Source organism: Acinetobacter sp. neg1 (assembly GCF_000788125.1).
In the GTDB taxonomy this organism is placed as follows: domain Bacteria; phylum Pseudomonadota; class Gammaproteobacteria; order Pseudomonadales; family Moraxellaceae; genus Acinetobacter; species Acinetobacter vivianii.
Map to the genome: position 1 here is coordinate 115,344 of NZ_JSZD01000015.1, position 115,343 is coordinate 230,686.

106 protein-coding genes, 3 tRNA genes, 1 other RNA gene and 1 riboswitch (1 of these 111 only partly in view) are annotated in these 115,343 nt (G+C 41.3%); of the genes, 63 read left to right on the forward strand and 47 right to left on the reverse strand.

Going from position 1 to position 115,343, the window contains the following annotated elements; genetic code table 11:
* The first annotated feature begins 54 nt into the window (after positions 1–54).
* Together PJ15_RS11530 and PJ15_RS11535 are read left to right on the forward strand one after the other, a co-directional pair.
* Complete coding sequence (locus PJ15_RS11530; protein ID WP_047430924.1) at positions 55–816, forward strand: class I SAM-dependent methyltransferase; 762 nt, start codon at positions 55–57, stop codon at positions 814–816.
* 137 nt (positions 817–953) lie between these two features.
* Positions 954–1,580 (forward strand): LysE family translocator, encoded by a 627-nt coding sequence (locus PJ15_RS11535; protein WP_413772466.1) that lies wholly within the window; start codon positions 954–956, stop codon positions 1,578–1,580.
* Between the two features lie 61 nt (positions 1,581–1,641).
* Here the strand turns inward: PJ15_RS11535 and PJ15_RS11540 are convergent, their stop codons facing one another.
* Positions 1,642–2,610, reverse strand: a complete 969-nt coding sequence (locus PJ15_RS11540; RefSeq protein WP_047430929.1) for an MBL fold metallo-hydrolase — start codon at positions 2,608–2,610, stop codon at positions 1,642–1,644.
* 66 nt (positions 2,611–2,676) lie between these two features.
* On the opposite strand from PJ15_RS11540, the gene drt5 reads away from it, so the two are divergent.
* On the forward strand, positions 2,677–4,164 hold the full coding sequence (drt5, locus tag PJ15_RS11545; RefSeq protein ID WP_047430931.1) for an antiviral reverse transcriptase Drt5: 1,488 nt from the start codon (positions 2,677–2,679) through the stop codon (positions 4,162–4,164).
* A 71-nt stretch (positions 4,165–4,235) separates the two neighbouring features.
* Here drt5 and metG read toward each other — a convergent pair whose 3' ends face one another.
* Together metG and PJ15_RS11555 are read right to left on the reverse strand one after the other, a co-directional pair.
* A complete protein-coding gene (gene metG / locus PJ15_RS11550; protein WP_047430934.1) occupies positions 4,236–6,293 on the reverse strand; it encodes a methionine--tRNA ligase in 2,058 nt (685 codons plus the stop codon).
* Positions 6,294–6,567: 274 nt separating this feature from the next.
* The gene (locus tag PJ15_RS11555) at positions 6,568–7,065 is read right to left on the reverse strand and encodes a hypothetical protein (protein ID WP_004770805.1); all 498 of its coding nucleotides are present in this window, start codon (positions 7,063–7,065) and stop codon (positions 6,568–6,570) included.
* Positions 7,066–7,174: 109 nt separating this feature from the next.
* On the opposite strand from PJ15_RS11555, the gene PJ15_RS11560 reads away from it, so the two are divergent.
* The 4 genes from PJ15_RS11560 to PJ15_RS11575 all read left to right on the forward strand — a co-directional run bounded on the left by PJ15_RS11560 (position 7,175) and on the right by PJ15_RS11575 (position 10,908).
* Positions 7,175–7,711 carry a GNAT family N-acetyltransferase gene (locus PJ15_RS11560; protein WP_047430938.1) on the forward strand — a complete coding sequence of 179 codons (537 nt, stop codon included), beginning with the start codon at positions 7,175–7,177 and terminating at the stop codon, positions 7,709–7,711.
* 189 nt (positions 7,712–7,900) lie between these two features.
* Positions 7,901–8,350 (forward strand): hypothetical protein, encoded by a 450-nt coding sequence (locus PJ15_RS11565; RefSeq protein WP_004770808.1) that lies wholly within the window; start codon positions 7,901–7,903, stop codon positions 8,348–8,350.
* 307 nt (positions 8,351–8,657) lie between these two features.
* Positions 8,658–9,887: an iron-sulfur cluster carrier protein ApbC gene (apbC, locus tag PJ15_RS11570; protein ID WP_047430940.1), complete on the forward strand. Its 1,230-nt coding sequence runs from the start codon at positions 8,658–8,660 to the stop codon at positions 9,885–9,887.
* A gap of 145 nt (positions 9,888–10,032) precedes the next feature.
* Positions 10,033–10,908, forward strand: a complete 876-nt coding sequence (locus tag PJ15_RS11575; protein WP_171248593.1) for a 5'-methylthioadenosine/S-adenosylhomocysteine nucleosidase — start codon at positions 10,033–10,035, stop codon at positions 10,906–10,908.
* Between the two features lie 24 nt (positions 10,909–10,932).
* Here PJ15_RS11575 and PJ15_RS11580 read toward each other — a convergent pair whose 3' ends face one another.
* A complete protein-coding gene (locus tag PJ15_RS11580; RefSeq protein ID WP_047430943.1) occupies positions 10,933–11,490 on the reverse strand; it encodes a DUF2062 domain-containing protein in 558 nt (185 codons plus the stop codon).
* A gap of 311 nt (positions 11,491–11,801) precedes the next feature.
* Between PJ15_RS11580 and PJ15_RS11585 the strand changes: the two genes are divergently transcribed.
* From PJ15_RS11585 to PJ15_RS11620, 8 genes are all read left to right on the forward strand, one after another.
* A complete protein-coding gene (locus tag PJ15_RS11585) occupies positions 11,802–12,395 on the forward strand; it encodes a LysE family translocator (RefSeq protein WP_005256212.1) in 594 nt (197 codons plus the stop codon).
* A gap of 105 nt (positions 12,396–12,500) precedes the next feature.
* Entirely contained in the window at positions 12,501–13,070 is a 570-nt protein-coding gene (dcd, locus tag PJ15_RS11590) for a dCTP deaminase (RefSeq protein WP_002120290.1), read from the forward strand.
* 252 nt (positions 13,071–13,322) lie between these two features.
* Positions 13,323–14,714 (forward strand): hypothetical protein, encoded by a 1,392-nt coding sequence (locus PJ15_RS11595; protein WP_047430948.1) that lies wholly within the window; start codon positions 13,323–13,325, stop codon positions 14,712–14,714.
* A gap of 286 nt (positions 14,715–15,000) precedes the next feature.
* A complete protein-coding gene (locus tag PJ15_RS11600) occupies positions 15,001–16,410 on the forward strand; it encodes a hypothetical protein (protein WP_047430951.1) in 1,410 nt (469 codons plus the stop codon).
* Between the two features lie 244 nt (positions 16,411–16,654).
* A complete protein-coding gene (locus PJ15_RS11605) occupies positions 16,655–18,778 on the forward strand; it encodes a hypothetical protein (protein WP_047430954.1) in 2,124 nt (707 codons plus the stop codon).
* A 13-nt stretch (positions 18,779–18,791) separates the two neighbouring features.
* A complete protein-coding gene (locus tag PJ15_RS11610) occupies positions 18,792–19,520 on the forward strand; it encodes a DUF6160 family protein (RefSeq protein WP_047430956.1) in 729 nt (242 codons plus the stop codon).
* Positions 19,521–19,549: 29 nt separating this feature from the next.
* Positions 19,550–21,973: a DUF6160 family protein gene (locus PJ15_RS11615; RefSeq protein WP_047430959.1), complete on the forward strand. Its 2,424-nt coding sequence runs from the start codon at positions 19,550–19,552 to the stop codon at positions 21,971–21,973.
* Positions 21,974–22,096: 123 nt separating this feature from the next.
* Positions 22,097–23,098: a DUF6160 family protein gene (locus PJ15_RS11620; RefSeq protein WP_047430961.1), complete on the forward strand. Its 1,002-nt coding sequence runs from the start codon at positions 22,097–22,099 to the stop codon at positions 23,096–23,098.
* 70 nt (positions 23,099–23,168) lie between these two features.
* Here the strand turns inward: PJ15_RS11620 and PJ15_RS11625 are convergent, their stop codons facing one another.
* Both PJ15_RS11625 and PJ15_RS11630 read right to left on the reverse strand, forming a co-directional pair.
* Positions 23,169–24,098, reverse strand: a complete 930-nt coding sequence (locus tag PJ15_RS11625; protein WP_047430964.1) for a tRNA dihydrouridine synthase — start codon at positions 24,096–24,098, stop codon at positions 23,169–23,171.
* A 79-nt stretch (positions 24,099–24,177) separates the two neighbouring features.
* Positions 24,178–24,987 (reverse strand): inner membrane protein YpjD, encoded by an 810-nt coding sequence (locus tag PJ15_RS11630; protein ID WP_005256228.1) that lies wholly within the window; start codon positions 24,985–24,987, stop codon positions 24,178–24,180.
* Between the two features lie 147 nt (positions 24,988–25,134).
* Here PJ15_RS11630 and ffh point away from each other — a divergent pair, with 147 nt between their 5' ends.
* Together ffh and PJ15_RS11640 are read left to right on the forward strand one after the other, a co-directional pair.
* Complete coding sequence (gene ffh, locus PJ15_RS11635; RefSeq protein WP_004770827.1) at positions 25,135–26,544, forward strand: signal recognition particle protein; 1,410 nt, start codon at positions 25,135–25,137, stop codon at positions 26,542–26,544.
* Positions 26,545–26,706: 162 nt separating this feature from the next.
* Positions 26,707–27,294: an RBBP9/YdeN family alpha/beta hydrolase gene (locus tag PJ15_RS11640; RefSeq protein ID WP_047430967.1), complete on the forward strand. Its 588-nt coding sequence runs from the start codon at positions 26,707–26,709 to the stop codon at positions 27,292–27,294.
* On the opposite strand, the gene PJ15_RS11645 is transcribed toward PJ15_RS11640, so the two are convergent.
* The gene (locus PJ15_RS11645; RefSeq protein ID WP_047430970.1) at positions 27,264–28,007 is read right to left on the reverse strand and encodes a pantothenate kinase; all 744 of its coding nucleotides are present in this window, start codon (positions 28,005–28,007) and stop codon (positions 27,264–27,266) included. The two genes, PJ15_RS11640 and PJ15_RS11645, sit on opposite strands and share 31 nt — an antisense overlap.
* A 15-nt stretch (positions 28,008–28,022) precedes the next feature.
* Positions 28,023–28,799 (reverse strand): biotin--[acetyl-CoA-carboxylase] ligase, encoded by a 777-nt coding sequence (locus tag PJ15_RS11650; protein ID WP_047430973.1) that lies wholly within the window; start codon positions 28,797–28,799, stop codon positions 28,023–28,025.
* Between the two features lie 6 nt (positions 28,800–28,805).
* On the opposite strand from PJ15_RS11650, the gene PJ15_RS11655 reads away from it, so the two are divergent.
* The 5 genes from PJ15_RS11655 (at position 28,806) to ligA (ending at position 37,241) form a co-directional block, all read left to right on the forward strand.
* Positions 28,806–29,606, forward strand: a complete 801-nt coding sequence (locus PJ15_RS11655; RefSeq protein ID WP_047430975.1) for a sulfite exporter TauE/SafE family protein — start codon at positions 28,806–28,808, stop codon at positions 29,604–29,606.
* A 367-nt stretch (positions 29,607–29,973) separates the two neighbouring features.
* Positions 29,974–30,669, forward strand: a complete 696-nt coding sequence (locus PJ15_RS11660) for a GntR family transcriptional regulator (RefSeq protein WP_004770835.1) — start codon at positions 29,974–29,976, stop codon at positions 30,667–30,669.
* A gap of 10 nt (positions 30,670–30,679) precedes the next feature.
* Entirely contained in the window at positions 30,680–34,129 is a 3,450-nt protein-coding gene (smc, locus tag PJ15_RS11665) for a chromosome segregation protein SMC (RefSeq protein ID WP_047430978.1), read from the forward strand.
* A gap of 1 nt (position 34,130) precedes the next feature.
* Entirely contained in the window at positions 34,131–35,141 is a 1,011-nt protein-coding gene (locus tag PJ15_RS11670) for a cell division protein ZipA C-terminal FtsZ-binding domain-containing protein (protein WP_047430981.1), read from the forward strand.
* Positions 35,142–35,213: 72 nt separating this feature from the next.
* Positions 35,214–37,241 (forward strand): NAD-dependent DNA ligase LigA, encoded by a 2,028-nt coding sequence (ligA, locus tag PJ15_RS11675; protein WP_047430984.1) that lies wholly within the window; start codon positions 35,214–35,216, stop codon positions 37,239–37,241.
* A gap of 356 nt (positions 37,242–37,597) precedes the next feature.
* On the opposite strand, the gene PJ15_RS11680 is transcribed toward ligA, so the two are convergent.
* Positions 37,598–38,653 (reverse strand): SDR family oxidoreductase, encoded by a 1,056-nt coding sequence (locus tag PJ15_RS11680; RefSeq protein ID WP_047430987.1) that lies wholly within the window; start codon positions 38,651–38,653, stop codon positions 37,598–37,600.
* Between the two features lie 353 nt (positions 38,654–39,006).
* Between PJ15_RS11680 and ftn the strand changes: the two genes are divergently transcribed.
* Complete coding sequence (ftn, locus tag PJ15_RS11685; protein ID WP_047430990.1) at positions 39,007–39,471, forward strand: heteropolymeric bacterioferritin subunit Ftn; 465 nt, start codon at positions 39,007–39,009, stop codon at positions 39,469–39,471.
* Positions 39,472–39,559: 88 nt separating this feature from the next.
* Here the strand turns inward: ftn and PJ15_RS11690 are convergent, their stop codons facing one another.
* The 7 genes from PJ15_RS11690 to benA all read right to left on the reverse strand — a co-directional run bounded on the left by PJ15_RS11690 (position 39,560) and on the right by benA (position 47,692).
* Positions 39,560–40,828, reverse strand: a complete 1,269-nt coding sequence (locus tag PJ15_RS11690; RefSeq protein WP_047430993.1) for an OprD family outer membrane porin — start codon at positions 40,826–40,828, stop codon at positions 39,560–39,562.
* A gap of 45 nt (positions 40,829–40,873) precedes the next feature.
* On the reverse strand, positions 40,874–42,232 hold the full coding sequence (locus tag PJ15_RS11695; protein ID WP_047430996.1) for an aromatic acid/H+ symport family MFS transporter: 1,359 nt from the start codon (positions 42,230–42,232) through the stop codon (positions 40,874–40,876).
* Between the two features lie 445 nt (positions 42,233–42,677).
* Positions 42,678–43,871, reverse strand: a complete 1,194-nt coding sequence (benE, locus tag PJ15_RS11700; protein WP_047430999.1) for a benzoate/H(+) symporter BenE — start codon at positions 43,869–43,871, stop codon at positions 42,678–42,680.
* 44 nt (positions 43,872–43,915) lie between these two features.
* On the reverse strand, positions 43,916–44,701 hold the full coding sequence (gene benD, locus PJ15_RS11705; RefSeq protein WP_047431001.1) for a benzoate diol dehydrogenase BenD: 786 nt from the start codon (positions 44,699–44,701) through the stop codon (positions 43,916–43,918).
* A gap of 21 nt (positions 44,702–44,722) precedes the next feature.
* Positions 44,723–45,739, reverse strand: coding sequence for a benzoate 1,2-dioxygenase electron transfer component BenC (gene benC / locus PJ15_RS11710; protein WP_047431003.1), 1,017 nt, complete (start codon positions 45,737–45,739; stop codon positions 44,723–44,725).
* A gap of 73 nt (positions 45,740–45,812) precedes the next feature.
* Positions 45,813–46,313 carry a benzoate 1,2-dioxygenase small subunit gene (gene benB / locus PJ15_RS11715; protein WP_047431004.1) on the reverse strand — a complete coding sequence of 167 codons (501 nt, stop codon included), beginning with the start codon at positions 46,311–46,313 and terminating at the stop codon, positions 45,813–45,815.
* Positions 46,310–47,692 carry a benzoate 1,2-dioxygenase large subunit gene (gene benA / locus PJ15_RS11720; protein WP_047431006.1) on the reverse strand — a complete coding sequence of 461 codons (1,383 nt, stop codon included), beginning with the start codon at positions 47,690–47,692 and terminating at the stop codon, positions 46,310–46,312. The genes benB and benA overlap by 4 nt, the downstream gene beginning before the upstream one ends.
* A 249-nt stretch (positions 47,693–47,941) precedes the next feature.
* Between benA and PJ15_RS11725 the strand changes: the two genes are divergently transcribed.
* From PJ15_RS11725 to PJ15_RS11750, 6 genes are all read left to right on the forward strand, one after another.
* Positions 47,942–48,901, forward strand: a complete 960-nt coding sequence (locus tag PJ15_RS11725; protein ID WP_004770853.1) for a LysR family transcriptional regulator — start codon at positions 47,942–47,944, stop codon at positions 48,899–48,901.
* Between the two features lie 147 nt (positions 48,902–49,048).
* Positions 49,049–50,299, forward strand: coding sequence for a dienelactone hydrolase family protein (locus PJ15_RS11730; RefSeq protein ID WP_047431010.1), 1,251 nt, complete (start codon positions 49,049–49,051; stop codon positions 50,297–50,299).
* A gap of 10 nt (positions 50,300–50,309) precedes the next feature.
* Positions 50,310–51,095: an SDR family oxidoreductase gene (locus tag PJ15_RS11735; RefSeq protein ID WP_047431013.1), complete on the forward strand. Its 786-nt coding sequence runs from the start codon at positions 50,310–50,312 to the stop codon at positions 51,093–51,095.
* A gap of 73 nt (positions 51,096–51,168) precedes the next feature.
* A complete protein-coding gene (locus PJ15_RS11740) occupies positions 51,169–52,407 on the forward strand; it encodes a styrene monooxygenase/indole monooxygenase family protein (RefSeq protein WP_047431015.1) in 1,239 nt (412 codons plus the stop codon).
* Positions 52,408–52,421: 14 nt separating this feature from the next.
* A complete protein-coding gene (locus tag PJ15_RS11745; RefSeq protein ID WP_005256266.1) occupies positions 52,422–52,952 on the forward strand; it encodes a flavin reductase family protein in 531 nt (176 codons plus the stop codon).
* Between the two features lie 117 nt (positions 52,953–53,069).
* Positions 53,070–54,518, forward strand: coding sequence for an aldehyde dehydrogenase family protein (locus tag PJ15_RS11750; RefSeq protein ID WP_047431018.1), 1,449 nt, complete (start codon positions 53,070–53,072; stop codon positions 54,516–54,518).
* Positions 54,519–54,661: 143 nt separating this feature from the next.
* Here the strand turns inward: PJ15_RS11750 and PJ15_RS11755 are convergent, their stop codons facing one another.
* The 5 genes from PJ15_RS11755 to PJ15_RS11775 all read right to left on the reverse strand — a co-directional run bounded on the left by PJ15_RS11755 (position 54,662) and on the right by PJ15_RS11775 (position 60,321).
* Positions 54,662–55,681 (reverse strand): AraC family transcriptional regulator, encoded by a 1,020-nt coding sequence (locus PJ15_RS11755; protein ID WP_047431020.1) that lies wholly within the window; start codon positions 55,679–55,681, stop codon positions 54,662–54,664.
* Positions 55,682–55,864: 183 nt separating this feature from the next.
* Positions 55,865–56,938 carry a nitrilase-related carbon-nitrogen hydrolase gene (locus PJ15_RS11760; protein ID WP_047431022.1) on the reverse strand — a complete coding sequence of 358 codons (1,074 nt, stop codon included), beginning with the start codon at positions 56,936–56,938 and terminating at the stop codon, positions 55,865–55,867.
* A gap of 439 nt (positions 56,939–57,377) precedes the next feature.
* Positions 57,378–57,824 (reverse strand): MarR family winged helix-turn-helix transcriptional regulator, encoded by a 447-nt coding sequence (locus PJ15_RS11765; protein ID WP_005256271.1) that lies wholly within the window; start codon positions 57,822–57,824, stop codon positions 57,378–57,380.
* Positions 57,825–58,170: 346 nt separating this feature from the next.
* Entirely contained in the window at positions 58,171–58,746 is a 576-nt protein-coding gene (locus PJ15_RS11770) for a peroxiredoxin (RefSeq protein WP_047431025.1), read from the reverse strand.
* Positions 58,747–58,983: 237 nt separating this feature from the next.
* The gene (locus PJ15_RS11775; protein ID WP_047431028.1) at positions 58,984–60,321 is read right to left on the reverse strand and encodes an MFS transporter; all 1,338 of its coding nucleotides are present in this window, start codon (positions 60,319–60,321) and stop codon (positions 58,984–58,986) included.
* 448 nt (positions 60,322–60,769) lie between these two features.
* On the opposite strand from PJ15_RS11775, the gene PJ15_RS11780 reads away from it, so the two are divergent.
* The 7 genes from PJ15_RS11780 (at position 60,770) to PJ15_RS11810 (ending at position 66,997) form a co-directional block, all read left to right on the forward strand.
* Entirely contained in the window at positions 60,770–61,126 is a 357-nt protein-coding gene (locus tag PJ15_RS11780) for a DUF6176 family protein (protein WP_047431031.1), read from the forward strand.
* Between the two features lie 16 nt (positions 61,127–61,142).
* Positions 61,143–61,865: a hydrolase gene (locus PJ15_RS11785; RefSeq protein WP_047431034.1), complete on the forward strand. Its 723-nt coding sequence runs from the start codon at positions 61,143–61,145 to the stop codon at positions 61,863–61,865.
* Positions 61,866–62,228: 363 nt separating this feature from the next.
* Positions 62,229–63,524 (forward strand): adenosylmethionine--8-amino-7-oxononanoate transaminase, encoded by a 1,296-nt coding sequence (gene bioA, locus PJ15_RS11790; RefSeq protein ID WP_047431037.1) that lies wholly within the window; start codon positions 62,229–62,231, stop codon positions 63,522–63,524.
* Complete coding sequence (locus PJ15_RS11795) at positions 63,511–64,665, forward strand: 8-amino-7-oxononanoate synthase (protein WP_047431040.1); 1,155 nt, start codon at positions 63,511–63,513, stop codon at positions 64,663–64,665. Before bioA ends, PJ15_RS11795 begins: the two co-directional genes overlap by 14 nt.
* Complete coding sequence (gene bioC, locus PJ15_RS11800) at positions 64,662–65,414, forward strand: malonyl-ACP O-methyltransferase BioC (RefSeq protein WP_047431043.1); 753 nt, start codon at positions 64,662–64,664, stop codon at positions 65,412–65,414. The genes PJ15_RS11795 and bioC overlap by 4 nt, the downstream gene beginning before the upstream one ends.
* Entirely contained in the window at positions 65,411–66,055 is a 645-nt protein-coding gene (gene bioD, locus PJ15_RS11805) for a dethiobiotin synthase (RefSeq protein ID WP_047431046.1), read from the forward strand. Before bioC ends, bioD begins: the two co-directional genes overlap by 4 nt.
* Positions 66,056–66,325: 270 nt before the next feature.
* Positions 66,326–66,997: a hypothetical protein gene (locus PJ15_RS11810; protein ID WP_047431049.1), complete on the forward strand. Its 672-nt coding sequence runs from the start codon at positions 66,326–66,328 to the stop codon at positions 66,995–66,997.
* 74 nt (positions 66,998–67,071) lie between these two features.
* Here PJ15_RS11810 and PJ15_RS11815 read toward each other — a convergent pair whose 3' ends face one another.
* The 5 genes from PJ15_RS11815 to PJ15_RS11835 form a co-directional block, all read right to left on the reverse strand.
* Positions 67,072–67,491 (reverse strand): ExbD/TolR family protein, encoded by a 420-nt coding sequence (locus PJ15_RS11815; RefSeq protein ID WP_047431052.1) that lies wholly within the window; start codon positions 67,489–67,491, stop codon positions 67,072–67,074.
* A gap of 15 nt (positions 67,492–67,506) precedes the next feature.
* Entirely contained in the window at positions 67,507–67,935 is a 429-nt protein-coding gene (locus PJ15_RS11820; RefSeq protein ID WP_004770866.1) for an ExbD/TolR family protein, read from the reverse strand.
* Positions 67,936–67,946: 11 nt separating this feature from the next.
* A complete protein-coding gene (locus tag PJ15_RS11825) occupies positions 67,947–68,822 on the reverse strand; it encodes a MotA/TolQ/ExbB proton channel family protein (RefSeq protein WP_047431055.1) in 876 nt (291 codons plus the stop codon).
* A gap of 40 nt (positions 68,823–68,862) precedes the next feature.
* Entirely contained in the window at positions 68,863–69,573 is a 711-nt protein-coding gene (locus PJ15_RS11830) for an energy transducer TonB (protein ID WP_047431058.1), read from the reverse strand.
* 153 nt (positions 69,574–69,726) lie between these two features.
* Positions 69,727–72,405: a TonB-dependent receptor gene (locus tag PJ15_RS11835; RefSeq protein ID WP_047431061.1), complete on the reverse strand. Its 2,679-nt coding sequence runs from the start codon at positions 72,403–72,405 to the stop codon at positions 69,727–69,729.
* A 657-nt stretch (positions 72,406–73,062) separates the two neighbouring features.
* Between PJ15_RS11835 and PJ15_RS11840 the strand changes: the two genes are divergently transcribed.
* From PJ15_RS11840 to PJ15_RS11865, 6 genes are read left to right on the forward strand one after another with little or no spacing between them, the layout of a single operon-like run.
* On the forward strand, positions 73,063–74,847 hold the full coding sequence (locus PJ15_RS11840) for an ABC transporter substrate-binding protein (protein ID WP_047431159.1): 1,785 nt from the start codon (positions 73,063–73,065) through the stop codon (positions 74,845–74,847).
* Between the two features lie 14 nt (positions 74,848–74,861).
* The gene (locus PJ15_RS11845) at positions 74,862–76,679 is read left to right on the forward strand and encodes an ABC transporter substrate-binding protein (RefSeq protein ID WP_047431066.1); all 1,818 of its coding nucleotides are present in this window, start codon (positions 74,862–74,864) and stop codon (positions 76,677–76,679) included.
* 26 nt (positions 76,680–76,705) lie between these two features.
* Positions 76,706–78,718: a M3 family metallopeptidase gene (locus PJ15_RS11850; protein WP_047431070.1), complete on the forward strand. Its 2,013-nt coding sequence runs from the start codon at positions 76,706–76,708 to the stop codon at positions 78,716–78,718.
* Positions 78,719–78,730: 12 nt separating this feature from the next.
* The gene (locus PJ15_RS11855) at positions 78,731–79,669 is read left to right on the forward strand and encodes an ABC transporter permease (protein ID WP_004770877.1); all 939 of its coding nucleotides are present in this window, start codon (positions 78,731–78,733) and stop codon (positions 79,667–79,669) included.
* A gap of 11 nt (positions 79,670–79,680) precedes the next feature.
* Positions 79,681–80,820, forward strand: a complete 1,140-nt coding sequence (locus tag PJ15_RS11860; protein ID WP_047431074.1) for an ABC transporter permease — start codon at positions 79,681–79,683, stop codon at positions 80,818–80,820.
* 14 nt (positions 80,821–80,834) lie between these two features.
* Positions 80,835–82,562: an ABC transporter ATP-binding protein gene (locus tag PJ15_RS11865; RefSeq protein ID WP_047431077.1), complete on the forward strand. Its 1,728-nt coding sequence runs from the start codon at positions 80,835–80,837 to the stop codon at positions 82,560–82,562.
* 57 nt (positions 82,563–82,619) lie between these two features.
* On the opposite strand, the gene rluB is transcribed toward PJ15_RS11865, so the two are convergent.
* From rluB to PJ15_RS11880, 3 genes are read right to left on the reverse strand one after another with little or no spacing between them, the layout of a single operon-like run.
* Positions 82,620–83,564: a 23S rRNA pseudouridine(2605) synthase RluB gene (gene rluB, locus PJ15_RS11870; RefSeq protein ID WP_004770880.1), complete on the reverse strand. Its 945-nt coding sequence runs from the start codon at positions 83,562–83,564 to the stop codon at positions 82,620–82,622.
* A gap of 41 nt (positions 83,565–83,605) precedes the next feature.
* The gene (scpB, locus tag PJ15_RS11875) at positions 83,606–84,205 is read right to left on the reverse strand and encodes an SMC-Scp complex subunit ScpB (protein ID WP_004770881.1); all 600 of its coding nucleotides are present in this window, start codon (positions 84,203–84,205) and stop codon (positions 83,606–83,608) included.
* Positions 84,202–84,996: a segregation and condensation protein A gene (locus PJ15_RS11880; RefSeq protein ID WP_004770882.1), complete on the reverse strand. Its 795-nt coding sequence runs from the start codon at positions 84,994–84,996 to the stop codon at positions 84,202–84,204. Before PJ15_RS11880 ends, scpB begins: the two co-directional genes overlap by 4 nt.
* 247 nt (positions 84,997–85,243) lie before the next feature.
* Here PJ15_RS11880 and PJ15_RS11885 point away from each other — a divergent pair, with 247 nt between their 5' ends.
* Together PJ15_RS11885 and PJ15_RS18845 are read left to right on the forward strand one after the other, a co-directional pair.
* Entirely contained in the window at positions 85,244–85,960 is a 717-nt protein-coding gene (locus PJ15_RS11885) for a GNAT family N-acetyltransferase (protein ID WP_004770883.1), read from the forward strand.
* A 46-nt stretch (positions 85,961–86,006) separates the two neighbouring features.
* The gene (locus PJ15_RS18845; RefSeq protein ID WP_004770884.1) at positions 86,007–86,462 is read left to right on the forward strand and encodes a hypothetical protein; all 456 of its coding nucleotides are present in this window, start codon (positions 86,007–86,009) and stop codon (positions 86,460–86,462) included.
* Between the two features lie 29 nt (positions 86,463–86,491).
* Here PJ15_RS18845 and PJ15_RS11895 read toward each other — a convergent pair whose 3' ends face one another.
* Both PJ15_RS11895 and PJ15_RS11900 read right to left on the reverse strand, forming a co-directional pair.
* Entirely contained in the window at positions 86,492–87,109 is a 618-nt protein-coding gene (locus tag PJ15_RS11895; protein WP_004770885.1) for an L-threonylcarbamoyladenylate synthase, read from the reverse strand.
* Between the two features lie 87 nt (positions 87,110–87,196).
* The gene (locus PJ15_RS11900) at positions 87,197–87,859 is read right to left on the reverse strand and encodes an elongation factor P hydroxylase (protein ID WP_047431080.1); all 663 of its coding nucleotides are present in this window, start codon (positions 87,857–87,859) and stop codon (positions 87,197–87,199) included.
* A gap of 96 nt (positions 87,860–87,955) precedes the next feature.
* On the opposite strand from PJ15_RS11900, the gene PJ15_RS11905 reads away from it, so the two are divergent.
* The 6 genes from PJ15_RS11905 to lysM all read left to right on the forward strand — a co-directional run bounded on the left by PJ15_RS11905 (position 87,956) and on the right by lysM (position 91,696).
* Positions 87,956–88,516: a YceD family protein gene (locus PJ15_RS11905; protein WP_004770887.1), complete on the forward strand. Its 561-nt coding sequence runs from the start codon at positions 87,956–87,958 to the stop codon at positions 88,514–88,516.
* 75 nt (positions 88,517–88,591) lie between these two features.
* Positions 88,592–88,777 (forward strand): 50S ribosomal protein L32, encoded by a 186-nt coding sequence (gene rpmF / locus PJ15_RS11910; protein ID WP_004638135.1) that lies wholly within the window; start codon positions 88,592–88,594, stop codon positions 88,775–88,777.
* 197 nt (positions 88,778–88,974) lie between these two features.
* Complete coding sequence (gene fabD, locus PJ15_RS11915; protein ID WP_004770889.1) at positions 88,975–89,961, forward strand: ACP S-malonyltransferase; 987 nt, start codon at positions 88,975–88,977, stop codon at positions 89,959–89,961.
* Positions 89,958–90,692, forward strand: coding sequence for a 3-oxoacyl-ACP reductase FabG (gene fabG, locus PJ15_RS11920; protein ID WP_004770890.1), 735 nt, complete (start codon positions 89,958–89,960; stop codon positions 90,690–90,692). The genes fabD and fabG overlap by 4 nt, the downstream gene beginning before the upstream one ends.
* Before the next feature lie 86 nt (positions 90,693–90,778).
* A complete protein-coding gene (gene acpP / locus PJ15_RS11925) occupies positions 90,779–91,015 on the forward strand; it encodes an acyl carrier protein (RefSeq protein WP_004655272.1) in 237 nt (78 codons plus the stop codon).
* Positions 91,016–91,222: 207 nt separating this feature from the next.
* Positions 91,223–91,696, forward strand: a complete 474-nt coding sequence (gene lysM, locus PJ15_RS11930) for a peptidoglycan-binding protein LysM (protein ID WP_047431098.1) — start codon at positions 91,223–91,225, stop codon at positions 91,694–91,696.
* Positions 91,697–91,774: 78 nt separating this feature from the next.
* On the opposite strand, the gene PJ15_RS11935 is transcribed toward lysM, so the two are convergent.
* Entirely contained in the window at positions 91,775–92,542 is a 768-nt protein-coding gene (locus PJ15_RS11935; RefSeq protein WP_047431100.1) for a hydroxymethylpyrimidine/phosphomethylpyrimidine kinase, read from the reverse strand.
* Between the two features lie 93 nt (positions 92,543–92,635).
* Between PJ15_RS11935 and PJ15_RS11940 the strand changes: the two genes are divergently transcribed.
* Entirely contained in the window at positions 92,636–93,310 is a 675-nt protein-coding gene (locus tag PJ15_RS11940) for an HAD-IA family hydrolase (protein ID WP_005256326.1), read from the forward strand.
* A 52-nt stretch (positions 93,311–93,362) separates the two neighbouring features.
* Here the strand turns inward: PJ15_RS11940 and ribB are convergent, their stop codons facing one another.
* Positions 93,363–94,022: a 3,4-dihydroxy-2-butanone-4-phosphate synthase gene (ribB, locus tag PJ15_RS11945; protein WP_005256328.1), complete on the reverse strand. Its 660-nt coding sequence runs from the start codon at positions 94,020–94,022 to the stop codon at positions 93,363–93,365.
* 96 nt (positions 94,023–94,118) lie between these two features.
* Positions 94,119–94,276, reverse strand: a riboswitch (FMN riboswitch).
* 186 nt (positions 94,277–94,462) lie between these two features.
* Here ribB and PJ15_RS11950 point away from each other — a divergent pair.
* Complete coding sequence (locus tag PJ15_RS11950; protein WP_004770896.1) at positions 94,463–94,678, forward strand: hypothetical protein; 216 nt, start codon at positions 94,463–94,465, stop codon at positions 94,676–94,678.
* Positions 94,679–94,690: 12 nt separating this feature from the next.
* The gene (locus PJ15_RS11955; RefSeq protein WP_047431103.1) at positions 94,691–95,875 is read left to right on the forward strand and encodes a hypothetical protein; all 1,185 of its coding nucleotides are present in this window, start codon (positions 94,691–94,693) and stop codon (positions 95,873–95,875) included.
* A gap of 8 nt (positions 95,876–95,883) precedes the next feature.
* Here PJ15_RS11955 and PJ15_RS11960 read toward each other — a convergent pair whose 3' ends face one another.
* The 9 genes from PJ15_RS11960 to PJ15_RS12000 all read right to left on the reverse strand — a co-directional run bounded on the left by PJ15_RS11960 (position 95,884) and on the right by PJ15_RS12000 (position 103,652).
* Positions 95,884–97,674 (reverse strand): patatin-like phospholipase family protein, encoded by a 1,791-nt coding sequence (locus tag PJ15_RS11960; protein ID WP_047431106.1) that lies wholly within the window; start codon positions 97,672–97,674, stop codon positions 95,884–95,886.
* A 179-nt stretch (positions 97,675–97,853) separates the two neighbouring features.
* Positions 97,854–98,234: an aspartate 1-decarboxylase gene (panD, locus tag PJ15_RS11965; RefSeq protein ID WP_004655255.1), complete on the reverse strand. Its 381-nt coding sequence runs from the start codon at positions 98,232–98,234 to the stop codon at positions 97,854–97,856.
* Positions 98,235–98,373: 139 nt separating this feature from the next.
* Positions 98,374–98,955: an aminoacyl-tRNA hydrolase gene (pth, locus tag PJ15_RS11970; RefSeq protein ID WP_004770902.1), complete on the reverse strand. Its 582-nt coding sequence runs from the start codon at positions 98,953–98,955 to the stop codon at positions 98,374–98,376.
* A gap of 19 nt (positions 98,956–98,974) precedes the next feature.
* Positions 98,975–99,271, reverse strand: coding sequence for a 50S ribosomal protein L25 (rplY, locus tag PJ15_RS11975; RefSeq protein WP_004770904.1), 297 nt, complete (start codon positions 99,269–99,271; stop codon positions 98,975–98,977).
* 97 nt (positions 99,272–99,368) lie between these two features.
* A complete protein-coding gene (locus tag PJ15_RS11980; protein WP_004770906.1) occupies positions 99,369–100,322 on the reverse strand; it encodes a ribose-phosphate pyrophosphokinase in 954 nt (317 codons plus the stop codon).
* A gap of 100 nt (positions 100,323–100,422) precedes the next feature.
* Positions 100,423–100,497: transfer RNA gene (locus PJ15_RS11985), tRNA-Gln, on the reverse strand.
* Complete coding sequence (gene ispE / locus PJ15_RS11990; RefSeq protein ID WP_047431109.1) at positions 100,496–101,329, reverse strand: 4-(cytidine 5'-diphospho)-2-C-methyl-D-erythritol kinase; 834 nt, start codon at positions 101,327–101,329, stop codon at positions 100,496–100,498. Before ispE ends, PJ15_RS11985 begins: the two co-directional genes overlap by 2 nt.
* An 18-nt stretch (positions 101,330–101,347) precedes the next feature.
* Complete coding sequence (gene lolB / locus PJ15_RS11995) at positions 101,348–101,929, reverse strand: lipoprotein insertase outer membrane protein LolB (RefSeq protein ID WP_004770909.1); 582 nt, start codon at positions 101,927–101,929, stop codon at positions 101,348–101,350.
* 4 nt (positions 101,930–101,933) lie between these two features.
* Positions 101,934–103,652 carry a tetratricopeptide repeat protein gene (locus PJ15_RS12000; protein ID WP_004770910.1) on the reverse strand — a complete coding sequence of 573 codons (1,719 nt, stop codon included), beginning with the start codon at positions 103,650–103,652 and terminating at the stop codon, positions 101,934–101,936.
* 79 nt (positions 103,653–103,731) lie between these two features.
* Here PJ15_RS12000 and hemA point away from each other — a divergent pair, with 79 nt between their 5' ends.
* Positions 103,732–105,015 (forward strand): glutamyl-tRNA reductase, encoded by a 1,284-nt coding sequence (gene hemA / locus PJ15_RS12005; RefSeq protein WP_005256345.1) that lies wholly within the window; start codon positions 103,732–103,734, stop codon positions 105,013–105,015.
* 10 nt (positions 105,016–105,025) lie between these two features.
* Here the strand turns inward: hemA and PJ15_RS12010 are convergent, their stop codons facing one another.
* Both PJ15_RS12010 and PJ15_RS12015 read right to left on the reverse strand, forming a co-directional pair.
* Positions 105,026–106,915 (reverse strand): DNA primase, encoded by a 1,890-nt coding sequence (locus tag PJ15_RS12010; protein WP_047431112.1) that lies wholly within the window; start codon positions 106,913–106,915, stop codon positions 105,026–105,028.
* Between the two features lie 137 nt (positions 106,916–107,052).
* Positions 107,053–108,138 carry an outer membrane protein assembly factor BamD gene (locus PJ15_RS12015; RefSeq protein ID WP_047431115.1) on the reverse strand — a complete coding sequence of 362 codons (1,086 nt, stop codon included), beginning with the start codon at positions 108,136–108,138 and terminating at the stop codon, positions 107,053–107,055.
* A 71-nt stretch (positions 108,139–108,209) separates the two neighbouring features.
* Here PJ15_RS12015 and rluD point away from each other — a divergent pair, with 71 nt between their 5' ends.
* From rluD to PJ15_RS12030, 3 genes are all read left to right on the forward strand, one after another.
* A complete protein-coding gene (rluD, locus tag PJ15_RS12020; RefSeq protein WP_032810643.1) occupies positions 108,210–109,259 on the forward strand; it encodes a 23S rRNA pseudouridine(1911/1915/1917) synthase RluD in 1,050 nt (349 codons plus the stop codon).
* Between the two features lie 165 nt (positions 109,260–109,424).
* The gene (gene pgeF, locus PJ15_RS12025; protein WP_047431118.1) at positions 109,425–110,165 is read left to right on the forward strand and encodes a peptidoglycan editing factor PgeF; all 741 of its coding nucleotides are present in this window, start codon (positions 109,425–109,427) and stop codon (positions 110,163–110,165) included.
* A gap of 84 nt (positions 110,166–110,249) precedes the next feature.
* Positions 110,250–110,816, forward strand: a complete 567-nt coding sequence (locus tag PJ15_RS12030) for a flavodoxin family protein (RefSeq protein WP_047431121.1) — start codon at positions 110,250–110,252, stop codon at positions 110,814–110,816.
* Between the two features lie 44 nt (positions 110,817–110,860).
* Here the strand turns inward: PJ15_RS12030 and smpB are convergent, their stop codons facing one another.
* The gene (smpB, locus tag PJ15_RS12035) at positions 110,861–111,337 is read right to left on the reverse strand and encodes an SsrA-binding protein SmpB (protein WP_004770917.1); all 477 of its coding nucleotides are present in this window, start codon (positions 111,335–111,337) and stop codon (positions 110,861–110,863) included.
* A 129-nt stretch (positions 111,338–111,466) separates the two neighbouring features.
* Here smpB and coaD point away from each other — a divergent pair, with 129 nt between their 5' ends.
* The 4 genes from coaD to PJ15_RS12050 all read left to right on the forward strand — a co-directional run bounded on the left by coaD (position 111,467) and on the right by PJ15_RS12050 (position 112,744).
* The gene (coaD, locus tag PJ15_RS12040) at positions 111,467–111,958 is read left to right on the forward strand and encodes a pantetheine-phosphate adenylyltransferase (RefSeq protein WP_004770918.1); all 492 of its coding nucleotides are present in this window, start codon (positions 111,467–111,469) and stop codon (positions 111,956–111,958) included.
* 1 nt (position 111,959) lies between these two features.
* Positions 111,960–112,223: a YfhL family 4Fe-4S dicluster ferredoxin gene (locus tag PJ15_RS12045; RefSeq protein ID WP_004770919.1), complete on the forward strand. Its 264-nt coding sequence runs from the start codon at positions 111,960–111,962 to the stop codon at positions 112,221–112,223.
* Between the two features lie 26 nt (positions 112,224–112,249).
* An RNA gene (rnpB, locus tag PJ15_RS18225) (RNase P RNA component class A) lies at positions 112,250–112,605 on the forward strand.
* A 62-nt stretch (positions 112,606–112,667) separates the two neighbouring features.
* Positions 112,668–112,744 (forward strand) — tRNA-Met (locus PJ15_RS12050).
* 45 nt (positions 112,745–112,789) lie between these two features.
* Here the strand turns inward: PJ15_RS12050 and PJ15_RS12055 are convergent.
* Positions 112,790–113,257, reverse strand: a complete 468-nt coding sequence (locus tag PJ15_RS12055; protein WP_047431123.1) for an Lrp/AsnC family transcriptional regulator — start codon at positions 113,255–113,257, stop codon at positions 112,790–112,792.
* A 120-nt stretch (positions 113,258–113,377) separates the two neighbouring features.
* Here PJ15_RS12055 and PJ15_RS12060 point away from each other — a divergent pair, with 120 nt between their 5' ends.
* Entirely contained in the window at positions 113,378–114,232 is an 855-nt protein-coding gene (locus PJ15_RS12060) for an EamA family transporter (protein WP_047431162.1), read from the forward strand.
* Positions 114,233–114,421: 189 nt separating this feature from the next.
* Positions 114,422–114,498: transfer RNA gene (locus tag PJ15_RS12065), tRNA-Met, on the forward strand.
* 109 nt (positions 114,499–114,607) lie between these two features.
* On the opposite strand, the gene PJ15_RS12070 is transcribed toward PJ15_RS12065, so the two are convergent.
* Positions 114,608–115,343, reverse strand: partial view of a hypothetical protein gene (locus tag PJ15_RS12070; RefSeq protein ID WP_047431126.1) — the 3' portion only. It continues 296 nt past the right edge of the window; only the last 736 of its 1,032 coding nucleotides appear in the window; its start codon lies beyond the right edge, outside the window — the gene reads right to left on this strand; the stop codon is at positions 114,608–114,610.

Consider the following 115,343-nt stretch of genomic DNA (forward strand, 5'->3'; position numbering starts at 1 on the left):
TTTTTATTGTGCTTGGTTATTTTAAATAGAGACAGGCACAGCAAGGATAAAAACATGACCAGCCAGCATCAAGTCAATCAACAGCAATATCAAGATAAATCTCAGGCCTATTTAAGCAGTACTGTGCATGCGCAGGGGATTGAATTTCAGAAAATGCAGCAGTTGATCCAGTTACATCAGTTTAAAACAGTGTTGGATTTGGGCTGTGGCGGTGGGCATGTCAGCTATCAAGTTGTGCCGTTTGTAGATCAGGTGACTGCCTACGACTTAACGCCGTCGATGGTGGAATTGGTTGCTGAACAGGCCCAACAACAAGGTTTCGATAATATTATGACTCAGCAGGGTGCAGCCGAGACATTGCCTTTTGCAGACCAAAGTTTTGATTGCGTTATTACCCGCTATTCAGCACATCATTGGCAGAATGTTGCACAAGCGATGAGTGAGATGTATCGTGTCGTAGCGCAACAAGGCAAAGTGATTATTGTTGATATTTTAGGAAATTCGAATCCTGTGTTGGATACCTTTTTTCAGACGATTGAAACGATTCGCGATCCAAGTCATGTGCGTAATTATAGTTTAGGAGAATGGGCACGTTTTGCTGAATATGCAGGATTTACGCTAGAAATTATTGAAAAACAACATTTAGATTTAGAGTTTCAGAGCTGGACTGAACGGATGAAAACACCAGAATATGCGGTTCAGACCATACGGGATTTGCAGCACAAAGCTTCTGATCAGACACGTCAATATTATCAGATTCAGGCAGATGGTTCGTTTCGTAGTGAAGTGATGTATCTGGTTTTGAGTCGGGCATAAGTTTTAAATGATAAGGAATCGACTCAAAAATATTGAGTTAAAGCGATAAAATGAGACAGCAAATCAAAATTTATCTATCACCTGCATCCTGTTTTTAAGTAAAATCATTGCTTGAAAATTATTCTAATCTAGAGGTTATCTTGGAATCGTTATTGATTTTAGGCTCAATTGCGTTGGCCTTAATGTTGGGTGCGATTAGCCCAGGCCCTACATTTATTTATGTAGCGAAGAACTCAATTGCGATTTCACGTAAACATGGTTTATTTACCGCTTTAGGAACAGGCACGGGCGCAGCGTTGTTTGGTTTGCTTGCGGTTATGGGTTTACAGGCAATTTTATTGGCCGTGCCTTCGGCTTATATCGCTTTAAAAATATTTGGTGGACTGTACTTACTTTGGCTGGCGTATAAGATTATCAAGCATGCCAAAGAGCCGATGGAAGCGGTGAATGGTACTGTGAAGCGCATGAGTTATGCACAGGCTTTCCGTTTAGGGCTCATTACCCAGCTCAGTAACCCGAAAATTGCCATTATTCTTGCCAGTATTTTTACTGCATTATTACCGAAAGAAATTCCAAGTTATTACTATGTGGTGTTACCAATGTTGTGCTTCTTTATTGACGCGGGTTGGTATTCGCTGGTGGCTGTTGCGCTGTCAGCAGAAGGGCCACGTAAAGTTTATTTAAAATCTAAATCGTTGTTTGATCGTATCGCTGGTGGTGTGATGACACTGTTGGGATTAAAGCTGATCTTTGGAATGAAATAATGGCATAGAGAAAGCGACCAAGAAGGTCGCTTTTTTATTGCCTAAAATTCGCTGATTCAGCTTAATCTTTAAAATGCACAGGAATCCATTGATAGCTCTTACCATCTGCTGAATAAATATGTCCAATCCCCGGGAATGGTAAATGTGGTGCAGCAATGGTTTGTCCATTCTTCGCGAAATCAGCAAACTGTTTTAAACGGGTTGCCACTGCTTTCTTAGGATCAATATCGTATTCAATCGCAGTTTTGGGTTGATCAAATTGCACGGTATGTGAATGTACAATATCTCCAATAAAGACCACGCTTTCTCCTTTGCTTTTTAATTCATAGCTAAAGTGACCGGGAGTATGTCCCGCCGTGTTAATGACTTTAAAGCCCTGAATTTCATCACCGAGCTTATAAGTTTTAAAACGTTGCTTGGCTTGGTAAGGCGCAATAGCTTGCTTAATGTGCTTTACGGTTCCTTCATAACCTGCTTGTTTGTCTTTTGGCAGCTTGGCTGCTTGTTTGGGATCTAGCCAATAATTGGCTTCGTCACTAGAGACATACACGGTTGCATTGGGGAAATTGGCAACGCCATCTTTGCTGATGCCACAGACATGATCGGGGTGTAAATGGGTGAGTAAAATGGTATCGACCTGTTCTGGCTTGTAGCCCGAAGCAACCAGATTTTTTAGGATTGAACCTAAATGTGGGCCAAAACAACTGGCTGCACCGCTATCGACGAGTACCAGTGATTTTCCTGTATTGACGAGGAATGCATTGATAGAGGTTTGTACGCCTTTGTCTTGATCTGCGTAATACTTTTTCAGGATTTGTTGGACTTGTTGCGGTGAAATATCTTTAAACAAGCTTGGCGACATAAAGTTAGTGCCATCGAGCAGGGCAGTGATTTGTACATCACCAGCCTGATATTGATAGAAGCCAGCGACTTGTTTTTGGGTTGGTGTGGTGCTGGGTTCAGCAGCTTGAGTAGTTATGGCTGCTGTGCTTAGGGTGAGATTGAATAGAAAGTTTTTGAATATATTCATTTTTTATCAATATATTATGTATAGTGTTGGCATTATATTATCTAGTTTAAATAATCGAAGTGTCAAATGAGCAATGTAATAGAATTCTATAAACAAGATTTTCCTTCAACCCTATTTCCATTAAATACAAACTTAATTCTAATTGAAAATCATTCAGAGGAAATTAATAAATATGTTTACGAAAAAATTTTAAATTCTGAAATGACTGAACATAGCTTTTTATCACAACAAAAAGTATATGCAACTAAGCCTAAGAATCATTTAAGAAGGACTATTAAGCTAGACCCTATTGCTGAATTTTTTATTTATGACGTGATTTATCGTAATCGTACAAAATTTAGAGGCGCTGTAAGTGAAGACCGAAAGTGTTTTGGCTATAAATTTGAAAATGGAGAAGCAATAAAAGTTCATGAGGCGTATGCTAGTTTTAAATCAGATTTGAATTCACTAAAGCAAGAGTTTTCATATTACTTAAAATTTGATATCGCTTCATATTTCAATAGTTTGTATCATCATGATGTTTGTCATTGGTTTGCATCTAAGAACATTAGTGAGACAGATAGTATATTCTTTGGACAATTCTGTAGAGAAATCAATTCGGGTAGAAGTGTTGATTTTATGCCTCATGGGATCTATCCTTCAAAAATGATAGGCAATGAATTTTTGAAATATATTGATTTAAATCATGAATTGAAATCATCAAAAATTATTCGTTTCATGGACGATTTTATTCTTTTTGATAATGATCAAAATGTATTAAAGAGAGATTTTATTAAAATCCAAAAGCTATTAGGCAGTAAAGGATTAAATATTAATCCTACAAAAACATCTTTAAATAATGAATATCAAGAAGTTAGGGCTACATTGTCTACTGTAAAGCAAGCATTGATGGCTGTTATATCGACTGATGGATTAGATGATTTAGTTTCAGGAGTTGAAGTGAGTGATCAACACCAGTCAGAACAAACGACCCTCGCTCTAAATGAGGCACAAATTGAACAATTACTAAATTTATTAAAAGACAATCAAATTGAGGAAGAAGATGCCGAATTAATTTTATCTTTCCTAAAAGACTATAGTGATAATCTTCTTATTGTATTACCAGAAATTTTAAAGAAGTTTCCAAATTTAATTAAACAAGTTTACTCAGTATCGCTAAGAATTATAGATAAAGAACTTCTAGCAAATGTATTATTGGAACACTTGGAAAGTGAACACTTATTTTTAGAATATGAACTCTTTTGGTTAGGAAAATTAGTTGAAGATTGCTTACTTGATGTAAGCTCGATTGGAAAATTATTAATAAAAATATATGAGCTTTCAAATAATTATAAGATAGCTCAAGCTAAAATATTAGAAATTCCTGTCAACAGTTTTGGCTTAAAAGAGATAAGATTAGATTTTTTAAAAACAGGACAATCAGATTGGTTGGCTTGGTCATCAGCTATTGGTTTGAGAAGTCTACAAGCAGCTGAAAGAAATTATAATTTAGATTATTTCTCTAAAGCATCACCTATTAATTTTTTAATAGCTTCATGTGTTAAAAAACTATAATTTTGAAGTTATAAGGGAATAAAAAAGCCCCTACATCAGTAGAGGCTTTTCTTGTCTAGCATTTTAAAACCTTAAGACACTTTATCACCCGGTTTTGCGCCAGATTCAGGTGAAATCACCCAAACACCTTCGCCATTACCTGCGGCAAGTACCATACCATTTGAGATACCAAAACGCATTTTACGTGGTGCAAGGTTGGCCACCATCACCACCAATTTGTCTTTTAGGTCTTCTGGCTGATAAAACTCACGAATACCACTAAACACATTACGCGGTTCAGCTTCACCCACATCTAAAGTCAGTTGCAGCAATTTATCAGAACCTTCAACAGTTGCTGCTTCTAATACTTTTGCTACACGAAGATCAATTTTCATGAAATCTTCAATACCAATGATTTCAGCTTCACCTACTTTTGGCTCAGGCTTTTTCTCAGCTTTCTTTTCTTTTTTCTTCTCTACTTTTGGCGCTTCTGCCGCCGCAGCTAAAGAATCTTTAGAGGCATCCACCATTGCAGCAACAGCTTTGGCATCAACACGTTGCATTAACGGCTGGAATTGCGCAATTTCATGACCAACTAAGATCTGCTGACGTGATGCAAAGTCAAAGCTTTCAAGTTGTAAGAAGGCTTGAACCTGTGCAGCAAGCGTTGGCAATACAGGAGCCAAGTAAATCGCAAGTTGACGGAATAAGTTAATACCCACCGAACACACATCATGAACTTGTTGTTCCTGACCTTCTTGCTTCGCAAGTGCCCACGGTTTTTTCTCATCGATGTACTGATTTGCACGGTCAGCCAACGCCATGATTTCACGAATTGCTGCCGAGAATTCACGTGCTTCATAGGCTTGCGCAATTGAATCGCCTGCATCAATAAAGCTTTGCACCAGTTCAGACTCTGCACATGTGTTCGACAAGGTATTATTGAAGTTGGTGTTAATGAATTTTGCACAGCGGCTGGCAATATTCACCACTTTACCGACAAGGTCAGAATTCACTTTCTGAACGAAGTCATCCAAGTTTAAATCTGAATCTTCAACTTTGTCAGAAAGTTTAGATGCAAAGTAGTAACGTAAATATTCAGGATTTAAATGTTCTAAATAGGTTTCAGCTTTGATGAATGTACCGCGAGACTTCGACATCTTCTGACCATTCACGGTCAAAAAACCATTTACGAATAAACCTGATGGGGTACGGTAGTTCGCACCTTCAAGCATTGCAGGCCAGAACAGCGCATGGAAGTAAACAATGTCTTTACCGATGAAGTGATAAACTTCTTTATCGCTGTCTTTTTTCCAGAAATCATCGAAGCTTAGATCTGGACGTTTGGTTTTGATGTAGTTTTCAAAACTCGACATATAACCAATTGGTGCATCAACCCAAACATAGAAATATTTGTTCGGCGCATCTGGAATTTCAAAACCAAAATAAGGCGCATCACGCGAAATATCCCAATCCGATAAACCTGCTTCAAACCATTCATCTAGCTTGTTGGCAATCGAAACAGGTAAACGGCCTTGATCACGCGTCCACTTCTGTAAGTATTCTGAGAAATTTGGAAGTTTAAAGAAGTAGTGATCCGATGATTTCTCAATCGGCGTTGCGCCGCTCAAGGTTGAGCGTGGGTTTTCCAGTTCAGTGGCGTTATACGTTGTACCGCAGACTTCACAGGCATCGCCGTATTGATCTTCTGACTTACATTTCGGGCATGTGCCTTTAATGAAGCGGTCAGACAGGAACATGCCTTTTTCAGGATCAAATAACTGGGTAACAGGGCGAATTGCAATATTGCCTGCTTCACGGTTTTTGATATAGATTTCTTCTGAACGTGCTTTGTTTTCATCACTGTTGGTTGAATCATAGTGATCGAAATGCACGCCAAAACCATCAAAGTCACGGATATGTTCTTTCTGAACATTGGCAATTTGCTGTTCTGGGCTGATGCCATTTGCTTCAGCACGTAGCATGATCGCTGTACCGTGAGCATCATCCGCACATACATAAGTCACATCATGGCCCATTGCACGCATTGCACGAACCCAAATATCTGCTTGGATATAACCGAGTAAGTGACCCATATGGATAGGACCATTGGCATAAGGTAGGGCATTGGTGACTAAAATTTTACGCACGGATATTGTTCTCTCATTCGTATTTGCAAGGCAGATGATTTTACATGACTTGACCCCGACTTGCACAAGGGATTCAGTGAAATCTTTTCAGCCGCTTAATGCTTGGGTTGGTCAAGCTTTCTCTATTTGTATTTAAATCATTTAAATGGATGAGTACGGAGGAGATAAAGAATAGTTATTTTTAAGAGATATCAGTATATTAAGGGGACTTTATTCTAATAAACGGCGTTTTTATAACAGTATTCTAGATAAAAAAAGTATGTATCCCGAAGGATTACATACTTTGCATTTGCTTGACTGTTACGCTGTGCTTAGAGTTCTTTCTTAACGAAATGACTTTTCCTTTGGAAAGGAAATGAATGTGATAACGCTTTAAACCATCTGTTTTTGGATCAAGCGTAATCTCAGCACACATCGGCGTTTGCCAAAGTTCATCACTACCCAAAATACCTAACCATGCCTGTGCTTTTAATGCCACAGTAAATTGATCTTTGATTTCAAGGTCAGTAATGCTGAGTTCGCTGCACCAATGTTCCGTTTTAGGAAACTCGGCTTTCGAAAATTTCCAGCAGATCGTCAGCGCTAAACTGCTTTCAACTGGCGCTTTATCATCACTGATTTGATCAATAACAGGAATTAACTGTTCAGCCAGATCCTTTTCAAAAGACAGAATCATATTCTGGATTCTTCTTTTACTTGAAAGAATATAGTTCAAGCGTTTTTCTTGGGCCTGAAGTTCCTGTTGAATTTCTAGAAGTTCATTTTCATTCATATAGGCAATTTTGACGACAAGGTCTATGATTGAGATATTTGCAGCAGTATATCCGATCTATCTCCTTATATTGTTAATACTTTTTAATACACATTTATTGGTTCTAAAAATGATCGAAACAGCCCGATTACGTCTCAGACAATGGCGAGCAGAGGACTATGCAACCTTTGCCGCAATGGGTAGCAATCCACAAGTGATGGAGTACTTTCCTAAACTCCTGACCCGAGCAGAAAGCGATGCCATGATTGATCGAATGAAATCAATAATCGACACGCAAGGCTGGGGTTTCTGGGCGGTTGAGTTAAAGCACAATCAGCAGTTTATTGGCTTTACGGGGTTGCATGATCAACCGACACAATTTTCTTTTTCGCCCTGTGTAGAAATCGGTTGGCGGCTAGATCAGGCTTATTGGGGGCAGGGCTATGCACCCGAAGCTGCTCAAGCCGCGCTTACATTTGCTTTTGATCAATTAAAACTGGACAAAGTGGTGGCCTTTACCACGGTGGACAATGCGAAATCACAAAAGGTCATGCAAAAATTAAACATGAAATACGTCACTCAATTTCAGCATCCTGCTTTGGCTAAAGATCATCCGCTCAGTTGGCATGTACTCTACGAGATTTTGCAAAAGGATTTTATTAGCTAGACAGGATGTTATTCATTTATATGATTTTTATATCTAGAAATAAAATAATTTATCGTTCGGCAATTATTTGAATCTTCCTGTATCCCATTTGTTTCAATTTGCAGCGATCAGCAAAAAACAGCTTTAAACGCGGTATAACTAAGATTGCTCCAAACGATATGTTTTTTTTACCTATAGTGAGGAAATACCATGACAAATGAAAAACTTGATGAATTAAAAAACCAAGCTGCTGAATTGGGCGATGACTTAAAATACAAAGCAAAAGAAACTCAGCTACAAGGTGAAAAAGCAGTTGATGACTTAAAGCATTCTGCAGAGGAATTGAAGTTAAAAGGCGAGAAAGCGCTGGATGATTTAAAGAAAGATGTTTCTGAACAAAATGCTGAAGGTAAAGAAGCTGTTTCAAATAAAGTGGATGATATCAAAGCCAAACTTGAAGATACCCAGCATGCGGTTCAAGACAAATTTGATCACTTTAAAGAAGAAGCAGGTCATAAACTGGATGATGCCAAAGCCAAAGCCGCTGAATTGAAAGATGAGGCTGCGGCAAAATTTGATGATTTAAAAGCTCAGGCTAGTCATAAGCTGGATGATTTAAAGAAAGCGGCAACGGATACCATCAATAAATTCAAAGGTTAATGATTTTAATCTGCGAATAGGATGAAAGACTTCCCCAAACATATCCACGCTATGTTTGGGGATTTTTTATTCGACGAAATTTAAAATTGTCTAATATGGCTCACCATGAGACGGATGATCCAGTTATACGCTTATCAATATCAACTTTTCCTTCCAAAAAACCTGCGTTGTCGGGCAGAGAAATCTAAAGCAGAAAAGTTACTATAAAAAATGAGCAATTATCTGCTTTGAGAGGAGCGTGGATTCTTCAATACTGCTAAACTAAGCGAACTCAATGCTATGTTGATCTGTTTTTGGAGTAAACAAAATGTCGTGGCTTTCTTCCTTAAAATCTGTTTTTTCACCAGCACAAGAAGTGAAGGAAGACGAGATTCAAACAGTTCTACAAAATTATGTGTTACCGCATTCAGAAAATGCGCTCAAAGATCGCATTAGTCAGGTCAATGTACAAGGTCGTATTTTACAGCTGACGATTAACACATTTCCTCAAGAAAAAGACCACTTACAACAGATTCATGATGAGCTTGCAGAAGCATTGGAAAAATGTGGCATTCAGGAATTAAACCTACACATTATTCAACAAAAACATACAGCGCATGGTGAGGCGGGACACAGCTGTTCATCAAAGCCAAAAGCAGAAAATAACAACTTACCACCTGTGATGGATGCTTCACCAAAAGCAGAAGCAGATCCAAATAATCCTCCGATTCAAAAAGCTGCACCGCAACAGCGCGATGTTGCTGCACATCCACGTATTCAGAATGTGATTCTGGTTTCATCAGGTAAAGGTGGTGTTGGTAAATCAACCACCACAGTAAACCTTGCATTGGCTCTACAGCAGCTTGGCTTAAAAGTTGGGGTGCTGGATGCCGATATTTATGGTCCAAGTATTCCAACGATGCTGGGCAATGCAGGCAAAACCCCACTGATTGAAAATGAACACTTTGTGCCTTTAGATGCCTATGGTATGGCGGTATTGTCAATTGGTCATTTAATTGGTGAGCATAATACGCCTGTGGCTTGGCGTGGGCCAAAGGCAACGGGTGCATTGATGCAGTTATTCAACCAGACTTTATGGCCTGATCTGGATGTGCTGGTGATCGATATGCCGCCTGGTACTGGCGATATTCAACTGACCTTGGCACAACGTATTCCAGTCACGGGTGCGGTGATTGTAACGACCCCACAAAATGTAGCGTTAATGGATGCGACCAAAGGGATTGAGCTATTCAATAAGGTGAATATTCCTGTTCTTGGTGTGATTGAAAATATGTCGACCCATATTTGCTCGAATTGCGGACATGAAGAACAGATTTTTGGTACAGGTGGCGGAGATCAATTATCTGAGCAATATCAGATTCCATTACTTGGACGTCTTCCTTTAGATGCGAAAATTCGTGAGCATGCAGATCAGGGAACGCCAAGCGTAGTTGCGAAAGATACGGCTGCGGAAAGCTATCTCAATATTGCACAAGCGGTGTTACAACAAATGGATAAGCTGCCAAAACGCCAGAAAGACGATAAACGTATCTTCTAATTACACAGAAAACCCAACATGCTGATGTTGGGTTTTTGCTTTCTAAAGCAAATCACTTTTTATTTAGACCATTTCAAAACTCGCCTTTACAGCAAAGTAGGTACGTTACTTGCTTTGTATAGGGTTTCTTTTTTAAGACAGGTTAATGATGCAAGTTAAATATTTTATCGGTATTGCCAGTGTATGTACGGCTCTATTTTTAGGTGCGTGTAATGGTGATGGCAATTCAAATTCGACTCAACCTCAAGAGCAAGCGAAATTACAGCCGATCGTGATTCAAGGTGCATTACCTGTCGAATCAAAAAAAATGGCATCAAAATTAGACAATGTGACAGAAGAAGTTATCGGTAAGTGGGTGTTCTGGAAGGGGACCTATAAAGGTTATCCTGTGGTGATTTCCAAGACACGTATGGGCATGAGTAATTCTGCTGCTGCCACTGCACTTGCGATTCAGCATTACAAACCGATTGCGATTATTAATCAGGGCACAGCTGGTGGTCATGATCCAGATTTACATGTGTTTGATATTGTGTTAGGCAAATACACCACCAATATCGGTGCATTTAAAACACCGAATAAGCCAGTTGGCGGTGGTTCAAATGCATTAGAGTGGAATGAAGCTTTTGATGTATTACCCGATGATGAATCTGATCCTGAGCCTATCGCGATCCGTAAATTTGAAGGGGACAAAGAACTCTTGCTTGCTGCTTATAAGGCAAAACCCAATTACACTAAAGGGCAAGTGGTGGAAGGCACGATTGGTTCGGCAGATACATGGAATAACGAGCTTGATCGCATCAAGCAGTTCCATACCGTTTATGGCACTTCGGTAGAAGAAATGGAAGCTGCTTCAGTGGCACAGATCGCACATCAATTCGAAGTACCATTCCTCGGTATTCGTATTTTATCCAATAACATTACGAATAATGGTGCCTATGACCCAGCGACAGGTGAAGCCTGTCAGGAATACGCACTTGATGTGGCTGAGCAATATATGAAAGCCAAAGCAGCAACGAAATAAATATTCTTGTTGAGAGGAAACCATTTAGATGGTTTCTTCTTTTCTCTCTTTCTCACGATTTTTCCAGCTTCGAATCACACTCCAACGCCAGAGTAAGTGTGTCGCTGCATAAAATAAAACTGCAAATAAAATGGCTTCAATCATCAGCCCTGAAACCAGAATCTTGGCTAGGCTAAAATCAATATGCCCATGCCCAAAATTTTTGATCCAGTTTAGAATTTGATGTAAAACCCCCAGCAACATATCTTTATTGATCATATTGACGTGATAAATCTTACTCCCAAACCAGAACCCTAAATAAAGAATCGGTACCACTGTAAAGGGATTGGTTAACCACGCCATACACAATCCAATTGGTAAATTGACCTCAAACCAGAGCACAGTCAGGATAATAAATACGCTATGAAACGGAACAGGTAAAATGCCCCAGAAAGTGCCAATAAACATGGCTTTTGCAATAGAGCGGCGATTTACATACCAAAGCAATGGATTTAAGGTGCGTTCACCAAAAATCTTCATAAATTTTAGACGAGCGACTTTTTCCGAAGAAGGCAGCCACTTATGAAAAAATTTCTTAGGCATAAATCATGGAGAGGTAACAAGAAAGAGAAGGGAATAGCGCATAAAATAACATTAATTGCTTAGCAAAAACTTAAAATTATGTCCTTGTGTATTTGAGGGTGGTTGAGACAATAATCAAGCCGTCTCTAAAATTTGAATCTTAAATATCCAGACTTATCCCCGTGACTGTTGAGTTAGTGCTACTTGTAATTTTAAAAATATAGATAAAATAAAAGCTTATGTGGGGTTTAGTCATAAGTCCTTACAGTTATTTTTTTGCTATAGCTGTGTAATTGGATTAATCTGAAAATCTCTCTTAGTGAGGTCATTCAATGATTTCATGGTTTTTTATTGGTTTAGTGATAACCATTCTGCTGACTCCTGGTCCAACCAATACCTTACTTGCATCTTCAGGGATTCAGGTCGGATTACGTAAATCTTTACTGCTTATTCCAGCGGAAGCTGTCGGTTATATTATTGCCATTACTGCATGGGGAATGCTGATTGGCAAAGTGTCAGCGACTTTACCTTTATTACCCATATTTCTGAAATTATTGAGTGCGGCTTATATCGTTTTTCTTGCAATAAAGTTGTGGCGTACAGCGAATCAGGACGTGGTTTTAAACCAACCGACCATTCGCCCGAAAGAATTGCTTTGTGCAACCTTACTCAATCCTAAGGCTTTATTATTTGCTTCAGCTATTTTCCCCGCTGCTGCATGGAAAAGTCAGGACATTTATATGGCGCACATGAGCACATTTGTCGGGCTTATTCTTCCGATAGCCTTATTCTGGATCTCTGTTGGTGCAATGCTGGCAACCAATAAAGTGAACTGGCTCTCTCAAGCGAAATTACAACGTACCGCATGTATCGTGCTGGTCAGTTTTGCGATCCCGATTAGCTATTCAGCGCTCAGCAATTTATAAAATTCACACCTCTATTGACGCTAAGGCTAGAGGTGTTGTTTTCATTAATACCATTTTAAGTTAAAGTACTCGCCAATTATTAACTTCGTCTTTGGATAAAAAGTCATGGCTATAAAATCTGATCGTTGGATTCGTGAAATGAGCGAAAAACACGGCATGATTGAACCTTATGCGGAAAATCAAGTTCGTTTTGATAAAAACGGTGAAAAGTTGATTTCTTACGGGGTATCGAGCTATGGCTATGATGTCCGTTGTGCACGTGAGTTCAAGGTATTTACCAATGTCCACTCGGCAATTGTAGATCCTAAGAACTTCGATGATAAAAGCTTTATCGATATTGAGTCTGATGTGTGTATCATTCCGCCGAACTCATTCGCGTTAGCGCGTACGATTGAATATTTCCGTATTCCACGTAATGTGTTAACCGTATGTCTGGGTAAATCAACTTATGCACGTTGCGGGATTATTGTAAACGTTACGCCGTTGGAACCAGAGTGGGAAGGTCACGTAACACTGGAATTCTCGAATACAACAAACTTGCCAGCGCGTATTTATGCGGGTGAGGGTGTTGCACAAATGTTGTTCTTTGAAAGTGATGAAGTATGTGAAACTTCATATAAAGATCGTGGTGGTAAATACCAAGGTCAAACTGGTGTGACATTGCCGAAGACCTAAATATTAAAAAACTCACCCAATTGCGGTGAGTTTTTTTTCAGCTAAATACTTTAAAAATATTCAATTTTTTTATCGGTTAAATTGTTCAGATAAATGAACCTAGCATTTTAAAAAAAATAAGATACAATCTAATAAATTTGATTTTTTTTTGTACAGAATCACAGAAAAAATATAGATTTGGAATCTATAGTGATCATATAAATACGCGATAAAAATAAACATGTATGGATGTTTTAAACACGGAGGTCGGTTATGCGACAGTTCAAGTCTCTTCATTTGGCAATGCTCTTGTTAGGCGGCTCTTGCTTAAGTACGGCATATGCAACTTCTACTACAATGAAAAGCATGACGGATAGTGAACTGTCTGCAACGACAGGGCAGGCATTGATGAGCTTGTCCTATATCGCACCTACTGATTTAGCCAATAAAGAAGCACAGCGCGTTGGGGGAGATAAAACCATCGGTTTCTATAAGTTAGGTCTAGAAGCTGAGATGGAACTGAACGTGAATATTAAAAAGCTTCAGTTAGGCTGTGGTGGGGTGAATGGGGCAGGCGGTTGTGATATTGATATTGATTACCTGAGTTTAAGTGGTTTAGGTAATTCTGAAACTTCCAATACCGATAGCGCGGCCGATCGTGCAGCACGTGCTGGCTCATCTGCAGTTCTCACTAACCCATTTATTGAATTTGCAATCAAAAACCCCGATAAAGCTTCAACTCGCCAAATTGTTGGACTGAATTTAAGTGCAGAGAAAGCTTTGGGTTTAATTACCTTTGGCCTAGAAAATGGAGCAGAGAAAACTGGTATTAACTCACTCAGTGGTTATATGGAAATTGCTGCGACAACCGGTCTTGCCAATGTAAACGGGTTTGGCTCCAGTTTAGTGTCTGGGGAAGCGGGAAGAGGGACCTTAAATCAGTCAGATGGCTATAATCCGATTACAGGTAAGGTATGTAGTCTTCCAGCTCTTTGCGTACCTACAATTAACTTTGAAACAACCTCTTATGCGCTCAACCTTAGAGATAAAGCAACGGGGAGTAATATTTTAAAAGGTGATTTAACCTTAGAGCAACAAGCGATTACTGGAAAGCGAATTAGCAGTGCCAATTTAACTGCTACTGCAAAGGTACGTGATATTGACCTAAGTGGGAATATTGTGGCAAAAGCGATCGGGTTAAATCTGGATAGACAGGTAACAGGTACCATCCAGAACTTGCTGGTTGATGTTGCGATTAGTGAAGATTTGGGTTTTTTCCACAAAGCGAATTTAAATGGGACAGCAGCGTCACTTTCGTTACAATCACAGAATATTCAATGGAGTAATAATAAATCTGTTTCACAAAATGGTTGGTGGTTAGAGTTTAGTAATCCAATCGATATTGGTTTTATCCAACCTACCTTGAATGTTGACATTCCTAAAGCCACGCTCAATGAAGCATTTTCACAAGTATCTCAATATTTGACAGATCATCCGATTAATTGTGGAACATTTGGAGTATTAAATTGTCTTTTGGGTGATACGATTCCAACAGGGACTGTGAATTTAATCAATGCAACCCGCCCACAAATGGCGTTGACGAATTTAGAGTTAGCCACTCAAAAATTTACGCCGAACTGTTATGGTACTTTGAAGTTCTGCTAGTTTTATCTTAAAAAATTTAAGCAGCTACGGCTGCTTTTTATTTGTCTATTCATTTATTACTCTAATATTTTACGTGCTGTTTTAAATAAAAACTTATAAAAATGAATGCCCCTTTAATAGACCAAAAATTAAATATTGGAGAGTTTCATCGGAAGTTTCTTATTATTTAACAATATTTTGATTATATTGCGTATGGGGGAGGCAGAATTTTTGATAATTTGCCTATAAGTAAAACTTAGGTTGATGTTTAATTGATCTAAGTTTTAGAAAATAAAGGGATTGTGTGATGAAAAATAGATATTCATCTATATTTTTTCTAGGGGTAATGAGTTGGTGTTGTAATGTGGCCTATGCAGTTCCACATACTTTGAAAAGTATGACCGATAGTGAATTGTCAGCAGCAACAGGCCAAGCATTGATGAGTTTGTCTTATGTCGCACCAACTGATTTGGCAAATCAGGAAGCAAAGCGCGCTGGTGGAGATAAAACCATTGGTTTCTATAAGCTAGGCCTAGAAGCTGAAATGGAACTCAATGTCAATATTAAAAAACTTCAGTTGGGTTGTGGCGGAGTCAATGGCGCTGGCGGTTGTGATATCGATATTGATTATTTGAGTTTGAGTGGTTTAGGCAATTCGGCTACATCCAATACCGATAGTGCGGCTGATCGTGCAGCACGTGCCGGCTCATCTGCCGTTTTAACTAATCCCTTTATTGAATTTGCAATCAAGAACCCTGATAAAGCTTCAACTCGTCAAATTGTTGGGCTGAACTTAAGTGCAGAAAAAGCATTTGGTCTAATTACATTTGGACTGGAAAATGGTGCGGCTAAAAGTGGGATTAACTCACTCAGTGGATATATGCAGATTGCCGCGACAACAGGTCTTGCCAATGTAAATGGATTTGGAACAAGTCTAGTTGCAGGAGAGGCGGCAAAAGGCACATTAAAACAGTCAGATGGATATAATGCTATTTCTGGCGAAGTATGTTGTACATTGTTTGGCATTGGAAATATTCCATTTACAACAACTGCTTATAACTTAAATCTTCGTGATAAATCGAGCGGTAGTAATGTTTTAAAAGGTGATTTAACTTTAAAACAGCAAGAAATTACAGGAAAACGTATAACTAGTGCGAATTTAACGGCAACTGCTGCAGTTAGAGATATTGCTTTAACTGGAACTATTGATGCAGTTGCTAGAGCATTAGGCTTTGTTGATGTTCCATTAAACAATAAGAATGTAACTGGGGTGATTCAAAATTTAATGGTTGATGTGGCGATTAGTGAGGACTTAGGTTATTTCCATAAAGCGAATCTAAACGGCACAGCAGCGTCACTTTCTTTACAGTCTCAAAATATTCAATGGACGAAGAATACATCTATTTCTCAAAATGGCTGGTGGCTTGAATTTACCAATCCAATCGATATCGGATTTATTCAACCTACTTTTAATGTTGATATTCCTAAAGAAACTCTCAATGAAGCATTTAGACAAGTGAGTAACTATTTAAAAACGGATAAAGGGCGAATTCAATGTGGTAATAATCTTGCAGGAGATTGCTTATTTGGAGGTGATATTCCTGTTGGTACAGTTGATTTAATCAATGCAACCCGCCCACAAATGGCTTTAACTAATTTAGAATTAGCCACCCAAAAATTTACGCCGAACTGCTATGGTACTTTGAAGTTCTGTTAGTTTAATTCGAAAAATAACTCAAGCAGCTTCGGCTGCTTTTCATCTATACACTCATCGGAAAAATGTAACATTTAGCCAGTTTGTTTTGCATTTGTGTAATTATTCGGCATAATAAATTGTGATGAGATAGACATGATTCGTCTATAGCTTGAGTGATGCTAGGAAGCAGTTTTTAAATCACTCAGAAGGATGAAAGAAAAAATATAACGTAGGTGCGGAGCATCGGGTATTTAGGAAGGTCAAGATGGCTATACTCCATATGGATTCATTTCAAAAGACTGTTTTAGCAAGTTTTATTGGACTATGTATCAGTCAATCTGCTTTTGCATTACAAGAACTCTCCGATGAAGGTTTAAGCCAAACGACGGGTGAAGGCATCGCGCTACTCCCACAAAATACATATATGATTTTTCAGGGTGAAAAAAATACCACAACAGGCACAGATTTACTTAATCGCCAATTAGATACGGGTTATATTAACTATGTTCCAGTCGGGCCTTTATCCCTTGCAGCAACAGATACAAATAAAAGTGGTGGTGTAGATGCGGGGGACCGCGCAGTAGGTAAAGCCGATTTATTTCTATACGGATTGGCGCTTTCTGCCTCAAATGCAGGTCGTTCAAACAATAATAATGAACGCGTAGGTTTAAATACTGCCGGAAATGCGATTAATGCAATTAGTAGCTGGGGATCGGCAAGTAATCCATGGATCTTAAAAGTTCAGTCGCAAGCCAATGTTCCTACTTTTACGCCAGATGGCAGTACACCGAATACCGATACAGGGCAAGTCACCTACATGGCTTTAGAAGCACCTTTGTATGAATATTATAATGATAATGCAACAGGTACGGGTGCTCCTACTGTGATTAAAACTGGGGCGGATCCTGTTGGTGCAAATGCTTATAACTTAAAACTTGGCTTATGGGCGGATGCCTTTGTTCGCAATCCCAATAAAGCTGATGGTGCCGCGGACCAGTTCCAGTATGGAAATAATGCTGGTTTAGTCGGCACGAGTATTGATCCTACTCGTGCGAATCGTCTGCGTTTGCAAGGGATATGGAATGGTTTTAGTTTAAATGGTAGTAATGTAAAAATATTCCAGACGCTTAATGGTGCAGGAAGCACGGGAGGCTTAAGCCCTTTTTATAACAACACATTAGGTTTATCTGGTATTTTTCGTTTCAATAGTGGGGATGGTGCTAATTTAAAAGCAGGCATGACGATTAATACGCCTACTTCTACAAAAACAGATACCTTGCCTACGCTGAATGCCGGCGAAACTTGTACCGCTTGCGGGTCAGGTACAGACATCTGGACACCTCGTTATAGCCCAGGACAAACCAGTAACCCTGGTGGAACAGGAGTGACGGAGTATCGTATCCGTAGTCAGACGACTAAAATAACATCAACGGGTAACTGGACTGCACCAACAGGCCTAAATGATCGTGTACTCCGTTTAAGTACTCGAGAAACAACAGATACCGCGAATTTATCGACACCTGCTATTCAAGGTGGCAATGCACCTAGTTTTGATGCAAATGAAGGGATTTTTATTTATAACCTAAATACCAATCTGGTGTTGGGTAATTTATATCAGCCTGTGATTTTGGGTTCAGATGGTAAGAACTTCAGTCTGGAAGTTGCACGTATTCCGAATAAAGAAAGTATTTATAAGCAAATCTATACCGATTACACAGGTGCAGATACAAGTTATAAAGGGTCTACCTGTAACGTTTATCAATGTGGTAGCAATATCAGCTTGGGTGGAAAAACTTATCAGGGTTCAAATGCTACACACAGTAGTATTGGCATTGGTACTGTCTATAGTAATGACGGTGGTAAAACACTTCAGGCATTTAAAGGAAATAGTACACAGGATGCAGTTGGTATTTCTTTTGGGTCTTTAAACTCAGGCACAGTATCAAAAGATCAGTATTTCTATCAGTTACAAAATCAACAACGGACGAGTGTTGGTTGTTCAGGATTATTCTGTAGTGGTTATCGTTGGCAATATCGCACCAGCGGTGGTACAGCTACAGGAAGTAATGGTGATTACGGCCTGCGATTTGATTCAACCAGCGGCGTAAACTGGGTCAACATTGATAGTACATCACTTTATGATCCATCGGTTTTAAATACTGGTTATACACGGCAAGATGCAGGGAATAATAATCAAAAATTTGTGGTGCCAACTACTGGAGCATTGCCAGATGCACGTATTGTAGATGGGCGTTGGTATTCAACCACACCAAATGCGGATATTAATACTTATAAATTAAATACTGCTTCGCCAATCAATAATATGGGCTCGGCTGTGATTGATGGTGTCTTGATTCAGCATCTTAAAATTACGACAACTGGACTATAAAAGGAGTAATACGATGAAAAAAATCACAACTTTACTTCTTGTATTAGCCACAACGTTAACGCATGCCGAATTACAAAGTCTGGATAATGAAGCTTTACAGGCTGTTGAAGGTCAGGCAGGGGCGGATTTATCTCTCAAATTATCATTGAACCAGATTTATAACAGTACCACTGGAAAATATGAGTTTGATAATGGTCTGGGTGGTGTGTGTGAAAACTTGGCCTTTTGTCATCTTGGGATTTCGGTCAATAAACGTTTTGTCCGAAATGGTAATCAGCCTGTTAGTGATCCGACACAAGCTAATCCAGCGAATAAAGTCTGGTTGGTCTTTAAAGGAATACAAGGAACCATTGATCTGCAAAAGTTAGGTCTGGATGGTGTCGACCTGATTTATAACGATGATGGCGGAGCTGCAAGAACTAAACCAGCAATGCAATTAAGCTTTGACCCAACCAAGCCGATTTTGATCCGTAATTTTGGTTTTAATGCCCTTGCCATCGAGCAAGATGATTTTACCAGTTACTATGATAGTAATGGAAAACTGGTCGAAGGGAATAATCCGACTACACCGCCAGCAAATGGCTATGGCTATTTAAAAGCACCGACATACGCTGCAGATCATCCTTCCGTGTATGACCGTAATAAAGAAACGGGATTTATGGGGTTAAAAATGAATGGTAATTTGGCGATTCAAGGAAATGTAATGATGTTTTCTTGCGATGCAAGCCATCCACGTTGCTAACCGGATATAAATTTCAAAGGATTGAAGCGATGAAAAAAAATAATGAAAATGCTAGGAATATAAGTTTTGCACTCAATACTTTAGCTGCAAGTATATTTTTTATTAGTCATTCTGCTTATGCCTTACAAGCGTTGGATGATAGTGCCTTACGTAGTGTAAATGGACAAGATGGTGTTCATATTGAAACCACCTATGACAAGATCCATGTAGATCAGTTTTTTTGGCAGGATGATGCAGGACGAGGAAGTTCTGATGCAGCGGGCACGACCTTAAAAGCAGTCGCTAATAATTTTAACATTCAGCAAAATGCGTTAGGTAATCCGCTTGGGACAACCTATAAGCTGAATACTGGTAGCAATGGCAATAAAACGGGCCTAGACATAGAGCTATCCTCAAATCCGTCTCTTATAACGATTGATTCATTTCAGATTTGTGACACCAATAGATGTAGTAGTGATATTGGTAATTTAGCCATTCAAACAACATCACCGCTGGACTTGAAGTTTAAAACGACGGACGGACTGTTTAGTAAAAGTAGTCAGGCTTCGTTAGAGTTAGGCCTTAAAAATGCCAATATTTATTTGGGGCAGACTTCAAATAATGAGTTGAATCAACTAGTTCTGAAAAATCTGAATTTTAACTTCTTGGGTAAAGGCGTGATGTTTGTCGATTCTGTTGAAGGAATCAAGCTACAAACCAATAATGCATTACTTACTGGCAATGCAGCGAATGCTTCATTGACCCAAACACCGACGAATGATTATGGTTATGTCGATTTTACGCGTGTTAAAGATACTGGCAATGTTACAGCTGGAACATACGCAGATAGTGGGGTAGCGACCAATGCTGGATTAAATTTAGAGTTTTTATTGAATAAAAAAGCAAATCCAGCTTCTCCTTATACGCTGGATGCAACCAATACGCCGTTAAATCAGCAAGCCAGTCCTGATAATAAGGCTAAAGGCTTAATTCGTGTCGGAGCCAATGGTCGTATGATTAATGGTTCTCTACAGTTACGTGGTATTAATGCAAGTAATGCAGCGAATCCTGCTTATGGAAGCAGCTATGGCAATCCTGAGGGAACCAATATTCTCGGCAGCACCACTGACGGAAATGCCATTATGGGGAAAACGGGTGTTGCATTCCGTATGAAGGCTGAATTTACTAAAGATAATGACTCCATGTTGGGGAGTGACGGAAAGGCGACAACGTTAGAAATTGGCGGTGCAGGATTAAATACCTATGGTTTTGAATTCGGTAATTTAACGGGTTTACAGTTAGGTAGCCGAGGCTCATTTGATACAGGGAATGTATATATCAATCTGGTTGATGCCCGTTCGGTATTTCTACCAGCAAACTATGTTTTCCAGACTTCTAAATTTGGTAATGGTAGTTTCTTAACCCGAGATGTGGACTATACGCAAAGTCTTCATACCCAAACAGGTACCACAAATCCTTATAGTCTGCTTGTGGCAATTCGGGGCGCAGAGTTTCAGGCAATTTCTCGACGTGGGCGTTTCACCAACAGTGCAACCAGTAACCCTGAAAGTGGATATGCACCAATTACCAATCACACGGATAATAACTGGGGCTTAGCATTACCTTTTTATAACTTGAATGCCAATATGGCAATGTATGGTACTAAGGTGAATGCCAATGAGGCTTTCTATTTTGATAAAAATGGTGTGAAACATAGTGTTGGAAGCACTGGTGAAACGCCAAGATTGGGTTTTTCATTGGGTATGAGTACCACAGGCGTAGATCGTGATAGCAACTACAAGGCTTTGGGAAATAAAACCACTTCTATTCTGGTAATTGATGGCGCTCGAAACTATTACATGGGATTACGTAATATTGATATGTTATTAAAAGGAACGGGAAGTCTCGGTCTCGAAAATGGCAGTTTTAACGCGACACTCAAAGATATGCTCATCGTGATGGCAGCAGAAGTCGCTGCGGGTTACTTACCAGGTGCGACTTATACTGGTGGCGTTTCACCCAATAATAACTTTGCATTGAGTAATGATGTTTTATTTGGTTTAAAACTTCGTATCGGCGGAGATATGAATCTGTCTCTTATTCCAAATAACGAATATAAAGCGGATGGCACAGGCAATGCCTTGAATATTGTCGGTGATCTTAAATTAAATGCAGCAAGCAATAACACGATTCAAATTAGTGATCCTGTGGATGGTTCAACTTTAGGCCTAGATAATATTCAGGGTGATGTTGCATTTAACAATGCCATTAAGATCAGTCGAGATAGTTCAGGAGAAGGGGTAGCCAGCTTTAATGCTGGGCTAACGTTTAACCCGAATCGTACCACTGACGGTGTCTTTAGAACTCGAGATATTAACCTTTATGGCCCGAGTGGAGGTGCTCAGCGTTTAGGTGAAATGGCAATTACTGGTGGACGCTTAACCAGCCAATTTTCAATTATGCCTCGAAACTAAGGCATTTGATGGTGTAACAGTAGATGCTTCCACTTATCTGTCTAACGATAAAGTGATTGTGCGGTGAGTGGGTTATGTTAAGCTGTAGTATATATTTTAAACATTTGTCTATGGATGAGGACAATGAATAAAAACAAGAAACTAGCGTGTTTGTCATTATTATTGTTAAGTCCATTAACAATGGCGATGCAGCCGATGGATGATCAGAGTCTTTCAGCAATGACTGGACAAGACGGTTTGACCATTGGTGTACAGTCCAATGTCCAGTTCAATCAAATGGCAATCATTGATAATGATGGTCTGCCAAGTGGTGGCTATACGGGTCGTGCAGGTCTGGTGATTGCTGGTGTAGCAGGACAAGCTGTTGCAGCGCCTGTAAAAGTATCGGGATTAAATGGCAGTACCGAGACCACTTTCGGCTTGAAAGCAACCATTGATACAGATAAGGGGAATGCTGCTGCAAAGGGCGCTTTTGCGAATATTGGTTTGACTTTCGATAATAGTATTACAGGACTTCGAATCTCACCTTTCTCTATTTATACCGCCGGATCAAATTCGCTTTCTAATTTAAATGGAAGTAGCTATACACGTAATTCCATTTTTACGGCAGGGACTTTACTTAAAAGTGATGTTAAAGAACTGTTGCGTGTAGGTGGCATCGATATCGTTTTTGCATCAAATAAACCAAGTATGAATATCCAGCTGGGCGCGGCACCACAAGGGCATATGATTATGTTTGATGGCGCAATTGAGTCCATCTGTGGTTCAGGGAATGGTTGTAATATTATGCTGGTTTCTGATTATACAACCTCTGGAAATGCAGCAACGACCGCTGTTGGTGCAAGTTTTAACTTTAAATTGACAGGACATAATGGTAGTCCTTTTGGGCTTAAAGGTTTCTATGCTGGCGTATATGGTACAGAGGGAGCTGATAAGGGCGGGATTATTTTTGGCAATGCAGGTACAACAGACAAGTTTGATTTACAGTTGAATAATGTCCTGTTGGGCTCAAATGCAGCCCAACAGTCAGGTGTCTTTAATAATTTACCAAATGCTTCGATTGGAAATATTGGTATGACAGGGGCTTCCGTAACGAATTTAAAAATGAAAGTGAGTGGAATGTAATCTTGAATTGATTTTGGGTTTTCCAAAGCGGCTTAGGCCGCTTTTTTTAATTTAAAATCGAATTTCAGCCTTAGCTTTGCTTTAAGTACTGAAGGATGTCTTCGAGCTGTTTGATCTTCTTCACCTGTCCCCAGAGTTGCTGGGCTTCAGGATACGCCTTGGTCATCATACCGAGCCATTGCTTGTAACGTCCAACCATGCCAATCTCGGTCTTGTATTGTCCGCTTAGGAAGCGTAGCTGCAGGTCAACCAATTCAGGCCAAGACAGCATCGCCTGATCCATATTTTGACGAATACATAAGGTTAAATCTGGTGTAGTCACCGCACCCCGACCAATCATTAAATCCTGACAATGAGATTGCTCTAGACAGGCTTTGGCATGGGCATTGTTCCAGATTTCACCATTGGCAATAACATTGATTTTTAATGCTTCGGTAATCGGTTGGATCTTTTCCCAATAGGCGGGTGGGGTATAACCATCTGCTTTGGTGCGTGCATGTACGGTGAGCCAGCTCGCACCTGCATCTTCAATGGCATGGGCATTATCCAAAGTGTGATTTTCATCAAGATAGCCCAAACGCATTTTTGCTGAAACTGGAATATGTGCAGGTACAGCATCACGAACGGCTTTGACTAAGAGATGTACGGTTTCTGGTTCATCCAGTAACACAGAACCCCCACGATGGCGGTTTACTGTTTTGGCAGGACAACCAAAATTCAGGTCAATCGCAGGCGCACCCAGTTCAACCACTTTGGCTGCATTGGCAGCGAGCATCTCAGGATTGTTGCCCAGAAATTGCACATGTACAGGCGTGCCAGCTGCGGTTTTACCGCCATTTTTCAGTTCTGGACAAAAGCTATAGTAGATATGATCTGGCTGAATGCTATCGGTAATACGGATAAACTCGGTCACGCACCAATCAAAACTGCCAACATGGGTGAGCACATCACGCATGATTGGATCAGTAAGACCTTCCATCGGAGCGAGTACAAGTTTCACGATTTTTACCTAGTTAAGCGAAAACAGCGTTATACGCATTTTCAGATAGGCTGTCTAGTTTTTATTAGCGTAGAAAAGCTTAACGTCCTAATATCATTTCTAAAACAAATTTACTGCCCATAAAGCCTATTGCTAGCAAGACAAAACCAGTAATGGTGAAACGAATTGCTTTGCGTCCACGCCAGCCAAACTTGTAATGTCCGATCAATAATGCGCCGTATAAGAACCATGAAATGATACTAAATGCAGTTTTATGTGCGAGATGTTGGGCAAAAAAGTTATCAATGGTAAAGAAGCCGAACAATAATGCGGCTGTAAGCAGGCCAAATCCAGTAATAATCAAGTCAAATAATAATGACTCCATGACCTGAAATGGTGGAAGCAAATTCACCCAGATACGACGTTTTTGTTTCTTTTTTAGTTCCCGATCCTGAAACCAGAGCAGAACAGCATGAATGGTTGCCATGAGCAGCACAGCATAAGCAGACAGGGACAAAATGATATGTAAGTCCAGACCAAAACTATGTTGTTCAATAATTTGATTTGGCTGACTAAAAGCGAAGCCGAGAATTAAACCAAAAGCGGCTACAGGTGTTCCAATCAGGTTCAATGGCAGGATTGGGCGAATCAAGCTTAGGATCAGACTGAGTGCCAACATGAGTCCAGAAGTGAAGGACATCAGGTTGAATACATCATAATTCACCCCAATAGATGTCAGCATGTCTTGGGAAAGGACAGTCGCGTGCAGCACCAGTCCTAAACCGACCATCAAGCCATAACACCAAAGATTTGGAGTACGTTTTGACATTAAACGAATAAACAAATACCAGAATGAACTGGTATAGGCGATAAGTGCCAAAATTGTGTAAACCAAGGGGAGACTGATCATGTCAAACCTTTTTTAGGAGGATGAATAATATTCACCATATAAGATATAAATTCGCTTCGAACTACAGTATCCTATAGCATCTTATGCATAAATTTTCTATTTTAAGAAAGATTTTTTTGCAACTAGCCATTTAAAGCGGATTTCGCAATGTTTGATACCTTAACAGAACGACTCACACAGAGTTTAAGAAATGTTACTGGCTCAGGGCAGCTGACCGAAGACAATATTAAAGATACCCTACGTGAAGTACGTATGGCACTTCTTGAAGCCGATGTGGCGTTACCTGTAACTCGTGAATTTATCGCGAAGGTTAAGGAAGAAGCGCTCGGTCAAGAAGTCATGACTCAGCTTTCTCCTGGTCAGGCATTTGTAAAGATTGTCTATGATGAACTCACCAAGATGATGGGTGAGGCAAATGAAACATTAGATTTAAGTGCAAAACCACCAGTTGTTGTGCTTCTTGCCGGTTTGCAAGGTGCAGGTAAAACCACGACTGCTGCAAAATTGGCACGTTTCTTAAAAGAACGCCAAAAGAAAAAAGTAATGACGGTGTCTGCCGACGTTTATCGTCCAGCAGCGATCAAGCAGTTAGAAACAGTATCGAATGAAGTCGGTGTTGGCTTTATTCCATCTGAAGCATCTGAAAAGCCGATTGATATTGTGAATCGTGCGATTGAGCAGGCGAAAATCCAGTTTGCTGATGTTCTGATTGTCGATACAGCAGGTCGTTTACATGTCGATGAAGACATGATGGACGAGATCAAAGAATTACATGCGGCGGTGAAACCAACCGAGACCTTATTCGTTGTTGATGCAATGACGGGTCAGGATGCTGCCAATACTGCAAAAGCATTTAATGATGCTTTAGCTTTAACCGGTGTGATTCTGACTAAAACGGATGGTGATGCACGTGGTGGTGCAGCACTTTCAGTTCGTGCCATTACTGGTAAGCCAATCAAGTTCTTGGGTATTGGTGAAAAACTGGATGCACTTGAGCCATTCCATCCGGATCGTGTTGCACAACGTATCTTAGGTATGGGTGACGTCCTTTCTTTAGTCGAAGAAGTTGAACGCAAAATCGACAAAGAAAAAGCCGAGAAAATGGCGAAAAAACTGCAAAAAGGCGGCAACTTCAACTTTGAAGATATGCTGATGCAGTTTGAGCAAATGAGTAAAATGGGTGGCATGATGGGCTTCCTAGACAAATTACCAGGCATGAGCAATGCGGGTATTCAGGACGCGATTGAAAAAGCCAATCCTGAAAAGCAAGTAAAGCGTATGGAAGCCATCATTCAGTCAATGACGATCAAAGAGCGTCGTAATCCTGATCTGATTAACCCTAGTCGTAAAAAGCGTATTGCTGCCGGTTGTGGTATGGACGTTGCTGAAGTGAATAAACTGATCAAGCAACAGGCACAAATGGCGAAAATGATGAAGAAATTTGCGAATCCATCAGGTATGAGCAAAATGTTAAAATCATTGGGCAATATGCAAAAACAATTTGGTGGCGGTGGTGGTATGGGCCCTTTATTTGGTAGTAATGACCAGAAAAAGTAAGTTCTATCGACTTCCTGAAAAGGCGCGTAATGCGCCTTTTTCTATGCCTATATTTTGAGTGGTATTGTATAAAATTGATACAAAATATTAATATTAAGAATAATTAAAAAAGCGCAATATAGATTTCTAAGTTTATGTTTTTATTGAAAAATAGTGTTAAATATGTCACATAATTCAAAAAATAGCGTATTTATTCTGCATTGTGAAAATTCCGATCCCGATCAGCATTGGTATGGCTGGTTAGAACAACAACTGAAAAGCGATGAGCTTAGGGTTGAGCGTGTATTTCTTGCAGATGCCAGTCATCCAGAAGCAGAGATTTGGCAAACTTGTCTGGAAGCGCAATTAAAAGGGCTGAATGAGCGAAGTATCGTGGTGGCACATGGGCTTTCTTGTGTGGCGCTCTCACGATTTTTGGCTCAGAAATTGAAGCAAATGACCATCAAAGCGGGAATTTTTATTGCTGGTTTTAATGACCCGATTGCTCAACATCCAGAATTTAATGCCTTTATTCAAAATGCCCAGTTTGAGAGCGGCATTCTGAGAGCCAATATTCAGCGACGTCTGGTATTCTTTTCCAGCAACGATCCGATAATTCCTGTGCCATTGATGTTTAAATTTTCAAACTTGCTCAATGCCCAGCTGATTGAGGTTGCTCAGGCTGGACATTTTCGTGCAGAAGATGGCTTTAAGGAATTTCCACAGTTATTGCAGGCACTTCAAACCTTACTCAAGGCTGAATTTAGCTGAACATAGTGTTTTAAACCTTGTAGCAATAAATCCGATTCAACTTGAGGTTGATAATGACTGAGGAATTTAGCAAATAAAGCGGCGTCACCACCTGTTAAGATCAACTTTTTCGGGGATTGCTGCATGATTTGATCAATGGTACTGATCAGACCGAGCAATATACCGTGATGGACTGCATCGACCGTGTTATGACCCGGTTTTAAATTATCAAAGGCAGAGTCTGGAATTTTGATCCCTTTGGTATTCTGAATCAGAGAATCCCGTTGCAGATAGAGATTTGGCAGAATATAACCGCCGAGATGCTGCAATCCTTCAACCAGATCGATGGTCAGGGCCGTCCCGCAACCAATCACACAAAAGTTTTCAGCTGGCTTTGCCATTGCCAAGACTTGCAACCAGCGGTCAATCCCGAGCTGGCTTGGTACATCATAACCACATTTCAGACCAGCATACTCTGCATGAACTTTGGCAAAGATAATCGGAATATCCAGTATATTGAGAATCATCTGGATACGCTGATTATTCTCTGAATCGAGTACGGAAGAAATACCGACCTGCGTCAGGTTCTGATGACGAAAATGCTGGATTAAACCCAGTAATAAATCTGCAGGAGATTGCAGGTGTAACTCGGCTGCGTGCTCAAGCACCTGATCATTCTGTGTAATCCAGTATTTTAAACGGGTATTTCCAATATCAAGCCATAAACTTTTCATGAGCTCTTCCTATTCTCAAACTGAAGCGAGACGTAAGCGACCTTGATAGAATTGCTGGATTTGATCGGTCTTGATCAATACCGCGCCTTCATTGGAGATACCTTGGAACAGTCCCTGAACTTTGCCTTTGGTATGCTCAAATTCCACGTGCTGATTGAGCCAAATCGCGTGGTGGTTAAAACGTTCTGCCAGATTATAACTGCCATGTTCAAACCATTGAGCAGCTTGTTGGATTGCCGTATAGAGTTCAGCAATTAACCCGATTCGGTCGATTGGATCTAAACCGAGCATTTGTAATGAGGTAATTTGCTGGTCAGCATTTTCCACAGGTGGCGTGGTTAAGTTGATGCCCACCCCAATAATGGCTTGATGAGTCGAAAGCGGTTCTACCAGGATGCCTCCCCATTTCCCTTGAGGGCTATATAAATCGTTGGGCCATTTCACTTGTAGTTGAAGACCGTGTAAGCTCGGCATCTGTAGAATATTTAACGCAATTTCCAATGCCAGACGACCGTCTAGTGCTGTCTTGGTCTGGATCAGTGTGCTTAAATAAATGTTTCCTTCAGGAGAGGACCATGGTCGTTGATGTTGACCTCGACCTTGTGTTTGCTGCGCACTGCAAACCAGTCCTGTCGTAATGCCTTTTTCTGCAATTTCACGCATATCATCATTGGTTGATGTCGTGGTGGTCTTGAGTAAAACCACTTCGGGAAACTGATTTTTTGCGTTCAATAATTGTTGAAGCTGGCGGGTTGCGAAATCATCCATCATTTTTACAAGTAGCGTGGTCATTTGTTTATGGAGTTAATCATATATTTGCTGATTGGTGCAATTGCCGGATTTGCTGCGGGGCTATTTGGCGTAGGCGGTGGCTTAATTATTGTGCCGATTTTATATATTGTCTTCACGCAAATGAATTATGACCCGAATGTCATTATGCATATTGCAGTGGGTACGTCGTTAGCAACCATTATCGTGACTTCAATCAGTTCGGTAACGGCGCATCATAAGAAAGGTGCAGTGCTCTGGCCTGTGTTCCGTAATCTTGCACCGGGATTGGTGCTAGGCTCATTTTTGGGCGCTGGTATTGCCGACTTGATGTCAGGACAACATTTGCAACTGGTGATCGGTGTATTTGCAGTCTGGATGGCCTATAAGATGTTTAAAGGGGCCAATGCCGTGGTTGATCCAAATCGACACTTGCCATCTGCACCGTTACAACTGGCTGCAGGTGGTGGCATTGGGGTGGCATCGGCGATTTTTGGTATCGGTGGTGGTAGCTTGACCGTTCCTTATCTGAATCGTCATGGTGTGGTGATGCAAAAAGCAGTGGCGACTTCGGCAGCGTGTGGATTGCCGATCGCTGTGGCAGGTGCATTGGGCTTTATGTGGTTTGGTGCGAAAGAACAGATTGAAGTACCGAATACCATTGGCTATGTCCATGTTTATGCTTTTTTGGGCATTAGTGTCATGAGCTTTATCACCGCGAAATTCGGTGCCAAGGTTGCTCATCTGTTATCGCCAGCCATGTTGAAAAAATGCTTTGCAGGCTTGCTGGTGGTGGTTGGGTGTTATTTCATCTACAAAGGGCTGATGTAGATATTAATTTGTTTCGTTAGTCATGAACTTCAAGAATGGATGAAGATGCTTATGTGCGTATTCATCCATGATTAAATTGCGATTGATTTAATATAAATAATATTTTTTGTGATTTATTCCATAAAGTTATTTTCCGATCAGATGGATGGTTGGCGACTCATGGAAAATATAAATATTTGATAATAAAAATAGAAAAAATGATTTTTTCATCTATTTTGAGAATGGATAGGTGCTTTTTCAGGACGATTGGCTTAAAAAGCAATAAAATTGTCAGACAATGATATAGAATTTATAGGGTGAGATCAGTTAAAACAAAAAAGCGTAAATAGCATTGGACAATGCGTATAACAAAGATAGCGAGGCGCTCATGAATCTCGAAGAGGCTGATAGTCTTTCTGAACAGATTGCAAAATATATTAGTGAACAAATTATTAGCGGTGAGCTGGTTGAAGGCGAACGTATTCAAGAGTTGCGCATTGCGAAAGAATTAGATGTCAGTCGCGGTTCTGTCCGTGAAGCATTGTTATTACTGGAACGTACCTATTTAATTGAGATTTTTCCACGACGTGGTGCGATTGTATCTGAAATGTCGGCGCAACAGGTTAAAGCGCTATTTGATACCAATGTGATGGTTCTGGGGCATATCGTGCAACGCATTAGTGAAACTTGGCGTGTCAATGAAGCTGAGCATTTACAAGCTTTACTGGATCAATTGGTGGAGTTCGTCAGGGCTGGGGACATTGAAAAATTTTACGATGCAATCTTTAAATATTTAGCTGAACAACATGAAATGGTGGCAAATCCATACCTCATGCAATTTTATAAAGAACTGTTGCCTTCATTGCGCCGTAGCTATTTTCTTACCTTGAATACCTCACGTCGGGAGTTACAAGAGTCATTTACGCTGTTTAAGCTGGTGATTGATGCTATTTTGATCCGAAAATCACAACAAGCTGCTTTATTTATGGAAGATTTTTGTCGACACTTGCGTAACCTTGTGTTGGAATCTCTGACACGTATGAAACAGATTGAATTGGCCTGGGCTAGACGCTCACGCCGCTAGTTAGGGCAGTATGCGTTTAAGTAGTTTAAAACTTTCAGGCTTTAAATCTTTCGCCGATAGTACAACATTAAATTTTAAGGCGAACCGAACTGCGGTTGTGGGGCCGAACGGTTGCGGTAAATCCAATGTCATTGATGCGATTCGCTGGGTTATGGGCGAGTCCAACGCACGTCAATTGCGTGGCGGCAGTATGCAGGATGTCATCTTTACAGGGACAGCCAAGCGTAAACCTGTCGGTGTTGCCAGTGTTGAGCTTCGTTTTGACAATACCTATGGCAAATTGGGTGGGGCGTATAACGCCTATAATGAGCTGGCCGTCCGTCGTCAGGTGACGCGCGAAGGGAAGTCGGAGTATTTCCTGAATGGTACGCGTTGTCGCCGTCGTGATATTACCGATATTTTCTTGGGCACAGGTTTAGGGCCGCGCTCTTATGCGGTGATTGAACAGGGCATGATTAACCGTCTGGTGGATGCCAAGCCTGAAGAAATGCGGGTCTTTATTGAAGAAGCCGCTGGAGTATCGCGTTATCAGGCACGTCGTCGCGAGACTTTACAGCACTTAGAACATACTGAACAAAATCTGGCACGTTTAGATGACATTGCCGCGGAACTAAAATCACAGCTGAGAAGCTTGAAGCGTCAATCTGAAGCTGCGATTCAATACAAAACCTTAGAAGGTCAGATCCGTACTTTAAAAATTGAGATTCTGTCTTTCCAAGCCAATCAAAGCCAAAAATTACAACAAGAATATACCGTTGAAATGACGGCATTGGGCGAACAATTTAAATTGGTTCGTTCTGAATCACAGACGATTGAACATGATCTGGAAGCGACCAGTGCTTTATTTCAGCGCTTAATTCAGCAGTCTTCGCCATTGCAACAGGAGTGGCAGCAGGCAGAGAAAAAACTGGCTGAGTTGAAAATGACATTGGAACAAAAGCAGAGCCTATTCCAGCAGAATAGCAGTAGTCTGGTACAGCTTGAACAGCAGAAAGTACAGACCAAAGAACGTTTACAGTTGTCTGAACTCCAGATCGAAACTTTATCTGCCCAGTTTGATGAGCAAAATGAAACATTGCTGGCATTAGAACAGCAAACACAAACGGCCGAACAAAACGTGAGTGATGTTCAGGCCCAGCAAAAACAAGCACAACAGCAGTTTGAACAGCTCAAAGCACAGGTCGATAAGCAACAACAGCAAAAGTTGCAGATGGCCGCGCAAATTGAGCAGCTTGCCAAAAATGTGTTGCGAATCGAACAGCAAAAGCAAACGCTACAATCGCAAAGTGGTCAGATCCGAGCGCAGGTTCAAGATGAAGAACAGGCACAACTGGAACAATTGCAGCAACAACTTCATCAAGAGATCGTTGAGCTGGAAGCCGCTATTGAAGAACTACAGCAAAATTTACAGGCGCAACAAGAACAACAACAGCTGGATAAGGCGGATGTGCAGACGCTTAAAACCGAAATACAAGTTTTACTGGCTGAACAAAAGAATTTGAATCAACTGGTAGCGAAACAAAGTCCAAAGCATCAGCAGAATACGCTTCGCTTGATGCAAAGCCTACGTTTAACCGCGCAAGGTAAAAGCCATGCCAGTATCATTGAAAAGTTCTTAGCCAAATGGTTACAAGCGCATTTACTGGATGATGAGCAGTCATTCCAAGAAGGCGTGGCTCGACAATTAAAGTCAGCGACGCAACAAGGTATTCAAATTCAACATTTAACCTGTCTAAGCGACTGGATTGAAGCCCCACGGTCTTCATTATGGGCAAATGTTGCTGTAGCTGAGAATCTGGCAATCGCTTTAGCGCATCAAGCAGAACTCCAGCAGACACAGTCGATTTTAACGCTGGATGGTTATCATGTTGGCGCAGATTGGGTGATTGGTCTGCATTACGATGAAGATAGCCAAAGTGCGCAAGGTATGTTGAGCCATCAAGTGCGTTTAGAGGAAATTGAGCTGCAACTTGCGGAGAAACAACCTAAGCTGCTTGAGTTGGAACAGCAATTTTCTCAACAGCAGCACACCTTGCAACAGCAACAACAACAGTTACAGCAACAGCAGCAAAGTCTGAAACAAAAACAGAAAGAGCTGCAACAGTTAGATGTGCAAATTGCCAAATTGCAAAGTACAGCGCAGGCTTTTGTATTGCAGCAACAGCAATTGGCAGATCAACTCAAACAGCTGGATCTACAGCTTGAAGAAGATGCGATGCAGCGTGATGATCTGGAAATTGATTTACATGCGCTTGCACTCAAATTAGAAGCGGTATTGCCGAATTATAAAACCTTGCAGTTTCAGGTAGAAAACCTGAATGAACAATTGGACGAGCAACAACAACAGTTGCTTCAGCAGCAACAGCAACGTGAAAGTCTACGTCGCCAAACATCTCAGGCCAATCAGCAAATTGAGCTGTTAGAGAAAGATATTTCATTCTTAAAAACGCAGTATCATCAAATTATTGAACAAATTGAACAGGCAAAGAAATTTGTTGATCCGATTCAACTGGAATTGCCAAATTTAGAGTCACAATTTCAGGAACAATTTCATCAAACTGAAAAATTGCAAAAAAACTGGAATGAATGGCAACTTGAACTGAATCAGATTCAAGAGAAACAGCAGCAGTTGACTGAACAGCGTCATCAAGCCCAGCAAAAAGATGAGCAGGTACGTGAACAGTTAGAGCAAAAGCGTTTGGCTTGGCAGGCAGCCAAATCGGATCGTGAACATTATCTGGAACAACTGAAAGAGTTAAATGCAGAAGCTTTATCTGATCTGTCGATTGAAATTAAAGATCATCAACAGAAACTGGAAAAAGCGCAGCAGCAATTCGAAAAAATTGGTGCGGTCAATCTGGCAGCTTCACAGGAATATGAGGAAGTATCACAGCGTTTTGATGAACTCAGTCATCAGATGCAGGATTTGCAGAATACGGTTGATCAACTGAAAGATGCCATGAAAAGTATTGATCAGGAAACCCGTAAGCTATTCATGACCACTTTTGATCAGGTCAATCAAGAGATGCAAGTCCTTTTCCCTAAAGTCTTTAATGGCGGGGAAGCGAGCTTAAGTCTTGAAGATGACTGGCAATCTGGTGTGAAATTGATGGCGCGTCCACCAGGTAAACGAAACAGTTCATTGGCTCTCTTATCGGGCGGTGAAAAAACCTTGACCGCATTGGCGCTGGTGTTTGCGATCTTTAGATTAAACCCTGCACCATTCTGTGTTTTGGATGAAGTTGATGCGCCTTTGGATGATGCCAACGTTCAGCGGTATTGTAATTTGGTAAAAGAGCTTTCTGAACAGGTGCAATTCATTTACATTACACATAATAAATTGGCGATGACAATGGCAACTGACTTACTGGGAGTGACCATGCCAGAGCCAGGCACATCAAAATTAGTGACTGTCGATTTAGAGCAGGCAAAAGAATACGGGTTAGTTGCGGAGTCATAGTATGGAAATGAATACAATAATAGGCATTGTTATCGCCGTTGTGATTATGCTCGTTGGTTTAATGATGCTTTTAAGAAAACCGAAACCAGTCGAGCCGTCATTAGAAGCGGATTTATATATTAATCCTGAAAGTCAGCAGCCTGTCATCCCTCGTCATGTACGAGATCAAGTTTTGCCAGATGAAGTGGTCACCACAACTGAACGTGTTGAACCAAGTCTGAATACAGACGCGGTTGTAGCAGAGACCCCAGTAGAAAAAACGGTTGAGACTGCAAATACCGCAGAAAAAACAGAAGCTGTGGTTTCAACAGAAGAAGTGGCTAAAGAAGAAACTGTTGAAGCGGTTGTAGAAACTGAAACTGTTCAAAAAGATGAGACCGTGACTGCTGAAGCAGAAACAACAATCGTCTCTGAAAATGCAGAAGCTACAGAGAAAGCTGAGGAAAATAAAACCGAAGCAGAACTCAGCTTGAACCCGAATATCGAAACGGTCGCAATTGAAGAGTTTGATGGCGAAAGTAATATTTTGGATGTGCATTTACACGAACAACAACGCTACGACGATGAAAGTGCTTTAGCCACCGCAGAGCAGATCATTGCTTTGAATGTTTATCCGAATCCACGCCGTGCCTTATCTGGCGATAAAGCGCTCAAAGTTTTATTAAAATATGGCTTACGTTTCGGTGAAATGTCGTGCTTCCATCGTTATGAAAATACCGATGAACCAAGTGCCTTGATGTTCTCGGTATTGCGTATGACGGATAATGGCCCAGCTGGTTTTGATCTGGAAACCTTATCTGGTGAGCAGGTGCAAGGTCTTGCATTCTTCTTGGCATTACCAAATAGCAAGGCCGTTACGGGTTATGACATGATGACCAGTATTGCGGGTTTAATTGCGCGTGAAGTCGATGGTAAGGTCTATGATGAAAATAATCTGGAATTTACGCCGCAGTTAAAAGAACATTGGCGTCATCACGTGATTGATTATCGTCCAAATCAAGCAACAGCTTAATGAATCTTTTATAATAAATTCAGTGAAAAGTTATAGGGCGGTTTTTCCGCCCTTTTATATGGTGAAATTTAAATGGAACACAACTCAGTTATTGAGCAAATGCGTCAGTTAATTCAACTGATTGCAAAACATAATCATGCTTACTATGTGATGGATCAACCTTCCATTTCAGACAGTGAATATGACCATTTATTTCATCAGCTGAAAGCTTTAGAACAACAATATCCAGACTGTATTCAGGCGGATACCCCGACCAATAAAGTGGGTGGTCAAGCCTTATCAAAATTTGAAAGTGTCACTCATGCAGTGCCAATGTTGTCATTGGGCAATGTGTTTAATCAGGAAGACCTGTTTGCTTTTGCCCGTCGTATTGATGAACGTTTACCGAACCAGAAAGTGCAGTATGAAGTAGAGCTGAAACTGGATGGTTTAGCGATTTCACTGTGGTATGAAAATGGTGTGTTAGTTCGTGGTGTCACTCGTGGCGATGGCGAGACAGGCGAAGATATTACCCAGAATGTCAAAACTATTCGGAATCTGCCGAAAGTATTATCCAGTCAGCATCAGGCGATTCCACAGTTTCTAGAAGTACGTGGCGAAGTGTTGATGCCGAAGCAAGGCTTTGAAAAGCTCAATGCGGATCAGGAAGCCAAAGGCGATAAAACCTTTGCGAATCCACGTAATGCTGCGGCAGGTAGCTTAAGACAACTTGATCCGAATATTGCAGCCTCGCGTCCATTGGCGTTCTATGCCTATGGAATTGCGCAGTGTATACCGAATCATGGACTGGAGACTATGCACGATAGTCTGCATTGGTTGACCAAGTTTGGTTTTGAAATTGCAGAACGTCAGTTCCTGTGTGCTTCGATTGAAGAAGTACAACAACGCTATGAACAGATTCAACAAGAACGTCCAGATCTCAAGGTTGAAATTGATGGCATGGTGATTAAGGTGGACAGCCTTAAACAGCAGCAACAGCTCGGCTTCCTGAGTCGTGAACCGCGTTGGGCAACGGCCTATAAGTTCCCAGCGCAGGCGGCACTCACCAAAGTGGAAAATATTGACTGGCAAGTGGGGCGTACAGGCACACTAACGCCTGTTGCACGTTTAGCGCCAGTCTTTGTTGGTGGCGTGACGGTATCGAATGTGACCTTACATAACATTGGTGAAATTCACCGTTTAGATGTACGTGTTGGCGATACCGTAAGTGTTTACCGTACTGGCGATGTGATTCCAAAGGTCGAGAAGGTCTGGGCGGAGTTTCGTCCTGTGGATGCCGAGATGGTGCATCTTCCAGAAAATTGTCCAGTCTGTGATTCGCCTGTGGTCATGCCAGAAGGTGAAGCATTGGCACGTTGTTCAGGTGGTTTGTATTGTGCAGCACAGCGTATTGAGGCAATTCGTCACTTTGTTTCGCGTAAAGCTTTGGATATTGAAGGTCTAGGTGATCGTTGGGTGGAGTCACTTCTGCATCTCGACCTACTCAAAGATGTGGCTGATATTTATCATTTGCATGAACATCGTGCGACCTTATTGACCATCGAGAAAATGGGTGAGAAGTCGGTTCAGAACTTGATTGATGCGATTGAAGCAAGCAAGAAAACTACTTTGGCACGCTTTATTTATGCTTTGGGGATTCGTGGGGTGGGTGAGACCACCGCGCGTATGCTGGCGAATACGTTCCAGACGCTTGAGGCTCTGAAATCAGCGGATATTGAAGCACTCAAGAAAACACCTGATGTCGGTGATATTACTGCTGAATGGATTGCTGATTTCTTCCAAGCACCACATAACATTGAGGTACTCGATCGTTTAATGGCAGCAGGTATTCATTGGGATGCACCAACAGCACCAACACGCCAACCCTTGAATGGTGAGAGTTGGGTGGTGACTGGAACGCTGGAAACCATGGGACGTGATGAGGCGACACAAAAGCTTCAAGCTTTAGGTGCACGTGTCAGTGGTAGTGTGTCCAGTAAAACCAAATGTGTGGTTGCAGGTGAGAAAGCGGGTAGTAAGCTGGATAAAGCGCAGAAGTTAGATATTCGCGTGATGAATGAACAAGAGTTCTTGGAATTTTTGGCGCAATACGAGGCTTAATCTACCAAGAAAAGCCCATTCAATGAATGTGAGTTGAATGGGACTATTTAATTAAATCCTGAGACTGGGAAATAATTATCTTGACAGAGTCTTGCCGAGTTTACACTCAATTTCAGGATAAGCTTTCAGCTGGACTTACTTTGGTTTTGCCCAAAGTAAGCAAAACCTGAGGTGCGAATAGCAAAGATTTATCATCTTTGCCGTACCGCAAGGCGAAAGCTATGCTTGAGTATAGACTACGCCGGTTGTTGCTTTTCGCTTCACCAAAGCTTTAGTCGCTTTGGCTTGCTCAGGTTGTGGATGACGTCTCCGAGTACCAAGTTTTAATTAGCTTTGAATGAATATATTGTTTTGAATCAAATATATTTTTTTACAATGCCGTCATCCAGCAATTGTTGGAAATGTTCACAGACACTTTCGCGCACATCGCGATATTCAATCCCTAAATCTTTCACGCTACGTTGTGAATTAAAATAGATGGGATAACCCATATTCAATTTTACAAATTCACGTGAATGGCCGAGGATCGGTGCAACAAAAGAAAAGGCTGTTTTTGGCACAGTAAAGTGCGGGAATGGAAATTTATAGCCAAACTTCTGAGTAAGTGCCTTGCCCATATCCAATAAGCTTAATGTTCCACCACAAATAATATAGCGGCCATGTGCATTTGGATTTAATGCCGCAGCGACGTGTGCATCGGCAACATCACGAACATCGACAATCCCATTCCACATTGGTGGTACGCCGAACAAGGTGGTGCCATTACCGAACTGTTGTAATACTTCGATACTACCTGACTGACTCGCATCGGTCAGGGATGGCCCCATCACTAAAGCCGGGTTAATGCATACAAGATCCCAACGGTTTTGTTGCTCGGCCATTTCCCAAGCTTTGCGTTCTGCCATGACTTTTGAATAAGGATAGGGCTGGTGGGTCTCGCTACTGGTTGTGTTCCAGTGATTTTCATCAAACTCATTATTGGCAGTGTCTTGAATCTCAACTGCATCGCCATAGGTTGAGGCAATGCTTGAAGTGAGTACGACACGTTTAACTGATTCAGTGCGATTAACACTGTTCAAAACATTTTCTGTGCCTTTCACCGCAGGCTCAATGATGTCTTTAACGGCATCTTTATAATTGGTGACAACGAAAGGCGATGCGGTATGAATCACGATCTCGCAATCTTTCATCGCTTCATCAAATGAACCTGATTCAAGCAAATCTGCTTTGAAAAACTGGATTTGTCCCGCTGATTGCTCTGCCAGATCATACAAATGCTGGATCTTATTTTTCTTTGATGGGTCACGTACAGTTGCATGAACTGTATGACCTTGATTCAACAGACGTTCGATAATCCAGCCTGCAATATAACCCGTCGCGCCAGTGACCAAAATTGGTTTGCTTTTATCCATTGTGGTTTCCACATTATGTTTTTGTGATTGCTGTTATTTACCGAATTTCGCTTAAACAAACAACAGCTGAGCAGTCATTTTTTATGATTTTTTGATTAAAACATCGGCGAAATAAGAAGCATTGCTAATGGTTACAAAAAATCAAACAAATGATTTTCAATAGAATTATCTCTTTTTAATGTGACAAATGATATGCAAAGGCTTATTTTATTTACATAAATTCAGTCAATTCGAACTGTAAATGCGTATGTTTCTCATTTTAATTTTATAAAAATCATAAACTTACACATATTTGTTTTTGCAATTCTGTTCTAACTTGACCATAATATTGTCATTCGATAGGAGTAAGTATTATGCGTGGCAATCCAGAAGTCATCGACTATTTAAATATGCTCATTGGCGGTGAATTGGCTGCTCGTGATCAATATTTAATTCATTCAAGAATGTACGAAGATTGGGGGCTGAATAAGATCTATGAGCGTATCGACCATGAAATGCAGGAAGAAGCATCTCATGCTGACGCAATCATTCGTCGTGTTTTGTTCCTTGGTGCTCAACCGAATATGAATCGTGAAGATATCAATGTTGGTACAGATGTTGTGAGCTGCTTAAAGGCAGATTTAGCACTTGAATATCATGTACGTGAAAAACTTGCGACAGGTATCAAACTGTGTGAAGAGAAAGGCGACTTTATCAGCCGTGATATGTTACGCCAGCAGCTTTCTGACACAGAAGAAGATCATACGTATTGGTTAGAAAAGCAATTACGTTTAATTGAATTGATTGGTCTACAAAATTATATTCAATCACAAATCTAATAAATTGCTGCACATGCAGTAATTAAAAAGGGAGCTTTCAATAAAGTTCCCTTTTTAATTTGATCTGAAAAAATGCTGAAATGAAGGTTTAAAACTTTTTACTGTAGTTCACAAATAGGCGATCTTCACCAAAGTCATTGCCATGTTTTACATCATAATCAATACGGATGTATTGTAGCGAAACACCTTTAAGATAAGGTTGTTGGAATGCATAGTTGAGAATGAGATTGGACTCAGATTCATGATTTTTTTCACCATTGGCAGCTTTAAAATCATGTCCATAGACATATTTCACCATTGCATTTAGACCTGGCACATAATCTTTAAAATCATAGCCATACATCAGGTGATAAGACTTTTCATTCTTTTTAAAAAAGCCTGTCGCGTTCCAGTTGATAAAATAAGTTTCAGGCAAGAAACCATCAGGTAACGGATAAGCTGACTCACCAATAATTTGTTGATAACCCATACCAAAAGACTGATTATTCACTTTCAGCATTTCAAGCAAACCAATATTTTGAGCATCGATATCGAAGTTGTGACCATCATTCTTGGCATTAAAATATTTAAACTTAGAACTGAGACTAAAATTAGGCTGTTTCCACTGATGTTCTAATCCAACATAATGCTTGTTGTATAAGTCTTCTAAATTGCCAAAATAGTATTCTGCCTTCAATGATGGTGTGAGTTGATAACGCAGATCCAGATAATTTAGGCCATCCGAGTAAACGGTTTTGCCATTCGCGGTAAAGGAGAACTTTTTAAAATCTTCTTCGTTGCGTGGCGATACTTTTTCAACCCGACCGATTTCCGCATACAACTGATCAGAAATTTGCGATTTTAAATTTGTCCCCCAATAAGAGGTGAGTAACTGGCGACTGGCATCCACCGCAGTTACAGGTAAGTCTAGCCAGAGTTCGCCCACACTTAATAAGGTTTTGTCATAACCTAGTTTCAGGGTCGCGCCATATTTTAAATAGTCGGATGCCTGTGATTGTGTTTGAACATCAAAAGGCAGAACAGTATCAGCGACATGTTTATCTTTACTTAAGCGCACTGCATATTGCACCGAAGCATCTGCACCAATGGTGATCGGCTTATCTGCGATATGCAGCGGTGTTTCCTGCATTTTGGATTTATAAAATAAGGAGGCTGCTTGTGACCAACTGCCTGTATCTTTGAGATTAGGATTATCAAAGTCTCGATTGATATAGGCATTCTTCAGGGTAAATTTCCATTCATCTTGAGCAGTTTGAGTCGATTCTGCGGCAGCGAGTAGCGGGCTGTAAAAGCTCCCCATCACAAGCAGTGTAGAGATCGTTAAGCCATGTGGTTTAAAGCGTGGTAATAAAGTCATAATCCATATCCAACGTGGGTGCGCCAGTCCTCGGCGCACTTATTTTTATTGCTGAGTCAGTGAAGCTTGTGTATTAAAGTTCGGTGCAGATTGTGCTGCCACTGAGGCTTTTAAATTAACCATAAAGATGGCAAGTGCAGCGATAATGCCTGGGATGGCAATCGCGAGAAAGTTCATTTGGTGAGGCAGTTCAAAGGTGAGCAAGGCACCCGTTAAGACAGGGCCAATGATCGCGCCAATTCGTCCAATGCCTGAAGCCCAGCCCATACCTGTTGAGCGTAATGCCGTCGGGTAGAATTGAGCGACAAAGGTATACAGGAGAATTTGTGAGCCAATGGTTGCGGCACCAGCGATCGCAATCAAGCTATATAAAATAAATTGTGGACTATTAAAACCAAGCAGGATCAGGGCAGCCGCACCGATCACAAACATACTGGTAATCACAGGTTTTAAATGGAATTTATCTGCCAGTGCACCGCCGCCAATCGCACCCACCATGCCTCCAATATTCAGTGCGAATAGGAATAACATGCTGGCACCTAAAGAATAGCCTGCTTGTAACATCAATTTGGGTAACCAGCTTCCCAATGCATAGACCATCAATAAACACATAAAGAAGGCAATCCAGAACATGAAAGTACTAAAGCTACGACCTTGCTGGAATAGGGCACGGACAGGGGCTTCCGTGGTGGTGCTTTCATTCAGAACCAGTTGTGTATTGCTGGTTAATTCAGTTTCAGGTGCAATTTTAGTGACGATCATTTTGGCTTGATCGTGATGATTCGATTTCACTAAAAATGCCAGAGATTCAGGCAGGAACTTCCAGATCACAGGCAACAGTAACAGTGGAATGCCTGCAATTAAAAACATGATTTGCCAGCCCATATCTTTGACCAACCATGCACCCAGTAAGGCAGAGCTCATACCACCAATGGCATAGCCACTAAACATCAATGCAACTAAGGTACTACGAATTTTTTTAGGCGCATATTCAGTCATAAGAGCCACGACATTTGGCATCACACCACCAATACCTAAGCCTGCAATAAAACGTAAAATTGCAAATTCAACTGGATTACTGGCAAAAGCACCGAGGAAGGTAAATCCACTAAATAAGGTGACACAGATCATAATCGTTTTTTTACGGCCCAGTTTGTCTGAGAGCGTGCCAAAAATCATGGCGCCAAACATCATCCCGAATAAGGCTGCGCTGGCAAGCAAACCCGCTTGTACGGCAGTCAGTGACCATTGCTGCATCAGTAAGGGCAGTGCCACACCATAAATCACCAGATCGTATCCATCAAAAATAATAATGATTAAACACCAAATTAAGACTTTCCAATGAAAAGCCGCAAAACGGGCTTTATCAATAATGTCATTAATATTGACCTTGTTCGTGTCCATTGCTTCACCTCCGATTTGTGAAGTACAGGTTATTTTTTATTAAGCTATTTTGTTATTGGGTCGGAGTCAAAAACCTAATTGATATATCTTTATGTTATTAAAGTATTGTGGTTTTTATCGTTTAAGTATTTGAAAAATATTGGTTTTGGTTTTTGTTTTTATGCTGAGATATAAAATGGTGAATTGGTGTGAAATATTAAAATACGAGAATACTGGTCATTTTAAAGTGGTATTTTTAAATATTTTTGGATGAATAATCATTAATGAATAAATAATGTTTTTATTCAATGATCGGGTTATTTTATCAAGCGTTAAAATGTAAGGTGAAATTCGTTTTATCTTCGTATTAAGTATTTTTGAGTTTAGCTTTTTAAATGCAAAAATCCAGAAAACGTCTAAGCTGAGTTTTCTGGAAAAATAGAGCGTAAGAAGTGTAATTTAGTTGTTAAGTCGAAGCTGCATGCTTGGTTGGTGTGAGAATAAGATGAGCAATAACGCCAATACAGATCCCCCAAAACACCGAACTTAAGCCTAGAAAATGCATCCCAGAAGCAGTGGCGAGAAAGGTAATAAGTGCAGCATCACGGTGTTGAGGATTTTGCATCGCAGCCGTGATATTGGTTGCAATCGCTCCCAGCAAGGCCAAGCCTGCCAAAGCCGCAACCAGTTCTTTTGGCAATAAACTAAACAGCATGACAATACTGCCAGCAAACAGTCCGCCGAGAATATAAAAAATCCCATTGGCAATCCCAGCAATATAACGCTTTTCTTTTAGTTCATGTGCATCTTTACCCATGCATAAGGCCGCGGTAATCGAGGCGAGGACGATGGTAATACCGCCAACACAGGCAACCGCTAAAGAGGCAATACTGGTTGCACTGATAATGGGTTTGGCTGGCGTGTCATAACCACTCAGTTTCATGATCGCCATACCCGGTAAAAACTGACCTGTCAGGCTGACCATAATCAAGGGGAGTGCCAGATTTAAGGTGGAGTTCCATGACCATTCTGGACTGATCCATTGTGGAACTGCCAGATCAAAACTGACTTCAACAGGATTCATTTTTCCCAAAAATAAACTGAGTAAGATTCCGGCTGCCAATACCCAGATCATGGTATAGCGAGGCATCAGCCGTTTTGCAATCAGAAATACCATCAGCATGCTAAACACAATCAAAGGCATACTATCTGAAGCAGTAAACAGATTGATTCCAAACTGAAACAGAATACCTGCCATCATTCCCGCAGCAACATCTTGAGGAATCCATTTCAGTAGTTTGTCGAAACAGCCTGTAATGCCAATCAGAAAAATCACAATTGCAGAAGTGATATAGGCCGCGACCGCTTCATTCAGTGAAATATCAGGAAATAACGTGACCAATAATGCCGTCCCCGGTGCAGACCAAGCGGTAATGACGGGTGTTTTATATTTTATTGAGAGATAAATCCCTGCAACTGCCGCACCGATGGAAATGCCCCAAATCCATGACACCATCATGTCTGTAGAAACATTGGCGCGTTGCGCTGCCTGAAAGAAAATGATCAGTGGGCCAGAATAAGAAATTAGCACGGCAAGAAAGCCTGCAACCGTAGCTGAAATAGAACAATCTTGTTTTAATGTTTTGAGTAAAGTTGTCATTCGGTGATGGCCTCCTTGCACATCTGAAACGAAAAAGATCAGGACTAACCCTGATCTCCACCTCCCACTGGGATGACGCTGCCAGTGATATAAGATGCATCATCAGATGCAAGAAAAACAATGGCTTTGACCTGTTCCTCAATACTGCCATAACGTCCCATAAATGTACGGTCTATGGTTTGGTCGACGACCTGTTGCATCCAGTCTTTTTCATTCTGACTCAGTGGATTGCTATTGCGAGGCACTTTGCGAGGTGGTGCTTCAGTTCCACCTGTGGCAATCGCATTGACGCGAATTCCATCTTGGGCATGTTCAAAGGCCAGCGATGCTGTGAGTGCATTAACGCCACCTTTGGCTGCCGAGTAGGGAATACGGTTAATCCCGCGAGTCGCAATTGAGGAAACATTCACAATCACACCAGCTTGTTGTTTGATCATTTCGGGCAATATTGCTCGACAACACCAAAGCGTTGGAAACAGCGAGCGATTCACTTCCTTGATAATTTCCTCTTCCGAAAACTCCTGAAAAGGTTTCATCCAGATTGCGCCACCGACATTGTTGATCAATACATCGACTCGACCAAAATGTTCAATCGCTTTGGTAACAACCGCTTGTGCACCTGCAAAGCTTTCAAGATCGGCTTGAATGGTGATGGCATCAGCCCCCAATCCTTTTACTTCAGCCAATACCTCTTCGACATAATCAGAACGATCTGCCAGAATCAGTTGCGCACCTTCGGCAGCCAGTTGTAGTGCAACTCCACGGCCAATGCCTTGAGCACTGCCAGTCACAATCACCACTTTATGCTTAAATCTTTGTGCTTGAGACATAAGTTAATTCTCCAGTAATCATCAATTCGCAGAGAACTTTTCGAACAGAAAATTGGCAGGTTTGATTTGTTCCGCATCTAACCAGCCACGGACTGCTTCGACCATTGGCACAGGGCCGCATAGGTAAATATCGACATCGCCCTTGTTTAGCCATTCAGTCTCAATATGTCCTGTGACATAGCCTTTACGTTCATGTTGACTGTCAGGATGTGCAACGACAGTTCGATATTCAAACCAAGGGAATTTCGCTTGTAATTCAGCTAATTTTTCCAAAGCGACTAGATCAAAATCGTTGGTCACGCCAAACACTAAACGCACAGGTTGGTTAGAACCTTTTTCTTCCAGTACGTGTAACATCGACATAAAGGGAGCGATGCCCGTACCGCCTGCGAGCATCAGCACAGGGCGAGTGACATTACGCAGATAAAAGCTACCGAATGGTCCTGTAAAGGTCATCTTGTCGCCCGCTTGAGCGGTTTTACTCAAGAAATCACTCATTTTGCCATTTGGTACATTACGAACCACAAAGCCTGTTAAACGGTTACCTGGCTTGGAGCTAAATGAATATGAACGGGTTTCACCTGTTGCTGGAATACCAACATTGACATATTGTCCTGCAAGAAAATGAATATCGGGTTGACCTTCATCCAGTTGAATATCAAAGGTAATGGTGGAATCAGATAGATTTTCAACGCGAGCCAAAGTCCCTTGAAAACTTTGAATTTCAGTTTTACAGACATCAGAGGAGGCCTGAATCTGAAAGACGGCATCTGAGCTTGGGCGACATTGGCACGCTAGAATATAACCTTGTTCCGCTTCTTCAGGCGTCAAGGCATCTTCAATATACGTTTCTTCTGGCATATCGTAACTACCAGATTCGCAGAAGGCACGGCAGGTGCCACAAGCCCCGTCACGACAGTCCAAAGGAATATTAATTTTTTGGCGATAAGCCGCATCGGACAGGGTTTCACCTTGCGCGACACTAATAAAACGTGTCACACCATCTTCAAATTGAAGTGCTACATTGTGGTTTGACATGAGAGATCCTACAAAAATAATTTAAATTTGGGACCTCAGCCAACAGTCCGTTTGACTGAGGAGACCTATTCTTTTAGAGGTGATAGATATCAATCACTTGATTGATATAGTCATTTTTAAGCACCACATATTTGCTCAGGATTTTTGCTTCCTCACCCGAACAATCAATCACATAACGTGACATGCCAAAGTAGCTATAGGTAGTTTTATAGCGGAAGCTCAAGGTGTTCCAATTGAAGCGAACCGTGAGTTTATCTCCGTCTCGCGCTACGATTTCAACGTTGGAAATATTGTGGCAAGTACGGGTATCAGGCATGGTGGCAGAGGAGCGTTCAGTTTTGATACGGAATACTCGGTCTTCCAAACCCTGACGATCTGGGTAATAAATCAGTGAGATTTCTGACTGCGGATCTTCAGTGAGTTGATCATTGTCATCCCACGCTGGCATCCAGAAACTCGCTTCTGGCGCATAGCAATTGAGCCAGTCATCCCATTGTTCATCATCTAAAAAACGTGCTTCGCGGTAGAGAAACTGGGCAATATTTTCCAAGCTGGTTTTGTCTTGATTGCTCATGCGTTTTCTCCTTGAGCTGCGATTTCCTTTTCTGCGATAATGGCGTGTTTCATGGTCTGCAACCAATATTGATGTTGCGCTAGGTAGAGGCCTTCATCTTCGGTTTTGATCCCGCTCAACATCGGTTTAAGACCAATTTCATTGGCTGCATCATCTGGACCATAAATCCAGTGTTTTGAACCACGGCACATGTCATTCCATTCCAGCGCGATGCCTGCATAACCTGCTTGACAGGCACGGAACTCTTCCAAATCATCAGGGGTAGCCATGCCTGAGGCATTAAAGAAATCTTCATACTGGCGAATACGACGTGCGCGTGCTTCTGGGGCTTCACCTTTCGGTGCGATACAGTAAATCGTCACTTCAGTGCGATCGACTGAAATAGGACGTAACACACGAATTTGCGAACCGAATTGATCCATCAAATACACGTTTGGATAAAGACATAAGTTGCGCGAACGTTCGATCATCCATTTCGACATCGCTGCACCGTATTTCTCGGTATATTCGTCTGCCTTCGGAAAGTTCGGACGATCTTCAGGATTGGCCCATTGTGTCCAAAGCAGCATATGACCATTTTCAAAACCATAAGAACCACCGCCTTGCTTGCCCCAAGAGCCAGCACTCATGGCACGAATGTTATCGGCAGCTTGTGTCTCTTTGCGGTGTTGCGTGGTTGCGGCATAGTTCCAGTGCACTGCTGAAACGTGATAACCATCGGCACCATTTTCAGCCGTTAGTTTCCAGTTTCCTTCATAGGTATAAGAGGAGGTGCCGCGTAGCACTTCTAGGCCATGGTCAGATTGATCAACAATCATGTCGATAATTTTGCTGGTTTCACCTAAGAACTCTTCAAGCGAAGGTACATCTGGATTGAGGCTGCCAAACAAGAAGCCTTTGTAATTCTCAAAACGGGCAACTTTTTTCAGGTCATGCGAACCATCCTGATTAAAGCAATCTGAGTAGCCCGCTTCACTTGGATCTTTGACTTTGAGCAATTTACCCGAATTGTTAAAAGTCCAGCCGTGGAAAGGACAAGTATAGGTTGCCTTGTTACCGCGCTTATGACGACAGAGTTGTGCGCCGCGGTGTGAGCAGGCGTTAATCATGGCATTCAGTTCGCCATTACGATTGCGGGCAACAATGATCGGTTGACGACCAATATGGGTGGTGTAGAAATCGTTGTTATTAGGAATCTGGCTTTCGTGCGCAAGATAAACCCAATTACCTTCGAAGATGTATTTCATTTCAAGATCAAATAAGGCTTGATCGGTAAACACTGAGCGATGAAGTTTAAATTCACCTGTGTCGATATTGTCTACAAGTAGTTCATCAATACGGTCAAGGTGGCTGGTATTGATTACAGGAATACGTGGCATGTCCGTTCTCCGACTTTCCAAATCTGTGGAAGTCATCGAGATGCTTTCAAAAGTCTCTCGATATCCTAAAGGGTTAAATTCTGTGTGCGTCTTTTCACTTGAACCGATAATGATGAATACGGGGCAGCAATCTCAGCGGGGCGATTCATATTTCATCGGTTTATCTCTTGTCTATACCTTAAAAGAATGATTAAACTCTGTCTAAGACTGAATTTATATTTTTATATATCTTAAAGGTATGGAAACCGCATGGAATTACGTCATTTACGGTATTTTGTTGCCGTTGTTGAAGAACAAAGCTTTACCAAGGCAGCAGAAAAATTATTTATTGCTCAACCGCCTTTGAGCCGACAGATCCAGAATCTGGAAGGTGAGTTGGGTATTCAATTGTTTGAGCGTGGAAGTAGACCATTACAGACCACACCTGCTGGGCATTTCTTTTATCAGCACGCCGTTAAACTTTTGTCTAATGCTGAAGAAATTAAGAGTATGGCGAAACGTATTGGACTGATCGATCGCAGTGTCACGATTGGTTTTGTGGGATCGTTACTGTATGGCTTATTACCTCGAATCATCTATTTGTTTCGGCAGCAGCAACCTCATTTAAATATTCAATTGGTGGAAATGAGCACCACGGAGCAGTTACAGGCTTTAAAAGAGGGCCGTATTGATGTGGGCTTTGGGCGTTTGCGGATTAGTGATCCAGCAGTCAGGCGGATTTTGTTGCGTAAAGAGCGCTTGGTTGTGGCAGCACATACCAGCCATCCGATTGCGCAGCGGACGGAAGGGGTTTATCTGGCTGATCTGATTGATGAAAAGATGTTTATGTATCCCACATCTCCAAAGCCTAATTTTTCGACTCAACTCCTGAATATCTTTGCTGAGCATAGTTTAGTGCCGAAAAATATGCATGAAGTGCGAGAAATCCAATTGGCCTTAGGCTTGGTCGCAGCGGGTGAAGGCTTGTGTGTGATTCCTGCTAGTGCTGATACCATTCGCTTTCCCCATTTGAATTATATTCCGATTCTGGACAATGGCGCGGTCAGCCCAATTTTTCTGACTGCACGGGCAATGGATCGTAGCGAAGACTTACAGCTGTTATTTGATTGTGTTTATCAGGTCTATGATCTGGAAGGCATTCCATATCAACGGACGGTGTTTACACTTGATCAAAACCCGATTGACGATTCAGTTGGGATTGATTTTTAAAGGATTAATGGTGAATAGTTTATAAAAATTAGTTTATTTTTCTGCCAATAAAATTTGCAATTTCTGGATAGAGATTGCAGATATTGACCTGTTTAACTGATTTTAATCTTTGCATGATAGGGATAACAACCAGCAAGGATGAAGAACATGGCAGGACAATATATTCAAGTAAAAACAGCGACTGGTAATCAATTTAAAGCTTATCTGGCAACTTCTGTAGATGGTAAAGGTCCAGGTATTGTGTTGTGCCAGGAAATCTTTGGTGTAAATCAGGCGATGCGGGAAAAGGCAGATTTACTTGCAGAAGAAGGTTATAGCGTTTTAGTACCCGACCTGTATTGGAGAATTGAGCCTGAAATTGAATTAGGTTATGGGAAAGAAGATTTTCAACGCGCATTTGAGTTATATCAACTGTTTGATGAAAACTTAGGTGTTCAGGATATTCAAGATAGCCTCAATTTCTTAAAAACTCTGGATGTTTGTGATACCAACGTAGAACAGGCCGTGATTGGTTTTTGTTTAGGTGGAAAACTTGCTTATTTAGCTGCCTGTCGTATTCCTGAGCTTGCCTGCTCGGTGGCGTATTATGGGGTGGGCATCGAAAAAGCATTGGATGAAAGCCAGAATATTCAAGGAAAGTTGGTATTACATATCGCTGAACTAGATCAGTTCTGCCCAGAAAATGTCCGTACCACCATCCAAAACACGTTGCAGAAAGTGGCTAAAGCAGAGGTTTATGTTTACCCTCAAGTTGACCATGCTTTTGCCCGTCCAGCAGGTGAGCATTTTAATAAAGTTGCTGCACAATTTGCGCATGAAAGAACGATAACTGCGTTACGTAAAACAATTGGGCCATCTTATGATCTGGCGGCACTCTGGGAAGAGCATATCCGTCATGAGTTTGATACCAGAGACGTTCCTGCAACGATGGCGACCATGGTTGCAGAGCCTTATGTTAACCATATCCCGACAATGACTGGTGGAGTGGGATACAAACAATTATCTCGTTTTTACCAATATCATTTTGTACATCAAAATCCCAAAGATATGAGTCTGACTCCAATTTCCCGTACAGTTGGAGCAACTCAGGTGGTCGATGAATTTATTATGAGTTTTACTCATGATGAAGAAATTGACTGGTTAATTCCAGGTATCGCTCCAACAGGAAAAAAGGTTCAAATTCCGATGCTTGGAATAATAAAATTCCGTGGACCAAAACTATGTCATGAACATATTTATTGGGATCAAGCCAGTGTTCTTGTGCAATTAGGGATTTTAAATCCACAAGGTTTACCCGTTGCTGGTGTTGAAACAGCACAAAAACTCATTGATGAATCCTTAGCCTCAAATACCTTGATGCCATCTTGGTCTTCAAGCGAAAGTAAATCTGTAGCTTAAGGAGAAGATGATGAATATTGATTTTGAAGGAAAAACGATCGTCGTTAGCGGTGGCGCTACGCTAATAGGGCAAGCCGTAGTAGACGCATTTATCCGTGCAGGCGCAAAGATTGCTATTCTTGATATTGACGCAACAGGACAACAAATAGCAGATCTTCATACTGGCAAGATTTTGTTTATCCAGACAGATTTAACAGATGATCAACAACTGAAAAAAGCCATTGAACAAGTCCAACAAAAATTTGGACAAATTCATGTTTTAGTTAATTTAGCTTGTACTTATTTAGATGATGGTTTTCAGTCTAGTCGACAAGACTGGCTACAAGCTTTAGATATCAATTTAGTTTCTGCTGTTGAGTTAACGCGAGCCGTGTATTCCGATCTTAAAGAAACACAGGGTTCTATCGTTAATTTCACTTCAATTTCTGCTCAGTGTGCACAAACAGGACGATGGCTATATCCCGTCTCAAAAGCAGCCATGCAAGCTTTAACTAAAAGTATGGCAATGGATTTTGCGAGTGATGGGGTACGTGTAAATTCTGTTTCCCCAGGTTGGACGTGGTCTCGTGTAATTGCAGAGGTCAGTGGTCAGGATCGTAAAAAAGCGGATCAAGTTGCGGCAGATTATCATCTTCTCGGACGTTTAGGTCATCCCGAGGAAGTTGCCAATGTGGTGTTATTCCTCAGTTCTACAGCAGCGAGTTTCGTAACAGGGGCAGATTATGCCGTGGATGGAGGCTACAGCGTGATGGGACCAGAACAAAATCGGCCTGCTATCCCGCGTTTAGCCAGCTGAATAGAGTTGAGTTAAAGCATCTCAAGTTTAAACAAAATAAAGATTTTTCATGGAATGAATAAGGAATAAACACATGCGCAAAATAGCAATTGTTGGTGCTGGTCAAGCAGGTTTACAACTCGGTCTGGGGCTTTTGGATAAAGGCTATGAAGTGAGTTTATATACCAATCGCACTGCCGAACAAGTAAAAAATGGCAAAGTCATGTCGAGTCAATGTATGTTTCATACAGCCCTACAAACTGAACGGGATTTGGGACTAAACCAATGGGAGGAGCAGTGTCCTTCAGTTGAAGGAATCAGTATTACGTTGGTTCAGCCTGATAAGAAAGAAAAGGTTTTTAGTTGGAGTGCCCGTTTACAACGTTACGCACAGTCTGTAGATCAACGTGTCAAAATGCCTGTATGGATGGAAGAGTTTGAACGTCGAGGTGGTCGTCTCGTCATTCAGGATATTGGGCTGACCGAGTTAGAGCAATTGGCAGATCAATATGAATTGGTGTTGCTGGCTGCTGGTAAAGGCGAGATTGTTAATCAGTTTAAACGCAATGATCAGCATAGCCCATTTCAACAACCTCAACGTGCATTGGCTTTGACCTATGTAAAGGGTATGAAGCCGATGTCTCCATACTCTCGCGTTGCATTTAACCTGATTCCCGGAGTAGGTGAGTATTTCTGCTTTCCAGCTCTGACAACGAGTGGGCCATGTGAAATCATGGTTTTTGAAGGGATTCCAAATGGCCCAATGGATTGCTGGCAGCATGTGAAAACACCAGACCAACATTTAGCAAAAAGTTTAGAAATTTTAGAAAAATATCTGCCATGGGAAGCTGAACGTTGTCGTCAAGTAGAGCTGACTGATGATGGTGGATGTATTGCAGGAAGCTTTACTCCGACCGTACGTCATCCAGTATTGACCTTAGCTTCAGGCAAAAAAGTTTTTGGAATGGCTGATGCATTGGTGGTGAATGATCCGATTACAGGACAAGGTTCAAATAACGCAGCCAAGTGTAGCAAAGTTTATTATGAGGCAATTTTATCTCATGGTGATCAGGTATTTGATGAGACATGGATGACTCAAACTTTTGAGCGCTATTGGGATTATGCACAAGATGTCGTGAATTGGACGAACAGTATGTTGCGCCCACCAGAACCACAAATGGTCGAGGCTTTAGTGGCTGCTTCCCAAAATCAAAGTATTGCTTCGCATATAGTGAATAATTTTGATGACCCTCGTGGTTTCTCTCCGTGGTGGTTTGACTCAACAGCAAGCGAACAGTTTTTAATGCAATTTAAACTTAATTGTGTAGCTTAAAAGGGGAGTTCAGCATGACGTACTCAGCCACTGATTTAGGTTTAAAAACAATAAATTGTAAAGAGCCTCGCAATATTCGTAATTTACTTGGACAGTTTGCTACAGGCGTCACTGTGATTACCACAAGAGGCCAAGATGGACGCAAGATTGGCATGACTGCAAACTCATTTTCTTCCTTGTCCTTAGATCCACCTTTGATCTTATGGAGCTTATCTAAAACTGCACCCAGCTTACCTGACTTTGTGGCAGCTTCACATTTTGCGATTCATGTATTAGGTCATCAACAGCATGATGTATCAGGACACTTTTCCAAAGGTGCCGAAGACAAATTTGCAAATATTGCCCACCAGATGTGTGATTTAGGGCTACCGATCCTTGAAGAAAGCTTGGCTACGCTGGTATGTCGGAATGTGAATCAATATGAAGGTGGTGACCATTTAATTTTTATCGGTGAAATCGAACATTACCGACAGACACAGGGTGATCCATTGGTTTTCCATGCGGGAAAATATCGCATTGCAGCCGAGCACCCTCAAACACTTTAGTGAAACAAGGGACTTTAAATGAATGAAATGTATTTGCTGATTTAGAGTTCCTTTTATTCATGCATTGATATGGTTGGAAAAATGTAATGCATCATATTTATACAAGGGAAATAGCGAATGGAAAAAGTATTGCAAAATAAAGTAGAAACAATTGATCTCTGGATTGGTGGTAAACGAATTACACCGATCAAAAATAATTACTTTAATGATTTAAATCCAGAAGATGATTCAATTTTTGCCAGAGTAGCCGAAGGTGAAAAGAATGATATTGAATATGCTGTACTCAATGCGCATGAGGCATTCAAAACATATCGTCATAGTCTGGCAAAAGAGCGAGAAGAATATTTACTGAAAACTGCTTTATTGGTAGAAAAATATCAAAAAGATTTTGTGAATATTTTAATCAAAGAGGTGGGTTCTCCGATAGGTAAAGCATTGTATGAAGTTGAATATGCAATAAATTGTCTACGCGCGGCTGCAGGTATCGCCAGACGTATTAATGGGCAAACCTTGCCTTCTGATAATGCTGGTCGCTTCGCATTAACGATGCGTCAGCCTCTTGGAGTTGTTGGGGCCATTACGCCTTTTAATGTACCGTTATTAAAAAGTACCAAACTTAGTTCATCTCCATTAGCAACAGGCAATACAGTCGTACTTTTACCTTCTGAAGAAGCGCCTATGATTACTAGCTTATTGGTTGATATGTATCACGAAGCAGGCCTTCCACCAGGTACTGTAAATATGGTAACAGGTAAAGGTGCAATAATAGGGGATAGCCTAACAACTCACCCGCTTGTTAAGGCGGTGATGTTCACGGGTTCATCTCGTGTAGGGAAACATATTGGCGAATTGTGCGGTTCACGCATGAAGCGTTGTTTGTTAGAGCTAGGAGGGAAAAGTCCTTTAGTTATTCTTGAGGATGCTGATATTGAAGGCGCGGTAGATGCTGCCGTTTCTGGTCAATTTTTCTTTCAGGGACAGGCATGTATGGCTTCAAGCCGAATATATGTTGATAAAAAAATAGAGGCAAAATTTCTAAGTCGCTTTATTGAAAAAACCGAAGCACTGACTTTGGGCGATTTAGATGACCCAAATACTTTTGTTGGCCCGATTATTTCACAACGCCAACGTGATCGCATACAGCATCATATTCAGGATGCTTTTGAGAAAGGTGCAAAAATTCACACAGGTGGAGAATGGATTGGAAATCGTTGTAAACCGACGATTTTATCTGGAGTGAATGACACCATGAAAGTATTTCAAGAGGAGACATTTGGTCCAGTGACTTCAGTCTATTCAATCGATGGCTTAGATGAGGCAATTGAATGGGCAAATAAGAGTAACTATGGGTTATCTTCTGCGATTTTTACCAAGAATTTAAATCATGCATTTCGTTTTATGCAAGAAATTGAAGCTGGCATGGTGCATGTCAATGCCCCAACCATACTGGATGAGCCTCATGTTCCATTTGGTGGTGTAAAAGACAGTGGGTTTGGTCGTGAAGGGACTGATATCGATGTTGAAACATTGACCGAGTTAAAATGGGCAACTATAAATTTAACCTGATTGGATAATGATAGTATTTATGTGAATAAACTAAACCTGATAATTGGAAGCTGAAGGTTTTATCATTATTTTTATTGAAAACCAAAAGAGGTTTTTTATAGCGACTCTCTTTTGGTTTTTACATTAAAGGAATATTTTGTCTTTTAAAAGCTAAGATGTTGTTTAGTTTCAGAAGGAGTATAACCATAACGTTTTTTATATTCTTGAGAAAAACGTCCTAAATGGGTAAATCCCCATTTTAAGGCAATATCTGTAATACTTTGATTACCTTTAATGAGTTCGGAATGAACTTTTTTAAAACGTAGGTCTTTTAAATATTGCATAGGTGTCATATTTAAATATTTTTGAAATCCTAAAAATAAACTTCGTACACTTACACCAGCGTGGTGTGCTAATATTTCAGTGCTGATATTTTCATTTAAATGGTCGTGGATATAATCTTTTGCTAATTTTATAAAATGTGGGGAAATATATTTATCCTGAGTATGGTATAGCTGAGAGTAATAGCTGTGTGATTGCCCATATAACAATGCATTATAGATATTTGATTCAAACTGTTGCATGGCTAATGGATGATTTAAAGGGTGAGTTTCTGAATTAATTGCTTGTAATAACTGATGAAATAGCTGTAAAAAATATTGTCCATTGATATTGGATAAATCTAATTGGGGAGCAAAAATAGGAGCATTTAAACTGTAATTTGCAAGATGATGTTGACAGTGGAGTAGAAGTTTATTTTTACAAATTTTTAAAACCATTTGGGGAGAATTTGCTTTCCACTTCATACGTAAAGGCAGGTCTGGTGATAATAAGGCTGCAATTTGCGGATAAGAAATAAACTTTTGTTGTTCATATTCAATTTCTGCATAACCATGACATGGGATCTGAATTAAGTAAAAGTCCGTAAGGCTGTCAGGTTCAATATAAACATCTAAACCATATTCAAGACGGCTAATGGATAAATTTCCATATTGGAGATGATGTAATGACGAAACTGTTGAAGAAGACGAACAGGGCTTTAAGCGATGAGGCTTAAAAATATGAGAAACATTACGGTGAGTTTCGGATAAATCTGTATTTTGACAAATGAGTGATTTTTGAGAAAAATGCATATTTGACAAAGGGTCTAAAGATTGGATTCCATAACAAAGATTTAGAGACATAGCTTGTTCCTTTAGCTAAGTATTTATTTTTTCAATCAGCTTATCTAAAAATTAAAACTCCATGATAATTCAAGATTTAGCTTTCAATAGGCTGATAGGATCGGTCAGGCATTTCGGTAGAATCTAGGTGAAATTAAAAGATTAAAAAAGGAGCTAAGATATAGCTCCAGTTACTTAGTTAACTTATAGATCGTAGCTGCTTTTCTTCCAAATACCTCGATCTAACATTTTCTGGATTTGTGGTTCAATCACCTGCGTTTTGTAGTCTGCGTGGTTACTTTGAGCCTGATGAAGATAAAGATTTTTTGGATAAATATTTTCTTTGTAAATTAATTGGGCACATTCAGTGCGTATGTCTTTCATCCAGTTGGAAACTTGAGAATGTGTCCGGTGATAACGTAAAGCCTCAATATCAACGACACCAGAAACATAGGTTGAGCCATTTGTATCGCTTTGTTTACCCACAATGCGACCTTTATAATCAACTATTTTAGATAAGCCTCCACCACAATCAATTGGCGCTAGGGTATTTTGATCTAAATACATCCCACCAATATTCGGTGCAACGACATACATATTATTTTCAAGTGCACGGGCACGATTCGAAATTTCAAAGATATCATTTTCTGTAAATGGTGTTGGCAAAGAAGCTCGATAGACAACCTCGGCACCATTCATTGCAAGGCCGCGTCCATTTTCAGGAAAGTTACCTTCCATGGCCATCATGATACCTAGACGGCCAATTTCAGTATCAACGACAGGCCAGAAAGACTGTAAGTTATAACCGTATTTTTCAACCCAGGCATCAAATAAATCATGTGGTGAAGCTGAACGCTCACAAGGTAAGAGGGCAGACATTTTATGATGTTTTAAAATAATCTCGCCTTGAGGATTAATAATAAATCCTACATTAAACATAATGCCAGGCCATTCAGGATCTTTGACTTTTGCTTGAGCCATAATAAACACATTGTGATGTTTAGCTAAATTACCTAAGCGGTCAGTTTCTGGGCCTGGAATTTCTATAGCCCCGTCTTCTAGAAAATCAGCAATTGGTATATCTAATGCTTCATCATTAAACCCTTGTAATGCACCTTCTGGGAGAACTAATAGTTTGACGGGTAAGTCTAGAGAACTTAGCCATAATGCACCTGCAGTCAATTCTTCTAAATGTGAAATATTTTTCATTATATCTGCACGGGTTTTAATTCCCCAGATCGTTGGCACTAAACCGACTACACCATAAGGTTTAATCATAATAAACATCCTGTTTAAAATAAGAGTAAATAATATTTTTGGTTGAAAATCCATCATCCAGATAGTTAAGATATCAGCATGCTGATAATATTTCAAATGCTGGGAACAAAAAAAATATATCTTTATGTAAGTGGGTAAAAATGGTTGAGAGATAGAATTTTATTTAAAAAACAGTCTAAATATTTTGTTGTTAATTAAAGAGAAATTATAATGAAGTGGTTTTTCATGTTGGTGTTAATTTTTTATAGGCATGTTTAGGCAATGGAGTAGAAACTAAAAAGTTAAAAAATATGGTTTTTTATGTCTAAAATGTTGAGGGTGAGTATGTCTATAGGGTTTTAAGCATAGTTTCTATAAAATTTGACTTAAAATAATGGATAAGTTTTTGATATATGGATGAATAATAAGTCTAAATCAAACTCTATAGCTGTAGTTAACCTTATTTTTGAATGAAAGCGAACCATTTACGCAATGTGTAAATTTCTTCTGAGGAAAAATGATGTTCCAGTTGTGCTTCCAGTTGTTCTATCGCATCGGATGATTGTTCTAAAATATGTAGACCATCTTTCGTAATTTCAATGCATTGCACTTTTTTGTTATGAGGATGAGCACTTTTTATAACAAACTCTAATTTTTCTAGTTTATTGATCATTAAGTTGACCGTTTGTGGCGTTAACGATGCATAACGTGCAATTTCTGCATTAGAGCAACCTGAGTAAACAGACACAATTTTTAGAATAGTAAATTGTGGGGGAGTCAATCCATAGTCTGATAATGCTTTTTCCATTTTTAAATGATAGGTATGGGCTGCTTGTCTGAGAAGAAAACCAAGATAGCCATGTTCAGGGCTAAACATATCTGTCGTGGTAGAGAATTTTTTTGCCATAATGTGAGTAAGCTCTTTCTTTTTAAATCAGTAATATAAGAATAAGAATGAATTGTCGTGCATTTTAGATTATTTTTTATTTAATACGATAGCGTTGTTGTAATAGATCATCTATTTAGAATAGCAACTAAGTGAATATGTTAAATGTGATTTTTAATAAATTACTATAATAAACAAATTCTTATATTGAGAGATTGTGGATGGTCTTCTGACCAAGATATGCCTTGAAGATTTGGCTCATTACAAAAGCTTTAAGAATATTGGAAGAAATTGCCCAAAATTTTTGAGCAATTTAAATAAGGCTCTAAACGAGATTTAATTGCCAGACAAAGTATAAAGAATGCTGCTATTTAACTTGTAAGCTTTTTAAATCCTTCAATACCTGATCTGCATGAGTTTGGGTATTAACGCTAGTATAGTGATACATTACTGCGCCTTGAGGACTAATTAGAAAACTCTCACGTTTGGCAATTTTGGTGATCCCCAAGTTACGAACAATGCCAAATTTAGTTGCAAGTTCACCTTTATCATCGGCAAGGATTGGGAAGGGTAAACCGAGTTTTTCTGAGAATTTTTGATGAGATGCAACATCATCCAGACTCACACCGAGTACCACGGCATTTGATTTGGTAAACTGTGGGTACAGCGATTTAAATTGGTTGGCTTCTTGAGTGCATCCTGCAGTGTTATCTTTAGGATAGAAATAAAGTACGACCCATTTACCTTTATATTGATTCAAGGTATGCCATTTGCCATTTTGGTCCTGTAATTTGAAGTCTGGTGCAGATTGCCCAACCCATTCTTTTTGTGCAGTATATTGCTTTGAGAACAGCGTATTTTGTGCTGTACTGAGGGTCGGTGAAGCGAGTAGAAAAAGTGAACTGCATACTACTAGAACTTTGGACTTTATCGTATTCATCATTCTATTCTCAAAGTGTAATAGGCTTACTGTAGCAAATTTAAAACCTAAATGTGTTAGGAAATTCTTTATAGAACTTTTTTGATTGGTTCGACAATGCATAGTGAGTTGGGAACATGCATCAATAAAGTTAGAATTTAGGCCAATTGTTTTACTTTATTGCAATTCACTTCACTAAAAATCACTGATCTTGGTCAGATCAATGAAACCCAGCTTATTGGTATGCTGGGTTTTTCTACCTTATACATTGATATTTAAAGCTGTTTCAGTTTTAGGCTTTTGTCCTTTGGCTTTTAAACTCAGTGCAATAAAGGCAATAAAAGTGGGTAATGAGAGAAGATAGAAAATACCACCAAGACTGATTTCATAGGTAAATATATAAGAACCGAAAAAGGCGCCTAGAATTGCTCCGAGGCGACCAATACCATGCATCCATGATACGCCTACTGCACGACAAACGGATGGATAGAAAAGTGCAGCGAGCGGTAATATTGAAGACTGAGCCCCTGTCAGTAATATACCGACTAAGAAAATACTGATACCTAGTAATAAAATACTGGAGCTAACGAAACCCGCAACAATAAACAAAATAAAAGCCATGAGATATGCATATTTTATCACTATAGTTGGGTTGAGCTTATCCATATACCAGCCCAAGATAACAGCACCAACCACACCACCTAAGGGAAAGAGAGATGCAATTAAACTAAACTGTTGTGTACTGAATCCAGCTGTTTTTAAGATCGTTGGCATCCAGCTGGTTAATAAATAAAACACTAACAGTCCCATGAAGCAGCACAGCCACAACATAACGGATCCCCATAGATATTGACCTAAAACAATTTTTATAGGACTTCCAGAATTATTTTTATCAACTTGAGCTAGTTCAATGTTTACTTTCTCGGAAAAAGGTTGTCCTTGAATCTTTGCCAAGATATGTCGGGCTTTATGTTGTTGTCCTTTTTTCAGCAGATAGGGTACGGATTCAGGGAGTTTGAATAGTAGGGCGATCACTAGAAATAATGGTGTAATCCCTCCTAAAATTAAAACTTTAGCCCAACCCAAACCTTCTAATAAATAAGCCGATAATACGCCCCCACAAGAGATACCTAACATAAAACCACAACCTACTAGCCCTGTTAGAAAAGCTTTACGTTTTGCAGGCATGTATTCTGAAACAATGGTACTGATATTGGGGGTAGCAGAACCTAAACCGATACCTGTAATAAAACGATAAATCATCAATTCCTGTGTAGAGGACGCAAACCCACAAAGAATCGTAAATATAGAAAATAGCAGTGTAGTAAACACAATGACGCCTTTGCGTCCAAACTTATCCGCCATTGGCCCTGAAATAATTGCGCCAATTGCCATCCCTACCAGTGCTGCACTTAATACAGGTGCTAACTCAGGTTTGGTAATGCTCCAGTCATCAAGTAAAGCAGGTGCAATAAAACCGATGATGCCTGTATCAAGACCATCGAAAAAAAATACTAGGAAACCCAGTACAAACACTAGCCATTGGAGTGGTGATAAATGATCACGATTAATGATCGTATTAACTTCAATTGTTTTCATATTTATTCCCTTAAATTAAAAAAACTGTTAACACTGTTGTGCAGGTGAAAATTAATTGCCTGAAATACATCATTTCCTTGTTGAGTATTTTGGTTACCTGATTGCGTTGAGTTTTTTATTTTTTAGAAGAACTGATCAAGCGACTTAAATAGTTCGTTATCGCTGTTTTAGCTTTGGCTAATAAATAAAAACTTTCTAAGATTGAAGCGTGGTTCAGCTTTTAGATCTATCCACTTTTTTTGAGTTCTATCCATTTTGTGTAGTATTTTATTTGGAAAATAAAGCGGTTTGTGCTGTGCAGAGGCTAAATGTTTTGATTGAAAAGTGAGCTGCAAGGTGTTGAAGCTTTAGACTTTACTGTATTTATCATATTGATCTCAAAGTGTAATCATACGTAGGTTAGTAAATTTAAAAATCGACTGGTTATTTAAAAAGAAAAGGAAAATCAATGGATGTTGGTGCGGTTCTTATTAAATTAAAAACAAATACACAGGCAGAGGTTGAGGCTTGGCAGCAAGAAATTGAAAAACGTAAAGTAGAAGTAATTCAAACGCTTCAAGCTGAAGGTGTGAAAGTGGAATCGTGGTTTCAACTTGAGTTGAATGGAGAAAATTATTTACTTGCCTATACGCGAGCTAAAGATATTGCTCAGGCGCAACAGGTCGCGAAAAACAGTTCATTTGAAATTGATAAATATCATCAGCAATTTAAACAGCATTGGGAACAAATCATTCCAACAAGATTATTGATCGATTTGGAAAATAATGATGAGAAAGAAACAGGTTATACTTCGGAGCAAGTTTGAATAATTGGGCAACAGTGTGGAACAAAAGATTTTACTGATTACAGGATGGGGCGGTGGTGCCGAATTATTAAAACCGTTACATGAAGCTTTAGAGAAACAAGGACATGTGGTTGAGCGGATTAATATCTTTAATGCGCTGGATGATGACATGTTGCAACAGCATGTCGAACTTGCCGTGAAGTTTGATGTGATTGTCGGATGGTCGCTTGGTGGACAATTGGCAACAATCTTGGTCAATCAAATACAACAACAATATGCTCAACAGAAAGTGTTAATCACTTTAGCGTCGAATTCTTGTTTTGTTGTTCAATCAGATTGGTCAGCAGCCATGCCTGTAGAAACCTTTATGCAGTTTAAGCAGTCATTTGAACAGGATGCGATTAGCACTTTAAAACGATTTGGCTTATTGGTGTGTCAAGGTGCAAGTTCCGCAAAAAAAGACTTTTTAGCCATGCAGAAATTGATTCGTCCACAACCGATTGCCCTATTAAAGCAGGGATTACAGTTGCTGGAGCAATTAAATCTGGTTGAAATGTATAAAAATAATCAGGGTAGGCAGTTGCATGTGTTTGCTGAGCATGATGCTTTAGTTCCTTACCAAGTTATGCAAAATATTCAGGATTTATCTGCAAACAATTTATCTATCGTTTCTATTGAAGGGGCTTCACACGGTTTTCCATGCTTTATGGTTGAGCAGACTGTGCAAATAATTGAGGATTTTCTGAATGAGAAGGTTTAATCTTGTTTGAATTGAGAGTTCTCGCAATTTATTTTAGATTTTGACAAGTTTAAGATAAAACCTATTTTATAGATCTAACGGAATCGTGCCGAGTACTCATCCATTTTCAGGATATGCCTTCGGCGACCTACTTTTCTTTCGGGAAAAGTAGGCAAAACCTGAGGTACTGCAAAGATTAAGAATCTTTGCAGTACCTCAAGGCGAAAGCTTTGCTTAAGTGTGAACTATGCACATCGTTTGTCTTGCGCTATGCCAAAGCTTTAATCGCTTTGGCTTGCTCAGGTTGCAGATGACATTTCCGAGTATCGAAAAGTGTGATCAGGCAAATGGTAAATTTTGAAATAGCAACAAATGAGGTAAAGGATGACCGATTTATTTGATTTAGAACATATATGGCATCCTTATACTTCGATGTTAAATCCACTACCAACCTTTAAAGTCAAACGTGCTTATGGTGCGACTATTGAACTAGAGGATGGAAAAACCTTGATTGATGGCATGTCATCATGGTGGTGTGCGATTCATGGCTATAACCATCCTGAACTTAACCAAGCGGTTTCAGATCAATTACAGAAAATGGCGCATATCATGTTCGGTGGTTTGACCCACGAACCTGCAATTGAATTAGGCAAATTATTATTAAAAATTACGCCGCCAAATTTGGACAAAATTTTCTATGCTGATTCAGGCTCGGTTTCAGTTGAAGTCGCTTTAAAAATGGCAGTGCAATACTGGACAGCACTGAACAAACCAGAGAAAACCAATTTTATTACTACCCGTTCGGGCTATCATGGCGATACCTGGAATGCGATGTCTGTATGTGATCCGGTCACGGGGATGCATCAGATTTTTGGCACGAGTTTACCGAATCGAATTTTTGTACCCGCGCCACAAAGTCGATTTGATGGAGAATGGAATCCTCAAGATATTCAGGAACTGAAACAACAGATTGAACAGCATCATCATAGCATTGCTGCACTGATTATTGAGCCGATTGTACAAGGTGCGGGCGGCATGCGTTTTTATCATCCTGAATATTTACGTCAAGCCAAAGCTTTGTGTGAGCAATATAATTTATTGTTGATCTTTGATGAGATCGCAACAGGTTTTGGGCGTACAGGCAAAATGTTTGCTTGGGAACATGCACAAGTTGAACCCGATATTATGTGTATCGGTAAAGGTTTGACTGGTGGCTATATGACATTATCCGCAACATTAACCAGCAAGCAGGTAGCTGAAACCATCAGCCGTGGTGAAGCAGGTGTCTTTATGCATGGCCCAACCTTTATGGCGAATCCATTGGCTTGTGCGGTTGCCTTGCGAAGTACACAATTATTGGTAGAGCAAGATTGGCAAGCCAATATTCAACGGATTGAAAAGATTCTAGCTGAACAATTAACGGATTTAGCTCAGCTTGACCATGTTGCAGATGTACGGGTTTTAGGGGCGATTGGGGTGGTGGAGTTAACCGCCAATGTTGATATGAAAACCTTACAGCAACAGTTTGTAGAACGTGGTATCTGGGTACGTCCATTTGGAAAATTGGTCTATGTGATGCCGCCGTATGTGATTAGCAATGATGAACTGAACTATTTATTAGCACAGCTGATTGAAGTGGTGAGAAATATGCAGGGAGTCAATACCAATGTCCTTGCTTGATCATTATGCCGAGCAGCTTGACCAGCTCAAACAACATGGAAATTTTCGTCAATTTACGTCAAATCAACAGCAGGGAAAGTGGATTACCATCCAAGATCGGACCATGTTGAATTTGGCATCCAATGATTATTTGGGCTTGGCTGCTGATTTAAGTTTAAGAGAAGAATTTCTCGATACATTGAAAATCGAACGAGCGCTATTTAGTTCATCTTCGTCACGGTTGCTTACAGGCAATTTTGCAGAATATGAACAATTTGAAAATAGCCTAAGTAAAGTATTTGGTCGTGCTGCCTTATTATTCAACAGTGGCTATCACATGAATATCGGCATCCTACCTGCTTTGGCGGATAGTAAAACTGTGATTCTGGCTGATAAATTAGTGCATGCCAGTATGATTGATGGGATTCGGTTATCAACCGCTCAATATGTACGTTACCGACATAATGATTTGCAGCATCTGGAACAATTATTGCAGAAGTATCATCAAGATGAGCAAATTGAACGCATTATTGTGGTGACTGAAAGTATCTTTAGTATGGATGGTGACGAGACTGATTTAGCGGCATTGGCTCAGCTAAAACAACGCTTTGCTAAAACCATGTTGTATGTGGATGAGGCACATGCCATCGGCGTAAGAGGTGAGCAAGGTCTGGGGTGTGCCGAACAATATGGCGTGCTGGATCAGATTGATTTCTTAGTTGGAACCTTTGGTAAGGCGATTGCGTCTGTGGGTGGCTATATCATTTGTGATCCAATCATCCGTGACTATCTCATTAATAAAATGCGTCCACTGATTTTTAGTACCGCATTGCCACCAATTTCGATGGCATGGTCTGATTTTATCTTTAACAAAGTTTTGAACATGCAACAACAGCGTCAGCATTTGGCTGAAATCAGTCAATATTTACAGCAGGCGGTGATTGCAAAAGGTTTTTCAAGCCCATCCAGCAGTCATATCATTCCGATTATTGTTGGGGAAAGCCAAGCTGCAATTGAAAAGGCACGCTTTGTCCAGCAACAGGGTTTTTATGCGATGCCGGTACGACCACCGACCGTACCACAGAATAGTTCACGTTTACGTATCTCGTTAACGTCTATGGTACAAAAAAATGAATTGGAACAATTGGTGGAGTGTTTGTGAGCATCAATAAAGCACTCGTTGCGCAGCGTTTTGCCAAAGCAGGACAAAGCTATGTTGAGCATGCGGTCATACAAAAGCAGATTAGTGCACAGCTATTTGAATATCTCAAAGTTTATTGTCCGCAATCTTTAGCTTCTGTACTTGAGATTGGCTGCGGTTCAGGCAATTTAACCCATTTGTTTCAGTCTCATTTTCAAGTTGAGCAACTGTTTTTAAATGACTTGTATGACGATGTTGAGCAGCATTATTTAAGTGTCGACAAGATCAATTGGTTGATCGGTGATATTGAACAGCTTGAATTACCTAGTGGATTAGATGCGGTGATCTCAAGTTCTGCTTTGCAATGGATGATTGATTTACCTGCTTTATTGCAGCGGATTCATTCTGCATTAAAACCGAATGCCTATTTTTGTTTTTCTACCTTCGGCCCTGACAATTTGACTGAAATTAAGCAGTTAACAGGACAAGGTTTAAATTATGCCGATTTGGATAGTTTGCAACAGCAGCTTGAACAACAAAGTTTTGAAGTGCTATTTATACAACAAGATCATAAGCAGCGTTATTTTGATCATCCGAAATCGATATTGCAGCATTTAAAGGCGACAGGTGTAACGGCAACCGCAAAGTCACATCGCTGGACCAAGCAATCCTTGCAACAATTTTATTTAGATTATGAACAGTTTTATGATGAGCAGGGTTTTCACCTGACTTATCATCCGATTTATGTGATTGCGCGGAGAGCAGCATGAGTGCAGCAATTTATTTTGTCAGTGGTATTGATACTGAGATTGGTAAAACTTATGCCACAGGCTATCTCGCCAAGCTTTGGACAGAACAGGGGCAGCGCGTTATTACCCAGAAGTTGGTGCAAACGGGTAATGTCGAGATCTCGGAAGATATCGAAAAACATCGTGAAATTATGGGCAGTGGCTGGTTTCAGGAAGATCATGACAAACTGACCATGCCTGAAATTTTTACATATCCGGCTTCACCTCATTTAGCGACGCGTTTGGATGGGCGAGATTTAGATTTTGCCAAGATTGAAGCTGCGACTAAAGATCTTGCCCAGCGATTTGATGTGGTACTTTTGGAAGGTGCGGGTGGTTTGATGGTACCTTTAACCACAGAACTGTTGACCATTGATTATATTGTGCAGCATCAATTTCCTGTGATTTTGGTGACTTCTGGGCGTTTAGGCAGTATTAATCATACTTTGTTGAGTTTAGAGGCTTTAAAGCAGCGTGGTTTGTGTTTGCATGCTTTGGTGTATAACTTAAAGGATGAGTCGAAAGACCCGATTATTTCAAAAGATACGGCTGATTATTTGAAAACTTATCTAGCGAAGCATTTTCCTGATGCTCAATGGATTGAATTGGAAAAGTTTAAATAACTTAAATTTCACTTCGAATCAAAATAGTGGCTCTTCACGGAGTCATGCCGAGTTCAAGCTAAGGTTAGGGATAAACCTGCGGTTCGCCCTACTTTGGTTTCGCCCAAAGTAGGCAAAGGCATTGTCATCCACAAAACCTGTTCTCTTTTTGGGTTTGTTTTTATTATCTCGCAGAAATAATATATTGCAAAATTCACGCAGGTTGTGGATGACGTTTCCGAGTATCATATTTTATGTGAGAGTTTCGATTAAATAAAAGTAAGGCCTCAAATGAAAAAGAAAAATAAATTTGCTCTATCCATTCTATTTGGTTTTTTGATGACAGTCTCAGCATCCCATGCTGCTGTACCGCCAGATAAAACCATCATCAGTTGGATCACCAACTTACAAGATTCAAATGCCAATCCTCCTCAAGCCATTCAGATTGATTCTACCGAAGCCGTAAAACTGATTTCGGGTGAAGAAGCCTATTTATCTGGCGTGAGTTTTGAAAATGCGGGACGGAATTTTTGGGCTGGCTATGTATTAACCCGTCCGAAATTAAAGCAGGCGAGAATCCTAAAAGCGTTTGGTGGTCAATCGAATAGCTTCACAGTACATTCCACTGTTTATAAAGGTAAACCGATTCAACTGGTGGAAATTGAAAGTGCAGGTTCAGGTCAGGGGACAGTTGAATCGAGTAAAAGTCTAGTTTATTTAAATCAATGGGCGAGTAAGCTGATTGCAGAGGTCGAAGAATCTTCCTATGAAGGACGCTATGACGACAAGTTAGGTGCAGAGGATTGCCGAACTGGTCGGGATAATTCGGGCTATTTAAATGTGATGCCTTATTCGCCTTATGTGATTCAGACTACAGTTACAGGGAATACCTGCAATAACAAACCACAAGGCTATAAAGTGAGCAGTAAGCTGATTCCGATAGTGATCAGTGAAATAAAATAAAAAAAAGCCAACAAGCGAACTTGTTAGCGCAGGAGTAAACTCTCATTATTGGAATAATTTCTTGTTTTTATTATTTAGTTATTACTGACGATGCCAATTTTAGTGACATTGGTTTGTTGAGCCAGCGCCATCACCATCGCAATATTTTTATATTCCGCTTGAGCATCAGGTTTAAATTTAATTTGATCCTGATCGGCTTTTTGAGCCACAGATTCGAATAAAGCCTTAAGTGCCTGACGGTCAGCCACCGCTTGATCATTCCAGAAAATATGCCCTTGTGCATCGACACGTAGGTTAATGGTTTCTGGTGGTTTCTGATCTGTTGGCGGCGGCGGTGTACCATTTGGCAAGTTGATGTTAATGGCATTGTTCGGAATCGGGATGGTGATAATGAACATGATCAACAGCACCAACATGACATCAATCAAAGGTGTCATGTTGACGTCGAGCATCACATCTTCTTCATCATTTTTTGAACCCACATTCATACCCATGTGTGATTCCTCCTGTTATGGCGAAGTCGCAGGTGGAGTGGTGACAAATGCAATTTTGCCAATACCCGCTTGCTGAGTCGTACTAATCACCTGATCAATTGCTTCGTAATGGGTTAGTTGATCGCCACGAATATGAACTTCAGGCTGCGGACGTTTTTGTGCCTCGACCTGTAACCTTGCAAGCAAAGTTTCTTTGTTTGCAACATGTTGTTCATTCCAGAAAATATCGCCTGTTTTATTCACTGAAAGCTGAATATTTTGTGGTGTCGTGGCATAAGGCGTATTTTTTTCTTCAGGGAGTTTTACCGGAACTGTATGTGTGACCACTGGAACTGTGATTAAAAAGATAATCAGCAGCACCAGCATGATGTCGACTAGCGGTGTCGTGTTAATCGTTCCGATCACATCATCATCACTTTGATCTGAATTTATCATCATGCCCATAGTAGTGTTCCTTATTTAGAATCACGATTTGGGTGATTGCCGTTTAAGTCACCACTGAGGAGTACGGCATGTAGGTCTGATCCAAATGAGCGAACATTGTCCATCACTGCTTTATTACGGCGAGTTAACCAGTTATAGCCCAGTACAGCAGGCACTGCGACCGCAAGACCAATTGCAGTCATAATCAATGCTTCGCCCACAGGGCCAGCCACTTTATCAATTGACGCTTGGCCAGAAATGCCAATCGCAGTAAGGGCGTGATAAATTCCCCAAACCGTTCCGAATAAGCCGACAAATGGCGCTGTTGAACCAACCGTTGCAAGAAAGGCTAGGCCATTGCTGAGATGACTTTGTACCTTTTCAATGGCGCGCTGAATTGAAATGGTCACCCAGGTATTGAAATCAATACGTTCTAATAAAGTGCCGTCATGATGTTTGGTCGAGCGAATGCCTTTTTCTGCAATATAACGATAGCTACTGTTTGCATTTAAGCTGTCGGCCGCACTATTTAAAGATTCTGCTTCCCAGAAGTTACGTTCAGCTTCAGTGGCATGACGCTTGATTTTACTTTGCTGAAAGACTTTAGACAGAATGATGTACCACGTGCCAATCGACATCAGTACCAAGATAAATAAAGTCGATTTTGCAACCAAATCACCCTCACGCCAGAGCGCTTCTAAACCATAAGGGTTATGTACTTTTTCAGCTGTTGCTGGTAATGGCGGTGGTGTCGGTGCCGCTTGGTTTGTAGCATCTGCACTGACGCTGGTTACTGCTGTGGTTTGCGTGGTTTCATCTGCCCACACTGTTGCAACTGGGAGTAAGGTGGTACCTGCGATGAGGCCAATTGCTACGATTCGTGAGATACGTTTTGCTGTGTTTTTCATCTAAAAATTCTCCAAAAATTTGTTTGTTCAATGCATTTATTTAGGAAATCGTGAATGGATATTCGATTTCGTACCATTCTTGTTGTGGTACACCATCTTTCATGGCTGCTTTAAAAGTACACAGGCTATAAGCCTTGATTGCTGCTTTATCTAAACTTTTACTGCCACTCGATTTTTTAACTTTTGAGTCAATCACCTTGCCAGAGGCATCGACCAATACACGAATACGTACAGTGCCTTCTTCCTCATTCATTAAGGCTTCACGCGGATATTCAGGTTTTTGACAACCCGCTTCACCTTCTGAAACACCACGTGAAATCCCTGCGGGTTTGGCAGGAGCAGCAGGCGCGGCTGATGCGACAGGCGCTGCAACTGGACTCGGGCTTGGTGTTGCGGGGGCAGGCGTTGGTGTTGCAACTGCTGTTTGGGTTAGTTGCGCTGGTGCCGGTTTTTGCACAGGCGTGGCTTTCTCCACCTGCTTTGGTTGATCTGGTATTTTTGCCACTTTCTCTACCATTTTCGGTGGCTCGGGTGGCTTTTCTTTTGGTTTTGGTTCCTCTGGTTTTGGAGGTGGTGGTTTGATGTCCTGAATAATCTGTAGTTCTACAGGCTTATCGACAGGCTTGGTAAAGTCGGTCGCTAAACTTGTCATCAGAATATAGGCGATAATGAGATGTAGAAATAACACCAGACCAATACCAACTAGGCGTTTGGCAGGTTGATTTTCATTCTCAGAAAAGGGGATGCCCATAATTACTCCTGAAATTGCAATCATGGATTCATCGTTGTTTGGAGGAGAGCATCAATTTAAAAACTGATGCAGACCACTTTAATTTTTGATGAATCAGAGGATTACGGTGAACCACTGCGACATAAGCAATTTATGTTGCAGTGGAGAAACTTATTAAAATTTGTAGGTGCCTCTCAGGAAATATGCTCGACCTGTTACATCGCTATAGCGAGGGTCATAACCATATTGGAAGTTGTCTAATACATTCGATGCTGATGGTTCTGCATCAAATATATTTTTTATACCTGCGGTAAGCTCTAGATTTTTAAAGCCTTTATAGGTTCCTGAAACGTTGTACAAGGTATAGTCACTGACACGGTGGTTGTCATATTTATCATCACCCGTTTCATTCTGGTCTTTATAACCTCGGTAGAACTCTTGCTCGAATACCATTTTCCAGTTTTCATAGCTCCAATTTATATTTGCAACATGCTTCCAGCGTAAAATTGCAGGATCATCGTACTTGCCTGCATAGCTGTCCCAAACGCCACCTTTTTCTTCTTGTCGGTCATATTTAATAATATAAGTACCATCGATTCCGAAGCCAAAGCGGCCTGTTACCGTCATTGGAGTGAGGTAATTTAGGGCAAGGTCAATCCCTTGGGTTTTAACACCCCCCATATTGGTTAATGCACTATTGATATATTGGAGACGGCCATCTTCTCCACGAATGAAGCGATCTGCATATTTTTCTGGATCACCAAAAATCATGGCTTCACCAATACTATTAATCAGACCGTCAATTTTGATGTTGTAATAGTCGGCAGAGAAAACCAGATTCTTAATCGGCTCTACTACAAAACCAGCCGTGATCGAGGTAGATTCTTCGGGTTGTAAGCCTTTGGTTCCGCCCTGAGTACGATAAAATTGCGTATTACATTCAGTCTTATATTGGTCTGAGATTGCTTGTCCATTTGGGCAAAGCACAGGATCATCGTATTTTGCTCCTGTATAGGTTTTACTTTGAGGTGCATTGATGTCATACAAACTTGGTGCACGGAAACCTGTACTGTAGGAGGTGCGGAACATTAATTGTTTTAAAGGTTCCCAACGGAAAGCCACTTTGGGATTGAAAGTATCACCAAAATCACTGTATTTGTCATAACGAGCAGCAAGTTGGGCTTCTAGTGTTTTGGTAACAGGGATATGTAGCTCAGTAAAGAGGGCGGTGATATCGCGTTTACCCTTACTTTCTGGTTTATCTGGATCAATACCACTTCCAGGAACTTGTCTCACAATCTCTGAGTTAACATTTGCTTTCCAATCCTGAGAACTAAAGCTTCCCCCGAATGCAAAACCAACATCGCCAGCGGGAAGGGTAAAAATTGGACGACTGACATTAAAGTCAAATGTCGTTGCAGTGAGGGTACCTTTATTGGTATCTCCCTTAACTTCGAATGATTGCCATATATTTTGATCTGCACTTGGCCCAAATGGGTTCAGTTTCCCTGCATTTAAAGCAGCCTGTACTTGGCTCTGATTGAGATAGCCGCCAGCAAAACCATCTGTTGCTTCACTGCGTGCATAGGAGATTCCCGTGTTGATATCCCATCCATACGCTTCACCTTCTAAAGCAAGTAGCGCTCGATGTGATTCATTGACAGGATTGGATACACGATTGCCCGCTTGTGAACGTAAATAAAGTTCTAAAGGTTCTCCACTTAAACCACTGACAGCAGGAGTAATACCATTTCCTGGGTAATAAGGACTTGTTGAGGGAAGCGTAACCGAACGGCTGTAAACATCAGGCGCAATAGACGTTGTCACTTCGTTACGTGAATAAATATATTCACCAATAGCATTAAAATTATCATTTAATTTGAATGTGCCGCGTCCGAGTGCAGAAATCGTTTCTGATTTTGGAACGATACCGATCAATGCTTGCGTATTTAGATAGCACAGCTCACCATCTGAAACGGTATTTGGAGCATTATTACATTGTGTATTTGCATAAGGATTGCCTAGTTTTCCTGTTTTTGGATCACGAAAATTGGCTGGAAAACCATTGGCTGAACTTGCATCAATTCCCAATTCAGGAAGAAGTCCGCCTCGTTTACTGGCTTTACGATCACTTGCCATGATGTCATTTGAACGGCGGTAATCAATAACGCCCATCACATTAAAACCCTGCTCCTCCAAATCACCATAGCCACCAAATATTGAGACATCTTGTTTATCACCGCCACTTTCTTCAGGCTGGATTAAACCCGCGCTGATATTTAATCCTTCAAAGGACTTTTTGGTAATGAAGTTGATTACACCTGCAATCGCATCTGCTCCATAAATTGCAGAAGCTCCATCACGGAGGATTTCAATACGATCAACCATCGCCATTGGAATAATATTCAGGTTTGTCGTTGATGTACTAAATGGGCTATACGCTAAACGGCGACCATTCAATAAAATCAAGGTCTTATCAGTACCTAAGGCACGTAAATTGGCAGATGAACCTTCGGTATTACTTGCACCCACATTCTGAGCGGTTGCGAAACCTGCTTGGTTAGCACTGACTTTGGTTAAAGCTTCTTCAACAGTGGTCACCCCTTGCTTGGCAAGGTCGTCGGCTTTAATAATTGTAATAGGCGAGGCGCTTTGTGCCGCAACGCCTTTGATCGAAGATCCTGTTACGGCGACCTTAACAACCTTGGTTGGTTTTTCCTCAGTGGTGGTTTCCGTATCGGCCGCATGTGCCATGGTCAGGCATAGCATACTTAAGCTCAATGTACTGAGTTTAAGCAGGGTTTTACCCGATTTTTGTGTGAAGTCTGGTGCAGCGAAGTTGGCTTTTTTCATTGTTTATTGAACCCCTAAATGGTTTGCCACTCTAAAATTAGATAAATCCGTTTTAGCAAGACCTGTGCCAAGCCCTATTTTTAGATTTCGCTTAATGTAGAATAAATTATGTAAAAGTGTTTTAGTTTTTATATATAAGCTTTTCATATTTTTACTAAATATTAAAAAAACAAAAATAATGAAGAGAGTGGAGGGTTGTCATAAAGTTACAAAATGAATGTTCACAGATGATGCATTAAAATGAATCATAAAGTTTTATTTTTGCTTTTTTGTAGTGCAAATACTTTCCTATTTCAATAAAACATGTATTTTATTATTCTGATTTCATTGAAATAGGAAATAATATAAAAAAATATGATTTGGCATAAAGTTACTTTTATTTAAGATGCCTGAAAACCAGATTTGCTTTAAATAGGAATTGGTTAAAAAATAATCATGATTTTTTTATTTGAAAAGTGGCATGAAATTAGCAAGGTAATTTTCAACTATGAAGCATTTTTTCTTATGGTTTAATTTTTCCAAATGGTAAATTTTTATTAAGTAAATGATTTTTTGATAAAAATTTTGGATTTGAATCGTGGTAAGAGAAACGGTAGTGGTGTTGAATGCTATGCGAAAGTCTAGTATTTATTAAAAAACGATGATGTGAGTATCGATTTGAAGTCTATTTTTTTTACGGTCACTGTTTTATCCAGCGTGATTGCATTCATGCCAAATGTTTATGCAAAAACACCTGCTCAAGCGGATAAAGTCCTTCGGGTTGCTTTTGAAGCACCAGATGATGGTTTTGACATGGTTAAAACTTTCAATTTTTATAGTGGGAATGTGGCGGATGTAATTTTTGAAAGGCTTGTGCAATATGATTATCTGGCAAATCCAGTTAAACTGATCCCTGCAACAGCGAAAAAAATGCCGACTATTGAGAAAAATGGGCAAGTCTATATCTTTAAAATAAAATCAGGGATTTATTTTACGGATGATCCTGCATTTAAAGGCAAGCGCAGGGAGCTGGTAGCCGAAGATTATGTTTATTCCATTAAACGTATTTTAGATCCTAAAAATCATGCCTCATCATTTTCTTTTATTGATAATAAAATTGTGGGTGCCAATGCACTGGTCGAACAAGCCAAGAAAACTGGAAAGTTTAATTATGATACCAAGATAGAAGGTCTTAAAGCATTAGATAAATATACGATTCAATTCACATTAACTCAACCTGATTATAACTTTCCTTATATTCTTGCTTATAGTTCATTTGGTGCAGTTGCACGTGAAGTTGTTGAATATTATAAAGATCGTCTTGCGATGCACCCTGTAGGTACGGGGCCTTATATGCTAAGTAAATATGTACCTCGCAGTAAAATTGAGTTGGTGGCCAATCCTGATTATCGAGGCTTTGTCTGGAATTTCAAATCCTCAGGTACAGAATGGGACAATCAACTGGTCAGGGAAATGAGCGGCAAGCAAATGCCGCAAATTGGCAAGGTCAATATCAGCATTATCGAAGAAGAACAGTCTCGCTGGTTAGCATTTCAATCCAAGCAACTTGATTTTGATAAAGTCACAGAAAATGCCATACCCAAAGTTCTGGATCAAAATAACCAGTTAAAACCCGCGATGCAGAAACAGGGTATTCGTCTCTATGCCAATAAAGAGGCTGAGATTACCTATTCTATGTTGAATATGCGTGATCCAGTGGTGGGCGGAAACAGTCTGGATAAAGTGGCATTAAGACGTGCCATCGCGCTGTCTTTTAATGTGAATGAATATATTCGCATACTACGTAAGGGACAGGCGGTGAAAGCAGAAATGCTGGTGCCAGAAGGCGTAAGTGGGCACAATCCAAATTACCGTAGTAGCATTGCTTACAATCCTGTATTAGCCAATAAACTGCTGGATCATTTCGGTTATAAAAAAGGCCCAGATGGCTATCGTAATCTTCCAAATGGAAAGCCGCTGACGTTAAAAATCAATACGGAAACCGGTTCGGCAAAAGTGATGTATTCGGAACTCTGGAAAAAAAGTCTGGATGCAATTGGAATACGTTCTGATTTTAAAGTCAGTAATTTTGCGGATAACTTAAAAGCTTCATCGCAATGTAAATACATGATGTGGAGCGGTGCTTGGCATGCTGACTACCCAGAGGGGGAAAACTTCACTCAATTACTTTATGGCCCAAATGTTGGACGTGGCAATCAGTCCTGCTATCAATCTGTCGCTTATGACAATTTATATAAGCAGGCGATGCAGCAACCACCTGAAAAACGCATGCCATTCTATGAAAAAATGAGTCGTCAAATTGAAGCAGACAATATCTGGATCTTGCAGGATACCCGTATTCGCAACTGGTTGATTCAGCCAGAAGTGCAGGGATTCAAGGCTCATCCTATTATGAATAGCAATTGGCAATATCTGGATATTGCTGAACCAAATCAAAAATAAGTGATGTATACCTGATGAAGCAAAATTTTAAACTTTCTATATCACGTATGGGGTTGGCACTGTTAGTGGGGACAACATTTGCGAGTGCAGTCAGTACAGCAATCGCCAAGAGTCCAGCAGATCCCAAAAAAGTATTACGTTATGCCTTTCCTGTTGCGGAAACAGGTTTTGATCCTGTAGCTGTACAAGACCTTTATTCTGCTCATATTTTATATTCAGTCTTTGAAACGCTCTATACCTATGATTATTTAGCATCCCCAGCAAAACTGGTTCCCAATACTGCGGTTGCTTTACCTGAAGTGAGTGCAGATGGTCTGACCTATACCATTCGATTGAAGAAAGGGATTTATTTTGCTTCTGATCCTGTGTTTAAAGGCAAGCGCAGAGAATTGACCTCGGCAGACTATGCCTATTCTTATAAGCGGTTACTTGATCCGAATTTACGTTCGCCGAATAGTTGGTTATTCGAAGATAAAATTGACGGGATGGATGCCTTAATTCAACAGGCCAGTAAAACGGGAAAATTTAATTATGATCAACCAGTCAGCGGCATCCAGACACCTGATCGTTATACCTTGGTGATTCGCTTAAAAGAGCCGAATCATAATTTCCCTATGCTGCTTGCCCATCAACCGACAGGTGCAGTAGCACGAGAAGTGATTGAGCATTATCGGGATAAAACAACAGGCTATGCGATGGCGCATCCTGTAGGAACAGGCCCTTATGTGTTGGCACATTGGACGCCAGGTTCACGGATTATTCTAAAGGCGAATCCTGATTATCGTGGTTTTACCTGGAATTTTAAAGCAAGCAGTCCAGATGAGCAGAAAATCGTCCAGCAAATGCAAGGCAAAAAAATGCCACAGATCGGTGTGATTGATATTCGAGTGATTGAAGAATCACAATCTGGATGGTTAGCATTTCAAAAAGATGGACTGGATTTATTTACGCTGGATGGCGAATTACCAGCACAAGCCATACAACAAGATGGAAGTCTAAAACCCGAGTTAGCCAAAAAGGGCGTTCAATTGTCACGTATCCCAGATCCGTCTATTGATTATTTATACTGGAATATCCAGAATCCTGTTGTCGGCGGTTTTGGTAAAGATAAAATTGCATTACGCCGTGCCATGTCTATGGCAATTTCCAAAGAAAAATTTATCAGCATTTTAGCCAAGGGCAATGCCAAAAAACTGGAGTCTCCGATCCCTTATGGGGTTGCAGGGCATGACCCTGATTATAAAAGCAGTGTGCCTTATTCTGTGAAGGCAGCCAATCTGTTACTGGATCGTTATAACTATAAAGTCGGTGCAGATGGATGGCGAAGATTTCCTGATGGCAAGCCGCTGGTGATTGAGTTTATGCCTTCTACCAGCAGTGCCCGTAGTATGCAAATGGCTGAGTTACTCAAGAAGGATTTGGGCAATATCAAAATTAATATGGTGTCCAAGCCAGTGCCTTTTGCGGAAGGTTTAAAGGCTGAAAAACAATGTAAGACCATGTTCAAAGCCTCAGCGTGGATTGCTGATTATCCTGATGCCGATAATTTTATGCAGTTGTTCTATGGCAAAAATATTCATGCAACCAATCATACCTGCTTTAAATTACCAGAATATGACCGTTTATATGAGCAAACACTCAAACTGGATGATGGGCCTGAACGCGATATGTTGTATCGCAAAATGTCACGTCTTTTAGAGTTTTACTCACCCGTACAATTCATGTCGACCCGTTACCGGACTGTGGTCGCACAGCCTCGTGTGCTGGGCTATAAAAAGCATCCTATCTTGCCAGCAGAGTGGATGTACATCGATATTCAAGATAAGAAATAACAAACAAATCAAATTGGAGAGAAAAAATGGCGAAAAAAATATTGCAATTGTCGAGTCTGGCTTTGTTATCCATGACAACTGTAGGGATGAGCCAGAGTATCTGGGCTGAAAGAACCACCTTACCTATTTTAAAAACAGCAGCTAGCGCTCAATGGTGTGATGCGAACTTAGAAAAATTACAACAGCGTATTGCTCAACTCGAAACACAATCTGTGAAGCCACAGTCTGCGGCTGGGCCAGTATTGGCTGAGTGGGATCAACTGATGGCAACATTTGAAGATTTTGCAGGTCCGATCAGCTTATATAGCAATGTTGATCCAGATGCGAAATTGCGTAAAGCTGCCGAAGACTGTGAAGTTAAATTGAACCAGCTCCAAACAGAAATCTATCAGAATCCAAAGCTGTATCAACGAATTAAAAATACTACAGCAGCAGATGCAATTGATCGCAAATATCGTCAGGACATCCTCGATGCTTTTGAAGATACTGGTGTGCAATTAGCGCCTGAAAAGAGAACTCGGGTTAAAAATATTTTTGATGAATTGACGAAACTTTCGCAAGAATTCTCTCGTAATATTCGTGATAATCCTGAAAAGCTCGAGTTTACTCCAGCGGAACTGAAGGGCTTGCCAGACAGTTACATTGCAGGTTTAAAGAAAAATGACAAAGGCAATTATTTATTAGGATTTGAGTATCCTGAGTACCAACCTTTCATGGAGTTGGCAGACAGTGATGATGCACGCAAGCGTTATCAAACTGCCTTTACCCGTCGTGGCACAGAAAAGAATCTCGTTTTACTCAAGCAGATTATTGATTTACGTTATGAACTGGCACAGTTATTTGGTCAACCAAGCTATGCAGATTTGGCATTAAAAAAACGTATGGCGAAAACGCCAAAAACAGTAAATAACTTTCTCGCTGACGTGCATAAAGTTGTGGCGCCTTTAGAGCAAAAAGAAGTTGAAGAACTACGAATTTTTAAAGCCAAAACCTTAAACACGCCGATTGAAAAAACAGAAATTAATCGCTGGAATGTGAATTACTGGAGCGAAAAGTTACGTAAACAGAAATACCAGATTGATCAGGAAAAGCTTCGTGATTATTTCCCGACGCTTGCGGCTCAGAAGTGGTTATTTGCAATTTCTTCTGACTTATACGGCATCGAATTCAAGCCTGCCAAAGTCGATACATGGCAAGATGAAGTTGAATATTATGATGTAACGGATAAGAAAACAGGTGAAGTGCTGGGCGGCCTGTATATGGATAAATTTCCGCGTGAAGGCAAATATGGTCATGCGGCTGTATGGGGCGTATATGGCGGTAGTACTTTAAGCAAGCGTAAGCCGATTTCAGTATTGGTCACTAATTTTAACCGCAAAGGGCTAAATAGCGATGAATTAGAAACCTTTGTCCATGAGTTTGGTCATGCGCTGCACGGCATTTTATCGAAAACCCGTTATTCAGGTCAGTCAGGCACCTCTGTAGAACGTGATTTTGTTGAAGCACCTTCACAAATGTATGAAGAATGGGCTCGTCGTAAAGAAACATTATCGAAAGTTGCTGACTATTGTGATCCCGCTTGTCCACGAGTTGATGATGCACTAATCGCACGTCTGAAGTCGGTACACAATTATGGACGCGGTATGCGTTATGCACGTCAAACCCTGTATGCGCAATATGACATGGCTTTACATGGCGCAGATGCCTTAAAAGTACAGCCGATGGATGTCTGGAAAAAAATGGAATCGGCAACGGCATTGGGCTATGTGCCAAGCTCAGAATTTCCAGGCCAGTTTGGGCATTTAATGGGGTATCAGGCGGGCTACTATGGCTATATGTGGTCAGAAGTTCTGGCGCTGGATATGTTGTCGGCATTTGGAGATAACCTGAACAATCCTGCAGTCGGTCAACGCTATCGCCAAGCCATTCTTTCACAGGGCAGCCAGAAGAGCGCTGCGCAACTGGTCAAGGACTTCTTGGGCAGAGAACCAGATAACAAAGCCTTCTTTAGTGAAATTACAGGTCAACGGGTCAAATAAGGATTTGCCATTATGCTTGCTTATGTCGTGCGTAGACTATGGCAAATGATCCCGACCATGTTGGGTGTTATTTTGCTGATTTTCTTTTTATTTAACTGGGTGGGGGGCGATCCTGCATATATTCTGGCAGGGAAGATGTCTAACCCAGAGCAAATTGAAAACATCCGTAAACAGTTAGGCGTAGATCAACCTTACTACGTGCAGTTGTGGATTTTTATTAAACAGATTCTGACCTTTGATTATGGTGTGAGTTGGAGTACTGGTGAATCGGTCTCACAGATTATTCTGACCCGTTTAGGACCATCGCTGACGTTATTGATCCCGCTGACCATTTTACAGACTGTGATTTCAATCATCTTGGCTTTAGCGGTCGCTTCGGTACGTGGCTCACTGACAGATCGTATGGTTATGATGCTGTGCACCATTGGAATGTCGATCAGTATTCTGGTTTATATCATTGTTTTTCAATATGTGTTGGCGTACCAACTGAGCTGGTTTCCTGTTCAGGGCTGGAGTGATAATTTCAGTGAAAACCTAACCCAGTACGCATTATTGCCGATTCTAATTATGCTGGTGGTGAGTATTGCGCCGACTTTACGTCTGTATCGCAGTTTTGTGTTGGATGAGATTAATCAGGATTATGTGCGTACTGCTCGTGCCAAAGGCGTAGGCGAGTCGCGCGTATTGGGTGTGCATGTGCTCCGAAACGCATCCATTCCAATTGTGACTGAAGTCATGGCTAGCTTGCCTGCCTTATTAATTGGTGCATTCTTGATTGAGCGTTTTTTCGGGATTCCAGGTATCGGGCGAGAAATTATTATTGCAGTAGAGCGTAGTGATTTTCCTGTGATCAAAGCGATTACCGTTTATATCGCCGCAATGACCATGATTTTTAACCTGATCGCCGATCTGATTTATAAGCTCCTCGATCCTCGTGTTCAGTTGAAGTAGAGGGGATGACAATGCTCAGTACAATTTTTAAAAGCAAAGCATCTTCTGATGAATCCACTGCTGCGACAGGATTATGGCAATTGGCATTAAAGCGACTGAAATCAGATCGTATTGCGGTGGTCTCATTTATTGTGGTGCTGTTTTATTTCATCCTGCTGGCTTTGTCCATGACAGGTGTGATTGCATCAAACTGGAATAAAGAAGTTGCGGTCAGTTATGCGCCACCGACTTTTTTGGGGGCAGATGCGGATTCTTCCCATGTGAAAGAAGCGGCGAAGAGCACAGAAAGCTTGCCTGAAAATCCAGTTGATCCTTTGAAAGATGTGATCCAGCAATTGAATGCCGAGATCCAGAGTGAGCAGCAAAGTGGTTACATCGATGATTATGGTATGGTCGACCCGTTAGCTGAGGATATGAAGCAAATCAATCAGCAACTGGGTGGAAATTTGCTGGAACAAAAACAGGAATTAAAAAGTACCTTGCCTTTTGGTGCCGATAAATGGGGGCAAGATATCTTGCTAAAAACCATTAAAGGGGCTGAAACGTCGATTCTGGTTGGCTTGTTGTCGGCAGTATTGGCCGTGGTGATTGGTACTTTTTTGGGGGCGATTGCTGGTTATTTCGGTGGTTGGGTCGATGATGTCCTGAACTGGTTTTACAACATCTTCACCTCAATTCCTTATTTGTTACTGGTGTTGGCAATTGCGGCTGTACTCCAGCAAAAAGGCATTTTGTCGATTGTCCTCATTCTTGGTTTGACTGGCTGGACGGGGGTATTCCGTTTGATCCGTGCCGAATATATGAAGCACAAATCGCGTGAATATGTGCTTGCAGCAAAAGCTATTGGCGTCAGTCATTTACGCCGTATGTTTGTACATATTTTTCCCAATGTGAGTCATATTGCCTTGGTGCAGATTTCAATTCTGGTGGTGTCTTTTATCAAATCGGAAGTGATTCTGAGCTTCCTTGGTTTTGGTGTGCCAGTCGGTGTGGTGTCTTGGGGCAGTATGCTGAATGAAGCTCAAAGTGAACTGATTTTGGGGAAATGGTGGCAACTGGCAGCCGCTTCCATTGCAATGGCTGTGTTGGTCACCGCATTCTCGATGTTCACCGATGCATTGCGTGATGCTTTAGATCCTAAACTGAAATAGCGGAGAGCGAAAATATGCAATATCAGAATGAACTACCGCTATTACAGGTTGAAAATCTTCAAGTCAGCTTTAAAGGTGAAAATAAACAGTGGATTGAAACCGTAAAAGGAATTTCATTTTCGATTCCTAAAAATAAAACGGTGGCTTTGGTCGGTGAATCTGGCAGCGGTAAATCCGTAACTTCACTGGCGGTGATGGGCTTATTGCCGAAAGGTCAGAGTCAAATTGCAGCACAAAGTAAAATCAAATTTGAAGGCAAGGATTTACTGCATTTATCGGCAGGTGAAATTCGCAAGATTTGTGGTAAAGAGATTGCCATGATTTTTCAGGAACCGATGTCATCGTTGAACCCTGTATTTACCGTGGGCGATCAGATTGCCGAAGTGCTGCGTATTCATCTGGATATGGGACGGAAGGAAGCGAGAGTGCGGGTACTGGAATTGCTACGAGAAGTCGGCATTCCTGCACCTGAAACCAAAATAGATGCTTATCCAAGCCAGCTTTCTGGCGGGCAGCAGCAACGGGTCATGATTGCGATGGCGATTGCCTGTGAACCAAAATTGCTGATTGCCGATGAGCCAACCACGGCCTTGGATGTCACCATTCAAAAACAGATCATTGATTTGCTGGAATCGTTACGACAACGTCACCAGATGTCGATGTTGTTTATTACCCATGATCTAGCACTGGTCGGGGAAATTGCCGATGAAGTGATTGTTATGCGTCACGGGGAAATTCGTGAATGTGGCCCTGTCGAGCAAGTGCTGGAACGGCCACAGGATGTCTATACCAAAGCATTGCTACATTGTCGTCCGCAGCTGGCTTCACGGCCTTACCGTTTACCTGTGACCAGTGATTTTATGAAGAAGGAAAATGGACAATGGGTGGAAGTGAGCCAGTTATCTGATTTGAATCTCAAGCAGCGTTCTCGTGGTCTGAAGGGTGATGAACAGATTATTTTAGAGGTTAAAGATCTCAAGAAATCTTTTTATAGCCGTAAAGGTTTATGGGGGAGAGATGAATTTCAGGCCGTAAAAGGTGTGTCCTTCCAATTGGCAAAAGGCAAAACTTTGGGATTGGTGGGAGAGTCGGGTTCAGGAAAAACTACCATCGGTTTACTGCTGATGCGTTTGCATAAAGCAACGGGTGGGCAGGCACTGATTGGCGGAAAGGATATCCTTGCCATGAGTGAGAAAGAGTTTTGTCAGTACCAACGCAAGATTCAGATCATTTTCCAGAATCCTTATGCATCCCTCAATCCACGCTTTACCATTGGACAGATTTTGTTAGAACCGATGCGAATTCATGGCATTGGGCAAAATGATGCGGAACGTAAGAAAATAGCGCTAGAATTGTTGGAACGTGTTAGCTTGCCTGCGCAAGCCTATGATCGTTATCCACATGAGTTTTCTGGCGGACAACGACAACGCATCGCAATTGCACGTTGCTTAACCCTAAAGCCTGAAATCCTGATTTGTGATGAATCAGTTTCCGCGCTGGATGTATCCGTGCAGGCACAGGTATTGAATTTATTGCAAGATTTGCAGGATGAATTTGGGTTGAGCTATATCTTCATTTCACACGATTTATCGGTGGTGAAATATATTTCAGATCAGGTGATGGTGATGAATCATGGCGAACTGGTTGAAATTGCCAATTCTGATGAACTGTATTTGCATCCACAACATGAATATACCAAGAAGTTGCTGAATGCCATTCCACAAGGGATTGTCCATTATTAAACTAAAGTCATAAAAAAACGCTCTGATCAGAGCGTTTTTTTATTTCAGACCAAAGGATTAAAACTTTTTAAAGCCTTTGTTGAAACCAATGGTTTTACGACCATTGTTATTGTTGCTATTACCGCCAGAACGTTGCTGTGACTGATCTTGTTCATCATCACGGCGTTGTTGACGTAAATAACCACCACGACGTGCAGCCAATGGTTTCTCAGCCATTTTTTCAGTACGACGTTTTGCCATACCAAACAAGCCAGTACCTTGACGTGGTTTTAATTCAACTGATTTCGCAAGGTTGTCGATGTCGGTTTTATCCAGTTCCATCCAGCGACCAGTACGTAATTCACGCGGTAAAATCACGGTACCGTAACGAGTACGTAATAAACGGCTTACTTTGAGGCTTTGTGATTCAAAGATACGACGTACTTCGCGATTACGACCTTCTTTAACCACAACTTGATACCAACGGTTGATCCCGTCACCACCAATTTCAGAGAATGATTCAAATTTCGCAGGACCATCTTCAAGCTCAACACCCTTCAACATGTTGTTGCGAATTTGTGGTGTAACTTCACCCATCACGCGAACGGCATATTCACGTTCTACTTCGTTTGATGGGTGCATTAAACGGTTTGCAAGTTCACCGTCGTTTGTGAATAACAATAAACCAGTACTGTTAATATCTAGACGACCGACCATGACCCAACGGTCATTGGCAATTTGTGGTAAATGATCAAATACAGTTGGACGTTTTTCAGGGTCATTGCGCGAGCAAATTTCACCTTCTGGCTTATAGTAAATTAAAACGCGACGACGAATTTCGTCTTCAATTTGGAATTGTACTTTACGACCATCGATACGAAGCTCATCAGTGGGTTCGATACGCTCACCAACTTGGGCAATACGACCATTGATGCTGACACGACCAGCAGCAATGACTTCTTCCATATAGCGACGCGAGCCTAACCCGACTCTCGCTAAAACCTTTTGTAATTTTTCACTCATGACAGCACAACCTTAGACATAATGATCAACAGTTCACCTTCTCAAGACTTCGGCGCATGTGCATCGAGAGCCATGAATGCTTCCTTGGCGTTCTGCAGGGGAGGCAATTGACCTAGCGACGCTAAGCCAAAAGCATTTAAAAACTGGGGCGTTGTAATCAACAACGCAGGTCTTCCGGGTAAATCTCTGAAACCGGCTTCTTTAATCCAGTTCCAGTCAAAAAGTGTTCTTAAAATCTGGCTATTATTAGATACACCACGAATCTGCTCAATATCGGCACGTGTTACAGGTTGATGATAAGCAATCACTGCGACAGTTTCGAGTAAAGAGGGGGATAACTTGGTTGGGCGTTCTGGCCAGACCTGCGCAATGATATTGCGATATTTCGCACGTACCTGAAAACGAAAGCCTTGCGCCGTTTCAATTAATTCAATTGAACGACCATGCTGCAACATTGCCAATTGCTGCACAAATGTACGTAATTGCTGCTTATTATATTGGTTTTGAAACGCTTCTTTTAGACGGGCAATTGAGACTGGTGAGTCACTGGCGAATAGAATGGCTTCAATTTGCAATAAAACATCATGATGAATGTCTTCAAGAGACATGCTTTCACTTTGTTCTAACTGATCTAAACTCATGCGGCAACTCCCTGAATAGTCAACGGAGCTTCAATTCCTGTATGAATAATCTGGATTTTTTGCTGACGTGTAAGTTCAAGTACTGCCATAAACGTAACCACCATCCCCATACGACCTTGCTTGGGATTTAATAATTCAATAAAACTCAAGGCTTCACCTAACGCGAGCTGACTTTCAATAAAGGCGATACGTTCTTCTAGCAATACCGGTTCCTGCGCGACCACATGCGTGATCGGTTCAGGACGGTTAAACACACAAAATAAGGCATCATGTAAGGCAGCTACATCATAGCCTTCATAAATCGGCGCAATATGTCCAATACTGACATTGGCACTAAAGGTATCACGCTCGAAGATTGGCATTTGCCCCAATCGTTCAGCGGCCTGTTTAATGCGTAAATACGTTTCCAAACGGTCAATCAATTCTTGTTTTGGATCTTTTTCAAATTGATCAACAGCAGTCGGTTTCGGTAATAACAAGCGTGATTTTAGATCAGCCAAAAGCGCGGCCATCACCATATAATCAGCCGTCAGTTCGATATTCAAGGACTTCATACTGTCCATATAAGACAGATATTGGGTTGCAATCGGTGAAATATCAACTTGTAATAAATCAAAACCATTTTTTTGAATCAGGTAAATCAGAAAATCCAGAGGACCTTCAAATTGTTCCAGTAAAATTTCAAACGCGGCAGGCGGGATATACAAATCTTCAGGTATGACTTCTTGCCACTCGTCAAGCACGCGAATGGAAGGAGTGGACTCCAAAGGAGAGGGGAGAATTTGGTTCATTACCGTTATAAGCCACGCGAATTTTCAAAAGCATGAAAAGATATAATTTTTGTGCAAGAAAGGGCACATGCTACCAAGAGCACGCCTATTCTAATCGAAATCCCCAATTTAATAAATTGCTGACTTACAAAAACCTTAAACTTCTCAGGGTATTTTCTATATTTATACGTGATCATCTAGGTCATGTAATAAAGTTATGCTTAAATGAGCAGCGAAAATCATGATTTCTGCTCAATTATAAATCGCTATGAAACAATATTTAAAAACACAACAGAACTCGTTTGGACAAAGTGTTGGCCTTGATGTTGATCACCAGCCATGTTCACTTATTCAGCAAGATCTCGTAGGTCAATACGTTAAACTGATTCGTATTACAGGTGAAATTTCCGATCAGACTGCAAATGATATCTGGCATGCGGTAGAGACCGAGCCTGATGCATCATGCTGGACCTATTTACCTTATTCTGCGCCCCAGAGCAGAGATCAATTAAAACAAACTTTAGAACAACGATTTGGCTTTCAGGGTGTTACACATTTTCTGATTGAAGTGGATGGTGAGGTTCAAGGCTGGATTGCACTCTTACAACCAAGACTGGAACACGGTGCGATTGAAATCGGCAATGTCTATTACTCGCATAAGATGAAAAAATCAAAAGCGTCGACTGAAACGATATTTCTACTTTTACAACAATGTTTCAAGCAGGGCTATAGACGGGTAGAGTGGAAATGTGATGACTGTAATGCACCCTCTAAAGCAGCCGCGTTACGCTTTGGTTTTCAATATGAAGGATTATTCCGCCATGATCGGGTCAGCAAAGGTCGTAACCGCAATACAGCATGGTTTTCAATCATTGACGAAGAATGGCCTGCACTAGAACAGAGTTATCTCCAGTGGTTAAATCCTGAAAATTTCGATGCGCAGGGATTCCAGAAACAGCGGTTATCAGATTTTTTTGAAATCTGAATTTGATCATTCGTTTTAATGAGAAATATTGCGGTACACCACTTTAATGAAAAGAAAAATAATTGTCGGCCTGATGCTGACCTTGGTTATTGTTCTGATTGGTAATTTTATTATCTGGAATAACCCTTCAGTGCAGAAAGAGCTGCTAAGACAATATTTAGGCCGAATGATCGTCAGTAAGATTAATCACCATACAAACCCCACTGCGTCTAAATGGGGGATGGAGATTCGCGCAGTCAATCATTACCCGAAGATTATGGTAAGGATGAAACTCAGAAGTGATAAGGATAGTCAAAGTGTGAGTGCAGCACAGCTTAAACAACAAAGTTGTGCTTTTCTGAAAAACTTTCAAACACTGAAGCAAAGTGGCAGAAGCAAAATCTATGGTCTTTTAATTGAAGATCGATTCTCATTTCAAATCGAAGTTTTTAACGAATCAGGCCAAAAAATACAAAGCGCAAGTCAAATTCTGGCTGAATGTCCAAACTTTCCTTATGCCTAAGCGTATAAGAGTGAAATAGATGTCAGTACTTATTCAAAAGCACTGACATCACCAACACCGCGACGCACGATTTCAGGATTTTCTCCTGATAAATCTACAATACTAGTGGTTGATAAAGTTCCAAAACCACTGTCAATAAACACATCAATCCGTTTACCGAGCTGATTTTCAATATCGTATGGATCATCTAGGGGATCTTTTTGATCGGGCAAAATTAAAGTACTGGTTAGCAACGGTTCACCGAGTTCTTTTAATAACGCTTGCGCAACAGGATTACTTGGAATACGCAGGCCAATGGTTTTTTTCTTGGGATGCATTAAACGTTTTGGTACTTCGCTGGTCGCGGGCAAAATAAACGTCGTGACTGCAGGTGTATTATTTTTTAATAAACGATACATGGCATTATCGACTTTGGCATAAGTGGCAATGTCAGAGAGGTCACAGCACATAATTGCATATTGATGCTTTGGCCCCAGACCACGAATTTGCGCAATACGTTCCATCGCATTTTTATTTCCGATCTGACAGCCAATTGCATAGGCTGCGTCTGTCGGATAAATCACCACATCCCCAGCACGAATACGTTCCACTGCTTGTGTGATTAAGCGTGCCTGTGGATTTTCGGGATGAATATGTAAATGCAACATCTTTGAACTCCCTGATCTATATGGCTAAATTTAGTATGAAGCGGGTTGCGGTCAAGTTGCAAGCATTAGATGTGACAATTTTGTCCTTTAATCAAGGTCTTCACGTTTAAATTCATCGAGTTGTAACGGTCGGCCATGACGGGTACACAGACAGATGTAATGAATGAAATGCGCAGCGTCGCGTGGTAACTTGGCTTCACCTGAAAAATAATCTTGTAGCTGGGCAAAAACATGATCTTTGAATCGCTGGCCATTACCGCCATCGCCCGTCAAGTTATCTAAAGAGACACGGAATTTCCGACCAAAAGCTTTTGCAAACAGCCATTCAATTGCTTGTGGCTTGATTTCAACCTGTTCAAAAAGCGCCTGCTGCTCAGCAGTCCGCCCATCTGGGGCATACCAATAACCGAGATCTGGCAATAGGCGGCGCTGCGCGCCAGAGATGCTCCAGTGACTAATTTCATGTAGCGCACTATTAAAGAAACCATGGGCAAATTGGATTCTTGCAGGCTGTCCATTTTCCGCCGGGAAATATTCTGGTTCAAAATCACCTTTAACTAGTGTGACATTATGGTGGGAAAACCAGTGATTAAAGTGTAAAATAAGCCAATCGACCTGTTCTGGTTCTGATGTTAACTTTTGCCAAGATGAGCGTTGCACTTGATCTGGCGTTAATGCAGGAGCAGAGGTTGAATGGGTGCTTACAAGTAATGAAGTTGTTACTTCAAGTTGCGGCTGCAACAGGTGCATTGCTTAATTTACCCCGAGTTCTGTCTAAAGAAGTGCAAAATTGTATCTTAATCTTTGACAGAGTACCGATGAATTTGTAGAATTGCCGCCTTAATTATGTCAGCAAATACCTTTCCGGCACAGATTGAGCCGTTTAAATGGGCTGAACAGGGCTTTACATGGTCAGGCACACTGCCATTGTCTCGCTTTGCTCGTATCGCTCGTGAAGCTGTTGGATCAATTAATGATCGATTGATCAACATAGACTGTAAGCTATCAATGGATGCATATCATCGCATTGTATGGCTAGATGGACGTATTGAAACGAAAGTTCCAATGGAATGCCAGCGTTGTCTGGATACTGTTGAAACTGAACTTGTTTCAGATTTTCATTTAGCTTTGATCGATGATGAGTCACTGATAGAGCGCTTGGATGAGGATGCTGATTTCATCGTTTTAGGTGAAAGCGAGTCTTCGAAAAAAGGTGATTTTGATACACCTGCTTCGATTGATTTGCTCGCACTACTAGAAGATGAACTGTTATTGTTGATGCCTTTATCTCCCAAGCATGATGTTTGTGAGCATAAACATCGACCTGCCATTCAGGACGTTGTCGAAGAGAAACGGGATAACCCGTTTGATGTTTTGGCAAGTTTGAAGGGTAAACTTAACTCATAATTTGTGATATAATGTTGAGTTAAGACAACTGAATTTGTTTCTGATCCATTTTTTCGATCTTTGTAAGGAGCCATCATGGCCGTTCAGCAAAACCGTAAAAGTCGCTCTCGCCGTGACATGCGCCGTTCACATGACGCTTTAACCGAGAATGCATTATCTGTAGACCAAACTACTGGTGAAACTCATCGTCGTCACCACGTGACTAAAGACGGTATTTACCGTGGTCGTCAATTATTCGCTAAAGCAGCTGATGCTGAATAATTGAACCATATGCATTAAGCGTTAGCTTAAAGTATAGAAAAAATGGGAGCGAAAGCTCCCTTTTTTGTTGTTTTTCGCAATTAAAAAACGATTTAATCAATGGTAAATTGCCGCATCGGAAAAGAGTCTGTTGTCATTCTCATGTAGAATCATGAGTGTTGATGAAATTGGCGATAGACCATTTTAAGGATTTTTATATGTCGACTAAGCGACTTGAGCAGGCTGCTCAAGCAACAAAAACAGCATTTGTTTTTCCTGGTCAGGGTTCACAAAAAGCAGGTATGTTGGCTGAACTAGCAGAGCAATTTAGTGTCGTTCAAGATACATTTGCAGAAGCATCAGCAGCAATCGGTTTTGATCTTTGGCATATTGCCCAGAGCGGTGAAGGTTTAGACCAGACTGAAAATACCCAACCTGTGTTATTAACTGCAAGCATTGCCTTATGGCGTGTGTGGTTAGAACTGGGTGGAATTGTGCCAAAGTACCTTGCTGGGCACTCTTTAGGGGAATACAGTGCGCTTGTTGCGGCAGAGGCCATGACTTTAGCTGATGCGGTTAAACTGGTTCATTTACGCGGTAAATTAATGCAGAGCGCTGTTCCTCAAGGTGAAGGCGCAATGGCAGCAATTCTTGGCTTGGCAGATGACAAAGTGGTTGAACTTTGTGAAAAGGTTTCTGCTGCGGGCCAAGGTTCTGTTGAAGCTGCAAATTACAATGCACAAGGTCAAGTTGTTATCGCTGGTAGCGCTGCATTGGTTCAGCAGGTGATGGCTGAAGCAAAAGAGCAGTCTGGTAAAGCGATTGCATTGCCAGTTTCAGTACCTTCACATTGCACATTGATGAAGCCAGCAGCAGAAAAGTTTGCTGAAGCTTTGGAACAAACTGCCATTGAGCTACCATGCCTTCCTGTAATACAAAATGTCAACGCGGAAATCGCGACAGATGTTGCTCAGTTACGTCAGGCATTAACAGCTCAATTGTACCAGTCGGTTCAATGGACACGTACCATGCAATATCTGCAAGATCAGGGTATCCAGTACATGGTTGAATGTGGACCAGGTACGGTATTGAGTAATCTTGCAAAGCGATTACCGAACATAGAAAAAGCATTTGCCATTGATAGCAAAGCACGTATGGAAGATGCCCTAAACGCAGTGTTAGTGGCAGAAGGAAAAATTGCATGACACAACAACGAAAAGTTGCGTTAGTGACAGGAGCAAGCCGTGGTATTGGCGCTGCAATTGCACAGCAACTCATTCAAGACGGTTTTTTTGTGGTTGGTACCGCAACTTCTGAATCAGGCGCGCAAAAGCTGACAGAAAGCTTTGCTGAACATGGCGCAGGTGCTGTACTTGACGTGCGTGATGGCGCTGCGATTGATGCACTGGTTTCAGATATCGAACAAAAATATGGTTCGGTACTGGTATTGGTTAACAATGCAGGCATTACCAAAGACAATTTGCTGCTTCGTATGTCTGAAGATGACTGGGATGACATTCTCAATATTCATCTGAAAGCCGTATACCGCTTATCTAAGCGTGTATTGAAAGGCATGACCAAAGCACGTTTTGGCCGCATTATTAATATTAGTTCAGTGGTTGCACATTTTGCGAACCCTGGACAAGCGAACTACTCGGCAGCAAAAGCAGGGATTGAAGCATTCAGTCGTAGCTTGGCTAAAGAAATGGGTAGCCGTCAGATTACAGTGAACAGTGTTGCACCTGGTTTCATTGCCACTGAAATGACTGATCAGTTAAGCGAAGAGATTCGTAAAAAAATGACTGATCAAGTAGCTTTAAATCGTCTAGGTGAACCTCAAGATATTGCTGATGCAGTGAGTTTCCTTGCCAGCGATAAGGCTAGTTACATTACTGGTACAGTTTTACACGTAAATGGTGGTCTATACATGGCCTAACTGGCGATGTATAAACTTTTAAAAATTTTTATATTCAATTAAACTAGTGGCAAATTAAAACGCCACAAGCAATGAGGAGAATTCCTGTGAGCGATATCGAACAACGCATCAAACAAGCTGTAGCTGAACAATTAGGTATGCGTGCTGAAGAGATTAAAAACGAAGCATCTTTCATGGATGACTTAGGTGCTGACTCTTTAGATTTGGTTGAACTTGTAATGTCTTTCGAAAACGATTTTGACATCACGATTCCAGATGAAGATTCAAATGAAATCACAACTGTTCAATCTGCAATCGATTACGTAACTAAGAAACTTGGTTAATCATCTTGCATGATAAAAAAGCCACCGTCAGGTGGCTTTTTTTATATGTCCTGAAATGAAAAGAGAATAAATATCTCTTGGTTTTAGTGGATATACATATATTTACAAGACCGCCTTAAATTGAAACTTGAGTCACTTTTTTTTTCGGTATAACTAAAGTAAGTCTATTTTGACGATTTGAGATTAATAATTACAGAGGTAATAACAATGGGTCTTTTTGATTTTGTTAAAGGTATCGGTAAGAAAAATACAGCACCAGCAGAGCCACAAGCTGCGCCAGCAACACCAGCTGAACCATCAGCTCAAGAGATTGCAAATAAATTATTAGGTTTAATTAAAAGTTTAGGTCTTGGGGTTGAAGGCTTATCTGTAACGTATAACGGCACGACGGATACTGCAACGATTAAAGGGCAGGTAACAAGTCAGGCAGATAAAGAAAAGATCGTATTGGCAGTTGGTAATATTGATCATGTAGCGCAAGTGGATGATCAGATGACTGTAGAAGCGCCTGAGCCAGAAAGTAAATTCTATACAGTGAAATCAGGTGACAACCTGTCTAAGATTTCAAAAGAATATTATGGCGATCCAAACCAGTACAACAAGATCTTTGAGGCGAATCGTCCATTACTTAAAAATGCAGATGATATTTTCCCAGGACAAGTTTTACGTATTCCACAATAATCTGTGAATATAAAAAAGGCGCTTGATGCGCCTTTTTTAATAAAATTTTTTTGAAAAAATTAACGATTTCTGGAGCGCTTAAAAGCGTTTTGGAATCTTTTGCCCATTGGGTACAGGTGTTTCAGCCTGCTTAAGCACGCCAAATAACCAAGTTTCTGCATGTTGAACGGCAATTTTTAATGGATCACCGAGTGCTAGACGACCTGCAATGAAGCTTGCCAAAGAGCAACCTGAACCATGATATTGACCTTCCAGACGTGGACAACGGCTTTCGGCAATCATTTTACCTTCAGCATAGAGGACATTACGAATGTGATCTGGCGTGTCTTCATGACCGCCTTTGACTAAAATGGCTTTGGCACCCATTTCGAACAGCTTTTCTGTTGCTTGTTCAATATCTTCAATCCCAGTTAAAGCTCTCAGCTCAACCGTATTAGGCGTGATTACAGTTGCTAAAGGGATTAACTCGACAAAGGCTTTTACCAGTGTGGCCTGATCGCCGAGCGATCCGCCGCTATTGGCTACCAGCACAGGGTCAAGTACATATAAATAGTCGGGATGAGCGCGTAAAAATTCCGCCAGTGCAGCAATATTATCGGTTGTGCCCAACATGCCAGACTTTACACATTTAATTGGTAAATCACCGACCACGGCGTTGGCTTGTGCGAGCAGTAATTCTTTTGATGTGGCTTCAAAGCCAAATACTTGCTGCGAGTTTTGAATGGTTAAAGCAGTACATGCAATCGCTGCATGCGCACCACTTTGTCCAATTGCTTCAATATCTGCTTGTAAGCCAGCACCGCCAGATGGATCTAAACCTGAAAAACAAAGCACGGTCGGACGCACTGCAATTTCCTTTTAGTCTTCAATATACGGTAGTATAGGGAAGTTTCGAGAAACTCTCGACTATGTTGTGTAAGGCTGCAAGAGATTGAACGAATGACGATCAAAAATATTCTAATCGATTTAGATGGGACTTTAACTGACCCTAAAACAGGAATTCATGGTTCAATTCGTTTTGCTTTGCAAAAGTTAGGTCAGCCTTTGACTGATGATGTGGATCTGGACTGGACGATTGGTCCGCCCTTAAAAGCTTCTTTGGCAAAACTACTGAATACCCAAGATGATGAGCTGGCTGAGCAGGCATTACTGGCTTACCGTGAACGTTTTTCAGTAACAGGTCTATTCGAAAATGAAGTTTATCCGTCAGTCGCAGAAACATTGCAGCAATTACAGGCGGAAGGCTATAGACTATTTCTTGCAACGGCTAAGCCTGTAGTCTTTGCCAAACAAATTTTGGCTCATTTCAAGCTAGATCAGTATTTTACAGCAATCTATGGTAGCGAGCTGACAGGTGAGCGGACCAATAAAGCAGATTTGATAGCCTATATTCTTGAGCAAGAACATTTAGATGCCCAGCAATGTATCATGGTCGGTGATCGCCAATATGACATTATTGGTGCGCGTGTTAATGGAATTGAAACCATTGCCGTTAATTATGGTTATGGTCGGGCAGATGAGTTAGCTCAGGCACAGCCGTTAACGCAAATTTCTCAATTTAGCCAGTTAATTGCAACGGTGGCTGAACTGAATGCAGAACGAAAAGTTTCTTAAAAACAACGCAATAAAAAGCCTCGATCATTCGAGGCTTTTCTATCATATCTCATCAGACATTATGTTTTAAACGGTATTGAGCCAGTTCTTCAATGCTAATCACGGTTAATCCATGTGTTTGAGCATAGGCTAGCACTTGAATACCTGATGCCATAGAACCATCAGGATTGGTCAATTCGCACAAGACACCAGAAGGTTTTAAACCTGCCAGACGAGCCAGATCAATCGTACCTTCGGTATGACCACGACGGGTCAGAACACCACCTTCACGTGCGCGTAGCGGGAAAACATGGCCTGGGCGGCTCAGGTCGCTGGCAACAGCACCATCTTTAGTTGCAGCTAAAACTGTCGTCACACGATCTTTTGCAGATACACCTGTCGTTACGCCTTGAGCAGCTTCAATGGTCACGGTAAACGCAGTTTTAAATTGGCTTGAGTTATCAACTACCATAGGTGGAAGTTCTAAATGATCTGCCTGTGCTTCAGTCAAACATAGGCATACAATGCCTGAACCATCACGAATCATTTGTGCCATGGTTTCGACTGTTAAGGTCTCAGCGGCAATAATCAGGTCAGCTTCATTTTCACGATCAAAATCATCCATGACCAAAACAGGCTTGCCTTGGCGGATATCTTCTAAAGCTTGTTGAATACGTTGTTCAGCCGGAGAAAGGGCTGAAAAGAAAAGTTCGGGTTGGATTAAACTGGACATAATGAAACGCTCTCGTAAATAGGATACGGTTGAACATTTCAGGACTGATGTAAAAATAAGCGTGCACAAAAACAACCCAAAAGAGTGTTTCGGTGGTTTCGTCTTCTTTCATCCGGACTATACCGTCGGCTTTGGTATCTCACCAAATCTGCGAGTATATAAAAATATATACAGGCTCGTGGGCTGATCAGGTCATTTTATGGTCATGCCTGACTTACCACCGGTGGGGAATTTCGCCCCGCCCTGAAGCGATGTCCTTCGATTATAGCCAGATTTTTAAGTGAAAAGGGAACTTTTTATAGAATGTATCGTTCTATAAAAATGAAGAAAATTGCTGAGACGTAGCGCAAATTTTTCTCATGATCTTTGAAACTGGCAATCCATTTGAATTGGGCATACACTGAAAAGATAAAACAACAATAATGCGGAGTAAGCGCTATATGGAAAAGGCGGAGAAAACCGAATTAGAACAACTGGCACAACAATTACATCGACCTGTCATGAGTCTAAAAGCATTTTCACAATTGCCTCAACAGGATTTGGCTTGGCTCAATCAGCAATTACGCCAAACCATAGAAAATGAAGATCAGAAAATGAATCAACGGCTGTATCAAATCCCTTTTTTTCTACGCTGGTTATTTAAGCCTAAATCATGATGGAGCCATGTCATGACACGTCTCGCTGTGCAGGCCGAAATCATTAAACTTGCCCGAATCCTGAATGTACCAGAGCAACAATTGGCCTTTATGCAGGTTCTGGCCCCTGAAAACCTCAGGCAATTTCGTTTTGCGATATTAGAGTTATTGCAAAGCCAGCAAAAAAGTCGTTTTCGTCATTTAGCAACATGGGTGAACTGGTTGCCACGCTGGATCAGTATTTTCTGGGTGAAGCATTTTTTAGAGCCTTTTATTGTGGCGCAAATTGCAGTGTATCTCTCCACTGAAAGCTCATACCGTATTGCCAAGCATTTACCTGCAAAAACGATTGCAGCAATTGCGGTGTATCTGGATCCACGCTTGGCGAGAGAGCTACTGAGTTACCTGACGACTCATCAGATTGCCGATATTACCCAAGTTCTGCTCGAACAACGGGATTTTGTCACCATAGGGCGTTTTGTCAGTATGTTATCTGACGCGGTGTTACAGGATGTGGCGCAGATTGTAGAGAATGAAAGTGATTTATTGGAAATCGCTTTTTATATTGAATCAAGGGAACAGATTGATCATTTGGTGCATGTCTTACCCCGAGAGAGAATTGAAAAGGCTTTATTGATTATTGGTGATCCCGCACAGCGTTTGTTGTGGCCCAAAGTATTGGCCTTGATGAGTTACATCAGTTATGGGCTCAAGCAGGAGCTAGGTGATTTAGCTGTTCAGCAAGGTGAGCCTGTGATCAATGCCATTATTCAGGCCACTCAGGAAGACCAGTTGTGGGAAGATATGTTGCCTGTGGTGGCATGTTTATCTGCACATGCACAAGATTTTGTTGCCAATTTGCCAGCCTTAAGACGTGTTGAAATTATCCAAAGCATTGTGGAAGCGGCTGATCGTTGTGATTTATGGGCGGATATGCTGGTGATTGTCAATTATATGCAAGATGAGGCAAGGGAAGCGGTCGCATTGGCAATTGCACAAATTGATGAGCAGGTGCTGCATCATATTGCTTATGCGTCATTATTGCGTTCACAGTGGGAGGTGACTTTCGATATTATGCGTCGTATGCCGATCGATAAACAGCGGCAATGTCACCGTATTCTAGATGGCTATATGCAGCAATTAGATCCGGAAACGTATCACTATTTAGATACTTTACTAGATCGTTACCAGATTCAGTCATCTGTTGCTGGATCGTAATGCTTCAATCAAGAATAGGGAAGGGTTTCTCGAATCGGGACTAACATTTCTAGCGCATGGTCATAACCACGTTCAACCAGTTCATCAAGTTTATGCCAGTCAAACATGCCAATGCCAGCAATGGGCATACGCACATGCAAATTTGCCCGCTCAATCGCTGCGGTTTGAATCATGGTATCGCTGGCTAAAGTTGCCGTGCGCATTAAGATTTCTGCCAGTTTGGGGGCATCTAGTAGCTTATCTTTAATAATTTTATTCCAGTTGAGTAGCGCACTTTGATCGGGTTCTTCCAGACCAATACCCGGCACTCGAATATCATCATGTAAGCTGACATTACTGGCAATGATGGTACCTCTTTCCAGATTTTGCATCACATCGGTGGGAAGGTTGTTGATCACACCTCCATCACAGAGCAGGTTTTCATGCCAAGCCACAGGTGGCGCAACGCCGGGTACACTCATACTGGTTCCGACCCAAGTCGCAAGTTCACCTTGATCATGAATCACTGCTTGACCTGTGGTGAGGTTGGTGGAAATGCAGTAATAGGTTTGTCGGAGTTCCTCAATTCGCCGATGTCCAAAAATGGCATGCAAGCGACTATGGAAACGTTGGCCCCGAATCAATGAGACGCGTGGCATGGTGTAATCATTGAGATAATTACGTGCCACAAACGTTTCATAAGCAATATGGGTCATTTCAACACTATCAAATCCACAAGCCACAAGGGCAGCAACAAAGGCGCCCATGCTGGTACCACCAACAATATCAATCGGAATGTGTAATTGTTCCAGTGCACGAATCAGACCGATATGGGCAAAACCCCGTGCGCCACCACCACCCAGCACTAAACCGACGCCTTGACTGGAAATCTGACGGGCAACCGCACAGATATCAGCCTGAGCCCAAGGATGAATAAAATAATGGGCGCGGGCATGATAGAGCTGTTTCCAGATCAGGGTATGTGGGGAAGGATCACCTTCAGAACGGAGTAGTACTAACTCGATAGGGCTTTGCCAGTCATGTTGATTTAACACCTCAACTAATTTGGTATGGGTTGGGGTTTGATTGGCTTCTGCCAGAATTAAAATACGATCTGCCTGATGTAAACAGCGTTTAGACCATTCATCTTCATTGCTGTCAGCGGCATATAGTACATAGCAATGTTTTTCTTCCAGACTGGCTAACCATTGGCGAAGCTGAAGATCATCCGCGCCATAGTCGAGCGGGGTTTGACTAAATCCTGCTCCAAATAAGGCATCGACATGCGCGGCTGTGACTAGACGGACTTGTGGCCAACGTTGTAGATGTTCTGTTAGCTTTTCTGCAAGGTGAGTGGCTGGAATTTGTGAAGAAACAGGGATGACGGAAAGGGTACGACTATGTCCCATGGCATGAGTGAGTTGCTGATCAGGTTGGGATCGATGAATAATCAAACGAGATAGGGCAAATAATACTTTAGGGTGCTGATTAATAAACTCAATGAATTGCTGTTGCGGAATGCCGACCAGTGCAGTATCACGTACTGCATTGGTTGTACCATGATGAGGCTGGTTAGAAATAACACCTGTTTCACCCACGATTTCATTCCGCCCATAATAGGTCAGTAGACCCGCAGGTGTGGTGAATTTTATACGTCCATAAGCAATCACATAAACATGATCAGCCAGATCATTGACACAGTAAAGCTGCTGTCCTGTTTGTAAATAACGAATATGACAATGCGTTGTTAAGGAGGCTAAGGCACTGTGATCGAGCTCATTAAACAGTGCTGTTTTGTTCAGGATGTTAAGAATATCCATATTATTCAAATTATCGTTATTGTCTATTTATTGAATAAGGCCTAGCACGGTTTTACAAGTGGGGTTGCGTAAAACATGAGCTGATTTTTAAGTGTTTTTGTATGTAGGGAGGCCATATTTGTTGAGCCAATAAAAAAGCCATGGCAAGGCATGGCTTTTTGGGAATCTTTTTTTATTGCTTATGCAATTTGCACAGGAATACAGTTTGCTGTGTGATTCACTGTGTTGTCTGGGTTTGCATAAACGAGGCGTGGTTTATGAAGATTTGCTTCAACTTCAGTGAAGTCACCGAAAGTTGCAATAATCACTAAATCACCGACATCAGCTTGATGTGCTGCGCCACCATTCACTGAAATGATGCCTGAGTCGTCTTCACCGCGAATTGCGTAAGTGGTGAAACGTTTGCCATTAGTGACGTTCCATACGTGGATTTCTTCGTATTCACGAATCCCTGCTAAGTCCATTAATACGCCATCAATTGCACAAGAACCTTCATAATGAAGCTCTGCATGAGTCACAACTGCACGGTGAATTTTACATTTTAATAAACGAGATAGCATGGCTAGCGTCTCCTGAGTAAGACCTAAGATCAATATCTTATGGTTGACTTGTCACGTTTTCCGCGGGCTATGGGCGGTTTGATGCGCATTTTGCGCTTAAAAATGCAATATGGCAAGCGTGATTGATCAACAATTCAGTTTAAGCGGATTTGTAAGCGTTAATTTGATTCATTGCCTGTGAAACTTGTCCATCAACAAGCATTTTCACTTTTGATAGGGCATGATCAATTGCTGCATCCATTAAAGCTTGTTCACTGCTAGGAGCTTTGCCGAGCACATGACCAGAAACACGTTCTTTGGAACCTGGATGTCCAATTCCAATGCGTAAGCGATGGAAATTAGCACCAATATGAGGAACGATATCACGGAGACCATTATGTCCGCCGTGTCCGCCACCCGTTTTTAAACGGATTACGCCAGGATCCATATCCAGCTCATCATGGGCAATTAAAATTGCTTCTGGTGCAACCTGATAAAATTTGGCGAAAGGGACAACACTTTGACCAGAACGGTTCATAAAAGTGGTAGGAAGTAATAAACGAACGTCATGACCTTCAATTTGACCACGACCGCTGTATCCATGAAATTTTGGATCAGCTTTTAGGGAAATGCCATAACGGTCTGCAAGCTGTTCAACGAACCAGAAACCTGCATTATGGCGGGTTTGGGTATATTCCTTTCCAGGATTACCCAAACCAACAATTAGCGAAATATTTGACACTAATTTACGCCTTTAACACTTATGCGCGTTTGAAGTCAGCGTGCATAGGAGTGTTTTTAGCTGGGTGACGTTGTAACGCTTGGATTTTAACGTTTTCAACTTTGTCACCGATTTTGATTTCGATAACTTCTTCGAAGAAAGCGTTGTTTTCTAAAGCTTTAGTGATTTCACGAAGCTCTAAAGTGATTGTTACAGGCTCAGCGCTACCACCGTAGATGATTGCTGGAATTTGTGCTGCGTGACGAAGGCGGCGGCTCGCACCTTTCCCTTGTAGTGCAGCTTCACGTGCTTGAGCGTTTAATACGAAGTTTGCCATGGGCATATCCTCATTGGAGTTTAAGTAACTAAACTTGCGACCAGTTTAGTGATAGAAAAACCCTAGCGAGCTAGGGTTTAAGAAAAAAGCTGGGCTATTATAGATAACTATCGAACATTGCGCTAATAGATTCTTCGTTATTGATACGACGAATTGTTTCAGCAACCATGCTAGCAACAGAAACTTGGCGAATTTTGCCTAAGCTCAATGCTTCATCTGAAAGAGGAATGGTGTCAGTAACAACCAATTCATCAATGACAGAGTTACGAAGGTTATCAATGGCTTTGCCAGATAAAACAGGGTGAGTTGCATAAGCAACAACACGGCGAGCACCAAACTGTTTCAGTGCATCGGCAGCTTTGCAAAGCGTACCTGCTGTATCTACCATGTCATCAACGATGACACAGTCACGATCTTTTACATCACCAATCAAATGCATCACTTGTGATTCATTTGCTTTTTGGCGACGTTTATCGATGATTGCTAAATCGATATCACCCATTTGTTTAGCAACAGCACGGGCACGAACAACACCACCAACGTCAGGTGAAACCACAACGAGATTGTGATGTTGTTGTTGACGTAAGTCAGCAAGTAATGCTGGCGTACCGTAAATGTTGTCAACCGGGATATCGAAGAAGCCTTGAATTTGGTCTGCGTGTAAGTCAATCATTACCACACGGTCAATACCAACAGTTGTAAGCATGTCTGCAACAACTTTAGCAGTAATTGGTACACGGGCAGAACGCGGACGACGGTCCTGACGTGCATAACCGAAGTAAGGAATTACTGCAGTGATACGACCAGCACTTGCACGACGCAAAGCATCAGCCATTACCAGGATTTCCATCAGGTTATCATTGGTAGGGGCACAAGTAGATTGAACGATAAAAACGTCTTTACCACGAACATTTTCAGTAATTTCAACTGAAATTTCCCCATCAGAGAACTTGCTTACAGAAGCAGCACCGAGTGGGATATGTAAATGGCTTACGACTTTTTGGGCGAACTGTGGATGAGCACTTCCACTAAAAACGACAAGATTGGGCATGAAGCACCTGAGCGAGGGTTAAGCGAAGCTATGCTTCGACCGAGCGCAAGGGAAAAATTTTTAATTTTTCCAACGGGTAATTTGGAAACAATCTATTATATGGCAGGGGCGGCTGGATTCGAACCAACGGATGCCGAGATCAAAACCCGGTGCCTTACCACTTGGCGACGCCCCTAACGTGTAACTGGGAAATGTCTTAACGGAGACTCTGCTAAACTGTTGACCAAGTAAGATTTACAAGGCGAGTTTTGCAAAATTTGCGCTGTATCCATTTCACTGGTTACTTCAATAAAAACACAAGCACCTGTACCTGTAAGCTTTGCTAGACCAAACTGATCTAAATATTGCATTGCTTCATCTACTTCGGGATACAACTGTCGAGCCAGAGGTTCAAAGTTATTTCCAAAATTAGAAGGTTCTATCTGATAGGCGCAAAATTTAGTGATCTTAGAGTCTCTTGTCAATGTTTTTTGCGAAAAAAGCTGTTGAGTGCTGATAAAACAGTCAGGTTTCAGGATTATGAATTTTTTTTGAGCTAAGTCTATGAATGATAAATGTTCACCGATGCCTTCTGCCCATGCATTACGACCAAAAACAAAGATCGGGACATCTGCACCCAGTTGCACGCCATAGTCGGCAAGTTGCTGTTCAGTTAAGTCACATTGCCAGAGCTGATTCAGTACAATCAGGGTTGTTGCAGCATTAGATGAACCGCCACCCAGCCCAGCACCCATCGGAATATTTTTTTCAATCCGAATATTCAGTCCACATGGTTTTTTTGCATGCGGACGTAAGAGCTGTGCGGCGCGATAGATTAAATTCTGTTCGAGCTGTACTTCTGCCAGACCTTCAATCTGAATATTTTCTTCTGCATGTGGTTCAAAAGTCATCCAGTCGTATAAATCAATCAACTGAAAAATGGTCTGTAATTCATGGTAACCATTTTCACGACGACCTGTGATGTGCAGAAATAAATTCAACTTGGCTGGGGAAGGCACTCTAATCATAAAAAATAATCTAAAAAATTATCGGTTTTGAATCACCATTGTAATACGGTTTTCTTTACCTTCTGCAAGTGCTTGCTTCAACAAAAGTTTATTTGGAAGCGTTTGAGCATCGTTATAACTAAAATCTACTGTCCAGCCATCTTCAATCAATTGTTTAAGACGATTTTGCTCATCTTTACTCACTTGAGCATTCTGAGTTGCTGGTTTCGCTTGAATCCAGTAAGCAAGATGCATAATCGGTGCTTGCCAACCTGTTGCTTTTTCAAGTAATTCTTCTGGTGTTGCTGCCGTAATCAAGCCCGTTTTAGCACTATTTAAAGTGACTTGCCCAGGTTTGCCTTCAATCTGGGTTTTCCCCACGCCGAGAATACCGGTTAATTCAATATCAAATTGATCTTGTTGTTGTACCCACGTGAAAAATGCGCTGCCAGACTGTTGTGGTGTGCGCACACCAATCTTGCCTTGCAGGTTAAAATTATTTTCATCTTGTACTTGTGGAGAAGTCATCACTTTATTCGGCTGGCTCAAACTCTGACAACCCGTTAAAAATAAAATGCTACTGCTACACACGGCAAAGCATAATTTTGAAAACACGCGCATGGATTTAACTCTTTTTTACAGTGATGGGTAAGATTAAGCTATCAAGCTGTTGTAATTGTGGGGCATTGGCATGTTTTTGTTTCAATTGCTGTAACACCTCGCTAAATTGCGTGAGTGCACCTTGCATATACAATGCTTTGGCATAGCGAACGCCAATATTCACATTTTGACTGAGTGAATAAGCCTGACCTAAAACTTTGGCAGCAGTATCAAAGTCATTTTGCAAGAAGGCGATATAGCCCAGTGTATCGAGGATTGATGCCTGTTCAGGGGCAAAGTCCAGCGCCAGCTCTGCATATTTACGTGCTTCTTTTAGGCGACGGTTTTGCAAGGCCAGCGTATAAGCATACGCATTCAGATAGGTTGGGCTATTAGGTTCAAGAATGAGCAACTGCTTCAAGGTTTTGTCGAGTTTGTCTCGATCTGTATATGGATCAAGTAACAAGACTTCAGCATAAATCAGTTCAGGATCATCAGGTAAATTCTTGATGGCTTCATCCAGCAAAGCCAAAGCAGCCTTTTTATTATCCATTTTCTTTAAAATATCGGCCTGTGCCTGATACAGGAAACTGGCATGTTGAGGATAGTTAACACGTTCCTGCGTCAGGAAGCGTAAGGCATCATTCAACTGATCCTGTTTCTCAAAAATCGCAATCATATTACGTCGGGAAACGATATAAAGGCTGCCATCCACCAGACGATAATAAGCCTTTGCCGTTTCATAATGCTGTTTGCGCTGAGCATTGATTGCCAGATAGTAATAGGCTTCATTTTGATATTTGGCAGATGAACGCAGCTCTACCAGATATTGCTCGGCTTTTTCATATTGCTTCAAGTCAATACTGGTCAAACCTGCAATAAACAGGGCTTCTTCCGCTTTAGGATGATCTTTAATGATATCTTCAAGTTTGTCTAAAGCCTGCTGTTGCTGATTGATTTGAATGTAATAGCGTGCTTCTGCCAGACGAATATCAATATTGTTTTTATTTTTTCGACTTGCCTTTGCAAACCATTTTTGTGTTTCTTCATCATCTTGCAAAGCCATGAGCAGATTGGCTTTCATTAAAATGAAACTGGTGGTTTTTGAGCGTTTTCGTAAGGCCCGATTAATATTTTTGAGCGCTTGCTCGTATAAGCCATCTTGTGCTTCTAAACCTGCAATCAAGGCAAGAATAGAAGGGTTATTACGTTCTTCGCTAGCACGCAGGGCATTTAAGAGGACTTCGCGGTCTTGTGCCTGTTCGGGGGCAATCCCGGCTAAAATTTCTTCCAGATCAGCAGTTGGATCAATATTTAAAATTTTATCCAGTGTTTTTGCCGCAAGCTCGTACTCATGCGTTTTGAGTGCGATATGCGATAAATAAAATAGCGCGGGTACATCTTTAGGTTCTTGCTCAACCCAATGCGTTGCGATGTCTAAGGCAGACTGTAAGTCATTATATTCTAAGGCAACATCTAAGGCGCGCTGCTTGATTGTGGTTGAATTACTACGAATCGCAAGCACAGTATAATTGTGTAGAGCGGTTGCAATATCATCATAAGCAAGAGAAAATTCAGCAACCATGCTCTGTTGTAAAGCATTTTCAAAGCTGTTCTCTGCATACATGTCGTGTATTGCTTGTGCAGAGACATAAGAGCTCATGCTACCTAACAACAAGATTGTGGTAGAATACCGTCTAATCGTCTTGCCGCTAAAAAGGGTACGGCGATATAGCTGACGCAATTTTTATTGATCCAAAGTAATGCTTTTTATGACACCGATGTTGCACAATAACATAAATTTAGCGAAATGATGATCTGATATGTCTTTCTTTGCATTGGGTGTCAACCATCAAACAGCTTCTGTTGAACTTCGTGAACAAATTGCTTTCAATGCAGAGCGATTAGCTGCGCTATTGCTTGAACAAAACCAGAAGTCATCCTTGAATGACCTTGTGGTGGTGTCGACTTGCAACCGTACCGAAGTGTATGCCATGACAGAAGATGCGGATAGCGTCCTGAACTGGCTGGCCCAAGTGAATAATATTGATGTAAAACAGTTAATTCATCATGTTTATCGTTACGAGAATGCTCAGGCTGTTACACATTTGATGCGTGTTGCCAGTGGTTTAGACTCGTTGATGCTGGGCGAACCTCAGATTTTAGGGCAGGTGAAAAGTGCTCTGGCGCTGTCAAAAGATGCCGAAACGGTTTCACCTGAGCTAAATAGTGTCTTTGAATATGCCTTTTATGCAGCCAAGCGGGTTCGTTCTGAAACCTCTGTCGGAAGTCATGCAGTTTCAATGGGTTATGCGGTTGCCCAGTTGGCCTTGCAAGTCTTTAGTCGTCCAGAAAAATTGACTGTGATGGTTGTGGCTGCGGGGGAAATGAATAGTTTAGTTGCTAAACACCTTGCGGAAATGGGTGTAGCGAAGATTCTGATCTGTAACCGTAGCCGCGAACGTGCAGATATTCTGGCACAGGAAATTGCCCATCAGGTCGATGTTGAAATTATTCCTTTTACGGAACTTGCACAGAATTTGCATCGAGCAGACGTTATCTCAAGTTGTACAGGTAGTTTGCATCAAGTGATTGAATATTCAGACGTCAAATCGGCATTGAAAAAACGCCGCTATCAACAGATGCTCATGGTCGATCTGGCCGTGCCACGTGATATTGACCCGAAAGTTGAATCACTGGATAACGTGTATTTGTATGGCGTTGATGATTTGCAAAGTGTGATTGATGAAAATCTGGCACAACGTCGTCAAGCTGCGGTTGAAGCCGAGATTATGGTCAATCAATTGGCAACCCAATTGATGACCCAGCAAAAAGTTAAAGAGGCGAGTGGTACGATTCAGGCCTATCGCCAGCATAGCGAAGAAGTAAGCCAAAAAGAGCTGGCTCATGCGATGGAATCATTACAGCATGGTCATGCCGCAGAGCAGGTGTTACAGGAGTTTGCGCATCGTTTAACGCAAAAGTTAATGCATCCGACTTCAATCTTGCTAAGAGAAGCTGCTAAAGCAGAAAATCCTGATTATTTCGAGTGGCTACAGCAGCATTTACAAGACGTGTTCGAGCACGAACGTAAACCGAGACAGTAAGTTTGCGGTGCTAAGATAGCAATCGCAAACTAATCTGTTTGGTCAGTTCATTTAATTGCTGACGTAAATTGCGCGATTCGATCAAAGAAATGGGTGATTTAAGTTTTAATCGCAGATATTTTTCTTGTAATCCCAATGCGTATTCTTTGGCAAGTTTATCTGCAATTTCAGGCGCCTGAGTTAATGACTGAATATTGGTGCGTTGCATAATATCAGCCAGCTCATGACTATAACTACTACATGCACCCAGCACATAATAGGTCGCCAGCTCCTGATCATCAGGCAATTCATCAAAGACAATATTCAATACAGCTAAAATTTTTGCCAACAGTTCATCTTGATCAATCACCGCACGTAATTCTTCAAAATGAATGTACAAGAAGGGGTGGTGCATCAAAATCGCCACCGCGAAATCTTCATCTTTGGTCTGAATGTTAAAAGATAAGGAGGCATCATGACTGACTTGTGGGGTAAAACGTTTTCCTAATCCTAACTTTTCACGGAAAGATTGACTCAACAAATAACGAAATGAACCATGTTTAGGCAATAATTCAGTCAATTCACGCAGTTCACCCATCACCAGACTTTTGCCTTCAGGTGTGCTGACATCATGCTGTCCAGTTAAATGGGCAAACACAAAGTCAGATAACAGGGGCGCTTGCTGTAGCAATTTCTGGAAATTTTCCAGACCTTCACGGCGGATCAGTGAGTCAGGATCATGTTCGTTGGGCAAAACAAAGAATTTTAATTCACGACCATCATTGAGTAGTGGCAGTGCGATTTCCAAGGTACGTCGCGCGGCCTTTTGTCCTGCGGCATCACCATCAAAGGCAATGGTAATTCTAGAATTTTGTTTAAATAACGTGGTTAAGTGATCTGCATTACTCGCCGTTCCAAGTGTTGCGACGGCACCATTGATACCGTATTGCTGTAAGGCAATCACATCCATATAGCCTTCCACCATCAACCAGTCATTGGCTTTCAGTTTACGGCCTTCGTATAGACCGTAAAGCAACTGGTTTTTATGGAACACTTCAGAGTCAGGCGAGTTAATGTATTTGGGTTTAATTTCGTCATTGAGCGCACGGCCACCAAAACCGACCACACGACCTTTATGATCACGAATCGGGAAAATAACCCGTTCACGTAATAAGTCAAAATCCCGACCGCTGTCACTCGATCGAATCAGGCCGAGCTGTTTTAAGCCTTCAATATCTTGTGGAAAAGCTTTTTCAAGATGCTGCCAGTCTTCTGGTGCATAACCTAAACGCCAGAATTGAATGGTTTGTGCCGAGAGACCGCGTTGTCTGAAATAGTGTTGAGCTTTTTGACTATTTGGTAACTGGCGTTCATAAAACTGCGCCACATTTTCCAGCAGATCATAAAGATTACCTTCCTGTACCTGTTCATCCATGTTGAATGATGGATCAAACTGGGCAAAAGGATCATCCATCACACGATCCATATCGACAAAATGTCCATCGATAAATTCATCGACTACAGGTGGTGCGACTGGATTTTCTGGTGCTGGTTTTACTGGCTGAGGTGTAGGTGTAGCGGCTTGTTGTGGACTACGTTTATAAGAGAGTTTTTTATTGTCGTGATTATCTTTGGGGAGGTCGACACCTGTCTTATTGGACAGCTCTTTCATTACATCAACAAAGTTACGACCGTCGATATCCATCAGGAAGCGGATGGCATTCCCATTGGCCTGACAACCGAAGCAGTGGTAGTACTGCTTGTCACGATAGACGTGGAAAGAAGGCGATTTTTCCTGATGAAATGGACAACAGCCAGAGTAGGTACGCCCCGTCTTTTTTAACTTCACACGTTGACCGATCAAATCGACAATGTCGGTTCGATCTAGAATTTGATCAATCGTATGCTGTGGAATTGCCATGTGTGTTTAACCATTTCAGACAGGGAGTGAAACATTATTGCAGTATTGCAGTGCAAAAAATGTCAGGAATCATTGTTGCATAAAATAAAAAACAGGCAAGTGAGACTTGCCTGTTTGGTGTATCAGATGATTGCAAATTAGTTTGCAGCATCATCCTCAGCCGTTGTTTTTGCTTCTGGCTTATCTAATAGACCAAAGCTTAAACGATTTTTCCAGCTTGGCTTTTCTGCACTTGCTGGCGCTTCAGGAGCTGGCGCAGCGGATTGTTCAGTCGCTGGTTTGCCCAGTAAACCAAAACTTAAGCGGTTGGTTAAACTGCGTTGTTCAGACTCACCACTTGCTTCGTCTTTGACTTCTACAGTTTGAGACTCACGTCCTAATAAACCTAAAGTCGCACGATTGACCCAGCTACCTTCTTTACGTGCTGCACGTAAATTAACTTCACCATTTGATTTAACTAAATTTGGATAGTTCAGCTTTAGAATTTCAACGTATTGTTGAGAAGTCGCCTGATCACCAAGTTTTTGATAGCTATATGCCAAAGTTGCTAAAGCTTCAGGTGTTTGCGGAGTTTGTGGATAATGTTCAATCACCCATTGTGCACGTTCAGCAGCAGCCAACCATGCTTTACGTTCAATATTGAAACGTGCTGCATTCATTTCACTTTCAGCAAGTTCCTGACCAATAAATTTCATGCGCTGTGCGGCATCAACTGAATATTGGCTACTTGGGAAACGACGGATCAGGTCGACAAAGTTTTGATAAGCCACTTTGACATAGCTCACATCACGGTGTGATTGCTGGAGTGAAGTGTAGCGAATCAAGCTGTCGTAATTCATTTCCATGTTGGCTACACCACGAACGTAGTAAGCATAATCAACATTTGGATGTTGAGGATTTAAACGAATAAAACGCTCTGCAAGCGCAATCGTACCTTCATAATCTTTTTGTTTGAATTTCGCGTAGAGAAGCTCAAGCTGTGCCTGTTGAGTATATTGACCCGTTGGATAGTAGGTATCTAACGCTTCAAGTGATTTAACCGCATCGGTATATTGATTACGCTCAAGTGATTTTTGCGCTTTTTCGAAATAAACTTGTTCACTTGATTGTGGTCCTTTATCAACCACTTCTTTCTTACTTGGATTGCTGCTACAGCCCACAAATGCAGACGCTACACCTAAAGATAGTGCAAGCACCGTAATTTTATAACGTGGTAGCGACATAAAAACTCCTCTGTTATTCTGGGCAATGAGCTACAATGGTGCTATTAAACCATTTTTGTACCGATCATCAAATGACTTCAGCACAATCTTCCAATTCAAACATCTCTGAAACAGATTTCTTACTCGAAGATTCTGTCGATGCAGATAATCATAATTCTGACTCAACTGCAACACGTTTATCGTTGCAAATTCAACTCGATGAAAACTATTTAGGGCAACGTATTGATCAGGTTGCCGCATTGGTGTGGAGCGAGTTTTCGCGGGAAAAACTCAAGCAATGGATGAAAGATGGTCATCTGTTGGTAAATGGTAACATTGTTAAGCCAAAGTATCGCTGTGAGGGAAATGAGCTACTCACGCTTGAAGTTGAACTTGAAGCGCAAACTTCAAGCCAGCCTGAAAATATTCCTTTAAATATTGTCTATGAGGATGACGATATCATCGTGATCAATAAAGAAGTGGGCATGGTGGTGCACCCAGGTGCAGGGAATCCGACAGGTACCTTAGTAAATGCATTGCTTTATCATGAGCCAAAACTTGCCGAACTTTCTCGTGCTGGTCTGGTACATCGTATTGATAAAGACACCAGTGGCTTACTGGTGGTTGCTAAAAATCTGGAAGCGCAATTTTCACTCAGTAAGCAATTGGCTAAGAAAACGGTTTACCGTGTTTATGATCTGGTTGCGTATGGCAATATTATTGCGGGTGGCACCATTGATGAGCCGATCAAACGTCATCCAGTGGATCGTGTCAAAATGGCGATCTTACCGGGCGGTCGTGATGCCGTGACACATTATAATGTGAAAGAGCGCTTCCGTGACTTTACTCGTGTACAGGCACAGCTTGAAACAGGGCGTACCCACCAGATCCGTGTCCATTTCAGCTATTTGGGACATGGTTTGGTCGGTGATCCAGTGTATGTCAATCGTGTGCGTTTCCCCGCAGGTGCTTCAGCGAAATTAACAGATATGTTACGTAGCTTTAAGCGTCAGGCTTTACATGCAGCCAAACTTGGCTTGGTGCATCCGCGTACAGGCGAAGAAATGATGTTTGAAGCGCCGTGGCCAGAAGACTTTACTCAATTGGTTGAAGTGCTTCGCAGTGAAAATGAAGCCTATTAAGTAAAGCGCTACCTCCCTCTAAGTCCCCCTTCTTTAAGGAGGGAGACTGTCGTGAATTTAATGCCCTACAGTACTTTAAGCTCCTTCTTCTTTTAGGAGATGAGGAACGATTATAGTTCCGCAAGGGAGAGGTTGAGGGTAGGAAATATAGCTCAGGAGATATTTATGGAATTTGTACAAGGTCCGCCTAAAGGTGTTTTTGTTGGGCAAACACGCATTGCACATCCAGAAACAGTCGCAACGCCGAATCAAAGCCTGTCTGGGTTTAATTTGGCTTTGCATGTCAATGATGATGCACAGCGCGTCCAGCAACATCGTATGATCTTGCTGAACCAATTGTCTGCATTCGGTGTGGATAAAATCACCTGGATGACGCAAACCCATAGCACTATTTGTCATACCGTGAATGAACAAGTTCCATTCGTTGCTCTTGAAGGCGATGGTCTAGTCACACAACGTGTAGGCCATGCCTTAATGATGATGACTGCCGATTGTCTCCCTGTGGTATTGGGAAATGCCGAAGGTACAGAAGTTGCCAATCTACACGCAGGCTGGCGCGGATTAGCCGCAGGAATTGTGGAAAATACGGTTGCTGAAATGAAATCCCAACCGACTTGGGCATGGTTGGGCGCAGCCATTAGCCAGCCTTGTTTTGAGGTTGGGGCAGAGGTCAAAGCTGCTTTCTGTGAGAAATATCCTGAGCTGGAATCTGCATTTATTGCAGGTCAGGCTGAGGGTAAATATCAGGCAGATCTCTATGCCATTGCACGTTTTATTTTAGAGCGTTTAGGCGTGGAAACTATTATTGGTGGCGATCAATGCTCGTATCAGCAAGCTGAGGATTATTTTTCTCATCGCCGTGATGCCAAAACGGGTCGCATGGCAAGCTTTGTATTTATGCAATAAATTGCCGTCATTGTATTGTCGATTGGCCTTGTCGCATTTAAAAATGTTAAACTTGATCTAATTCATTGGTTTTTTAAATTTCCCATGTCTGTTATTGAGCAAATTACTCCCCAAGTTAAAGTTTGTGTGGTTTATCACAGTCCTTATGGGCATACAGCCAAAGTTGCGCAATACATTGCTCAAGGGGCAGAACAGGCGGGTGCTGAAGTGCATCTGTTGTCTGTGGCTGCACCTCAATGGGACTTGCTTGATCAGGCAGATGTAATTGTTATGGGCTGTCCAACGTATATGGGAAGCCTCACCTCTGCCTTGAAACAGTTTATGGAAGATTCGTCTAAACGCTGGTTGGCACGTACATGGCAAGGCAAACTGGCTGCTGGTTTTACCAATGGCGGTGGACTCAGTGGTGATAAGCTGGCTGTGTTGCAGCAGATTAATTTATTTGCAATGCAGCATGGCATGTTATGGGCGGGTTTACCGTTTATGCCGACTGGACGTGGTCAATCCGATATTAACCGCATGTCGAGTTTTTTAGGATTAATGACGCAATCTGACAATGCCAGTGTTGAAGTGACCCCACCCGAAGGTGATCTGGAAACAGCACGCAAGTTTGGCCAATATTTGGCAGAGTTAAGACTCAAACACGTATAAGTTGAAGATTAAAATAAAAAACCTCCATTGATTGGAGGTTTTTTTTATTTGTGCAATATACGTGCTTTATCACGTTGCCAGTCACGATCTTTTTCGGTCGCACGCTTGTCATGTAATTGCTTACCTTTTACCAGTGCAATTTCAAGCTTGACCAGATGACCTTTCCAGTAACATGCCAATGGTACGCACGAATAACCTTTTTGATTCACCGCACCTAATAGTTTTTCCAGCTCACGACGAGACAAGAGCAACTTACGGGTACGCGTTGCTTCTGGAACCACATGTGTTGATGCAGACAATAACGGCTGAATTTGTGAACCAAATAAAAAGGCTTCACCATTTTTAAAAATGACATAACTTTCCGTCAAGCTCATACGCCCAGCGCGTAGAGACTTTACTTCCCAACCTTGGAGGGACATGCCTGCTTCAAATTTTTCTTCGATAAAGTAATCGTGGCGCGCTCTTTTGTTTTGAGCAATCGTGCCACCATTATGTTTCTTAACTACTGTTGCTTGCGCCATAATTCAAACTTCCACAATTGCTTCTATTGTGCCGCAAAATGCAATCTTTTTCCAATGTTTAGGAATTTCGCGTTTAGGCTGAAGATTTGTTAAAATACGCACCTTATCTCATTCACTAGAGTACACCGCATGTCTAAAACACGTGTGATTTATCCGGGGACTTTCGATCCAATAACCAATGGACATGTTGATTTGGTTGCAAGAGCATCAAAAATGTTTGATGAAGTTGTAGTTGCCATTGCGATTGGTCATCATAAAAATCCGGTATTTAGTTTAGAAGAGCGTGTTGAATTGGCAAAAGCATCACTCAGTCATTTGAACAATGTTGAGTTTGTTGGTTTTGATGGCTTGTTGGTCAATTTCTTCCGTGAACAGCGTGCGACAGCAGTACTTCGTGGTTTAAGAGCAATTTCAGATTTTGAATATGAATTTCAACTGGCGAATATGAACCGTCAGCTTGATCCACATTTTGAATCGGTATTTTTAACTCCATCTGAGCAATATTCATTTATTTCATCGACACTGGTGAGAGAAATTGCCCGTTTAAAAGGTGATGTAAACAAATTTGTGCCTGCCGTTGTGGTCGAGGCCTTTGAACGTAAACATCAACAAGGTTGGTAACGTGTCTTTATATATTACAGATGAATGCATTAACTGCGATGTCTGTGAACCTGTCTGTCCCAATGACGCCATTTATATGGGTGAGCTGATTTATGAGATAAATCCAGCACTCTGTACCGAGTGTATTGGACATCATGATCAGCCACAGTGTCAGTTATTTTGCCCAGTCGATTGTATTCCTCTGGATCCTCAACATGTGGAATCTCATGATGAGTTGATGGAGAAATATAAAAAACTGACTGCGCAAAAAAATGCGAGCAATTAACAGCGAACTTTGGTAAGATGCGCCACGAAGTGGGCCGGACGGTCGCTGCTGTGGAGGTCTCCGTGACTGAAACAGGGGAGGAAAGTCCGGGCTTCAAAGGGCAAGGTGCCAGGTAACGCCTGGGCGGCGAAAGCCGACGGCAAGTGCAGCAGAGAGTAGACCGCCTCATTCGTGAGGTAAGGGTGAAAGGGTGCGGTAAGAGCGCACCGCGTGTCTGGTAACAGTTCACGGCAAGGTAAACCCCACCTGAAGCAAGACCAAATAGGAATCCTGAGGCACGGCCCGTGCTGGATTCGGGTAGGTCGCTTGAGCGTATGAGTGATTGTACGCCTAGAGGAATGATCGTCCTCGACAGAACCCGGCTTATAGGCCCACTTCTTAAATTTTTTGAAAATTGTGCTTGACGTGTGTAGCGAAAGTTAAGATAATGCGCCCACAGTTTTCGGCTATGTAGCTCAGTTGGTTAGAGCACCGCACTCATAATGCGGGGGTCACAAGTTCAAGTCTCGTCATAGCCACCATTTTATAGACCACGCTCCTGCGTGGTCTCTTTTTATCTGTTGTTTTTAAATGGCTAATTCTAATCCGACTTTCACCCGATCTAAAACGATCAGCGTCCGATAGGTTTTGACATCCTGATTATCAGCAAAGTGTTTACGTACCAAGGCTTCAAAGTGAGATAAGGTGTCTGAAATCATAATGATAATAAAAGAAACGCCCCCATTGACGAAATAGCACTGCTGAATCTCATCGACATTGGCAAAATATTGTTTGGCCCGATCCATCACAATAGAACGGTCTTCTGCTAAACGGACTTCAATAATTGAAGTAATCTTTTCGCCAAACTTTTTTGGATTAAGCACGGCACAATTTTTTTCAATCACCTGTTCTTCTTCAAGTCGGGCAATACGCCGTTGTACTGAAGCTTGAGATAGATTCACCAATTCGGCAATTTTTCGATGCGACATTTTATTGTCGTGTTGTAGTTGCCTTAAAATTGCATAATCAAACTGATCCAATGAAATGTCTGACACGATTAAATCTCTCATCCTAAGAAAAATATAGAGTAATTTACTCACATTCTTGCATAAAATCGCAGAATTAAACGTGGATGTGTGAATTAAAATTGCATTTCTACATCGCAGAGTATGGTCATGGTGGGACTGGATTCTAGGCAAGGCATGGCCTTTCTTGCTGCTTCTTTATCTTTGATATCTGTACAGGTGGGGGCCGCCGTAGCCAAAACGTTATTTCCTGTTTTGGGTGCAGAAACTGTCGCGCTGGTTCGTCTTGGCTTGTCCGCTATTCTTCTGTTTATTATTTTCAGGCCGTGGCAATTGTTCTATCGGAAGACCAACTGGCGTGATTTGCTGATTTACGGCATGCTCGTGAGTGGCATGAATCTATTAATTTATAAAGCTTTTTCCTATATGTCAGTTGGTATTGCGATTTCAATTGAAGTGTTAGGGCCTTTGGCTGTTGCGATGTTGATGTCCAAACGCAAGCAGGATCTGCTGTGGGTAGGATGTGCACTTATAGGCATAGTGATATTGCCATTTGGCGGAATTAACCAGAATTTTAGTTATCTCGGCATGTGCTTTGCGTTAGGTGCGGCTGTCTGTTGGGGGCTTTATATTATTTATGGTCGACGGGTGGCTTCATCTGGTGGAAGTTCTGTGGCAGTCGGGATGCTAGTCGCGACTTTATTTGCTCTCCCTGTTGGTGTCCAGCATTTAGATTTAGTAATGAGTTCCTATAAAGTTTTCTTTACTTGTGTATTTGTTTCCTTGTTCTCAAGCATGATTCCTTTCTTACTGGATATCATGGCGATGAGGCAACTGGCAGCACATGTTTTTGGGATTTTACTCAGTGCTTCACCTGCGATTAGTGCTTTGGCTGCGTGGTATATTTTAGGTGAAGCATTAAATATTTATCAGGTTCTGGCCATTATGATGATTATGCTGGCATGCATTGGCTGTTCCTACACATCGTATAAGGAAAAGCACTAAGTTCAAAAGCTGTGTTGTGGGAAGTTCAAGCAGGAAGATTGCACAGAAATTTCGACCAGAATGGATATTGAATTAAAAAATGTACAATTGATAAGATCTTTGTGCAAAAACCGTGCATATATCTTCTATTTTCAAGATCATAGACTTGACCCATCAGAAGTAACACTAGATAATGCGCACACAGTTTACGGCTATGTAGCTCAGTTGGTTAGAGCACCGCACTCATAATGCGGGGGTCACAAGTTCAAGTCTCGTCATAGCCACCATTTTAAAAACCACGCTCCTGCGTGGTTTCTTTTTATCTGTATGATATAAAATAATGAATGAGATGCGTAAAAGCCTGTAAATGCTGAATTGATTTACAGGCTTTATTTTTTATAGGTGTTTTTCGATCGTCGCGAGCGTGTCGGAACTTTCATAGAATGGTTTCAGAATGAGGGTAATGATCGGTTCGAGTACATCATGTTCATCTAACGCGACCACAACTTTTGGATAAAAACGTACCGCTTCATTCAACAGGTCTGCTTCTTCCAAGCCAATTGCAGCGAAGACATCTGCAAGACTTTCATCTTTATAAAAATCATAAAAGACTTTGACACCATAGAGGATTAAATCCTGTATGAAAGAAGACTGGCGTAATTCTTTCCAGTATTCATAGATCATGACAAAGAATTCTTCCACATCCAGTGGAGTCACCTGTTTGGTATATTCTGATAAAGGTTTTGCTTTATTATCATCCCAGACATTACGCGCCAGACTTTCTAGATCATCATTGGAAAGCAGGCTGAGATCAGCCAGTTGCTCTTGAATAAATCTGGCAATGCTTTCCTCGATTTTCTGTTCGATACGCTGCTGCTGACGGTGAGAAAAGCTTTTTAATTTTTGTTGCCACTCATATTTACTTTCGGAAATTCTTTCTTCATCTGATTGGGTAAATAATTTAGGTAACTTGTTTTGTAAAGTCGTCGTTGCAATGTATTGGCACAACTGCTGAATAGAAGGGCTTTCTTTTAAGAACTGGTTTAAATAATGGCGGATATTTTCAAGTTCCAGAAATTTGGAGAGCCACATTTCAAATTGATGGTCTGAAAATACATCTTGTAATTGCGCT

Coding starts and splice junctions, on each gene's coding strand:
- drt5 (WP_047430931.1), top strand. CDS start 2,677: ATGAGCAATGTAATAGAATTCTATAAACAAGATTTTCCTTCAACCCTA.
- PJ15_RS11555 (WP_004770805.1), bottom strand. CDS start 7,065: ATGAATGAAAATGAACTTCTAGAAATTCAACAGGAACTTCAGGCCCAA.
- bioD (WP_047431046.1), top strand. CDS start 65,411: ATGAGTGCAGCAATTTATTTTGTCAGTGGTATTGATACTGAGATTGGT.
- PJ15_RS11595 (WP_047430948.1), top strand. CDS start 13,323: ATGCGACAGTTCAAGTCTCTTCATTTGGCAATGCTCTTGTTAGGCGGC.
- PJ15_RS11540 (WP_047430929.1), bottom strand. CDS start 2,610: ATGAATATATTCAAAAACTTTCTATTCAATCTCACCCTAAGCACAGCA.
- lysM (WP_047431098.1), top strand. CDS start 91,223: ATGGGTCTTTTTGATTTTGTTAAAGGTATCGGTAAGAAAAATACAGCA.
- PJ15_RS12060 (WP_047431162.1), top strand. CDS start 113,378: ATGGTGGGACTGGATTCTAGGCAAGGCATGGCCTTTCTTGCTGCTTCT.
- PJ15_RS11810 (WP_047431049.1), top strand. CDS start 66,326: ATGAAAAAGAAAAATAAATTTGCTCTATCCATTCTATTTGGTTTTTTG.
- benD (WP_047431001.1), bottom strand. CDS start 44,701: ATGTCTCAAGCACAAAGATTTAAGCATAAAGTGGTGATTGTGACTGGC.
- PJ15_RS11585 (WP_005256212.1), top strand. CDS start 11,802: ATGATTTCATGGTTTTTTATTGGTTTAGTGATAACCATTCTGCTGACT.
- hemA (WP_005256345.1), top strand. CDS start 103,732: ATGTCTTTCTTTGCATTGGGTGTCAACCATCAAACAGCTTCTGTTGAA.
- coaD (WP_004770918.1), top strand. CDS start 111,467: ATGTCTAAAACACGTGTGATTTATCCGGGGACTTTCGATCCAATAACC.
- PJ15_RS11845 (WP_047431066.1), top strand. CDS start 74,862: ATGAAGCAAAATTTTAAACTTTCTATATCACGTATGGGGTTGGCACTG.
- PJ15_RS11825 (WP_047431055.1), bottom strand. CDS start 68,822: ATGAAAAACACAGCAAAACGTATCTCACGAATCGTAGCAATTGGCCTC.
- PJ15_RS11815 (WP_047431052.1), bottom strand. CDS start 67,491: ATGGGTATGAATGTGGGTTCAAAAAATGATGAAGAAGATGTGATGCTC.
- smpB (WP_004770917.1), bottom strand. CDS start 111,337: ATGGCGCAAGCAACAGTAGTTAAGAAACATAATGGTGGCACGATTGCT.
- PJ15_RS11670 (WP_047430981.1), top strand. CDS start 34,131: ATGGAAATGAATACAATAATAGGCATTGTTATCGCCGTTGTGATTATG.
- PJ15_RS11755 (WP_047431020.1), bottom strand. CDS start 55,681: ATGTCTCTAAATCTTTGTTATGGAATCCAATCTTTAGACCCTTTGTCA.
- panD (WP_004655255.1), bottom strand. CDS start 98,234: ATGCTATCTCGTTTATTAAAATGTAAAATTCACCGTGCAGTTGTGACT.
- lolB (WP_004770909.1), bottom strand. CDS start 101,929: ATGCGCGTGTTTTCAAAATTATGCTTTGCCGTGTGTAGCAGTAGCATT.
- PJ15_RS11575 (WP_171248593.1), top strand. CDS start 10,033: ATGATGCAAGTTAAATATTTTATCGGTATTGCCAGTGTATGTACGGCT.
- PJ15_RS11620 (WP_047430961.1), top strand. CDS start 22,097: ATGAATAAAAACAAGAAACTAGCGTGTTTGTCATTATTATTGTTAAGT.
- PJ15_RS11850 (WP_047431070.1), top strand. CDS start 76,706: ATGGCGAAAAAAATATTGCAATTGTCGAGTCTGGCTTTGTTATCCATG.
- PJ15_RS11745 (WP_005256266.1), top strand. CDS start 52,422: ATGACGTACTCAGCCACTGATTTAGGTTTAAAAACAATAAATTGTAAA.
- PJ15_RS18845 (WP_004770884.1), top strand. CDS start 86,007: ATGAAAAGAAAAATAATTGTCGGCCTGATGCTGACCTTGGTTATTGTT.
- PJ15_RS11775 (WP_047431028.1), bottom strand. CDS start 60,321: ATGAAAACAATTGAAGTTAATACGATCATTAATCGTGATCATTTATCA.
- fabG (WP_004770890.1), top strand. CDS start 89,958: ATGACACAACAACGAAAAGTTGCGTTAGTGACAGGAGCAAGCCGTGGT.
- PJ15_RS11770 (WP_047431025.1), bottom strand. CDS start 58,746: ATGATGAATACGATAAAGTCCAAAGTTCTAGTAGTATGCAGTTCACTT.
- PJ15_RS11615 (WP_047430959.1), top strand. CDS start 19,550: ATGAAAAAAAATAATGAAAATGCTAGGAATATAAGTTTTGCACTCAAT.
- PJ15_RS11725 (WP_004770853.1), top strand. CDS start 47,942: ATGGAATTACGTCATTTACGGTATTTTGTTGCCGTTGTTGAAGAACAA.
- PJ15_RS11820 (WP_004770866.1), bottom strand. CDS start 67,935: ATGGGCATGATGATAAATTCAGATCAAAGTGATGATGATGTGATCGGA.
- pgeF (WP_047431118.1), top strand. CDS start 109,425: ATGGAATTTGTACAAGGTCCGCCTAAAGGTGTTTTTGTTGGGCAAACA.
- dcd (WP_002120290.1), top strand. CDS start 12,501: ATGGCTATAAAATCTGATCGTTGGATTCGTGAAATGAGCGAAAAACAC.
- PJ15_RS11580 (WP_047430943.1), bottom strand. CDS start 11,490: ATGCCTAAGAAATTTTTTCATAAGTGGCTGCCTTCTTCGGAAAAAGTC.
- PJ15_RS11730 (WP_047431010.1), top strand. CDS start 49,049: ATGGCAGGACAATATATTCAAGTAAAAACAGCGACTGGTAATCAATTT.
- PJ15_RS11780 (WP_047431031.1), top strand. CDS start 60,770: ATGGATGTTGGTGCGGTTCTTATTAAATTAAAAACAAATACACAGGCA.
- PJ15_RS12030 (WP_047431121.1), top strand. CDS start 110,250: ATGTCTGTTATTGAGCAAATTACTCCCCAAGTTAAAGTTTGTGTGGTT.
- PJ15_RS11980 (WP_004770906.1), bottom strand. CDS start 100,322: ATGCCCAATCTTGTCGTTTTTAGTGGAAGTGCTCATCCACAGTTCGCC.
- PJ15_RS11895 (WP_004770885.1), bottom strand. CDS start 87,109: ATGTTGCATTTACATATTCATCCCGAAAATCCACAGGCACGCTTAATC.
- PJ15_RS11955 (WP_047431103.1), top strand. CDS start 94,691: ATGACACGTCTCGCTGTGCAGGCCGAAATCATTAAACTTGCCCGAATC.
- PJ15_RS11650 (WP_047430973.1), bottom strand. CDS start 28,799: ATGACCACGCTACTTGTAAAAATGATGGATGATTTCGCAACCCGCCAG.
- ffh (WP_004770827.1), top strand. CDS start 25,135: ATGTTTGATACCTTAACAGAACGACTCACACAGAGTTTAAGAAATGTT.
- PJ15_RS11645 (WP_047430970.1), bottom strand. CDS start 28,007: ATGAAAAGTTTATGGCTTGATATTGGAAATACCCGTTTAAAATACTGG.
- benC (WP_047431003.1), bottom strand. CDS start 45,739: ATGTCAAACCACAATGTAGCACTTCAATTTGAAGATGGTGTGACACGT.
- PJ15_RS11750 (WP_047431018.1), top strand. CDS start 53,070: ATGGAAAAAGTATTGCAAAATAAAGTAGAAACAATTGATCTCTGGATT.
- ligA (WP_047430984.1), top strand. CDS start 35,214: ATGGAACACAACTCAGTTATTGAGCAAATGCGTCAGTTAATTCAACTG.
- smc (WP_047430978.1), top strand. CDS start 30,680: ATGCGTTTAAGTAGTTTAAAACTTTCAGGCTTTAAATCTTTCGCCGAT.
- PJ15_RS11880 (WP_004770882.1), bottom strand. CDS start 84,996: ATGAACCAAATTCTCCCCTCTCCTTTGGAGTCCACTCCTTCCATTCGC.
- PJ15_RS11640 (WP_047430967.1), top strand. CDS start 26,707: ATGTCACATAATTCAAAAAATAGCGTATTTATTCTGCATTGTGAAAAT.
- PJ15_RS11835 (WP_047431061.1), bottom strand. CDS start 72,405: ATGAAAAAAGCCAACTTCGCTGCACCAGACTTCACACAAAAATCGGGT.
- rluD (WP_032810643.1), top strand. CDS start 108,210: ATGACTTCAGCACAATCTTCCAATTCAAACATCTCTGAAACAGATTTC.
- rpmF (WP_004638135.1), top strand. CDS start 88,592: ATGGCCGTTCAGCAAAACCGTAAAAGTCGCTCTCGCCGTGACATGCGC.
- PJ15_RS11865 (WP_047431077.1), top strand. CDS start 80,835: ATGCAATATCAGAATGAACTACCGCTATTACAGGTTGAAAATCTTCAA.
- PJ15_RS11530 (WP_047430924.1), top strand. CDS start 55: ATGACCAGCCAGCATCAAGTCAATCAACAGCAATATCAAGATAAATCT.
- PJ15_RS12010 (WP_047431112.1), bottom strand. CDS start 106,915: ATGGCAATTCCACAGCATACGATTGATCAAATTCTAGATCGAACCGAC.
- benE (WP_047430999.1), bottom strand. CDS start 43,871: ATGACAACTTTACTCAAAACATTAAAACAAGATTGTTCTATTTCAGCT.
- PJ15_RS11765 (WP_005256271.1), bottom strand. CDS start 57,824: ATGGCAAAAAAATTCTCTACCACGACAGATATGTTTAGCCCTGAACAT.
- ispE (WP_047431109.1), bottom strand. CDS start 101,329: ATGATTAGAGTGCCTTCCCCAGCCAAGTTGAATTTATTTCTGCACATC.
- PJ15_RS11740 (WP_047431015.1), top strand. CDS start 51,169: ATGCGCAAAATAGCAATTGTTGGTGCTGGTCAAGCAGGTTTACAACTC.
- benA (WP_047431006.1), bottom strand. CDS start 47,692: ATGCCACGTATTCCTGTAATCAATACCAGCCACCTTGACCGTATTGAT.
- PJ15_RS11960 (WP_047431106.1), bottom strand. CDS start 97,674: ATGGATATTCTTAACATCCTGAACAAAACAGCACTGTTTAATGAGCTC.
- PJ15_RS11855 (WP_004770877.1), top strand. CDS start 78,731: ATGCTTGCTTATGTCGTGCGTAGACTATGGCAAATGATCCCGACCATG.
- PJ15_RS11830 (WP_047431058.1), bottom strand. CDS start 69,573: ATGGGCATCCCCTTTTCTGAGAATGAAAATCAACCTGCCAAACGCCTA.
- ribB (WP_005256328.1), bottom strand. CDS start 94,022: ATGTCCAGTTTAATCCAACCCGAACTTTTCTTTTCAGCCCTTTCTCCG.
- PJ15_RS11940 (WP_005256326.1), top strand. CDS start 92,636: ATGACGATCAAAAATATTCTAATCGATTTAGATGGGACTTTAACTGAC.
- PJ15_RS11695 (WP_047430996.1), bottom strand. CDS start 42,232: ATGGACACGAACAAGGTCAATATTAATGACATTATTGATAAAGCCCGT.
- fabD (WP_004770889.1), top strand. CDS start 88,975: ATGTCGACTAAGCGACTTGAGCAGGCTGCTCAAGCAACAAAAACAGCA.
- PJ15_RS11900 (WP_047431080.1), bottom strand. CDS start 87,859: ATGCACCTGTTGCAGCCGCAACTTGAAGTAACAACTTCATTACTTGTA.
- PJ15_RS11795 (WP_047431040.1), top strand. CDS start 63,511: ATGTCCTTGCTTGATCATTATGCCGAGCAGCTTGACCAGCTCAAACAA.
- PJ15_RS11760 (WP_047431022.1), bottom strand. CDS start 56,938: ATGATTAAACCTTATGGTGTAGTCGGTTTAGTGCCAACGATCTGGGGA.
- PJ15_RS11655 (WP_047430975.1), top strand. CDS start 28,806: ATGGAGTTAATCATATATTTGCTGATTGGTGCAATTGCCGGATTTGCT.
- PJ15_RS11630 (WP_005256228.1), bottom strand. CDS start 24,987: ATGATCAGTCTCCCCTTGGTTTACACAATTTTGGCACTTATCGCCTAT.
- PJ15_RS11885 (WP_004770883.1), top strand. CDS start 85,244: ATGAAACAATATTTAAAAACACAACAGAACTCGTTTGGACAAAGTGTT.
- PJ15_RS11605 (WP_047430954.1), top strand. CDS start 16,655: ATGGCTATACTCCATATGGATTCATTTCAAAAGACTGTTTTAGCAAGT.
- PJ15_RS11610 (WP_047430956.1), top strand. CDS start 18,792: ATGAAAAAAATCACAACTTTACTTCTTGTATTAGCCACAACGTTAACG.
- PJ15_RS11660 (WP_004770835.1), top strand. CDS start 29,974: ATGAATCTCGAAGAGGCTGATAGTCTTTCTGAACAGATTGCAAAATAT.
- rplY (WP_004770904.1), bottom strand. CDS start 99,271: ATGGCAAACTTCGTATTAAACGCTCAAGCACGTGAAGCTGCACTACAA.
- PJ15_RS11565 (WP_004770808.1), top strand. CDS start 7,901: ATGACAAATGAAAAACTTGATGAATTAAAAAACCAAGCTGCTGAATTG.
- PJ15_RS11905 (WP_004770887.1), top strand. CDS start 87,956: ATGTCAGCAAATACCTTTCCGGCACAGATTGAGCCGTTTAAATGGGCT.
- benB (WP_047431004.1), bottom strand. CDS start 46,313: ATGAGCAATCAAGACAAAACCAGCTTGGAAAATATTGCCCAGTTTCTC.
- PJ15_RS11690 (WP_047430993.1), bottom strand. CDS start 40,828: ATGACTTTATTACCACGCTTTAAACCACATGGCTTAACGATCTCTACA.
- apbC (WP_047430940.1), top strand. CDS start 8,658: ATGTCGTGGCTTTCTTCCTTAAAATCTGTTTTTTCACCAGCACAAGAA.
- rluB (WP_004770880.1), bottom strand. CDS start 83,564: ATGAGTGAAAAATTACAAAAGGTTTTAGCGAGAGTCGGGTTAGGCTCG.
- PJ15_RS12015 (WP_047431115.1), bottom strand. CDS start 108,138: ATGTCGCTACCACGTTATAAAATTACGGTGCTTGCACTATCTTTAGGT.
- PJ15_RS11735 (WP_047431013.1), top strand. CDS start 50,310: ATGAATATTGATTTTGAAGGAAAAACGATCGTCGTTAGCGGTGGCGCT.
- PJ15_RS11950 (WP_004770896.1), top strand. CDS start 94,463: ATGGAAAAGGCGGAGAAAACCGAATTAGAACAACTGGCACAACAATTA.
- PJ15_RS11680 (WP_047430987.1), bottom strand. CDS start 38,653: ATGGATAAAAGCAAACCAATTTTGGTCACTGGCGCGACGGGTTATATT.
- ftn (WP_047430990.1), top strand. CDS start 39,007: ATGCGTGGCAATCCAGAAGTCATCGACTATTTAAATATGCTCATTGGC.
- PJ15_RS11600 (WP_047430951.1), top strand. CDS start 15,001: ATGAAAAATAGATATTCATCTATATTTTTTCTAGGGGTAATGAGTTGG.
- scpB (WP_004770881.1), bottom strand. CDS start 84,205: ATGAGTTTAGATCAGTTAGAACAAAGTGAAAGCATGTCTCTTGAAGAC.
- PJ15_RS11860 (WP_047431074.1), top strand. CDS start 79,681: ATGCTCAGTACAATTTTTAAAAGCAAAGCATCTTCTGATGAATCCACT.
- bioA (WP_047431037.1), top strand. CDS start 62,229: ATGACCGATTTATTTGATTTAGAACATATATGGCATCCTTATACTTCG.
- PJ15_RS11560 (WP_047430938.1), top strand. CDS start 7,175: ATGATCGAAACAGCCCGATTACGTCTCAGACAATGGCGAGCAGAGGAC.